The sequence below is a fragment of the Streptomyces sp. NPDC030991 genome (genome assembly GCF_055571235.1).
On sequence record NZ_JBVIFR010000001.1, the window covers coordinates 647,631 to 761,025 of the forward strand.

Sequence of the window (113,395 nt, forward strand, 5' to 3'; positions counted from 1 at the left end):
GTCCAGAATCGGCAGACGCAACGTACGCATTCCGTCCCAGGCCCCCGCACAGATGAATGAGGTCCGACAGCCATGACGACATCAGAGACCGTCACGGACGCTCCCCTCCCCCGGGCGTCCCGCCACAGCGCGGAGCGCCCGCTGGAGGACCCTTACGACGTCATGTTCACCGGCTGGTCCTTCTTCCGCAGCAAGCTCCTGACCGCGGCGATGGACCTCCAGGTCTTCTCCATTCTGGGCGAGGACGCGCTCGGCGCCGCGGAGCTGGCCGGCCGCACGGGTCTGCACCCGCGCGGCGCCCGGGACTTCCTCGATGCGCTGGCCGCCGTCGGGCTGCTCGTCCGCGAGGACGGCCGGTACCGCAACAGCCCCGGCACGCTGCGCCATCTGCTGCCGGACCGCGAGGAGTTCGTGGGCGGCTTCCTGCGCATGACCACCGAACTCATTGGCCGCGACGAGGAGTCCTTCACCGGGATGCTGAGAAGCGGTGTGGCCCGCAACCAGCGGGCCGGCGGCGAGGTCCCGTTCACGAAGATCTTCCACGACCCGGACCGGCTGCGGCAGTTCCTCTCCGCCATGGACAGCTTCAGCGGAGCCGTCGGGAAGGCGCTCGCTCGGGTCTTCGACTGGTCAGGCGTCGCGACGTTCAGCGATGTCGGCGGGGCCCGCGGCAATCTGGCGGCGCACCTGGCCGCCGCCCATCCGGGGCTGACCGGCACCGTGCTGGACCGGCCGTCCATGGCGGAGCACTTCGACCGCCTCGTGGCCGAGCGCGGTGTGGCCGCAAGACTGCGCTACGTCGGCGCCGACTTCTTCCAGGTCGCGTTCCCCCGCGCGGATGTCGTGATCCTCGGCAGCGTCCTGCACGACTGGCCCGCGGAGCAGCGGGCGGCCCTGCTGCGCAAGGCGTACGAAGCCGTCCACGACGGTGGCCGGCTGATCGTGTACGACACAATGCTCGACGACGAACGGCGAGAGCCCGAGGGCCTGATGCTCAGCCTCATCATGATGCTCCAGTCTGCGCAGGCGAGCGGCTTCTCACCGGCCGAGTGCGGTACGTGGATGGAGGCCGCGGGCTTCACGGTCGAGCGCACCGTACGGCTGCCCGCCCTGACCACGGCCGTGATCGGCCGGAAGAACTGATCACGCGGTGATCACCCGCTCCGGGACCGGTGTCCGGTGCCGGAGCGGGAGCCCCGCACGTGGTGGGGTACCGTCCCCAGAGCCAAGTTCCCCGGTGCCTCATGCGCGGCATATCGTCCGGATACATGCGGCATCCGCCAACGCGGCCAAGCTATTCTGACCGGCCATCGCGCAAGTCATGATCTCGGGGGAGACACAAGTCCAGTGACGGCGAACATCAGCGTCCTACTGATTGATCCACACCCCATCTCGCTGGCGGGGGAACGCATGATTCTCGACGCCTGCCCCGATCTGAGGGTAGTCGGCACCGCCCATGACTGTGCGACCGCGGCCGCGCTCTACAAAAAGCTGCGTCCCGAAGTGGTCGTGGTCAACATGCACCGGGAGGCGGAAGGGGCCCTGAACATCGTGCAGTCACTGTTCAAGACCCGCTTGCCGGCCTCCGCGGCCAACGCGCTCGTACTGATCGACGACGTGAACGCCGCGGCGAGCCACGCCCTGCAAGCGGGGGCGAAGGGCGTGCTGTCCACCGGCAGCAGCGCCGAGGAACTCGTCGCGGCCGTCCGCATCATGGCCACGGGACGGTCTTTGCTCATCCCCCGGGCCAGGGAGGAATCGAGGGACTCACCGCTGGGGACGCTGACGGAGCGGGAGGTGGAGGTCTTCCACCTCCTGACCCGGGGCTTCAGCAACGCGGAGATCTCGGCGGAGCTCACGCTGAGCCAGAGCACCGTGAAGTCCCACATCCAGCGGCTGATGGAGAAGCTCCGCCTGCGCAACCGCGTGCACGCCGTGATCTTCGCCTACGAGAACAACATCATCCACTCGCGCGTGTAGCGAACGGCGCGGGACCCGGGGTCTCCCCCGCCGGCGAGCGCAGTTGGGCGAGGACCCGCGACACGTCGAAGACGTTCCGGTCCTCCACCACCCGCCCGTCCTCCACCCGCCACAGCTGGATCCCCTCGGAGGAGATCACGCGTCCAGTAGGCGCGAGACCGGCGAACTCCCCCGCGTGCGTCCCCCGTGTCGTGTACCAGCTCGCCACCCACGGGCCCTCGGCGATCTGGAGCCCCACCTCGACGGTGAGCCCGGAGAACGCGGCCCGCCGCAGGCGCACGCTCTCCTTGGGGCCCGCGGGGCCGACGGTCCGGCCGCCCAGCCGGAACTCCGGGGCGAAGATCTGATCGGCGACGTCGAGCAGGCCGCCGCTCCAGCCTTCGTCGAACCAGCGGCGGGCGAGGGCCTTGTTGGCGTCCTGCACGCTCGGCCGCCCGCCCTGATCGAGGTCCGTCACCGGGTTCCCTTCGCCTGGAGCGGGGCCCGCGCGGCGCTCGCCGCACGTAGCGCGTCGAGGCTCTCCCGGCCGGCGGTGCTCAGCGCCTGGACCGGCGACTGCGCGGCCCACCGGAGGAAGTCCTCGATCTGGTCGCGGTCCGGGTGGATGAACCGCTGGTCGACGTCCTTCCAGCCGAACCCGGGGTGCACCGCGTCGGACTTCTCGATGAGACCCAGCACGATGTCCGCCGCCTCGTCCCCGTCGATCTCCTCGGCCTCGTACCGTGCGCAGGCCTGCGCCGTACCGTCGAGGAGCGCCTTGAAGCCGTCGCTGTCGGGCCACCACAGACCGGTGTGGGGAACCTTCTCCAGGGCGTCGAAGACCCTCGCGTCGCGGTCGGTACGGAACTTGCGCAGCGCGTTGTTGATGCGGAGGGTGCCAGGGGTGTTGCCGCTGCCCCAGACACGGAACACCGCGTCCCAGAGCCGGAAGTGCGAGAAGGCGATGAACGAGCAGTTGACGAGGGTGTCGTTGTAGTCGAGCAGGCCCTGTTCGAGCTCTTCGACGTGGCGGAAGCGCTCCTCGGAGAAATCGTCGTCCGCGAGCGCGGCGAGGAGCCGCGGGGCGAGGGCGTGGATGATCTCGAACGTGTTGGACATGCCGCGCGAGTACAGCGGGTCCAGGAAGCCGGCGGCGTGCGACATCAGGCACCAGCGCGCGCCCACGGTCTTGTTCGAGGAGTACTGCAGGCGGCCTGTGGACACCCACTCGCGCACCTTCCTCGCTCCGTCGAACTGCCGCTCCACGGCGGGGAACCGGCTCAGCAGCTGTGCGAACTCCTCCTCCGGACTGATGTCCTGCGGCTTGGGGTACAGGCGCGGGTCGAGCGTGACGCCGACGCTGCAGATCGGGTTGCGGGAGAGTTCGTGGTTGTCGAACGGGATGATCCAGAACCAGCCCCTGTCGAAGAGGTGGTGCATGGTGCCGTTGTGCCAGGGCACCGGCGGCCGGCTCTTCTCGGGCACGTCCAGCACGTCGTCGAACGGCTTGACCCCGATCATGTGCGTGAACAGGGACCGGGAGTGGTGGTCGAACCTGGCCGGCTGCTCGCGCAGGCCGAGCTGATCGGCCAGCGGAGAGCGGAAGCCGCTCGCGTCCACCAGATAGCGGGCCCGGACCTCGTGCCCGTCGGTGCCGGTCACCGTGACCCCGTCGTCCGTGAAGTCGATCTTCTCGGCCCGCCACTGCTGGCGCGTGTCACAGCCGTGCCGGACGGCCACGCGCAGCAGGTAGGCGTCGCTGTCCTGGCGGAAGAGGTGGCTCGCGGAGGTCAGCGCGTCGGGGATGACGAACTGGTGCGCCTCCCGCGGGTCGGGTTCCTGGCCCGGCCGGTGCAGCATGAATCCGAAGTGCTGCTTGCGGCCGAAGGTGTTGCTCACCTTCTCGTTGATGGTCGTCACGTCGGTGAGGGCCTCGAACTCGGGCACGTCGTAGCGTTCGGCGAGCACCTGGAGCCAGGCGACGAGCTGAGGAATCATGGACTCCCCCACCGCGAAGCGGGGGTGGGTGCCCGCGTCCGCGATGAGCACCTTGGCCCCGCTGCGAGCCAGTACCGCGCCGAGGGTGGATCCGGCGATTCCCGATCCCAGGATCACCACGTCGTGGCTGTGCCTGTCTGTGGACACTGTCGGTTCCCTTCGCACTCGTCCGTCGTGGCGCCGCACTGCCGTCGGCGCCCGCCTGACCACCCTTGCGGACGCCGATGAAGCGGTGAGAAAGCGAGCGCAAGGCACCGTCAGCCGCGGCTCCGCGGTTCGGTCGGCGGGGCGAGGGCCGCGGTGGAGTGTTCCGCCGCCCTCTCCTCGTGCTCCGCCGCGTCGTCGGCGGCGGGGTGGGTCCTTGGGCCGGGTACTCGTCCGGGGGTGGTCAGGAGTACCCGGCCCAAGGAGCGCGGGAACCACCAGTTGGCCCGCCCGAGGAGGGTGACCAGCGCCGGGGTGAGGAGACCCCGGACCACGGTGGCGTCGATGACGATGCCCGCCGCCAGAGCGGTGGCGAACACCTTCACGTCGGTGATCGGAATGCTGGCCAGCGCGATGAAGGCCAGGAAAAGGATGAGCGCCGCGGACGTGACGAGCCGGCCGGTGCGGCTGATGCCGGTCACGACGGACGGGACCACGGTGTCGTGCTCGCCCTTCGCGGACAGCTTCAGGTGCGTCTCGCGGATGCGGTGGAGGATGAACACCTCGTAGTCCATGGACAGCCCGAAGAGGAAGGCGAAGACCGCCATGGGGATCCAGATGGTCACCGCCCCGATCGCGGGGGTGTCGAACAGGGCCTCGCTTCCGTAGCCCTTCTGCCAGACGAGGACGACCACGCCGTAGGCCGCGCAGGTGGACAGCGCGTTGAGGATCAGGGCCTTGATGGGCAGGAGGACCGAGCGCAGGGTACGGGCGAGCACCACGAAGGTGAGCAGGGCGACGAGGATCAGGATGACCCCCAGGGACCCGTAGACGGCGTCGATGAAGTCCACGTCCGTGGCGGGGCCGCCGCCCACGAGGGCGCCGGAGTTCTGCTGGGCGAGGTCCATGGCCTCGGTGACCGTGTCCCGTCCGGCGCTGCTGGACGGATCGGCCTGGGTCCACACGTCGACGATGCGCTGTCCGCCGCCCGCCCACTCCGTGGGGGCGGCGGAGCCGGCCACGCCGTCGAGGCCGGCGAGCTTGTCGTGCAGGGCGTCGGCGCCGCCCTGGTCCACGACGACTTCGAGGGGGCGGGCGATGCCCTCGCCGAAGCCCGCGTCGACGATCCGCTGGAACGCGGCGGCGGGTTTGCCGCCCTGAGCCAGCGTCACGGTGGCCGGCTGCCCCAGGCGCAGGGCGAGGACCGGGGCGGCGAGGGCCAGCAGCACCGCTCCGCTGAGCACGGCGCACAGGGCGGGCCGGCTGGTGGTGAGTCCGGCGATCCGGCTCCACAGCTTGCTGTCCGGGCGGTGTGCCCGCCGTGGCCGGTCGAGCTTGTCGCCCCAGGCGTACAGCATGACGGGCAGCAGGGTGACCGCGGTCGCGACGCTCACCAGCGGGATCAGCAGGCCCGCGTATCCGACGCTGCGCAGGAACGGGACGGGCAGGACCACGAGCGCGGCGAGGGAGATCGCCACCGTGGCACCGCTGAGCACGACCGCACGACCGGCGCTGTCGACGGCCCGGACGACCGCCTCGCGGCGCGCCGCGGGGTCGGCGCCGTCGGTTCCGGGCTTGTGCCGCTCCTCGCGCCAGCGGGTGACGATGAGGAGCGCGTAGTCGATCGCGATGCCCAGGCCGATGAGCGCCACCAGGTACTGCACGATGAAGGAGACGTCGGTGATGCCGGTGATGCCGCGCACCAGCAGGAACGTGGTGGGGATGGCGACCGCGGCCATCAGCAGGGGCACCACCGCCAGACCGCTGGCGAAGACCAGGCCCAGGACGATCAGGGCGCCGAGGGCGCCGATCAGCGTCTCCCAGATCGGGCTGCGCGCGGCTCCGCTGTCCCGGCCGGAAAGGACGGGCTGGCCGGTCAGTTCGACCGGGGCGCCGGCGATCTTCGCCTGCCCGACGGCCGCCTGGACGCCGGGGAGGGACTCGGCGTACGGCGCGTTGGACCGGTTGGCCGGCGGGTAGACCAGCGCGACCGTGGTGCGCTTGTCCTTGGAGACCAGTGATCCCTCGCCGGGGTCCGCGGAGGAGACGCTGCGGCCGCCCTTGGGGGTGACCTTGGCGATCAGGTCGCCCCACTGCTGACGCACGTCGTCGTCCTCGACGCTCGTACCGCGGGGCACGGTCACCACGAGCAGGAGGGGTGCGTTCTTGCCGCCGGTCTGCGAGAAGCGTTGGGCCAGCGCGTCGTTCGCAGCCTGTGACGACTTGTCAGGGAGCCGCGACTCGTACGAGAACTTGTCGATCGTGCTGCCGGCGAGAGCACCTCCGGCCAGGGTGAGCACCACCCAGACCAGGACGACGGGCAGCCGATGGGAGAGCACCCATCGAGTCATGCGCTCCAAGGTAACCCCTCCTATAGGGACGCTACTGTGTAGCCACACTACGTATGCCGGAGGACAAGTTAGCCGCCGTGATCGACGCGACGCAACTGCAAACCGCCCGCGCGCAACGGCAGTTGAAGGGGAGCCGCACACTCCGGAAACGACGAAGAGCCCCCGCGGTCGGTCCCTGAGGGGGGAAGGCAGGCCGTCGGGGGCTCTCGTGGCGACAGGTGTTCTAGGAGGAACCCACTCCGCGCAGGAAGGAAAGGAACCGCTTCAGCGCCGTCCCGAAATACCCCGCCGCCAGCAGGGTCAGCGTCGCGGGGACGGTCACCCTGGGCCAGTTCAGGGACTCGGGATGGCTCAGACCTCGGTTGAGCAGGAGCAGGGTGAGTGCCGCGAGCACGGCGAGCAGCCCGATGAGCGCCGCGAGCGTCCCGGTGGTGACCATCCGGTCGCGCCGGTCGACCGCCGCGGCCAGACCGGTTCCTTTACGGAGTCCGGAGAACGCGCCCGCCAGCGACAGCACACAGCCGAAGGCCACGATCGACAGCCCCATCAGGAGCAGCGGCGGATGGTACGGCCAGGGCCCAGCCGGGCCACCGAGCAGCGCGGACGCCCAGGCGGCGGCGAGCAACGGCAGCGCGCATATCGTGTGCACGGACAGCCGGTTGGCGCTGATGCGCAGGGTGGCGTCGTTGTAGGCGCGGGCGACCTCGGACGCCGGGCCCCACTCCCGCACGGCCCGGCGCGCCGCCTCCTCATCGTCGGCTCCGCCGTCGACGCTGCACTCCACCACGCACTGGAGGCCGTCCAGCACCTCGTCGATGATGGCCGAGCGGCGCGAGTCCGGGCCGACCAGATACTCCGCCACGTTGTCGGTGTAGCGCTGCAGTACGGCCGCCTGCACCACGCCTATCCCCCCAGGACGACGGAGATCACGGAGGAGATCTCCTGCCAGGCCGTCCGCTTGTCCTCCAGGGCCCGGCGGCCGGCCGGGGTGAGGAAGTAGTTGCGGCGGCGGCGGCCGTTGTGCGTGCTCCACTCACTGCCGACGAGGCCCGCGGCCTCCAGCCGGTGCAGCGCCGGATAGACCGTCCCCGTGGGGAGGTTGATGGCATCGCCGCTGCGCCGCTTCAGTTCCTCGATCACGGCGTAGCCATGCTGCGTGCCGGGCTCCAGCACCGACAACAGCATGCCTTCCAGGTTGCCCCTCAGATTCTCCGCCTTCACGTTCACCCACACTACACATCGGGACCGGACCCGGACACGGCTGTTTCCGTACGGCGGCGCCCGGCGGGGGCGGCGGAATCCGGGGCGATCGCGGACGCAAGATCGCGGCGGGCCCGGACCCCGATCTTGCGGAAGACACGGGTGATGTGCTGTTCCACGGTGCTGACCGTGATGCGCAGCTGCTGCGCGATCTCCCTGTTCGTGCACCCGTCCGCCGCGAGGGAGGCCACCCGCAGCTCCGCGGCACTGAGCAGGCCGAGCACGGCAGCCCGGTCGGCGCCGGGCCGCCGCGGGACCGGCGCGAGCGTCCCGGCCTCCGCCTCCAGGGCCGCCGCCAACCGCCGTTCACCGCACCGCGCGGCGAGCCGGGCGGCCGTCGCGAGGCCCGTCCGGGCGCGGCCGGTGCGGCCCGCCCGGAGATGGTCGCGCGCGAGATCGGCCAGGGCCCCGGCGGTCTGGAGGGGATCGCCGGCCGTGCGCAGGACGGCGACGGCCGCGGTCAGCAGGGCGACGCGTTCGGCGCCGTGCTCGGTGTCCGCGAGGACCCGCAGGGTCAGTCCGCGGGTGCGGGTGGGCAGCGGTCCGGCCAGGGCCAACTGCTCCTGGGCCAGGGCGCGGGCCGTGCTGGTGTCGCCCCAGGCGAGGTGGGCGCGGGCCGACCCCGTCCGCCAGGGCGCGAGGGCCGGCCGATCGCATCCCCAGCGGCGCATGAGGTCCGCGCAGGCCGTGAAGTCGTCGAGGGCCTCGTCGGCCCGGCCGGTCTCCAGGAGGTGGCGGCCGCGGGCGTGGAGCAGGTACAGCCCGAAGCGGGTGTCGAACATCGCGTCCGGTACGGGTACCGCGAGGTGCTCCTCGGCGGCCAGATGGTCGCCGAGGTCCGTGGCGGCCTCGACGAGATGGGAGAGCGGCTGACCGATCGTCACCCCCCAGCTGTCCACGGGCACTTGTGCCAGGGCCGCCTCGGCGAGGACCCGCGCGGTGCCGGGGTCGCCCTGGCGGCGCCGGACGCCGGCGAGCAGGGAGGACAGCTCCGCCTCCCACAGGGGAACCTTGCGGGTACGTGCCTCGGCCAGCCAGTGCCGGCACCACCGGTCGGCAGAGTCGATCCGCTCCGCGTACAGCAGGGCCGTCACGGCGCACACGATCCATTCCGAGGTGCTCCTGCCCAGCCGCATGCTCCTGAGCGCCGCCTCCGCCTCGGCGACGGCCGGTGTACGGGGGCCGTGGGCGAGCACCTCGGACAGCGCCGCGGCCGCCCGGATCCTGGGATCGCCGCCGGTGCCGCGGGCCGGTACCAGCACCGGTGGATGGACCGTCGCCAGGAGGGAGCGGGTGGCACGGACCTCAGCTCGGACAGCCGGGTCCGCGCCCGGCTCCGCCGCCTGCTCCGCCGCCCGCCGGACGGCTGTGGCGGCCTCGTCGAAGCGGCCGTGCCAGAGCAGGTGCCGGGCCAGGGCCAGGGCGTGACGGCCGGGCAGCAGGCCGCCGTTCAGCGTGTCGGCGAGCTCCGCGAACTGCCGGGTGCCGAGCGCGGGATCGAGCAGCCTGGCCGTGGCGGCCAGCCGGGCGGCCGACTCCACGCGTTCGCCCTCGTCGTGGCACACGGCCACGGCGGCGTCGAGGCAGTCCCGCGCCTCCGGGAGCCGGTCGGCCGCCAGATGGCGCCGCGCGGCCTCGTTCAGTACGGCCGGGGCCCAGGGCTCGTCGACCGGCGCCGCCGCGAGCAGGTGCGGGGCGACTCTCGAAGCGGTGGCCCCTGCCGCGTGGAGCAGTTCGGCCGCACGGCGGTGCAGGGCCCGCCGGTTGGGCGGGTCCAGACTCCGGAGGACCGCGGCGCGGCCCACGGGATGCCGTAGCCGCGTGCCGTCGAGGAGCCCGGCCGCCGCCAGGTCCCGGCAGCGCTCGGTGACCGTGGCGGGCTGCTCTTCGAGGAGCCGGGCCGGCAGGCCGGGGTCGGTGTCCGGCTCGTCCAGTACGGCGAGGATCTGCGCCAGTGCCAGGGCGTCCGGCCCGGCCCGGTGGAGGAGGGCCAGCACCGCGTCCGCGTAGGCTCCGGCGACGACGGGCCCGGTCGCCGGGGTGGTGCCGACGCGCCTGTGGTCCGTCACGAGTGCCCGCAGGAGCAGGGGGTTGCCGGCGGTGACGCGGTGATACTCCGGTGCCGGGGCCGTCGTGCCGTCCAGGGAGTCGGCCAGCACGGTGGCCACGCCGCTGGGTGTGAGGCCTTCGAGGGTGACCTGCCGGTGGCGGGGGTGCCGACGCAGCTCCGCGTGCAGCTCCGGGTGAGCCGGTCGCGTCGTGGTGCACTCGGCGGCCACCAGGACGATGCGTGCCGTCCGCAGGTGGGGCACGAGCCGTCCGGCCCAGTGCAGGGAGAGGGGGTCGGCGAGATCGAGGTCGTCGACGCAGAGCAGGACCGGCACCTGCTCCGCCACGCGCAGCAGCCCCGCGGTCAGGTCGTGCAGGGCCGCGCCGGTCGCCTGGTCGGGCGGCCACCGCAGGGGGCCGTCGGCGCCCGGGCCGAGCGACCACGCCGACAGCGGGGCGAGGACGTCGCCGTGGCCCTCGGGAAGGTGTGCGTACCGCGGGAGTTGGCCGAGCAGGCCGCCCTGCGCGTCTCGCTCGGGGCGGGAGCCCGCGGCGCGCAGGACCGCGTGTCCGGACCGGATCGCCGCCGCCTGCAGCGCGTCGAGCAGCTCCGTGCGTCCGCAGCCGGCGCTGCCGCTGACGACGGCGACGCCGCCGCGGCCCCGGACAACGACGGCGAGCGCCGCCGTCAGGTCGGCGAGATGGCGGGACCGCTCAGCCAGTGGCACGGGTGCCTCGCCCGGGGCTGCTCACGTCCTCCCCGGCCGGGTCCTCGCCGGCCCCGTCCTCCGCGGTCCCCGCGCCGACGGTGCCGAGGTCGGGCACGGCGGCGAGTCCCCGCCGGGCGCTCCTGGCGCGGATCAGGTTCAGCAGCGGGCCGGTCATGGCGGTGGTCACCAGGGCCATGACGACCAGCAGGGAGTACAACGAGCCGTCGAGCAGCCCGAGTTCGAGGCCGACTCCGAGGATGACCAGCTCGGTCAGGCCACGGGTGTTCATCAGCGCCGCCAGGGTTCCGGAGTCCTCGGCCGTGAGGCCCTGCGACCGGGCGCCCAGGTACGTGCCGCCGAACTTGCCGCCGATGGCGACGAGCAGGATGACGGCGAGTTCGGTGAGCCCTTCGACTCCGACGCCGCGCAGGTCGACCTTGAGGCCCGCGACCACGAAGTAGACGGGGAGCAGCAGCGAGGTGATCTCGCCGGTGCGCGCGCAGATCTCCTCGCGCAGCGCCTCGGTGCCCTCGCGCGGCATCAGCGCGCCGAAGAGGAAGGCGCCGAAGATGTAGTGCATGCCCATCATCTCGGTCGCCGCGCCGGACAGGAAGATGCCGACCAGCACCACGGCGAACCCTGTCGGGGTAAGGCCGTTCCCGGGGCCGCCGTAGGTGAGGGCTCGCTTCAGCAAGGGGCGTGCGGCCATGAGGAGCAGGGCGAACGGGATGAGCAGGGCCGCCCGCCAGAAGCCGCCGGCGCCGCCGACGACGGCCTGCACGCCTGCCAGCGCCGCCCAGGCGACGACGTCGACCACGGCGGCGGCGGCCAGCGCGAGACCGCCGATCGCCAGCCGGGACATGCCGCGGCTGACCAGGATGCGGGCGAGGACGGGGAACGCGGTCACGGACACGGACAGGCCGATGAACACGACGAAGGCCGTGCGCTGGTCGGTGGGGTGGTGGCGGAGCAGGTAGAGGGCGAGCAGGACACCGAGGGCGAACGGCACCAGGATCGAGCCCGTGGCGGCTCCGACGGTGATCCTGATCCGGCCCCGCAGGAAGCGGTGTTCGAGTTCAAGGCCGACGACGAACATGAACACGGCGACGCCGATGTTCGCCAGCGCGCCCAGCAGCGGGCGTACGTCGGCGGGGAAGACGCGGTCGGCGAGCGGGCCGCCGAGCAGCGTGGGTCCCAGCATGACGCCGGCGAGGATCTCGCCGACCACGGGCGGCTGGCCGATGCGGGCTGCCAGGGCGCCCATGCCGCGAGCCAGCAGCAGAATCAGTCCGAAATCCAGGAACAGCAACTGCACTTGGTGACTGGTCATGATCGATGAGGTCCTCGGGTTGGCCGGCGTCGGAGAGAGGGAGAGGGCCGAGCGCCGTCTCGCGCGATGCGGCGCGGCGGAGGGGGTGAGGTCGGGCGTACAGCACGGCCAGGGCGCAAGGGCACCGGTGGTCGCACGGCCCGGCGGCGGCGTCCCCGGTTCGGGGAAGACGTGGCAGGCGGCGAGCCGTTCGCGTCGCTGCACTTCTCAGCAGCCGCGCGGCGTGTCCCGGGGAGGTCGCGAGTCCCCTGATCGGCCTCCCCAGCCTGCTGCCCGGGCGTCGTCGGTGTCATCGCCCAGATTGCTCACCTGACCGGCACACGTCACCCGTGGTCGTGCGGGCGGCTCTTCTGGGGGTGGGCCGGGACGGTCACGGCGGTGAGGGCGAGTCCCGCGCGTACTGCCCAACGTCCGCTGAACTGCACGGGGAGGAAACGCTCCACGGGGGTGCGCGGCGCACTCAGCAGCCGTGCCGTGAAGGTGCCGCGCACCGGGTCGAAGGCGAGCGCCGCGTCGGTGAAGTCCAGCCATCGCCCGGTCAGCGGGTACCACGCCTTGTAGACCGACTCCTTGGCGCTGAAGAGCAGCCGGTCCCAGTGGATGCGCGGGTGGGCCGCGGCCAGGTCCGCGAGGGCGGCCAGTTCGCCGCCGAGGGCGATGGCCTGCCGTACGCCGCCGGGGAGCGCCGCGTGCGGTTCGGCATCGATGCCGAGCGCCAGGAGGTCCCGGCGCCGGGCGACGGCCGCCGCGCGGTACCCGGCGCAGTGGGTGAGGCTCCCGACCGTGCCGTCGGGCCAGTCCGGCACGCCCCGCTCCGTCCGGGCGAGGGGGCCGGGCGGGACGCCGAGGAGGCCGAGTGCCTGCCGCGCGCAGTACCTGCCGGTGGCGAACTCCCGCCGCCGCGGGGGCGCCATGCGGCGCGCGAGCGCGAGTTCCTCCGGGTAGAGGCCGACGTCGGGCAGGTCCCCGGCCGTGGCGGCGGCTACCGCCTCGGAGGGCAACAGTTCCTCTATCACAGGGCCTACAATCCCGCGGGCTCTTGTGCTCGCGCGCAAATGACGCTTCCCCAGCACGGCAGAAGGCACACAACAGCCCTGGTCTTTTTGCCAGTTGCCTCAAGACGGCTCGTATGCGAGGCTCAAACCGTCGTGACAAATTGCAACGGGGGTTGCCGCGTGTCCAAGGACGAGCAGTGCAGGCAAGAGCGACTTCGGCGCGGCGAGCCGAAAAACCGGGCGAGATGATTTTTCCCGCGTTCCCTGGTCGACCAACCAGGTTTCCTTGACAGTCGACCGATCCACGAAAAGGCCTACAGGCCCTCCGAGTCGATTGACCATAGCACCCGCGCTGCGCATCACGCCGCTTTCTCGCGGGTGAATTTTCGCGATGTCCCCACCATTCATTGCCTTCATTGATTCACATTCAAGGAGTGCAAAAATTCATGGAGCATTACGCCCGCCGCGCCATAACGACCATTCGCGAGAATTACCATGAGCCGCTCGTGCTCGATGATCTGGCCCGATCGGTCATGGTGAGCAAGTTCTACTTCATCAGGGTGTTCCAGCGCACGACCGGCGTGACGCCCGGCCGCTTCCTGAGCGCCGTCCGGCTGCACGAGGCCAAGCCCCTCCTGGTGCACACCTCCTCCAGCGTGGCCGACATCTCGGCGCAGGTGGGGTACGGCAGCGCCAGCACCTTCTCGCGGCGCTTCACGGAGTCGGTCGGCCTCTCCCCGACCCAGCACCGGCGCATCGGGCGGGGTGACACGGACGAGTACCCGCCCATCACCCCCCTCGACGCGGGGAGCGGGCCGCTCGGATCGGTGAGCGGGACGGCTCGTGTGCCGGGCAGCCCGCGCTCGCCCCTGTACATCGGACTGTTCGACAGCCCGATCCTCCAGGGGCGGCCCGCGGCGTGGACGAAGCTCGACGGCGGCGGATCGTTTCAGCTGGCGGACGTGCCGCCGGGCGCCTGGTACCTGCACGCCGCGACGCTCGGCACCCGGTCGTCCGGCGAGCAGCGGGGGGATCCCCCGCTGCTCGTGGGGACGGTCGGCCCGGTGCACGTCGGCGCGCAGGAGCGGACGCGCGTGGACGTGGTCCTGCGGCCGGAGGACTGGACCCGGCCGCCGGTCCTGCTCGCACTGCCCGGCTTGGGCGCCCGGCCCGCTGTGTCACGCAGCGCGGAGACCGCTCGCCCGGCCGGTCCATGCGCGGGGTACCGCTCTCCTCGCCGGCGCACGGCACCGGACCGGCGGCTCGTCGGCGTGTGAGACCCCAGGCCCAGGTGGTGCGGGCCGGCCCGCACCACCGCACGGTTCAGCCCTGCCAGGAGTGCGCGGCGCGGAAGCCGTGCCGACGCTCCAGGCGGCGCCAGCCGGCCCGGGGCTGACGGACGGCGGCGGTCGGGGCAGTGGAGGGCTGGGCGGCGGCGCGGGCGATCAGGAGGGCGGTGATGGCCGCGACCTCCTCAGGCCCGGCGTTGCCCTTCTCCACACGGATGTCGGGCAGGGACATGGGTCGGATCTCCTACGGATCAGGGCCGCTACTGCGGCGGGTTGCCGTGCTTGCGGGACGGCAGGTCGGCGTGCTTGGTCCGCAGCATCGCCAAGGACTTGATCAGCACCTCGCGGGTCTGGGCGGGGTCTATTACGTCATCGACCAGCCCCCGCTCGGCCGCGTAGTACGGGTGCATCAGCTCGGCCTTGTACTCCTTGACCATCTTCTGCCGCATCGCCTCGGGATCCTCGGCCCCCGCGATCTGCCGACGGAAGATCACGTTCGCCGCGCCCTCCGCACCCATCACCGCGATCTCGTTCGTCGGCCACGCGAAGGTCAGATCGGCCCCGATGGACTGGGAGTCCATCACGATGTACGCGCCGCCGTACGCCTTGCGCAGGATCAGCGAGATCCGGGGCACGGTCGCATTGCAGTACGCGTACAGCAGCTTCGCACCATGCCGGATGATCCCGCCGTGCTCCTGATCGACACCCGGCAGGAACCCCGGAACATCCAGCAGCGTCACGATCGGAATATTGAAAGCGTCGCACATCTGCACGAACCGGGCAGCTTTTTCCGACGCCTTGATGTCCAGCACGCCCGCCAGCGCCTGCGGCTGATTGGCGACGATCCCCACGACCTGCCCGTCCAGCCGGGCCAGCGCGCAGATGATGTTGCGCGCCCAGCGCTCATGAACCTCCAGGAAATCACCGTCGTCGACGAGCTCCTCGATCACCTTGGTCATGTCGTAGGGCCGGTTGCCGTCCGCCGGCACCAGATCGAGCAGGACGTCCGACCGGCGGTCCGCCGGATCGTCCGACTCCACGGCCGGCGGGTTCTCCCGGTTGTTCTGCGGCAGCAGCGAGATCAGATAGCGGACCTCGGCGATGCAGGTCTCCTCGTCGTCATAGGCGAAGTGACACACCCCCGAGGTCTCGGCGTGCACATCGGCCCCGCCCAGCCCGTTCTGGCTGATCTCCTCCCCCGTGACCGCCTTCACCACGTCCGGGCCGGTGATGAACATCTGCGACGTCTCACGGACCATGAACACGAAGTCGGTCAGCGCCGGACTGTAGGCCGCGCCACCCGCACACGGGCCGAGCATGACACTGATCTGCGGAATGACCCCGGACGCCCTCGTATTGCGCTGGAAGATCCCGCCATAGCCGGCCAGCGCCGAGACACCCTCCTGGATCCGGGCACCCGCACCGTCGTTCAGCGACACCAGCGGCGCACCTGCCGCGATCGCCATGTCCATGATCTTGTGGATCTTCGCCGCGTGCGCCTCACCCAGCGCCCCGCCGAAGATCCGGAAATCATGCGCGTAGACGAAGACCGTACGGCCCTCGACCGTCCCCCAGCCCGTCACCACCCCGTCGGTGTAGGGCCGCTTCGCCTCCAGGCCGAAGCCGACGGCGCGGTGCCGGCGCAACTGCTCGACCTCGTTGAACGACCCCTCATCGAGAAGCAGCTCAATGCGCTCGCGCGACGTCAGCTTGCCCTTCGCATGCTGGGCCTCGGTCGCCTTTTCACCAGGACCGGCCAGAGCCTGTGTCCGCACGGAATTCAGTTCGGCCACGCGTCCGTGCATTCCAGCTCCAGAAAAAGACTCAGGCCCCGAAATTCCGGTTCCTCTTCCCGCCTCCATTACTCCCCCTAGCCGTGCTCGCCCGGCCCACTCAGGACGTTTCTCACGCTACACGCCGCCTGCGGACCCAAAAACCCCTGACTTTTACCCCTGCGCTTTATCGGCCCTTAATAGTGGGTCCCCTACGCTGACAGCGCAGGGCCGACGGCCCGCCGCCGGACCCATTGCCCTTCTACGGCCGCCGACAACAGGCGAATCATAGATTCCGTATGTGCGTATGCGGGTGACACACGGCTCGGAAACCAGGCTCACCGATCGGTTTACGGAGCCGCGCGAAGGACTTGCCGGGCATACCCGAACCGGTCGCCAAGTCCGCGGTTCACGGACGCCGCGGCACCGCGCCCGCGAACACCCGCCAGAACCAGAACTGGGCCAGGGCGACCAGGACCAGGGCGGGGACGACGATCACCGCCATGAGCGTGAGGGAGGCGGAGTCGGCGATCGCTCCGGACAGCGCCAGACCGCCCCCGCCGGCCCGGGTGGCCAGCACCGTGGTGCCGTTCGCCGCGCCGACCAGGGCGGGCAGGGCCACCAGCGGTGCGGCGCCCAGCAGCAGCGCCGTGCCGGTACGGCCGACCGCCTGCACCCGGTCGGAGGCGTACACACCGACGGCGGCGAGGACCGCCGTGGTGGCCACCGCCGCGGGCCCGTCCGTGACCATCCCGCCGACGGCGGCCACGAGCAGCGGCAGCAGGAGCAGGACCGGTGTCAGCACCCGGGTCAGCCGGCCCAGCGCCGCGCGCAGCGAGCTGCCTTCCGGCAGGCTGCGCGCGGCGAAGAGCGAACCCTGGCGCAGGCTTCCGATGACGGACAGGGCGGCGCAGAGCAGCGTGAAGGGGTGGAACAGATCGCCCGCTGTGGCGACGGCGTGCCCGTCGGCCCCCGTGGACAGGCCCCGTGCCAGCATGCCGAGGACGGCGCCCCAGCCGGCGGTGAGCACCAGACTCGCAGCAGCCAGCACGATGTCCCAGGTCCGACGCCGGCCGGCCTCCTCGTACGCCGTGCAGAACCACAGCGCGGCGTCGCGCAGGAACCATGCGCACAGCACGGCGAGGAAGGGCAGCCGCAGCGCGTACAGCAGTTCGCCCTCCGCCGTGGGGAGGGCTCCGAAGAGGAGTCCGCCGAAGGCGACCAGCCACACCTCGTTCGCGAGGAAGAGGGGGACGATCGTGCGCCGCATGCGTGCGCGGCCGGTCTTCGTGCCGGCGAACGGCATCAGCATCCCGACGCCGAAGTCGACGCTTTCCAGCGCCAGGTAGCCGGCGAGGAGGAGCCCCAGCAGGGCGTACCAGAAGACATCCACGGTTGAATCCCCGTCAGCTCGGCGTAGGTACGGTCAAGAAGGATCAGTAGGAGGGCCGGACGCCCGGCTCGGGCGCCCGGTCGTCGTCCCGCGGGATCCCGCGCTCTTCGGCGTCCGGGAACAGGCCCGTGTCGCCGAGGGGTCCCCGGTCCGGTCCGAGCCGCGCGAAGCGCGCCATGAGCACCCAGTCGACGACGGCGAGGACCGTGAGCACGAGGGTGAAGACCACGAACGAGGCGAGCATCCCCCCGGCGGAGACGCCGGCGACCGCGTCACGGACCGTGAGTTCGCCGGTGACCATCCACGGCTGCCGGCCGACCTCACGGCTGAGCCAGCCGCAGATCAGGGCCAGGAAGCCGAGCAGGAGCAGCACCGGGGGCAGCCGCAGCCGGAGCCGCCGCCGGGCGAGCGTCTCGTCCGTCGCTCCGCGGCGGGCGGCCGTGGCCGGGATCCAGGCCACCAGGGCCAGCAGCACGCCGAGCACGAGCATGAGGACGGACGCCCCGCCCACCCACGCGGGCGGCAGCCAGTCGCCGCTGCCGTAGCGGGCCGCGGCGGCGGCGCGCACCGCGTCGAGTTCGGCGCCGCTCTCGCCCATCAGCACCGCGTACTTCTCGGGCTGGTAGCCCTTGAGCGCCACCAGCTGCGCGAGGCCCGCGACCGACGTGACGACCGCGCCGCAGCCCGCGAGGACGGAGCCCTGGACCAGGGTAGGGCGGAAGAAGTCGGTGTCCTGGCCGCGGCGCACGTGATGGGCGCTGACGGCGGCCATGAACAGCCCGGCGAGCAGGGCCACGGCGCCCGCGATGTGCACGACGGCGTACCAGGTGGTCCCGTTGGTGAGGATCGCCGCCCAGTCGGTGACGTGGGCCACGCCGTCGCGCATCTCGTATCCCACGGGCTTCTGCATGAAGCCGTTGACCACCATGACCCAGAAGGTGGAGACGTAGGCGGTGAGGGCGACGCCCCAGATCAGCGCGAGGTGGGCGCGGGGCGGTACACGGTCGAAGCCGAAGGCCCAGAGCCCGAGGAAGGTCGATTCGAGGAAGAACGCGGCGACGCTCTCGATGGCCAGCGGGGCGCCGACGACGTTGCCCATGACGTGGGAGAGGCCGGACCAGTTCAGCCCGAACTGGAACTCCTGGGTGAGACCGCTGATGATGCCGAGGGCGTAGTTGATCACGTAGAGGCCGCCCCAGAAACGCACACGGCGCATACGGGTGGCGCGCAGTGCGGGTGCCCCGGTGCGGACCGCCCGGGTCTGCGTCAGGGCGACGACCGTGACGAGACCGAGGGTCAGGGCGACGAACAGGAAGTGCAGCGTCGCGGTGACCGCGAACTGGAGTCGTGCGAGATCAACTGCGTTCACGTGGCGCTTTCCGGTGCGGGGACAGGATCGATGCGGGAACGGCCGGCAGGCCGTTCCCGGCAGGGACGCGCGTCAGGACTGTCCGAGCCGCGTGCGCGCCCGTGCCACGAAGGCCCGGGCGGCCGGGCTCGTCCGGCCGCTGGACCGCCAGGCGAGTGCGAGGCCGCCGCGCAGGTGCATGCTGGCGATCTCGACGGGGTGCAGCTGGTCGGGCTGGGAGAGCACGAACCGCTCGGGCAGAATCGCCATCCCGAGCCCACGCGTGACGAGTTGGGCCAGTACGCCGGGATCGCTGGCCTCGAAGGCCACCCGAGGTTTGATGCCGGCGGCCGCCCAGGCCGCGTCGGACGCCGTCCGCACGGCGCTGCCGCCGGGCAGGCACATGAGCGCCTGGGCCTCGACCTCGTCGACGGTGATGCTGGCGCGTCCGGCGAGCGGATGGTCGTGGCCGACCGCGCCGACCAACAACTCGTCGGCGATCAGCAGGGTTTCGAGGTCCGCGGGCGGAGCGGTGCCGATGCCCATGCCGATAACGGCCACATCGACCCGGCCCGCCCGTACGGCCTCGACGAGATGTTCCGTACTCCCCTCGCTGAGGGAGATCTCCACGTCGGGGTACGTCTCGTTAAAGTCCGCGACCAGTTCCGGGAGTTGAAGGGAGAGGGAGGACGCGACAGAGCCGAGGGCCACCTGCCCGCGCACGACTCCCGACACGTTCTCCACCGTGTCGCGCACTCCGTCGACGGCCGCAAGCGCCGCTCGCGCGTGCGGCAGGACCGCGGCACCCACCGTGGTCAGTCCGACCGTGCGCCCGCTCCGGTCGAGCAGTTCCTGTCCCAACTCCCGCTCCAGCCGCCGGATCTGCGCGCTCACACAGGGCTGGGTCACATAGACGCGCGCTGCCGCCTTCGTAAAGCTGGCCTCCTCGGCCACCGCTACGAGGTACTCCAGTTGACGCAGATCCATGGGGTGATCGTAGCGGCGGGCCGGTCCGCAAAGGCTGCTCATTCGGTACATCCAGGGAACGATATGTACACGAACCCTCACCCTTGTGTCCGAGGAACGTCAGGTCTCTGTGAAGCCACTGTCAGATCGGGTCCGGCCTCAATCGGCGGCCACGGCAAGCCGCTTGAGGGTGCCGGCCAGGTACTGCTCGCGGCACGGCCGGCGGCGCACCTTGCCGCTGGTGGTCTTGGGGAGGGTCCCCCGGCGGATCAGCACCACGTCCTTCACCTCGATGCGGTGGTTTTGGCGCAGCGCCTCCCGTACGGCGTCCGTCACCGTCCGCGCGCTCGTGTAGCGGCCCACCCGGCTGTCGCCCTCGACCACCACGACCACGGACTCCTGTGTGCCGTCGTCGACGGGGAAGGCCGCGGCGGACGCCGGGCGCAGCAGAGGGTGGCTGCCGGCGACGGTGTCCTCCAGGTCCTGCGGGTAGTGGTTGCGGCCCTTGACGATGATCAGGTCCTTCAGTCGGCCGGTGATGAAGAGCTCCCCGCCGTGCAGGAAGCCCATGTCGCCGGTGCGCAGGAAGGTGCCGTCCGTCTCGGCGCCCGCGATGCGCGCCCGGAAGGTCCGTTCGCTCTCCTCCTCGCGCCCGAAGTAGCCGGCCGTCACGCACGGACCGGACACCCATATCTCGCCGACCCCGTCGGGTGCCGTCTCCCTAAGCGTGTGCGGGTCGACGATGCGTACCCGGGTGTCCCCGACCGTGCGGCCGACGCTCATCACAGTGCTGGTCACCACGGGGTCGTCCCGGTGGCCGGGCACCGGGACGACCTTGCCCCGGCCCAGCGCCTGCGCGTCGAGGACGAGGGGCATCGGCTCGGCGTCCGGCGGGCTGCCGGCAACCTTCAGGGTGTGCTCCGCCAAGCCGTAACTCGGCGACAGCGCACGGCCGTCCAGGCCGCTGGGGGCGTACTTGCCGAGGAACTCCGCCATCGTGTGCTCGCGGACCGGTTCGGCACCGTTGGCGGCCATCCGCCAGCGCGAGAGGTCGACCGGCCCGCGCACGCTGTCGCTGCGGACACACAGGTCGAACGCGAAGTTGGGGGCCGAGGAGTGTGTGCCGCCGAACCGGGACACCGCCTCCAGCCAGCGCCCCGGACGGCGGATGAAGGCCTCGGGGCCCATCAGGTACGAGGGCCGGCCCGCCCACAGGGGCAGCACGATGCCCAGGAGGAGGCCCATGTCGTGGAAGAACGGCAGCCAGGAGACGACGGATCCGTCGTCCTCCATCGGCCACAGCCGGTCCGTCTCCCACGCGTTGAACCAGAAGTTGGCGTGCGTGACCATCACGCCCTTGGGCGTTCCGGTGGAGCCGGACGTGTACTGCAGCAGGGCCACGTCGGACAGCGCGGGCACGGGCAGTCCGGTACCGGCGGCGGGCGCGGGCAGCGTGTCGGTGGCCACGATCTCCAGGCCGTCCAGTTCCGGCAGTCCGGCGAAGTCCGCGAGGACCTGGTCGCGGACCTCCCGGGTGGTGAGCACCAGTGTGGTCCGCGCGTCGTCGGCGATGGTCCGCACGCGCTGCGCCGCGTGCCGGCGCGTCGGCACCTGCACCGTGGCCCCCTGGAGGCCGGCCGCGGTGCAGGCCAGCCAGGCCCGGATGAATTCCAGGCCGTTGGGGTACATCAGCACCGCGCTGCGCCGCTCGCCGGCCACGTCCACGAGGGCGCCGGCCCTCGTCCGCACGTCGGCGTTGAGCTGTGCGTAGGTGATCTGCTCGCCGATCTCCTCGCCGTTGCGCAGGTAGACGTAGGCGACGGTGTCGGGCATCTCGTCGGCCCTGCGGGCCAGCAGGGCGGGCAGCGGCAGCGGGGTGCGCTCTGTCGTGGGATCAGTGGTCATTGCCGTCCGTTCGTCATGGGTGGGACGCGGGCGTCTTCGAAGGGGCCGCTCAGGCGAGGTCGGTGAGGCCCGCCCGCGGCGCGTTAATCAGCGCCGCCATGTTCCCGGGGGGCTGCCGGTTCTCGTGCATCAGCTGGTGGGCGTCGCCGATCTCGTCCAGGCCGAACACCCCGGACACGCAGGCGTCCAGCTGCCCGGAGGCGACGAGGTGGATCACCGCACGGCACTGGGCCGGGTTGAAGCCGTGCGAGCCCTGCAGACGCTTCTGCCGCATCCACAGGAAGCGCAGGTCGACGTCGGCCGCGTAGCCGGAGGTGCCGCCGCAGATGGTGACCATGCCCCCGTTCTCACACAGGTACATGGAGGTGGGGATGGTGTCCTGGCCGCTGTGTTCGAGGACGATCCGCGGCGCGCGGCGCTCACCGAGCGCCTCCCAGTAGGCGCGGCCGAAGCCGCGCAGCTCGCGCATCCAGGTACCGAACGCCACCGAATCGTTGAGGTCGGGCATCCGGCCCCAGTGGGTGAAGTCGCGGCGGTTGATCGTGCCCACCGCGCCGAGGCCGCGGCAGTACTCGGCGCGCTCCTCGCTGGAGACGACCGCGACGGGCAGGCCGCCCGCGTTGCGCACCAGCTGGATGGCCATGGAGCCGAGCCCGCCGGCGCCGCCCCAGATCAGTACCGGGTCGCCCGGCTTGACCGTGTTGGGCGCCCAGCCGAACAGCTGACGGTAGGCGGTGGAGCCGGTCAGGATGAAGGCGGCCGCGGTCTCCCAGTCGAGGTTCTTCGGCTTCGGGTGGCACTGGTAGTCGTAGGCGAGCGCGAACTGGGCGAAGGTCCCGTAGTTGGACTCGTACCCCCAGGCCTGCATCGTGGGCGAGAACGTCGGGTCGCCGCCGAGGCGGATGTCCTGCGCGGTCTCGTCCCACTGGCCGCCGGACAGCACGACCTGATCGCCCACGGAGACGCCGGAGACGCCCTCGCCGACGGCGAAGACCACGCCCGAGCCCTCGGAACCGCCGATGTGGAAGTCCTCGGGCTCGCCGCGCTTCTGCCGGGCGGCGATGACGTCCAGCGGGTAACCGAGGCCGGCCCAGACGTTGTTGAAGTTGATGCCCGCGGCCATCACCCAGACGAGCACCTGACCGCGCCCCGGCCTGGGGGTGTCGATGACCTCGGTGGCGAAGGACTTCTTCGGTTCGCCGAAGCGGTTCGGGCGGATCACGGACGCGTACATCTTCTCCGGAACGGAGTCGAGCGGCGGCATCTCACCCAGCTCGTAGAGACTCTTCCCCATGGTCACTGCTCTCCTGGTCGTCATGGAAGGGTGCAGGTGGAACGGGAGTGCGAGGGTGTGCGGGCCCGGCGCGTCAGGCGGCGGGCAGCGCGAATGCGGTGCGCTCGTACGGATAGCCCGGCAGCGAGGTCCTGCGCGGGGCACGCTGCGGGTGCAGCGCGGCCCAGTCGACCGCCACGCCGGCGGCCCACAGTCCGCCGAGCGCCGACAGCACGACCTTCGGGTCGGGGGTCCCGTCGGTCGGGTGCGGCAGCGACTGGAGGATCGGATGGTTCCAGCGCAGTTCCGCGTGCCGGCGGGCCAGCGACGTCAGCGTGGCGCCGGGGCCGACCTCGACGAGGGCGCAGCGGGGCAGGGCGTTCAGCGTCTCCAGGACGTCGTGGTAGCGCACGGCGTGCCGCATGTGCCGGCACCAGTAGCCGGGGGTGCGGATCTCGTCCGGGTCGGCCCAGGTCCCGGTGGTGTCCGAGACCACGCGGAGCGCCGGGCGGTGGAAGGTGATGTCGGCGAGAAACGTCTCGTACTCGTCGAGCACCGCGTCGACCAGTGACGAGTGGCCGGCGCCCGGGATCTTCAGCAGGCGCGTCTCCAGCCCCTCGGCCGCACGCTCTTCGACGAACCTCTCCACCGCTTCGCGCGGCCCGGAGACGGTCACCTGGTCGGGGCCGCTGATCACGGCGATCCCGACGCCCTCGGGGAGCAGCGGCAGGAGTTCGGCCTCGGGCAGCCGCACCGCCGCCATGGCGCCGGGGGCCAGGCTGAGCAGCAGCTCGGTGCGTTTGAGGACCATCCTGACTGCGTCGGGGAAGGAGAACACCCCGGCGATGCAGGCGGCGGCGTATCCGCCGAGGCTGTGGCCGACGACCGCCGCGGGGCGCACGCCCCAGCGGATGAAGGCCTTCGCGAGGGCGTACTCCAGGACGAGGACGGCGAGTTGTGCGATCCGGCCGTTCGCGAGGGCGCGTCGGGCCGCTTCCCGCGCCGCCTCGCCTCCGGGATCGTCTCCGGATCCGTCCGCGGTTCCGTCTCCGGGATCGCTTCCGAGGCCGTGTCCGGGACGGAAGACGACGCCGAGGTCAATGTCGGCCACCGCCCGGACGTGCGCGACGCACGCGTCCAGTTCGGCGCGGAAGGGCGGATCGTGGCGGTACAGCCCGCGCGCCATGCCGACGTGCTGGCCACCGTGCCCGGGGAAGGTGAACACCACGGGCGGCGGATCGCCCGCAGAACTCCCCGCGGACCGTTCCTTGGTCCTGACCTTGACCTCGGCGAGCGCGGCGGCCGCCTCGGCGTGGTCGCGGGCGACGACGAAGCCCCGGTGGCCGTACCGCGTCCGGCCCGTCTGCAGGGTCCAGGCGGCGTCCTGGAGCGTCCCGGCGCCCGCTCCCGCCCGCTCCAGGTGCCGGCCGAGCCGCCCGGCCACCTCGGCCAGCGCGGTCGCGGACTTCGCCGAGTACGGCAGCAACTGCCAGTCGTCCGCGGCCGGTACGGGGGTGCGGCCGGGGTCCGCCGCGGGCGGCTGCTCGACTATCGCGTGGGCGTGCGTGCCGAAGGGGCCGGATCCGCCCACCGCGGCGCGGCGCAGTCCGGCGCCGCCCGGGCGGCGCGCCCCGTCGTACACGGCGAGCACGGCGCGTACGAAGGCGGCCGCCGCGGGCGCGGTGTCAGTGACGCCTGCCCCGGCGGGGGTGTCCACCCGGAGGACCTCACCGTCCGCCGTACCGCTCACCGCCAGGGCTTCGCGGACGACGCGAGCGCGGCCCTCGTCGGCGGACTCGCCGCGGCCCGTCGTACCGACGGCCGTGCCGCGGACGACGGCGTAGATCCGGTCGCCGTCGTCCAGGGCCGCCCGGAGCGGCTTCAGCACGGACACCGCGCAGCCGCCGGCCGCGGGGGTGCGCACGGTGACCGATCCGGCCAGCGCCAGCTCGCACTCACCGCCGAGCAGCGCCTGGACGGCGGTGTGCACCGCGACCAGGGCGGTCGCCCCGGCGGCCTGCACGGAGACGGCGGGGCCGGTGAGCCCCAGCTTGTAGGCGACACGCGAGGCGAGGAAGTCGGCCCCGGTGCCGGCCCGGATCTGCCGGTCGTCCGTCAGGGGCGATCCGGCGGCCCGGTGGCGCAGCCGCGCCGCGTGGTCCGTGGTGGCACCGCCCGCGTAGATGCCGACGACCGCCTCGGCGCGGGCTGGGTCGTGCGCGGCGTCCTCCAGCGCGTGCTGGGCGCACTCCAGCAGGACGCGCTGCTGCGGGTCGAGGAGCGCCGACTCGCGCGGCGAGATGCCGAAGAACCTGTGGTCGAAGGCGTGGGCCTCGGCGAGCGGCCCGGCGGTCACGTCCGCCGGACCGCCGGCCGGCTCCCCGCGGAACGCGTCGAGGTCCGCGGCCTGCCCGAAGCGCGCCGCCATGCCCACGACGGCCACATGAGCGTCGAGGTCGGAGCCGGGATCGAGGTGTGCCGGTGCGAGGTCCGTCATGCGGTCCGCCCCTCCCTTTCTGGTCTTCTCGTCGGAATGCCGTGCCTGCCGGCCGCCGGGCTGCGCGGGCCGGTCAGGCAACGGGCGTGGCCGGGTGGATGAACCGGCCGCCGGCGCGGCCCAGCGCGGCGTCCTGGTGGTTGGCCATCAGCTCGTAGGGCTGTCCCAGCCGGATCGCGCTGGCCTGTTCGAGCCGCTCGAACTGGGCGGCGTCGAGGGTGATGTCGAGCGCGGCGAGGTAGTCGTCGAGCTGCTCGGTGGTGCGCGGGCCGATGACGGGCACGAGCGCGGTGGCCGAGCGGGCCGCCCGGGCGCGCAGCCACGCCATGGCGATCTGTCCGGCGGGGGCGCCGGTCTCCTCGGCGACGGCGAGCACCGCGTCGATGACCGCGGTGCGCTGCTCGGAGTCCTCGACGCGGATGGCCTGGCCGTCCCAGTCGCTGAGCCGGCCGCGGCGGCCGTGCCGGTACTTTCCGGTGAGCAGGCCCCCGCCGAGCGGCGACCACAGGGCGCTGCCCAGGCCCAAGGCCTCGGCCATGGGGATCAGTTCGCGGTCGGCGCCGCGCTCGGCGAGGCTGTACTCGAACTGGATGCCCACCAGGCGCGTCATGGCGCGGAGTTCGGCGAGGGTGACCGCGCGGGAGATCCGCCAGGCGGGGAAGTTCGACAGGCCCGCGTAGAGGATCTTGCCGGACCGGACCAGTGCGTCGAAGGCGCTCAGGATCTCCTCGACCGGGGTGACCGAGTCGGGCAGGTGGGCCCAGTAGACGTCGATGTAGTCGGTGCCGAGCCGCCGGAGGCTGGCCTCGACCGACGTGCGGATGTTCTTGGCGCTGTTGCCCGTGTTGGAGATCCGGGCGCGGCCGGCGCCCAGGGTGAACTTGGTGCTGACCGTGAAGTGGTCGCGGTCGGCGCCGAGGAACTCCCCGAGCAGCTTCTCCGACTCGCCGATCTGGTAGTTGTCGGCGCAGTCGAGGAAGGTTCCGCCGACCTCGGCGAACCGGTCGAAGATCTTGCGGGCGTCGTCGCGGTGGGCGCCGCCGCCCCACAGGGTGCCGAAGTTCGCGGTACCCAGGGCGTATTCGGAGACGCGCAGGCCGGTGGTGCGGCCGAAGGTCGTGTAGCGCATGGGTTGTCCTCTAGTTCTCCGCGCTCAGCGCGTCGCGGACGAGGCGTAGGAGTTCGTCCTGGGACTGCGGGTCGCGGAAGTAGAAGTGGCCGCCGGGCAGGAGGTGCGCGGCGAAGTCGGTGCGGGTGTGGGCGGCCCAGTCGAGCTGGCCGGGGTCCTCCTGGTCGCCGGCGAAGGCCGTGATTGGGGTGTCCAGCGGCTCCTCGGCGACGTACTCGTGGGAGTCGGCGAGTTCGGCGTCCGCGCGCAGATAGCGCAGCGCGAGCCGCTTGAGGTCGGGCTCCTCGTGGACGACCATCGGCAGCGCGCCCCAGCGGCTCTCGATCTGGGCCAGCAGTTCGTCGTCCGACAGCAGGTGGATGCCCTGCCGCGCTGTGAGGGGCGGCGGCTGCATGGAGGACAAGAGCAGGGCGCGCGGCTGGGGCAGACCGGCCCGGCGCAGGGCGCGGGTGGTCTCGAAGGCGATCAGCGCACCCAGGCTGTGGCCGAAGAAGGCGAACTCGCGGCGGCCGAAGTCGACCTGCGCCACGAGGTCCGAGACCAGGTCGGCGATCCGCCGGTACGGCGCCTCGTCCTGGCGCGGCGCACGGCCCGGGAGCTTGACGGCCCAGAGGCGGACGCCCGGCAGGGCGCCTGCCCAGCGGACGAACTCTCCTGCCGAGCCGCCCGCGTGGGCGAAGCAGTACAGGTCGACGGTGGTCTCGGTCTTTGGCCTGCGGCCGGAGAGCCAGCGGGCCCGCAGGTCCTGCGCCGTGGCCTCGGGCGCGGGGCCGGCGCCTGTCGCGGCTCCGGTGCCGCTCATGCGGGCTCCTCTTCGATGTCCTGGTGCGGGGCGGCCAGTTGCCGCTCGATCAGCGCGGCGAGGTCGGCCGCGGTCGCGGACTCGAACAGCGAGCGCATCTTGATGTCGACCGGGTAGATCTCCCGGAGCTGGGCGAAGAGCTTGACGGCGATGAGGGAGTCACCGCCGAGTTCGAAGAAGCTCTCGTCGGGTTCGACGTCGGGCAGTCCGAGGGCGTCGCCGAACAGCTTCAGCACCACGCCGAGCGGTGTGTCGTCGGCGGGACGGTCCGCGGCCTCCGGGCCGCTGCCGACGGTGGGCGCGCCGTACTCGGCGGTGGGCTCGTCGTCCACGGGCCGGTCGTCCTCGGCGAGGGCCGCGGGGGCGCCGGTGGCCGTCTGCGCCTCCTCCGCCGGGTGGCGCACCAGGTACGGCAGCCGCTCGAAGGGGTACGTGGGCAGCGCGACCTTGACCCGGCGCTCGCCCTCGTGGACACCGGCCCAGTCGACCCGGGCCCCGGACAGCCACAGCCGTCCGAGCGCGTCGTACAGGGCCGCGAGGGTGTCGCCGCCGTCGGGGTCGGCCAGCGCCGTCAGCAGGAGATGCCGGGAGGTGTGGCGGGGCTGCTGCCGGGCGAGCGCGACCAGGCTGGTTCCCGCGCCCGCTTCGAGCAGGATGCGCTCGGGGTCGGCCAGCAGCGTGTCGAGCGCGGCGTCCGGTCCGGCCGCTCGGCGCAGTTCGTCCGCCCAGCGCTCGGTCGCGATCGGCGTGCCCGCGCCGTACTGGACGCCGTCGCCGAGTACGACGGGGATCCGGTGCTGACGCCACGTCAGCGACGCCAGCAGCGCGTGCGGTTCGTGGTCGGCGCCGCGGGTGCGGCCGGGTGCGGCGATCAGGCGCAGCGCGTCGGTGAGCGGCAGGGCCCCGGCGACGACGGCCGCGACCAGCGATCCGGTACCGGTGCCGAAGACCGCGCCCGGGCGGATGCCCCAGCGCTGCCAGAGCACGGCCAGGGCGTACTCGAAGGCGAAGACGTAGGTGTCGCGCACCACCGGGTCGTCGGGCCACGCCAGGCCCCGCGCCACGTCCCGCACCTCGCGGACGAGGCGGTCGTCGGCGCCCCCTAGGGCCGCGTCGAAGCCCTCCCGGAAGGCGGGCTCGGTGGTGTGCAGCCGCCAGGCCTCCGCCGGACCGGTACGGCCCGGGAAGAGGAACACCACGGGCCGCTCCCGCGGGAGTTCGGCGGAACGGACCGGCGCGCGGTCCTGGCCGTCACCCGTGACGGTGAAGGCCCGGTACTCATGCTCGCGCCGGCCGGTCTGGAGGGTCCAGGCGACGTCCTCGTACGCGGGGGCCGCGTCGGTCAGGTGGCGGTCGGTCCTGGCCAGCCGGGCGCGCAGCGCCGAGGGGGTGCGCGCGGAGTGCACCAGCAGGGCGGCGCGCCGCTCGGACGCGCGCACCGGCCGCCGCGGAGCCTCTTCTAGGACCAGGTGGGCGTTGACGCCGCCGACCGCGAAGGAGCTGACGCCGGCGCGGCGGGGGAAGCCGTCCGGCTGCCAGTCGGTGAGTTCGGTGGCGACCCTGAACGGGCCGCTGTCGAAGTCGATCTGGGGGTTGGGCTCGGTGAAGTGCAGGCTCGGCGGGATCTGCCGGTGGCCGAGCGCGAGCACGGTCTTGAGGAAGCCCGCGGCGCCGGCGGCGGCGTCGGCGTGCCCGATGTTGGTCTTCACCGAGCCGATGGCGCAGAAACCCCGCTCGTCGGTGTCGCCCCGGAAGGCCTGGGTGAGCGCGGTGACCTCGATGGGGTCGCCCAGGGGGGTGGCGGTGCCGTGGGCCTCGACGTACGTGATGGTGCGGGCGTCGGTGACCGCGGTCAGCTGGGCCTCGCGGATCGCGGCGGCCTGCCCGGCGACGCTGGGCGCGGTGAAGCCGATCCGGCCCGAGCCGTCGTTGGTCACCGCCGAGCCGCGGACGACGGCACGGATGTGGTCGCCGTCGGCGAGCGCGTCGGACAGGCGCTTGAGGACGACGACACCGACGCCGTTCCCGGCGACGGTCCCCTCCCCCTTCGCGTCGAAGGCACGGCAGACGCCGTCGGGCGCCAGGGTGCCGTCCGGGCCCGTCCACGTGATCTTCTTCGGCGGGACGTGCACGGCGACGCCGCCCGCGAGGGCCATGTCGCAGTCGCCGGCGAGGAGGCCCCGCCCGGCCGTGTGGAGGGCGACGAGGGCGGTGGCGCAGGCCGACTGCACGGCGACGGCCGGGCCTCGCAGGCCGAGGCGTTCGGCCGTGCGGGAGACCAGGAAGTCGGGTGCGGTGCCGAGGACGATGTCCTCCTCGGTGACCCCGGGGAGCTGGGCGAGCCGGGCCGAGAGCGCGTCGGCGTACCGGGTCTCGGTGCAGCCGCCGTAGACGCCGATGGCGCCGGGGAAGCGGTCGGGGTCGGCGCCGGCGTCCTCCAGGGCCGCGACCGCGCATTCCAGGAAGACCCGGTGCTGCGGATCGATCAGGAACGCCTCTTTGGCGGAATAGCCGAAATAGTCGGCGTCGAACCACTCGGCGCCGTCCAGCCGTCCTCGGGACGGCACATAGGTCAGGTCGCCGCCGTCTTCGGCGCCGCCCGGAACGGTCTGGGGGATGTCGCGGGACACCGAGTCGATTCCGGCGGCGAGATTTTCCCAGAATTCGTCGATGTCGGCGGCTCCGGGAAAGCGTCCGGCCATTCCGACGACAGCTATGAAACCGTCGGCGCCTTCCTGTTCCTCGATGTCACTCACCGAATCCTCCGGGGGCGTCCTGGGTATTTCCGCCGAGCTGGGCGCGCCGGTTCCCCAGGCGGTTCAGCCGGCCGGCGGGACGACGTCGGCCACCGGTCTCCGGGGCCGCCGGGGCCGCTCCTTCGGTCGCCAGCCGGCGGGCGAGGGAGCGCACGGTCGGGTGTGTGAAGAACTCGATGAGCTCGATGTTCCTGCCCGTGCGCCGTACGACCCGCTCCTGGACCATCCGGAGCAGCAGGGAGTGCCCGCCCAGGTCGAAAAAGTTGTCCTCGTCCCCCACCGCGGGGACTTCAAGGACCTCGCACCAGATCTCGGCGATGACGGCCGCGAAATCTGTTTCCGGTGAATTCGCGTGGGATGCGCGCACTCCACTCCTCCCCCTTCGGACAGCCTGTTCGGCGTCTCCACAGGATCATCCGCCGTTCCAGGGAGGGTGTCCAATAACTACCTTCCCTGCCGGGCAGAACTGTCGTTTATGGCAATGGGCATGAAACAGCAGCACAGCCCGGCCGGGATTTCCGAAAGGGAAAATTCCGTTCCGAGCCGTACTGCAGGGGTGCCGGCGGTCAGGCGATGGCGCCCTGGGCGGCGAGCACGGCGTGGTGGATGTCGAGCGCCGCCGTGGACCGGTTAAGGGTGATGTGGTGCAGCCCCGGCGCTCCTTCGGCTAGCAGCCGTTCGGACATCGTGGCGGCGTACTCCACCCCGATGGCGTGGCCCTCGGCGGGCCGGTCGCGCGCGGCGTGCAGCCGGCGGGCCAGTTCCGCGGGGAACGCGGCGTTGCTGAGTTCGGCGAAGCGGCGGATCTGGCGTACGTCGGTCGCGGGCATGATCTCCGGGATGATCGGGATGTCGCAGCCCGCGGCGGCGACTCGGTCGCGCAGCCGCAGGTAGTCCTCGACGTCGAAGAACATCTGGGTGACGGCGTAGTCGGCGCCCGCCCGGCACTTGGCCACGAAGTGGCGGATCTCGCTGTCCCAGTCGGCGGAGCGCGGATGGCGTTCGGGGAACGCCGCGACACCGACGCTGAACGCCCCGGCCTCCCGTACGAGGGTGACCAGTTCGTGGGCGTACGTGAAGCCCTCCGGGTGCGGCACCCAGGGCCCCCGCGGGTCCCCCGGCGGGTCCCCGCGCAGGACCATGACGTCCCGTACCCCCGCGTCCGCGTACTGGCCGATAATGCGGCGCAGTTCGGCCACGGAGTGTCCCACCGCGGTGAGGTGGGCCACCGGCAGCAGGGTCGTGTCGGACGCGATCCGCTTCGTCAGCGCGACGGTGCGGTCGCGGGAGGACCCGCCGGCCCCGTACGTGACGGAGACGAAGGTGGGGGCCAGTGGCTCGATCCGCCGGATGGCGTCCCACACTCCGCGCTCCCCGCCCCGCGTGCGGGGCGGGAAGAACTCGAAGGACAAGGACCGGGCGCCGGAGGCGAGCGTCTCGCGCAGTGTCATGCGGTCCGCCCGAGGGCCGGCCGCAGCTCTTCGGCCGCCGCCGCCCCGTACGCGCTGCGCACGCGCTCGGCCAGCAGGTCCGGATCCGCCGCGTAGCCCTGGGGGCCGACGGCGTCCAGCACGGACGTCGCCACGGCGCAGCCGAGCCGGCCGGCCGCGACGAGCGGCAGTCCGGCCGCGACGGCGGTGAGGAAGCCGGCGCGGAAGCCGTCGCCGGCGCCGGTCGGATCGGTGACGCGGTCGCAGGGGACGGCCGGGACGAGGAGCGCGGGTTCCCCCGCGCGTTCGATCCGCACACCCCGCCCGCCCAGGGTGGTCACCCAGGTGCCGACGTGCGCGAGGAGGTCCTCGCGGGTGCGGCCCGTGCGCTCGGCCAGCAGGGCGGCCTCGTACTCGTTGGTGAACAGCCAGGTGGCGCCGTTCACGAGTGCGGTGGCTTCCTCGCGGGTCAGCCGCGCGAGCTGTTGCGAGGGGTCGGCGGCGAAGGGGATGCCCAGGGCCGTGGCCTCGCGGGTGTGGCGGAGCATCGCCGCCGGATCGTTCGCGCAGACCAGGACGAGGTCGGGGCGGTCCTGTGCCACCGCCGCCGCCAGGCCGATCTCGCGGGCCTCGCTCATCGCGCCCGCGTAGAAGGCGGCGATCTGGTTGTTGTCCTGGTCCGTGATGCAGACGAACCGTGCGGTCTGCGCCGTGTCCGACACCCGGACCGCGCCCGTGTCGACGCCCTGCTCCTTCAGCCAGGCCTCGTACGGGCCGAAGTCGAGGCCGACGGCGCCGATCAGCAGCGGGGACGAGCCCAGCCGGCCGAGGCCGTACGCGATGTTGGCCGCCACTCCGCCGCGGCGCACCTCCAGGTCGTCGACGAGGAAGGACAGGGAAAGGTGGGCGAGCTGATCGGGGATCAGCTGGTCGGCGAAGCGACCGGGGAAGGCCATGAGGTGGTCGGTGGCGATCGATCCTGACACCGCTGTACGCATCGCTGCTCGCTCCCGTCGAGTCTCGTCCGTGGCCGGTCAGATGCCCGCGGCCCGGCGCAGGGCCTCGACGCGGTCGGTGCGCTCCCAGGTGAAGTCGGGGACCTCACGCCCGAAGTGGCCGTAGGCGGCGGTCTGCGCGTAGATCGGGCGGAGCAGGTCGAGATCGCGGATGATCGCGGCCGGGCGCAGGTCGAAGACCTCGGAGATCGCCGTCTCGATCCTGTCGGTGTCGATCGTGTTCGTGCCGAACGTCTCGACGAACAGGCCCACCGGCTCGGCCTTGCCGATCGCGTACGCGACCTGGACCTCGCAGCGCGAGGCCAGACCCGCCGCGACGACGTTCTTGGCGACCCAGCGCATCGCGTACGCGGCACTGCGGTCCACCTTGGACGGGTCCTTGCCGGAGAACGCGCCGCCGCCGTGCCGGGCGTAGCCGCCGTACGTGTCGATGATGATCTTGCGGCCGGTGAGGCCGGCGTCACCCATCGGGCCGCCGATCTCGAAGCGTCCTGTCGGGTTCACCAGCAGACGGTAGCCCTCGGTCTCCAGCTTGATGCCGTCGTCCTCCAGCAGGCGCAGGACGTGCTCGACGACATGCTCGCGGATGTCGGGGGCGAGCAGCGTCTCCAGGTCGATGTCGGCGGCGTGCTGCGAGGAGACCACGACGGTGTCGAGGCGGACGGCCCTGTCGCCGTCGTACTCGATGGTGACCTGGGTCTTGCCGTCGGGACGCAGGTACGGGATCGTGCCGTCCTTGCGGACCTCGGACAAGCGGCGCGACAAACGGTGCGCGAGGTGGATCGGGAGCGGCATCAGCTCCGGGGTCTCGTCGCACGCGTAGCCGAACATCAGGCCCTGGTCGCCCGCGCCCTGCTTGTCGAACTCGTCCCCTTCCTCCGCGCGGGAGGCACCCTCGACCCGCTTCTCGTACGCGGTGTCGACGCCCTGCGCGATGTCCGGGGACTGCGCACCGATCGAGACCGAGACGCCGCACGACGCGCCGTCGAAGCCCTTCTTCGACGAGTCGTAGCCGATCTCCAGGATCTTCTCGCGCACGAGCTGCGCGATCGGCGCGTACGCCGTGGTGGTGACCTCGCCGGCCACGTGCACGAGGCCCGTGGTGACCAGCGTCTCCACGGCCACGCGCGAGGCCGGGTCCTGGCGCAGGAACTCGTCGAGGAGTGTGTCGCTGATCTGGTCAGCGATCTTGTCGGGGTGACCTTCGGTCACGGACTCCGAGGTGAACAGGCGGCGGGACACATCGCTCCCCAGGTTTGCAGCGGCTGCTGGCTGGTCATGGCTTCCGGCGGCCCCGCGGGCCGCCGACTGGTCCGTCCGCGGCCGGTCTCAGGCGCGGACGACGGTCTTGCTGCGCATCAGGAACGCGCCCAGATAGCCGTCGTGCGGCAGGCCCGGGCGATGCCAGTGGGTGGCATGGCCTCCCACGTGCAGATTGCTGATCGTCGGCTCGTCGAGCAGCGCCTGTACGAGGTCCTCGTCCTCGGTGACGACGGTCAGAACCAGGGTGTCGCGCAGCGGCTCGACGCCGTCCTCGCGACTCCACGGCCCCACCCACACGCAGGGGAACGGGACTTCGGCGGAGAGCTGGGAGGCGTCGGCCGAGGCGACCTGGTGGACGGCCGGGCGCAGCACGGCGCTGCCGTCGCCGAGTTCGTCGACGAAGCCGGTGCCCCCGAGCCAGGCGCGGGTGCCCCGGGCCCGGTCGAGCACGAACTTCTCCAGTGCGCGCGCCGCTTTGGTGTGCTGCACCGGCAGCACGGCCTTCTCGTCGTCGGGCGGCAGGCTGGGCAGCGCGGCCAGCCGCTCGGCGATCGCGCCCGCGAGCGGGGCCGGGTCGCCCTCGACCAGCACGGCGGTGGCGTTGACGCAGCCGGTGCCGGAGTGCCGGGTCACCGAGTCGACGATCATGTCGAGGTGGTCGCGCCAGTCGGTGTCGGCCGTCAGCAGGATCTTCGAGCGGCCGGGCTGCAGGGAGAGCACGCCGGGGTCGTCCGCGTAGCTCCGGACGATCTCGTCACCCCCGTAGGCGAGGTCCGCGCCCCGCACGACGGCGTCGGCCGCCTCGTGGCCGCAGGGCAGCAGGACGACGTGGTCCCCGCCGAATCCGGCCTCCCGCAGGGCCAGGACCATGCGGTGTGCGGTGAACGGCTCGCGGGCGGCGGGCCGGACGGCGACCCGGTATCCCAGCGCGAGCGCCTCCGGCCAGAAGCCGTGCGTACCGGGGTGGTTGCCGGGGACGTGGACGGCGAGCACCTCGCCACGGCGGGTCCACACCGCCTGCGACGTGCGTACCAGCGGGTCGCGCCAGTCGGACACGGCACCGGCGGGCCGGGCGAGTTGGACGCTGCGGTAAGAGTTCGCGACGCGGTCGGCGCAGGTCGCGGTGGCGACCCGGACGACCTCGACGGGCAGGCCGGAGACGCGGCTGACGGCCGCCTCGTACTCCCGCACCGTCAGTCCGCCCAGTGTCGCCGTGCGGAAGAGTTCGGCCGCGCGGGCCAGGGCGCCGGCCCGCTCGGCGGCGGGCAGCGGAGCCGCGGCGTGCAGGGCCTTCATCGCCCGGTTGACGTAGAGCGCGGGCACCAGGCTCATCTCCGCCAGGACCGCGCCGGTCACGTCGGTGATCTCCTGGCGCTGGTGGGCGCGGTACGGGCCGGCCGGGCCGAGCGCCTCCAGTACCGGTGTGCCGGAGTCCCGCGCGCCCGGCTCCGTCGGCCGCGGCTGCTCGGCGGTCATCAGTAGACCCCTTCGATGACGGCCTCGTCGTCGAAGCGGGCGACGGGAGCGATGCCGGCGGCCGAGTCCCCGATCCGGCCCTTGGGCGCGGGGACCCTGATCGCGGTGTCGCGCTCCAGGTTGTTGGGCAGCAGCAGGGCCTTGCTGACGTGGTGCATCACGACCTGGCCGCGCTCCCCGTGAGCCACCGGCTCCCGGGTGCCGGGATCCACGACCTGGAACATGATGTACGGGGAGAAGGTGTCGAACACGCAGGGCGAGCCCAGCGGGGTGCCGTGGCGCTGACCCGCGATGCCCAGGATCATCGTGCTGCCGTAGTGCCCGTAGAGGACGGCCTCGGGGAAGATCTCGGTGCGGTAGAGGGCCTCGGTGTCGGGGTCCATCTGGGTGCCGCCCCAGCGGATCGCCCGCACCTTGCGGTTGACGAGCTCGACCAGTTCCTCGCGCTGGGCGATGCGCTCCAGCAGCGGCGGGGTCACCGTCATCACACCGATGTCCTGGGTACGCAGGATGTGGGCGGCCTGGTCGATGACGTGTTCGGCGTAGGAGTCGGCCTGGCTTCCCTTGCCGTCCGCGATCAGGCGCTTGACCCACCGCGGGTCGAGGTCGACCTGGAAGGCGTACCGGCCGTGAGTGCGGGCCGAGCGCCGGAAGATCTCGCCGACGACATGGGGGCCGGACGGGGTGATGCCCAGCCAGTCGGCACCGCGCGGGAATCCGTGCACGTCGAGGTTGGCGTTGCTCCAGCCGACCAGCTTCTCCAGCCAGTCGGCCGGGCAGACGACCCGTTTGGGCGCGCCGGTCGTGCCGCCGCTCTCGAAGACCCCGACGATGTCCGGGTGTTGGCCGTAGCCGCGCGGCACCAGGTCCGCTGCGGGCACGTCCCGCAGTTCGTTGGCGACATTCGGGAAAAGGGCCAGGTCGGCATGGCTCTTGACGTCCGACAGCGGGTCGAAGTCGAGGGTCCGGGCCCGCTCCAGCCAGAACGGCGAGCCGGTCTCCGGGCCGAAGTGCCACTCCATCGCCGCCCGCACCAGCTCGTCGGGGTCCGGATCCGCGTCGTGCGGCAGGTCCAGGATCGACAGATCGGTTGGCGCCACTCGTCCTCCAATATCCACAGCCGGCATCGCGGGAGGCCGACCGGATCTCCCTCGTCGGGTTCTCCGCCGGCCGTGACCGATATCCCTCATTCGATCACCGCTTTGCGGCGGATGCCTGAGTAGCGACTACTCAAATCGCCTCGCACACAAGCGATTTGAATGAGTACCGGGCACTCGACCACACCCCTCTCCCATAAACTGCTTCCATGAAGGCAATGATCGCGTGGTGGGAGCTCACCGATTCGCGGCAGACCGCGGGTTCGCTCCGGGATTTCATCCAGAAGGAATCGCAACTCTGGACGGGCATTCCCGGGCTGCTTCTGAAGATATGGCTGTCGGACCCGGCCACCCGCCGCTGGGGCGCCCTCCTGCTGTGGGAGTCGGAAGACGCCGCCCGAGCTGCGGTGTTGCCCCGGAGCCCGGCCGAACTCATCGGGCATCCGGTGGACTTCCGGGCCTGGTTCGACGTGGAGGCGACGGTCGAGGGGATCCATTCCCTGGAATCTCTGGATTCTCTGGGCGGCCTCGGACCGGCCCTGGACGACCTCACACCCATGGGCTCCGAGTGAGAGAAAGGGAATTGACGTACGCGAAAGAGCGGCACCCCGGAAAACCCGGGGTGCCGCTTCACGCCGTAGGAGATCTTTCTGGTTTCCGGTCCACTCAGCCCGCGGGCTCGATATTGCGATTGCAGCGGAACATGTTGGCCGGGTCGATCTCCGTCTTCAGCGCGGTCAGCCGACGGTGGTCGGCCGGCTCCCAGAAATCCGTGGCCGGAGCGGCCGGAGCGCCCTGCGCGCATCCGCCGTACACCAGGCTCTGGAACCGTCCGCCGACTGATTCGGCGGCGAGCGTCCCGAGCACCTTCTCCCCGGCACCGCGCGCCTCGTCCGGCGTCGCTCCCATCAGCGGCATGAGCACGCGCAGGAGGAAGCGGGCGGACCGGTGTCCCACCGCGTTGGGCACCTCGGCAGCCCGGCCGAGCGCCCCGCCCAGATGACGGACGTCCACGACGCACGGGACGGGCGCCCCGGGCCCCACCAACGCGGTGATCTCGGCGGCCTGTTCCGGGCCGAAGCCGCGCAACAGCACGTTGTCGCCCTGGTAGGCGTGCGGCTGCGGCGGATCGTTGTAGATCACCCCGCACTCGGTGTACGGCATCTCCGCGACGGTGTCGGACAGCCGGGGCCCGAGCGCCCGCAGCGGAGCGACCAGTCGCTCGCCCGCGCGGGAGTCCCCGGTGTACGCGACGCGTACGTGGGCGACGTACCGGCCGCGCAGCACGGGCGGGAAGAACGGCAGGTCCGGGTAGGCGAGCAGCGACACCGATGAGGTCAGCCGCTCCGGAAGGTCCTCGGTCCAGCGCAGGTACTCGGCGAGCAGGCCGGGGGTCCGGGCAAGGTCGAAGACCAGTTCGCCGCCGTACAGCCGGCTCACCGGAACCAGATCGATCTCCATCCCGGTGACCACGCCGAAGTTCGCCCCGGCCCCACGCAGCGCCCAGAACAGCTCGGGGTCGCTGTCAGCGGTGACCCGGCGCGCTCGGCCGTCGGCCGTGACGAGGTCGACCGACCGCACCCGGTCGGCGGCATAGCCGAACTCCCTTGCCAGCAGGCCGAGTCCACCGCCCAGGACGTAGCCGACCGCGCCGACGCCGGGCGCCGACCCGTTGAGCGGGGCCAGGCCGTGGCGGGCCGCCGCGTCGATGATGTCGGCGAAGCGCGCACCGGCTCCGATCCGCGCGGTGCGGGCCGGGGCGTCGACCGTGACCTCCGACAGGCCGGCGGTGCCGACGAGCACACCGCCGTCGCTCGCGACCGCGAGTCCGTGCCCTGTCGCCTGGACCGCCACCGGCAGGTCCTGGGCGGCGGCGTACCGCACCGCGGCCACCACGTCCTCGGGGCCTGCCGCGTCCACCAGCACGGAGGGCCGGTGCCGGTAGGCGGTCTGGAAGCCCGCGCAACGGGCGGCAAAGAGGTCGTCGCCGGGCAGCAGCACCTCACCCCGCACGCGGTCGCGCAGGGCCGCGATCGCGTCGGCGTCGTTCATCCGCGGTGTCCCTTCCTGTTGAGGTTCCTGTTGACGTCTCTGTCGAGGTCTCTGGTGCGTTCTTTGCTGAGGTTCCTGTTCTGGATCCCGGCCCGCCGTGCTCACAGGAGGACGGGCTCCAGCTCTCCCGACACGACCTGCGCGCGCAGCGCCTTGCGGTCGACCTTGCCGTTGTCGTTCAGCGGGAAGGCGTCCAGCAGGTGATAGGTCAGCGGGATCATGTACGGGGGCAGCGTCCGGCGCAGCTCCTCGTCCACGTCGTAGACGTCGAGCCCTTCGCCCGACAGAATGCCGGCGAGCACTGTCACCCCTTCCTCGTCGCCGGGGACGGCGACGACGACGGCCTGGTCGATGCGCTTCTGGCGCAGCAGGTGCGCCTCCACCTCGCCCGTCTCGACACGGTGGCCGAGCACCTTGACCTGCGTGTCCGTCCGGCCCACGTAGCCGTACTCGCCGCTGTCCATGCGGCGTACGAGGTCGCCGGTGCGGTACCAGCGGTGGTCGGCGCCGTACGCCGACGAGGTGATGTGGAAGGCCTTCTCGGTCTGCTCCGGCGCGTTGAGATAGCCCTCGAAGACCTGGCGCCCGGAGAGGCAGAGTTCGCCGGTCTCACCGGGGAGAACCGGGCTGCCGTCCTCCGCGAGTACGGCGGCGGCCATGCCCGGGTACGGGGAGCCGATCGCCACGACGCCGTTGACGACGTCGGCCGGTGAGGTCTTCGGGTTCCAGCGGTGCACCAGGCAGGCGATGGTCGCCTCGGTCGGCCCGTACAGGTTCTCCACCACGGACCCGGACGCGGCCTCCTGCCAGGCCTGGGCGGTGGCCGCCGGCAGCGCCTCCCCGCAGAACAGGCTCCAGCGCAGCGACGGCAGGCTGTCCGGTGCCAACGCGCCGCGCCGGTGCTGGAGCACCGCCACCGACGGCACCGAGAACCAGACGGTGATGTCGTGGGCGCGGACGAACTCCAGCGGCGTCATCAGGTCGAAGGCGTCCATCGGGACCAGACAGCCACCGCTCCCCCACGCCATGAACAGGTCGAACACCGACAGGTCGAAGGTCTGGTCGAAGGTGTTCGTGAAGCGGTCGTCCGCCGAGAAGGCGTAGCGCTCGGTGTTGGCGGACAGGAACGCGGCCGCGTTGGCGTGCGAGATGAGCACGCCCTTGGGCAGGCCCGTGGTGCCGGAGGTGAAGAGCAGGTACGCGCCGTCCTCGGGGGTGACCGCCACCGGTTCGGCCTGCGCGGCGCAGGACTCGACGTCGGCACGGGTGAGGACCCGGACCCCCGCGGGGAGGTCCCCGGGTGCCTCGTCGGTCTGCGGCAGCACCACCGTCGGGGCGCCCAACGGAGCGTCGCCCGAGGCGTCGAGGAGCGGGCCGAGCTGGGCGAGGGAGCCCGGGTCGGCCAGGACGACATCGACTTCGGCACGCGCGAGGATGTCGCGGTTGCGGGCAACGGGGTACTTCCTGTTGAGCGGCACCACGGTCGCCCCCGCGTACAGGGCGGCCAGGAATCCCGCGTAGGTGACGATGCTGCAGTGGCCGAGGATGGCCACGCGCTTCGGCCGCGTCGTCCCACGGGTCAGCACCGTGGCCCAGCGGCGGACGATGTCGTCCAGTTCCCGGTAGGTCAAGGTCCGGCCGCGCAGCACCAGAGCCGGGCGGTCGGGGACGCGCCGGGCCGAGGCCCGGAATCCGGAGTGGAGCAGGGGGGCGACTGGCTGCATGGTGTACTCGCGCTCCGCTTCGACGGGTTGGACGGGTTCGGCAATTTCGGCGGGCCCTGGGAGCCCGGGGGTTCAACGGGCCCTGTGGTCCTACGTGTGGTGCGGGCTGTGCGGGCTGACGGGTGCTCCGGACGCGCGGCGCCCGGGCCGGTTCAGGGCTGGAGGCGGGCGACGCGCCAGCCTTCGCCTTCGCGGTCGTACCGCAGCCGCTCGTGCAGCCGGTCCGTGCCGTTGGCCCAGAACTCCACGCCGGCGAACCGCAGTTCATAGGCGGCGAAGCTCTCCGGGCAGGGCAGCGGCAGACCGGTCCGGCCCAGCTCCAGGGCCCGCGCCCGCAGCGCCGCCACCTCGTCGAGGCCGCCCGCCGGCTCGCTCTGCCGCGACGCGGTCGTCATGGCGTGGGTGAACACGGGGCGTGCGTGCCACATCGCCTCGGCCTCCGCCGCGGGGAGCTTCACGACGGGACCGTCGACGACGATCTGCTGGCTGGTCTCGCGCCAGTACAGCAGGCCCGACGCCCACGGATTGGCCGCCATGTCACGTCCCTTGCGGCTGCCGTCGTGGGTGAGGAACACGAACCCGGTGTCGGTCACCTGGTTGATGACCACGATCCTGGTCGAGGGCCGCCCGGCCGCGTCGGCGGTGGCCAGCGCCAGGGCCCGCGGCTCGCGGACCTCGGCCCGGACCGCGTCCGCGAGCCATGCGCGCAGCAGGCCCACCGGCTCGGCGGGCGGCCGCCCGTACTCGGGGAAGGAGACCTCGACGGTCCCCGTCATGCTTTCCGACCTGGTGCTGCTCATGTGCGTCTCCGGAGTTCCTGCACTACAGGGGGCTTGTGCGCGGGCCGCGTCACAGGCGCAGTGTCCCTTCGAGCGCGATGACGCCGTCGCCGCCCACCACGACCTGGGTGGCCCGCTCGCCGCTGCCCTCGGCGAGGGCGTGCATCGGGGAGGGCCGGCCCATCTCCACGCCCTGCGTGATGACGATGCGCTGCCCGTACTCGATCAGGCCGTGCCGCGCCAGATGGATCGCGATGGGCCCGGCGGCGGAGCCGGTGGCCGCGTCCTCGACGACGCCGTACGCGGGCGAGAACATCCGGCTGCGCCACTGCGTGCCGGAACCGGCGAAGCAGTTGGCCGCCATGTCCTCGAAAGCTTCGAGGGCCCGGTGGTCGGGGCGCAGCGCCGACAGCTCCTCGACGCTGTTCAGGCAGACCAGGACGTGGCGCGGTCCGTTGCGGTAGATGTCCACCGGCAGGGCGGGGTTCCCGACGCCGAGCGCGGCCAGCAGTTCCTCGCGCTGGTCGAAGGGCTCCCACTCGGGTACGGGCTGCTGCATCCACGCCGCGGTGACCACGCCGTCCGTACGGATCAGTTCGAAGGGGATGATCCCCATGGCCGTCTCCAGCTTGAGCTGGTCCAGCCGTCCCCGATTGCCGATCGCGACAGCGGTGCCGAGCAGGGGGTGGCCGGCAAAGGGCAGTTCGTTGACCGGGGTGAAGATCCGGACGCGCGCGTCGCCGCCCTCCTGGGGTGCGAGGACGAAGGTCGTCTCCGAGAGGTTCATCTCCCGTGCGATGCACTGCATCTGAGTACTGGTCAGGTCGTTGGCGTCGAAGTAGACGGCGACCGGGTTGCCCTTGAGCACTTCGGTCGCGAAGGCGTCGACGACCACGTAGGGGTGCATGGGAATCTTCCGCTTCTCTCTCGTCGTCGGTCTCGTCACAGGCCGAACACGTTCCGAAGGGCGCCGGCGAGGATGCGCGGGCCGTTCTGCGTGAGCACGGATTCGGCGTGGAACTGCATCGTGATGAAGTGCGGGCCGCGCATCCCGTACACCTCTCCCGTCGCCGGGTTCCGGCTGATCTCGACCATGCCGACGCCGTCCACCTCGTGCTTGTCGTCGTCGCTCACGGCGGCGAACGCGTTGTAGAAGCCGACCCGTTCGGCGGTGCCGAAGTAGTCGATCTCCTTCTGGAGACCCTGGTTGGGGGTGGGCAGGCGGGACACCTGGAGGCCGAGCGCGAGGCTGAGCACCTGATGGCTCAGGCAGACGGCGACGAAGGGCAGGCGCCCGGCGAGCAGGGTGCTCGCGGCGGCGTGGAGATGGGCGATGCGGGGGTGGGCCGTGTCGCCGGGGTCGCCGGGGCCCGGCCCCATCACCACGAGGTCGTGGTCCTCGAAGGCGTACTCCTCGTCGAACCGGCGCACGGTGACCTCAAGGCCCAGGGACCGGAGCTGGCCCGCGATCATGGCCGTGAAGGTGTCCTCCGCGTCGACGACCAGGACGCGGCGGCCCGTGAGGCCGGTGTGTGCCCGCGGCGGGTCCTCGGTCCCGCTCAGCCAGAATCCGGCGATGGGCTCGTTGCGCCGCTCCAGGGCGGCCCGGACCTCCGGATGGTCGGCGAACCCCTTTCTGCCTCCGGCCTCAAGCGCGCTGACCAGGGCGGACGCCTTGGCCCGGGTCTCGGCGGCCTCGCGGGCGGGGTCGGAGTGGCGCACCAGGGTGGCGCCGACGCCGATCTCGACGCGGCCGCCGGGATCGATGTCCGCGGTGCGGATGAGGATCGCCGAGTCCATCGCACGGCCGCCGTGTTCGTCGCGTCCGATCAGCGCGGCGACACCGCTGTAGTAGCCGCGCCCCGTGGGCTCGTACGCCTCGATGATCCGGCAGGCGCTCTCCAGCGGCGAACCGGTCACCGTGGGGGCGAACATCGTCTCGCGCAGGATGTCGCGCACGTCGCGCGCGGTGCGGCCCTCGATGAAGTACTCGGTGTGGGCGAGGCGGGCCATCTCCTTGAGGTAGGGGCCCTTGACCCGGCCGCCCGCCTCGCAGATCCGGGCCATCATCTTGAGTTCCTCGTCGACGACCATGTACAGCTCGTCGGTCTCCTTGCGGTCGGCGAGGAAGTCCATGACCCCGGGCAGGGTGGGGCCGGTCGCCGGGTAGCGGTAGGTGCCGCTGATCGGGTTCATCACCGCGGTGCCCGCGTCGAGGCTGACGTGCCGCTCCGGGGAGGCGCCGACGAGCGTGCGCTCCCCCGTGTGGATCAGGAACGTCCAGTACGCGCCGACCTCGCGCTGCACGAGCCGGGAGAAGAACGACAGGGCGCTGTGCGGCCGGTAGTCGGTGATCGTGGCGACAAAGGACCGCTTGATGACGAAGTTGGCCCCCTCGCCCGCGCCGATCACGTCGTCGACCACCGCGCGGACGATGTCCTGGTAGGTCTCGTCGTCCACGTCGAAACGGGCGTCGGCCAGTTCGGTCGGCACCTGCGGGATGCGCCGCAGGGCGTCCGCGAGGTGGATCCGCTCCTGCCCGGTCACGGTCAACGCGACCAGGGGGGCGCTGTCGTCGGCCGCCGTGAATCCCCGCTCGGTGATCTGCCGGTACGGCACGACCGCGAGTACCTCGTGGTGCGCGCCGGCCGCCCGGGCGGGCGCGTCCGGCAGCAGGATCCCGGCGAGCGTCGCGGGGGTCGTGACGTGGCCGACCAGGACGTCGAGGACGCCCGGCCCGCCGGCCTCCGGCCGGTACAGCAGGGCGAAGGGTCCGGCACGACCGGTCAGTACGCGGTCGAGCAGGTCGCCGGTCGCCCCGGTCATGCGAAGACCTGCTTGGCGGGGACCACCATCGCGCAGCGTCCGGCGGCGTAGTCGAGGGCCATGCGGTGGTGGCTCTCGTCGAAGTCGGCGACGGCGTCGGCCACGAGGAACGGCCGGATGTCGTGGGTGAACGCCTCGACCGCCGTCATCAGGACGCCCACATGCGCGTACACGCCACAGAGGATCAGCTGGTCGCGTCCGGCCTCCCGCATCCGCTCCAGGAGGGGCGAGCGGTGGAACGCGCTGTAGCGCCACTTGGTCAGCTGCCAGTCGCCCGCCCGGGGGGCCAGGGCGTCGTCGACGGCGCGGTCCGCGGGGTCCCTGCGCATGCCGGGGCCCCAGAAGTCGGCGAGCAGACCGCGCTCCTGCTCGGTCATGCTGCCGGGCTGCGCGGTGTAGGCCACGGGGACCCCGAGGGCGGCGGCGCGGTCGCGCAGCGCCGCCGCGTTGCTCACCAGCGGTTCGCGGACGCCGTCCGGGAAGGGTGCCAGGAAGAAGCGCTGCATGTCGTGGATGAGCAGCACGGCACGGTCGGGGTCGAGGGTCCACTGGGCGGTGTTGACGGGCAGTTCGCCCGCGGTCGGCAACACATAGGGCTCGATGGTGGGTATTCCGGCCATTTTCTGCCTTCCAGCCTTCCAGATACCTGACTCGGAGGGAGCGGGGTGGGGCGCGTGCGGCGTCAGACGCTCCAGGTGGACACGACGGCGACGGCCTGCCGCGGATTGAGCCGCGGATCGCAGAACGACGTGTACTTGTCGCCCACGTGGTCGAGGTCCGCCTGGCACGAGACGCATTCGGTGACGTCCTGGGGCGTGGTCTCCAGGTGCAGTCCGCCGCACACGCCACCGGCGCCGGTGACAGCCTCTTGGAAGCGCCTGACCTCGCGCGAGACCGTCTCGACGTGCCGGGTCTTGTTGCCGTCCGGCGCGGTGACGGTGTTGCCGTGCATGGGGTCGGTCAGCCAGATGACCGGATGACCGGCCTCCCGCACCGCCTCGACGAGCGCGGGCAACCGCTCCGAGACCGGCTCGGCGCCCATCCGGGCGATGAGGGTCAGCCGTCCGGGGGTGCGCTCGGGGTCGAGCCGCTCGCACAGGGCCACCAGCTCGGTGGGGTCCATCGTGGGGCCCACCTTGCAGCCCACCGGGTTGCTCACCTGGGCCAGCAACGCCACGTGCGCGCCATCCAGTTGGCGGGTGCGCTCGCCGATCCAGGGCCAGTGCGTGGAGCCGAGGAACAGCGCGCCGTCCTCGTCCGTGCGCAGCATGGGGATCTCGTAGTCGAGGAGCAGCGCCTCGTGGCTGGTCCACATCGGCGGGCCGAGGGGATCGCGCAGGGGGGCGTCCGCGTACCAGCCCAGGTGTTTCATGATCTCATCCGCCGCCATGTGGCAGGTGAGCATCCGCAGCGGGTCGGGGCGTCTGGTCTCGGAGTCCGGCTCCGGCCCGTTGACCATGTGGCCCCTGAAGGTGGGCAGCAGCGTGCCGGCCACCGGCTCGGTGGTACTGGAGCGGGGCTTGGCGAACTGGCCGGCGATGCGCCCGACCCGGATGACGGGCTTGTGCGCGGTCATGCGCAGCGTCCCGGCGAGGACGTCGAGGAGCGCCGCCTTGCGGGACACGTCCGTTGCCGTGCACTCGTCGGGGTCCTCCGCGCAGTCGCCGGCCTGGACGACCAGCGCCTCGCCGGTGACGACCCGGGTGAGCACGGCACGCAACGCCCGGACGTCCGGGGACCGGACGAGGGCCGGTCCGGTCGCCAGCGTGTCCGCCACGCGCTCGACCTGCCGCAGGTCGGGCCAGTCGGGCTGCTGCAGCGCCTTGCGGATACGGATGTCGCGCAGGACTTCGTCCACAGGATCCTCCTATGCGGCGGGACGGCTGCCGGTCAGGTGGGTATTCCGGCGCGCTTGATCTCGGGGACGGGGATGCCCAGGGAGCGCAGCTGCTCGAAGGGGTTCATGAACTCCCGCTGCAGCTTGATCCGGCCGTTCTCCAGCTCGAACGAGTGCAGGAAGTGGTTCTCGTAGTGGCCCTCGGGATAGTCCGCGAAGCGGATCTTGCCCCGGCCGTCGCACTCCGCCCAGAAGCGGTTGGGGTCCTGGGTCTCGAAGATCTGGACGTTGTACCACTCCCAGTCCGGGAAGGTCTTCAGCGACCACACCGCGTGCTCGCCGAGCCGGCCGCGGCCGCGGATGGCGATCGGGGCGCCGGTGTCCGTGGTCCACAGTCCGCCGACGCCGTCCTCCGTGAACAGCAGGTGGCGCTCCAGACGGGCCTCCCCGAGGGCCGCCATGTACTTCTCGACCGTGGCGCGATTGATCTTGCGCAGCTCGGCTTCGTCGGTGAAGGCGTTGTCCTGGGCGAATGCAGACATGAATGAACTCCAAACCGTGCGCTGACAGTTGACGTGGGCGGGAGTGGGGAAGGCACCTAGGCCGGTCGACCGGGCAGGAGGGGAGGGCGCGGTCGGGCACGCTGGGCGGGCATCACCGATCCTGCCGGGCGGGCCGGGCACCTTCAATGAACGGACACTCAACTCGACGTCAGACTTCGCGCAAGTTCCTCAGGCGCCTATCGAGGTTCGTCAGAGGAGTGTCAACTCGCAGGTGGCCAAGGGGCTTTGGCGAGGGACAGCGGTGTGCGTGCGGCGGCCTCCGGGACCGCCCCCCGGCCGGGCCTAGGCGTACCCGAGCTGGAACCCGACACCGCGGACGTTGCGGATCCAGTCGCTGCTGCCGAGCTTGCCCCGCAGGCTGCTGACGTGCGTGTCGATGGTGCGCCGGGACCATACGTCACCCCAGACGGTCTGCATGATCGTCTTGCGTGACACCACGGTGTCGGGCTGGGTTGCCAGCAGGTACAGAAGATCGAACTCCTTGCGGGTGACGTCCACTCGACGGCCGTCCAGGCTCACCTGCCGGGTCGCCGCGTCGATGCACAGCGGCCCGCGGACGATCACCGACGGGTCCGCGGCCGACATGTGGACCCGCCGCATGAGGGCCTCCATGCGCGCCAGCAACTCCTGGAATCCGTACGGCTTCACGAGATAGTCGTCGGCGCCGGCCTGGAGGCCGAGGACCCGGTCGAGTTCCGTGCCCCGGGCAGTCACGGCGATGACCGCCGTGTCTCCTGCGGCGCGGATCTGCCGACAGACCTCCAGGCCGTCCAGGTCGGGCAGTTCGAGGTCCAGCAGGACCAGATCCACACCGCTGTAGGTGTCGAGCGCCGGAAATCCTCCGGTGACCCGTTCCACGCGATGCCCGTACCGCCGCAGCCCCTTCATCAAAGGCTCGGCGTCCTCGTCATTGCTCTCCACAAGGAGGATGCGCCACACCGTGGGCGCGGTGCGCGCCGATTGCCTCGGAATTGACCCTTCCATCGCAGTCCAGCCTGCCCTCCCCGTATCAAAAGAAGCCGGAAGCTGACGAACCATCAGTTCAGAACGGACGACCACGCTCTCCCCCTCGTACGGCCCTCGTGACGGACCGATCACCCGTGGGGGTGCGCAGACGCGAAATCCCTTCCGGGCTCTGTCCGAGTACGCGGATTCCGCGCACGCCCGGTCGGTCGGACATCACGTACACACTCTCCCCCGTCACACGAACCGGAGTGCGACAGGAAACACTTCCCCGCCCCAGAGGAAAGGAGGCCCGGAATTCCGCGAACCGCCCTCTTCACCGGCCGAATTGAGCAAACCAGTCCGGGCGATTCACCCCGCCGGGCAGGGTCGCGAACGCCAAGACCGCGCCATCCTACACATCGGTGGATGACGACCCGTCAACAGCGTTACCGTGCGCTAAAGCGCCAATAAAGCCCCCGCCGATCGCCGGGCATTCGCCGTCCGGCACGCCCGTCGGCCGTCCCGGATCATGGCGCGGAATCGCCCCCTGAGACGACGGATCGCCCTTCCCGACCTCGCCTCTCACGGTCACCGCCGAATACTTCCGGCCACTTACACGGTGTGCCGGAGTGATCCGCTCGACCTCCTTCCAAAACCGGATTCGCGCCCCGCATTTGTGGAGGTTCGCCCGCCGCTCGCGATCTGAGTAGCCAGTACTCAGGCGCCGGACCGGCCACCGTGGTGGTCTGGGACGCGACGAAGCACATATCAGGCCACGCCGCATCCCCTGGATAGGCGTCGGAAGGGAACCGCGATGAAGTTTGGCGACGTCTATCTCGCGGGCCTCGGCACCTTCGTGCCGAGCCTCGTGACAACGGAGCAGGCCGTGCAGTCCGGCTGGTACGGCGCGGATGTCCGAGAGGCTTCAGGACTGGAGTCCGTCGCGATCTCCGATTCGCTGTCGGCTCCCGAGATGGCCGTGACGGCCGCGAAGGAGGCGATCGAATGCTCCGGCGTCGAGGCCGCCGAATTCGGCGCGCTGTTCCACAGCTCCGCCTATCACCAGGGCCCCGACGGCTGGTCCCCCGCCCATTACGTTCTCACCAACACCCTGAACACGCCCATAACGGCGCTGGAAATAAAGCAGGGTTGTCAGGGAATGCTCTCCGCCCTCGCCATTTCCGCGCACCGGCTCGCCTGCGACGCGCGCAAGACGGCGGTTCTGCTCACCGCGGCGGATAACTACTCCACGCCGCTGGTCGACCGGTGGACCACGTCCCGCCTCTCCATCTTCGGTGACGGCGCCGCAGCCGCGGTCGTCTCGCGCACCGGGGGCATCGCCAAGCTGCTGTCCATCGGTACGTACTCCGCCCCCGGCATGGAGGCCCTGCACCGCGGCAGCGAGCCGATCTTCCCGCCGGCCGTGACCGTCGGCCGCGAGCTGGACTACGAGGCCCGCGTCAAGTTCTGGATGGAGGAGTGGGCCAAGGGCAACACGCCCCCCATGGAGCACCCCGGCGAGGTCCTGCAGAAGGCCCTCGACGAGGCCCTGGAGGATGCCGGCATCACCGCGGCCGACATTAAGCGGGTCTGCCACCCGAGCGCCACGCTCGACGCGCTGCGCGATCAGTTCCTCGACCCGATCGGGTTCGACCTCGACAGCGGCATCTGGGAGCACACCAGCAAGGTCGGCCACATCAGCGCCGCCGACGTGTTCATCGGCCTGGAGCACCTGTGGCACACCGGCCAGGTCGGCCCGGGCGACAAGGTGATGCTGTTCACCGGCAGCCCCGGTTTCGAGGCCGGCGTGGCGATCCTGGAGATCGTCGCCGAGTCCGGCACATGACCCACTGGGCAGGGGGCCGCCCGCAGGCCCCCTTGTCCTCGAAAAACTCCCGCTGTGCCCCACACCGTCAGGCCGGAAAGGACGACCACACCACCATGACCGACCGCACCGCACCGGACACCACCCCTCTCACGGGCGAGGAGCTGCGCGCGGCACTGGCCGACCTGATCGGCGTCGGCCCGTCCGAGATCGACGACCACGCGAACCTCATCCACCTGGGACTCGAATCCCTGCAGATGATGCGGCTGGTCACCAAGTGGCGTCGCGCGGGCCTGGCCGTGGCCTTCGGGGAGCTGACCGGCACGCCGACGTTCGCCGCCTGGAACGAGCGGATCACGCAGGAATTGGCCAAGCCCGAGACCTGACCGGTTCCGGTACGACGCCGGGCGGGCCGGGCGACACCCAGCGGCCCGCCGGGCGCACCCGGCTCTCCGCTCGCGCCCGGCGCACCCGTCGGCCGTCCCTCGGGCGAGGCCTCAAGCGATGCGTCTGACCTGAGCGGTGCCCAGGCCCAGGACGGGAGCGAGTTCCGTCCTCGTGGTGACGCCCAGCTTTCCGTACGCGCGGTAGAGATGGTTCTCCACGGTGCGTACGGACAGCACCAGCCGGTCGGCGATCTCCTGGTTGGACAGCTGGGACACGGCGAGGGTCACGATCTCCCGCTCCCTGGCGGTGAGTTCCGTACGGGCGTCGGCGTCCCGGCGGTCGGCGGGTACGGCCCACGCGGGCGGCGCCGCACCGCACCGGGCCACCAGCTCCACGCTCGCGGCGTGGGCGGCCCGGGCCGCGCGGCGGTCGCCGGACGCCTGATACGCCCGCTCGGCCTGCGCGACCGCCTCCGCCGCGAGCAGCGGCGCCCCCAGGGCGTCGAACCGGCGGGAGACGTTCCACAGGGCCTCGCCGTCGTTCTCCGCGAGCGCCCTGACGTGCCGCAGCACGACATCGTCCGCCATCCGTGCCGGGAGCGCTGCGATCATGCCCGCCCGGGGCGCCGCTCCCGCCCGGGCCGCCAAGTGCAGCGCGCGGAGCGCCTGGGTGAACCGCCCGGCGGCCGAAGCCCGTTCGGCGACCTCGAAGGCCTGGTCCGCCGCGGCCTCGCGGTGGTCGAGGCAGACCGTCACCAGCGCCCCCTCCAGTTCCACGGCGTCCGCCATCAGCGGGTACGCGCCTTCGTCCCGTCGCGCCTTCCTGGCCTCCTCCAGCAGCGAGACCGCCTCCACGGCATCGCCCGACTCGGCCACCGCACCGGCGAGCCGGGCCAGCCGGACCGAGCGCGTGCTGAGCCAGTCGACGGTCCCGCCGTACGCGGCGGCCTGCCGCAACGGCCCGACCGCCTCGGCCCCGCGCCCCGCCGCGCGCAGCAGCCGCGCCTCCAGCAGGCGGGCGTACATCCGCGTACGCGGACCGCCGTCCCCGGCCTGCTCGCGCAGCTCCGCCAGCACCGTCGCCGCCTCGGTCAGGCCCCTGGCACGCGCGGTGACGCATCCGGTGACATAGAGGTGGTCGCAGCGTGCGGTCTCGTCGCGGGCGGCCAGGCTGGCCCGGGCGCCGGACAGCACCGCCAGCGCGGCCGCGTCATCGCCCGCCTGGTGGTGCAGCAGAGCGACCAGGGGCTCCGCGTCGCCGGCCGCCTCGGCCAGCTGCCGGGCCTCCCCCATCCGGTCCTTCAGCAGCCGCACGACGGCTCGCACTCCGCTGTCGGTCGTGGCGACGGCCTCCGCTTCGGCGAGCCGTCCCAGACCGAGGCTCATGTTGAGGGCCCGGGGACGCGGTACCGCGCCGGAGGAGGGCGCCCGCGCGAAGCAGGCCTCTGCCTCGACGTGACGGCCCTGGCCGGCCAGGGCCTGCCCGAGGGCCACCTCCATGCCGATGCCGACCGTGGTGACGCGGGCGGCGATCGCGGCGCGGCAGAGCCGCTCCGCGAGCCGGTGGTCCTCGGCGCGCAGTGCCCCGACGACGGCCCGGCTCAGCTGCGCGGGCTCGGGCAGCGGTCCCGTTCCCAGCCGGAGCCCGACGATGCGGGCGGCGTCGTCGTGGCGGCGGGCGCCGGTGCTCCGGATCGCGTCGGCGATCTCCTGCCGCAGGCGGCGCGCCGTCAGTTCCGGCAGGGTCGCGCCGACCACGGCCGCGCAGAAGGGGTGCGCGAGCCGCAGCGAGAGCCGGAACCGGGAGCGTTCGGCCACGATGACGCCCCGGCGGTTCAGCGACTCCGCCGCCTCCGCCCGTGCGTCGACGACCGACAGCCCGGCCTCCAACGGCCCGGCGAGCGCCAGCATGTTGACCAGTTCGCGCTCGGCCGGATCGAGGTCGCCGAGAAGCAAAGCCGCCAGGTCGGCCAGCCGACTGTCGGGCACGGCCGACAGACCGGGCCACTGCCACCGGCCGCCCACCTGGCGCAGGGCGCCCTCGGCGAGGGCCTGGTCCGCGAGTTCGCGCAGGATCAGGGCGTTGCCGCGGGTGAGTTCCCAGAACCGCTCCGCGGTGGCGACGGCCACCGGCCCGCCCAGGCGGGAGGCGAGCACCCGGACGACGCCCGACCGGCTCAGGGTGTCCACGGCGAGCCTTCGTACACGCTTGCCGATGAGCAGGCGCCGCAGTTCGTTGGGCAGAGCGGCGCCGGGCTGAGCGGTGGCCAGCAGCAACGCCCGTCCGGTGTCGGCCAGTCGGCAGGCCGGGCCCAGCGTCGCCGGATCGGCGCCCTGCACGCCGTCGAGAGCCAGGACGACGCGGCGACGCGCGGCCCGCGGCTGGGCCCACCCGTGGAAGTGGTCGTGCACGGCGTCGCCGCGCACGACCCGGGCCCCGCCGCGTTCGAGTTGCTGCAACGCGGCGTTCAGGAGGGTGGTCTTCCCCACCCCCTGCTCGCCCACGAGGAGTGCGCCGACCCCCGCCGCGGCCCACTCCTTGATCTCCGCGAGTTCCGTCTCCCTCTCGGTGACGGGCCAGTCACCTTCGACCACCTCTGCCACTTCTCCCCCGGTGCAATGCCGAACGAATTCCCGGAAGGCCCGGTCTCAGGCGGCCTTCGGAGCGGAAGCGCGTATGTAGACGATCGGCACGGGAACAGAAATGACCCCGTTCTCGTCCCGCAAGGTGTCGAGAAGCCGGGAAACCTCGGAGATGAGTTCGCGTCGCTCACCCTCCTCGATACGCTCCCACATTCCACGCATTCCGGTGGTGTACGTGAATTCGACCCACTGCTCGCCGGACTCCACGACGACCGGCAGTTCCTCCTCGATCACCTCGATGTCGGTGAATCCGGCCTCCGCGAGGGTCTTCTCGATCGACTCGGCCGTGATGAGCCAGTTCGCACCGGCGTTCGCGAACTGGGAGTCGTACGCGCCGTTCTCCCTCAGCGACTGCAGCATGTACGGCATCAGCAGCTCGTTGACGACCTCCGGGAAGAGCGCCCACTTGCCGCGCGCCGTGGAGAAGAACGACGGCGCGGCCGTCGCGAACCGGCCACCCTCGCGCAGCAACTCCAGGTAGGGGCGCACGTCGTCGGCGCTCTTGACCCATATGAAGAGGCTGCAGCTGCCGATCACCGCGTCGAACCGGCCGGCTTCGAACTCGGGTCGCTGGCCGTTCATGACGTGCAGGCTGATCTGCCGCAGACCGAGTTCCTCCGCGTCCTGCCGCGTGTACTTGATCATCTCCTCGGAGATGTCGATCCCGACGACCTCGCCGCTCTCACCGGCCACGGCGGCGGCGGGGAACAGTGCGGCACCGCGACCGGCGCCGATATCCAGTACGGACGCACCGGCGGAAATACCTGAGAACTCGACGAGCCGACGCCCGATGGGCCGGAAGAAATCCACGCCACTCTGGTCGTAGGTCTTGGCCGTCTTGTTGAAGATTTTGTACATCTCTTCGGTGTTCTCAACGGTTCCCATGAAGATTCTCCCGGAATTGATCTGGCCCGTCACGCCGGCCGCCCATCGCATTGGCAGGCTCATGTGAACACGGCCCGGCCAACACGTCCAATAGCGAGCCATACTCTCCCGTATAACGAACCGTTATGCCATCCGCACCCATCCGGAATTTATCGCTCCTTCATCGCGGTGTCGCACGACGGTCGGGCGCGGTTGGCCGAACCCCCTGTCGTCACGGAACGTCCTTCCTTCTATAGATGTCCCCTGACTCATCATCACTATGATGCGAAGAGAGGTCTACGTACCGTAGGGGGACATCCATGCGCATTCTGCTGAGAGCTCGTAACACGATCTTGCTGAATCGTCCTGGTAGGCCGTTATCGGTGTGATGATTCGGCCGTTCGTGAGGGTGTGGGTACTCGACCGTGGATCGTGGACGATGAGTTGTGGGCGTTGATCGAGCCGTTGCTGCCACCGTGGCCGGAGCGGTCTCCGGGGCCGAGGCCGGTGTCGGACCGGCTCTGCCTCCAGGGCATCCTGTTCGTCCTCTACAACGACATAGCCTGGCAACTCCTGCCCCTGGAGTTGGGGTTCGGGTCGGGACAGACCTGCTGGCGCCGGCTGGACCGGTGGCAGGAGGCAGGTGTCTTCGACCAGTTGTATCGGGTCCTGCTCGCGGAGCTGAACGCGGCCGGTGAACTCGACTGGTCCCGTGCGTGTGTGGACGGTTCCCACATCCGCGCGAAATAGGGGGCGCCGACACCGGTCCGTCGCCGGTCGACCGACGGAAGACGGGCAGCAAGCACCACCTGATCTGCGATGGACGCGGCACCCCCGCTCAAATTCATCACGACCGCGGCCAACGTCAACGACGTCACCCAGACCCTCGCCCTGGTCGACGGCATCCCACCCGTCGCAGGCCGCCCCGGCCGGCCCCGCCGACGACCCGACGCCCTGCGCTTCGCTTGAAGTGGTTTTCCGCGTCGCGGCGCTGCCCTATGTCGCGCAGGGCGCAAGCTGTCTCGTGGGCGAGGAAGGCTTCCCGGAAGAAGCCGACGCGGGTGGGTGCCTCTGCGGTGTCAGCGCGGGACAGGTCGCGTTCCGCCCGGCTGATCGCCGCAAGAGTACCGGGGCGGTCGCCGTCGGCCGCCTTCTCTGGGGGGTGACCATGTGGCGCGAGGCGAGTGGAGACCACTTTGTGCAGCTCAGCACCGGTGTGATCGACACTATCGTGCGCAACAGGTGTGGCGCCGCTGCCGAGTCCCCCGACGGGATTGCCGAGTCGGCAGCCAGAGGTTCGGTGTCAGTGTTTGGAGTCCTCTGTGCGGGTGTCTGAGACTGGTGGCACGGGGCTGGCAATCAGCAACAGCGCGGCAAACACAAGGGGAGCGGCTGCCTGGTACCCGATCCACAACTCACCCCCGGCCCTGCCGTCCTGCTGTCCCATCAGTAAGCCGACAAGTGCCGTCAGCACCCAGCCACTGTCGTAGGCGACCATGAGCCGCATGTAGGTGCGGATTGGGCGGCTATGCGCAAATTTGATCTCGATCCCGCCGCCGATCAGCAGGGCGACTCCGGACACGACCATCAACCAGGCGGACACGCCCAGCAGATCGCCAAGCCAGGAAGCGCCAATCAAGTAGGCGGCACCGAGCAACGCCTTGAAGACACCGTCGGCGATGATCCCCGCCAAGCGGCGCGTCGCTGACGGTGTCGCAGCCTGGGCCTGCGTCATGAGTGTTCCTCCCTGATGCCTGCGGCCTACTCCCGTAACTTCGTTACTAGAATAATGGAATTATGAGAGTGACGAGAGCGGAGACCAAGGAACGCAACCGCCGCGCCCTGCTGGATGCTGCCTTCCAAGTCGTCTCCCGGGATGGGCACCGCGCCAGGCTTGACGAGATCGCCGAGCAGGCCGGCCTGACGACCGGCGCTGTCTACTCACTGTTCGGCAGCAAGGGCGGCCTGGTGGCCGCCTTGGTCACCGACTACCTGCGGCCGCACTATGAAGAGATCGAGCAGGCGATTCCCACAGAAATGGATCTCCTGGAAGCAGTTGAAGCCTTCGCTCTGTACTACCGGCGCAACTGTGACGCCCCAACCGCGACCTCTGCCCTGTCGCTGCAGATCACCCTGCTGGACATGGCTCTGCACGACCCTGAGTTCGGTTCCCAGCTTGCCACGTCCGTCCGGACACAGGAGAGCCACCTGATCGCGTTGTTCACCGGCCGATCGCACAACGGGAAAGTCGTGACCTCGCATCAGGCGCAACGTCTGGTTACCGCGCTCAGGGCACTGTTCGTTGGTCTCACGCAGGGCGTCATCCTCGGCCTCGCCCCTGGTGCCGACGAGCAGTACTTCGCCGACACCGCCTGCGCCCTGGCATCCACCGCGACCCTCATCGAACAGGATGCCGACGCCGCTCTGTGATTCAGCGGGCGGCGAGGCGGGTGTTGCGGGTCTGGGCGTTGGCGAGGTCGACCTGGAGCGAGGCCCTGCTCACCGGCGGCGCCGCGGCCGGGTCCTGGGCTGCCGGTTCGAGTTCGGCGGCGTGGACGATTTCGAGGAGGTCGCGATGGCGGTAGAGGAAGCCCCTGCTTGCCGGGCGATGGCCGAGACGCTGATCGGGGTGCCGTTCTTCGCGGCGTTCCTGAGCGCTGTGGCCACCCGCTGGCGGCGGCGCTCGGAGTTGGCCTGCCGGCCGTCTCGCATGGTGTGGCTCACGGGAGTCTCCAGGGGCGGACGTCGGGCATGGGCTGGGCGATGCGCGGCATGCCGAGCATGACGGTGCGGCTGCGGCGTACCACCGCGACGGCTTCCTCGATCTGGGAGCGTTCCTCGGGTGAGAGGTCGTCGAGGTCGGCCTTGACCCGGTTGATCAGGCGGCGGACCCGGCGGATCTCTTCCTCGGAGGGCGCCGCTTCACTGCGGGCCCAGCCGTCGGCCTCGAAGGCCGACATCAGCCGTCTCGGCCGCGGAGCAGGTCATCGAGGTATCGCTCCAGGTCGGGAAGGTAGGAGACGTCGGTGCGGAAGTGGTCACAGCCGACACAGTGGAAGCGGAGCGGGCAGCTGTGTCCGCCGGCCGCGACGTTGTGGGGTTCCAGGCAGATGCCGTAGGCCGTGGCGACCTCTCCGATGGCCCGTCGCACGTGTTCGGAGTCGAGCAGGCCCTGGGCCTTGCGCCAGACGCGGGTGCCGTTCCGGTCGAACTGAAGGGCTGTGACGCGGTCGACGGCTTCGCGCCGTCGTTCCTGGTTGACGCGTAATGGTGCAGTCGGGTATTGGAACTCCCGGAATGCCTGCTGGATCAAGCTGTTCGCTCCCCGATGCGGGCCTCGGTCCAGGCGCGGGCAAGGATCTCGTCCACAGTTTCGGCGGGAGTCTGGAACGAGGTGTCGATCCAGAGGCCAAGGTGTGCGGTCTCCTCGCGGAGGACCTTGTCGAGCATGTGGACGGTCAGCGTGTCGTAGGCGTTCTTGGTTCTGACGGCCTCGCGCTCCAGGACCGTGTCGGGTTCCGGCGCGAGGACGACGACCAGCAGCGGGCGGCTGTGGATCTGCGCGACGGTCTGGGCGAGGTGCTCGCCGAGGATGACGTCTTGTGCGATCACGGTGAAGCCGGCTCGGAAGTAGTCGTCGCTGGTATGCGCGGTCAGCTGGTGACGGAGCCGCAACTGGCGGATGGCTTCGTCACTGGGGGCGGAGGTCATGTCGGCGCGGCCGTTGACCACCATGCGGCGAAACTGGTCACCGCGCACGTGCACGGAGTGCGGCAGCCGTTCGGCCAGTGCCTGCGCGACCGTCGATTTCCCGGAAGCCTGGATGCCGGTGATGAGGATGAGCGCCTGTTCGAGCTGCGGGAATTCGGGACTGTCGTGCTCGTCCGCGTTCGACGATGCCTTCGGACTGCTGGTCATCATGGCCCTTCTGAACGGGGTGGTTGCGGACGGCGGTTGGCGACGTCGGCGGCGTAGGCGGCCCAGTCGCCGGCGGCGGCGCGCTGCCATTTGACGGCGACTGCGATGTCGATGCCGAGGGTGCGGGCGAGAACCGCAGCGGGCAGCTCGGTGGCGAGCTGGAACAACGTAGTTGAGCGTGCTTCCGCGAGTCGGATGCCGAGTTTGCGGAGTCGTTCGCCCATGGCCCAGGCGCTGATCGGGCGGCCGGGCTGGCCGCCGGGGAAGAGCCAGGGCGAATCCGTCCGGGCGAGGACGGCATGGCTGCGGCGAACCTCGACTTGCCGGAGGGCCAGTTCAGCGACGGGAGCGGGAAGCTCGACCGGGACGGCGCCGAGATGGATGCGGACCGCCCCATCCGTCTCCTCGATGTGGTCGACGGTGAGTCGGGAGATTGCAGCGGGCCACTGGGCATAGAGGAGCAACAGCAGGCCGGCGAGGCGGTCTTCGGGCTTGAGGGTGTCGTCGTTCAGTAGACGTCGGGCGGTGGCCCAGCGGGCCTCGTCGTCCATCGGCTGGGAGGGGCCGTTCCATCGCTCGGCCGGGAAGGTGAGATCGCGGGCGATCTTCTGGGCCAGGGCCCAGCGCACGAAGTGGCCTGCCTCCTGGCGAAGACGGGCGTCGTCGCTGATCGTCCAGCGTTCGAGGTCGGCCTGTCGGCAGGTGGCAAGGGTCAAGTTCTGGCCTTCGAGCCAGAGTTCGTCCAGGGCCTCGTGGCTGAGGGGACGTCGCCCGGACCCGAGATCGGACAGGACTGTGGAGACGATGCCCTTGGAGAGCCAGCTCATCGCGGTGCGGGCCCGTTCAGTGCTGGCCAGGGTGTCGTAGAGCGGTTGCAGCCTCGCCGATATGGAGCCGGTGTCATCGGCAAAGAGCTCGTGAAGCCGCTGCTTGAGCGTGCAGCGAGGACACGGGCCCGGCGCGTGCAGACGTTCGGCTTGGCCGCAGGTGGGACAGGGGCGCCAGAGCTCGGCATCCGGCTTCGTGCACGGGCAGATGGGCGCGTCGGCGGTGCCGGAGTGGAGGCCGCGGAGTCGTCCGCAGACGGTGCAGTGAGCTTGTCGTTGGAAGCAGCTGCGGCAACGGGGCAGGCCGGTGAGTTTCGAGAGTGTGCCGGGTGCCGTGCGGCCGCAGATCGAGCAGACCAGGACGGGCAGCGGGCAGCAGTTGGGGCAGAGGGGGACCGTCGGCGGTGCGTACGCATTCTTCAATGCGGGACTTGGCGATGCAGTTGCGGCAGACCCGCTGCCCGTCGAGCGGCTTGTCGATGCGGACCGCCCGGTGGCAGCGGGGACAGGCGGGCCGGACGATCCCGGCAACACCGGCCTCGTGCAGCAGGTCGAGTAACTTCAGGATGGCGCGGTGCGGTGCAAGGTAGCCCTCCCCGGTCAGCAGCCGGGGGTTGTCCTCCAGGACCCAGACCACTCGCTGGCGATAGTGGGGACGGTGGGGTGCCGTCCGGCGGAGGGCCTCGGCGACCGCGTCACGGTTGGCGCCCGGGGCGATCGCGGTGATCAGTTCGTGGACGACTGTGACGGGATCACGGTCGTCGTGGTCGGGACACATCGAACAGCGAGGCAGGCCCTTGCGGGCCCGGAAGCCGACGCGTCGGACGTTGCCGCAGGTCGAGCACTGGGCGGTTTCCTGTCCGCAGACTCCGCAATACCAGTCGTGGCCCTTGCGTTGGAGGGTTCGCAGTTTCTTGCCGCACTCGACGCAGACTGGCGGTGCGATCGCCGAGGCTCCGGCCTTGCGGAGCTCGATGAGCAGATCGCCGACGGCCCGGGGTACCGGAGACCGGCCGTCAGTCAGGACGGCGGGCCGGATCGTCAGGGCCTTGGCCAGCTGCCGTGATTTCGCGCGACCGCCCGCGACCGCGGTGACCACGGTCCGGATGGTCTCGCTGTCGAGATCGTTCTCGACGTCGGCGACGAGGTCTGCGATCAGGCCAATCGGGTCCGCGACGGTGCGGTCGAGATGGTCCGCTGTGGTCATGGTTGGCCAACACCCCTGATCCGGGCCCGCTTTGGCCGCAGTCCGCCGAGTCCCTCCGTAGTGAGTGTCGATCCGCCGGCAGCTGTCTTCTTCGGCTTCTTCACGGCCCCGGCCGCCGCGATGGGCTCGATGAGGTCGTCCATGGTGCAGTCGAGGATGTCGAGCAGGGCCATGAGGATCTTCAGGCTCAGTCGCTCCGGTCGCTCGACGACGAGCCGGTAGACCTGGCTCGAGGACAGGCTGATGCCGCGTTCGGCGAGCGGAGGGATCAGGTCGGTGGTGGAGAACATCCCGCGGTCGGCCATGACTTTGCGCAGGTGCCAGTGGTAGTCGAGCTTGGCGGCCATCGCCGGATCCCTCCTGTCAGGCGCCGGCGAAAGCCGGGGCCAGTGCCTTGTGCAGGGAAGTGTTCATGAAGTCGTCGCTGACGTGCGTATAGATGGCCAGGGAGCTGTCGCACTCGTGGCCGACCTGCTGCTGGATGAACCGCCGGTCGACTCCGTCCTCGGTCAGATGCGTGACGTACGAATGACGAAGTCCGTGCGGGGTCAACTCTTTGTGCAGCCCCAGGGCATCCCTCGTATGCCTCGAAACGGTCGTTGATCGACCCGGGCTGAAGGCGGCCTCCGTGCTCGGTCATCCACAGGGCCGGGTGGTCGGGAAACCCGAAGTGGGGGCGGACATTCCCGACGTAGTCGGCGACTGCCTCGACGGCCCAGTCCATCACCGACAGCCCGTTCCGCCGCCGCGGCTGCTGGCCCTTCTTGGCCTTGCCGTAACGGACGTTGAGCGTGCCGTACCGGCCGAACTGTCGGGCCTGCGGGTTCCGTCCGAAGTCGACCACATCGAGCTTGGACGTCTCGGTCCGGCGAAGTCCCCAACCGTAGATGACCTTGAGGAGCGTGGCGTCTCGGTAGGCGGCGAGGGCGCCCTTGCGCTTCGACTTCACAGCGCGTGCGACCTGGTCGTCGGCATAGTCGAGGAACCGCTGCAGCTCTTCCCTGGAGAAGGGCCTTGCCTCCGGGCTGCCTTCGTGATCCTGCAGGTGAGGGAGGGTATTCCACTCATGACAGATCGCCACCGGAAAGGTTCCGAACGCTTCATCACATGCTGGACCCCAGCCATATCGGGCGTCGACGAGGAGGCCGGTGAACAGTCGAACCGTGCCCTGATAGCTGCGGATCGTGGACGGCGACAGATGCTTCTCGCTCGTCAGGGTGACCGACCACTCGTCCAGGTGGGCCGGCGTCCACTGCCACGGGTACTCGTTCGCGAACTCGAGGAAGCGGCGGATCAGCCGTTCCCGCGGGGCGATCGTCTCGTCCTTCAGCCCTCGCGACTTCTGCTGAGCCCCCTAACCCCTCAGCATCGCGTCGAACATCGCGTCCTCGGGGCGCAACTGGACCACCCCGGAGACGAGCTCCATACGAGCCGCCCCCGCCAGGGCCACCTTCTGCTGATGCACCACCCCTGATCAATACAGCTAGGACCGCTCTTGATCCTTCCCCTGTGGTAGCTGACCCGCCCCGCACCCCCCGCTGCTGTTCGGCCTTGCCGAAGTAGACGACCGACGACGTTCCGATGGGGTAGGTAATGCCCTCGCCTCCGGCATCCAGGAAGACGTAGACCCCTCGCTTGGTCGGAACGGCATCGGGCCACTCCGTCCTGATATCGAACGCGCCACCGAACGGCGGCCAGCCGTACGCAGCCAAGATTTCTTGGTCGAGCCTCTGCAGCGTCAGATCCCCGTGCTCAGTCACGTCCGCAGCGTAATCGGAGGTTCTGTAGGTTCTGACATCGCTTTCGTAGACGCAATCCAGGGTGCGTGACGACGACAGGCGCCAGCACCTTCTCGCTGGCGACGTGGAATTCTCATAACTGCGCAGCGGCGAGCCGACGGGCTGCTTCCCCTGCCCTGCACCTGTCGCACACCAGGCTCACTCAACCCCGCAGCGACAACGCGCATCTACCCGGCGAAACAGCAGTTCTACGCTCGGCGGCGCCGCCAAGAGGTCGACGATGCATCCGAGCTTCCCGCCTCCATGGCATGGCGTTCTGGTGGCTCACTGTCGACGGTGGCGGGAGACGGGCCAACGGAGACCTCTCTTCACGTCGTACCGGCTCACCATTCTCACGTCTCACGCGCGCGCAGCTTCCTTGCGCATCGCCGCGGACTGCAGTCCCACACCTCAACTCGTGCTGCGGCGGCCGCGCCCACCACACGCCCTGCGCCTCCTCCAGTGCCGCCAAAACCCAGGGCACGAGCAGCCGCCTCCGTCCACCCAGCGCGCCAAACCGCATCGGGCACGGATGTGAACATGCGCGCAAAAAATCGCATATGTGCGTCGCCCCGAGTGGGAGCAAACAGACAAGGGGAAACCGGGAGCCCGCTCCCACTCCCCCCGCTCCCGCCAAGCGCATGGGAGCAACAGAAAAAGGGCCGTTCGAAAACGGCCCTTCACCTGCGACGTTCGATACGTTCGAACTGTCGGGACGACAGGATTTGAACCTGCGACCCCTTGACCCCCAGTCAAGTGCGCTACCAAGCTGCGCCACGTCCCGATACCCGCTGACCTGGGCTTTCCCCTGGCCGAACGTGCACGGAAACCATACCGCACTCCGGGCCGTGGTCGCGCATCCCTTTCAGTCGTCGGCGGCTTCCGGCGACTTCCGGCAGGGCCGTCTTGACCTCAACCAAACTTGAGGTTGCACGCTGCCTGCATGACGACGACAGCGCAAACGCCACGGCGCGCCCACGGATACGCGGACCTGCCCCGCCTGATGAGCCTGATGACCGGGGACGAGAAGCACGGGCCCGCCGCCACCTCCACCCTCGACGTGTTGTGGGTGCTCTACGACCAGGTGCTCCGGGTCACACCGGAGAGTGTGGACGCGCCGGGGCGCGACCGGTTCCTGCTCTCCAAGGGGCACGGGCCGATGGCCTACTACGCGGTGCTCGCCGCGAAGGGGTTCGTGCCGGTCGAGTGGCTGGGCGGGTTCGGGGAGTACGCGTCGCGGCTCGGGCACCATCCGGACCGGGTGCTCGTGCCCGGCGCGGAGATCGGCAGCGGGTCGCTCGGGCACGGGTTGCCGATCGCGGTGGGCACGGCGCTCGGGCTGCGTGCCCAGGGGCTCGACGAGGCCGCCGTCTGGGTCCTGGTCGGGGACGCCGAGCTCGACGAGGGCAGCAATCACGAGGCCATCGCGTTCGCCGGAGCCGCCGGCGTCGAGCGGCTGCACACCGTCGTGGTCGACAACCTGTCCGCCACCTACGGCAGGGCCGGCGGCATCGCGGCCCGATTCGACGCGGCCGGGTGGTCGACCGTGACCGTGGACGGGCGGGATCACGCCGCGCTGTACGAGGCGTTCACCGCGCCGCATCCGGGGCGGGCGCACGTGGTCGTCGCGCGGGTCGAGCCGAAGCTCTCGTGACGGCTCCCCGTCCGCGCCGGGGGGCACTCCGCCCACCACTCCCTGCCTGCCTGCCTGCCTTCCCCGCCCGTTCGCAACATTCCGTACCTACCGGAAAGAGCCGCCATGGACACCATGCGTGACCGTTTCGCCCCCGTCGTCTCCCAGCTGCTCGACGAGGATCCCCGAGTCGCCGTCGTGCTCGCCGAGATCGGTCTGGCGCCGTTCGCCCGGGCCGCGCACCGCCACCCGAACCGGGTGATCAACGTCGGGATCAGGGAGCAGCTGCTCGTCGGGGCCGGGGCGGGGCTCGCGCTCGCCGGGCTGCGGCCCGTGCTGCACAGCTTCGCGAGCTTCCTCGTGGAGCGGCCCTTCGAGCAGGTCAAGCTGGACTTCGGGCATCAGGACCTGGGCGGGGTGCTGGTGAGCGCCGGCGGGTCGTACGACGTGTCCGCCGGTGGTTTCACCCACATGGCGCCCGGTGACGTGGCGCTGCTCGACACGCTCGACGGCTGGTCCGTGCACGTGCCGGGCCACCCCGACGAGGCGGAGGCGCTGCTTCGGCACGCGGTCGGGGCGGGTGACGAGCGGGTGTACGTCCGGTTGTCCGTGCAGTCCAACCGGGAGGCGCTCGCGGTGGACGGGGCGCGTCTGCTGACGGTGCGGGAGGGGCGCGGGGGCGTCGTGGTCGCCGTCGGGCCGCTGCTCGACAATGTGCTGGCCGCGACGGCGGGGCTCGATGTCACCGTGCTCTACGCGTCGACGTTGCGGCCCTTCGACTCCGGGACGCTGCGCCGGGCCGCGGGCGCGGGCGACGCCGCGGACGTCGTTCTCGTCGAGCCGTACCTGGCGGGTACGTCGACGGCCGCCGCGAACGACGCGCTCGCCGCTCTCCCGCACCGGGTGCTCGGGCTCGGGGTGGGCCGGCGGGAGCTGCGGCGTTACGGGAGCGTCGAGGAGCACGTCGCCGCGCACGGGCTGGACGCGGCGTCGCTGCGGGAGCGGATCAGCGGGTTCCTGGGCGCGCCGGTTGCCGCTTAGAGCCTGCCCTCGGCGCGGGCAGGGAGCGGACGGCCGGCGTGTCCGCCCGGACGAGGCCACGGACGGCGGGGACCGCGAGGAGGGCGGCGGCGCAGGCGACGGTGACGGCGCCGCCGATGAGGAGGACGTGATGGGTGCCGAACGCGGAGGCCGCGGGGCCGGCGAGCGCCTGGCCTACGGGGGCCATGGCGAGGGAGCCGGCGACGTCGTAGGCGTGGATGCGGTTGAGGACATCGCGGGGCACCTGCGTCTGGACGCTCGTCGCCCACATCACGCCCCAGAACGACATGCCCGCGCCGGCGATCGCGCAGCCCGCCATCATGCCGGGCACGCCGAGGCCCGCCCCGACGGCGGCGGGGTACAGGGCGAAGGCGAACAGGGCGAGGGAGCCGGCGCGGAGCATGCGGCGGGGCCGCAGGCGCAGGGCGATCAGGCCGCCGACCACGGTCCCCGCGCCGAGCGCCGAGTTGACCAGGCCGTAGGCGCGCGGGCCGTGTTCCAGGGTGACCTGGGTGGCGATCAGCGGGACGGCCGGGCCGGACGCGCCGATCATCAGGACGCACCAGATGGCGATGACGCCCCACAGCCAGGTCCTGGAGCGGAACTCGCGCCAGCCCTGGACGAGGTCCTTGCGGAAGCCGTTGTTCACGGGCTCGCTGTCGGGCGCCGCGGGCGGCAGTCGCAGGAGGAGCAGACAGAGGGCGCTCAGGGCGTACGTGCCCGCGTGCGCGGCGAAGACCAGGCCCGGCGAGGCGAACGCGACGAGCAGGCCGGCGACGGCGGGGCCCGCGAGCTGTGAGCCGGACTCGGCGACGCGGATCGCGCCGTTCGCGGCTTGTACGTCGTCGGCGAGGCGGGGCACGGTGCTGGCGACGCCGGGCTGGAAGAGCGCGGACGCCGCGCCGTTGACGGCGCCGATGACACAGATCTGCCAGAGCACGACGTGGCCGGTGAAGAAGATGACGGCGGCGAGGGACTGCGACAGCAGGCGTGTGGCGTCGGCGCCGATCATCAGCCACCGGGTGCTGAAGCGGTCCGCGAAGACCCCGCCGAATATGACGAGTCCGGCGAAGCAGGCGACGGACGCGGCCATCGCGAGACCGACGGCGCCCGCGCCGTACCCGTACTGGAGCAGTCCCGCGGCGAGGGCGACGGGCAGCATGGTGTCGCCGAGCTTGGCGACGGCGCGTGCCGTGAAGAAGAGGCCGAAGTCCCGCGACCAGATGCCGCCCGGCCGGGGCGCGTGGTCGACGCCCCCCGGATCATCGCTTTCCGTGCCGTCCCCGCCCATGCCCGCCCGGCTCCTCCCGCCGCTCCCGCCCCTACGGGCGGATCATGCCACGCGCCCCCGGCCGGTTCCTACGGAGTTTCGGTCCGCCGTTCGCGGGCCCGCTTCCGGGTGGGCGTCGAGGAGTCGGGGCGGGGCCGCCTGGCGCCAGGAGTCGGTGAGGACGGCGCGCAGTTCGTCGGTGTCGTCGAGTGCGGCGAGCCGGGCGCGGACCCAGGCGAAGGACGCCTCGTGGTCCGCGATCCAGAACTTCTCCGGCTCGGCCAGGACCAGTTCGTCGCGCTCCTCCTTGGGGCAGCGCACGGCGATCGACGTCTCCTCCTCGGGCAGCGTGGCGAACATCTTCCCCGCGACCCGGAAGGTCGGCATGCTCCAGGCGGTCTTCTCCGTCGTCTCGGGCAGGGACAGGGCGATGGTGCGTACATCCTCGGCGTCCGGCATGGGAGGAACCGTAGCCAGCGGCACTGACAACGACGGCCGACGGGCCGGTCACGGCACGCGCTTGTCCAGCCAGGCCGTGAGGTCCGCCTGCACCTCGTCGCGGTTGGTCTCGTTGAGGATCTCGTGGCGGGCGCCCTCGTAACCGCGCCACGTCAGGTCGTCGACACCGGCGTACCGGAAGTCCTCCAGGAGTTCGTGGACGAGGGTCATGCGCTGGTTGCAGGGGTCCTCGGTGCCGGCGGCGACGTGGATCGGCAGGTCGGCGGGGACGCGGGCGAGGTTCGCCGGGTCGTTGACGCGGCGCACGGCCCGGACGAAGTCCAGGGTGAGGCCGGTGGAGAAGGGGAAGCCGCAGCGTTCGTCGGCCACGTACGCGTCGACCTCGGCCTCGTCCCGCGAGAGCCATTCGAAGCCGGTGCGGTGCGGGTACGGGTCGTTGAACGAGGCGAACAGATCGGGGACGAAGGAGGAGGGGGCGGCCCGGCCGGAGCGGGCGATCTCCGCCTCCAGGGCCGCGAGCGCGCCCTCGTTGTCGGCGCCGGGCAGCGAGCGGAACGTACCGGAGAGGATCAGGCCCACCAGGTCGTCCGGGTGCCGCTGGACGTAGTCGCGCGCGAGCAGCGAGCCGAGGCTGTGGCCCAGCAGGACGAAGGGGACGTTCGGATGGAGGGCGCGTGCCTGGTCGCCGATGGCCTTGAGGTCCTCGACGATCGCGATCCAGGCGTCGACCGTGCCGGGCTCCGCGTCGTCGGTGACGCCGAAGCCGCCGGTGGTCGCGGCGGTGGCGCCGTGGCCCCGGTGGTCGGAGGCGATCACGCCGTAGCCGTGTCCGGTGAGGTGCCGGGCGAACCGCTCGTAGCGCAGTCCGTGCTCGGCCGCGCCGTGGGCGATCTGCACGAACGCGCGGGGCCTGCCGCCTTCGGGCAGCCAGGTGTACGTGGCCACGGCCGCGCCGTCGCCGGTGGTCAGCACGCTGGTGGTGTACGCGGGGTCGGTCATGGGGGCGGCTCCTGTACGTAGGTGGCGTGCGGGTGCTCCGCACCTCCCCACCTCCCCTGCCCCGTCCCCGCTCATGCCTGCCGACCGGCCAGGAGAGTCCGCCCGGGGTACTTGTGGAACAGCGTCGTGGGCCGCAGGGTCCCGGCGGGGTCGGCCGCGTAGTCGGGGATGACGCCCGCCTCGGTCCAGCCGGCGCTCCGGTACAGGGTCTCGGCCGGGCTGCCGGTCTCGGTGTCCAGGACGAGGAGGGTGATGCCCGCGTCGGCGGCGGCCTGTTCCGCGGTGGTGAGGAGGGCGCGGCCGAGGCCCTTGCCGCGCGCGGAGTCGTGCACCATCAGCTTGACCACCTCGGCCCGGTGACGGCCGTTGGGTTTTCCGTTGAAGGCGAGGGAGACCGTGCCGAGGCAGCGGCCCGAGGGCTCGTCGAGGGCGGCCCAGACGGCGAGGGCGCCGCGCTCCACGGCGGGGGTGAGCGCACGCCACCAGTCGGAAGCGGCTCGCGGGGTGAGCCCGTGCAGGAAGCCGAGGGAGCTGCCGCCTTTTACGACGTCGGCAAGGAGCTCCCCCAACGCGTCGGCACGGGACAGGAGCTGAGTGGCCGTCAGACGTTCCACGGCGAGGGTCACGGGAGGACCACCACCAGCGCGTAGCGCACGGCTTCCGGGCCCGGGCAGTGGAAGTGCGTGGGGCCCCAGACGCGAAAACGCAGGCAGTCCCCGGTGGCGAGGGTGTGCGTGACGCCCTGCACGGTCAGGTCGAGGCGGCCGTCGAGCACCCAGATGTGCTGTTCGAGGCCGGGGACAGGCGGCTGGTCGTAGGCGATGTCGGCGTACGGTTCGAGGTGCCCCTCGACCATTTCGGCGCGCAGCCCCGCGAGCGGCGGGGACACCGAGCGGCGGACGAAGCCGCTCGTGTCGTCGCGCCACACGGGCTGCTCGGCGGCGCGGACGACCTGGGCCGGGGCGGACTCGACCTCGCTGAGCAGTTGCGACATGGTGCGCCCGTAGACGGCGCACAGCCGGTTGAGGAGTGCGGCGGTCGGGCTGATCTCGGCCCGCTCGGCCCGGGACAGCGTGGACCGGCTCACTCCGCTGCGGTCCGCCAACTCACCGAGCGACCAGCCGTGTTCGGACCGCAGCTCGGCGAGGCGGGCGCCGAGTCGGGCGTCGACGGGGTCGAGTTCGGTGTCGACGGCGGTGGCCGGGACGGCGCCGGGGAGGGGCGGGGGCACATCTCTCTCGCGTCTCATATTCGGCACGATATCCCGGATATGAAACAGGGCGGTGACGGGGCCCGCCACCGCCCCTGTGGCCGCCGGGGTCAGCCCTCGGCCGCCTCCCCCAGCGCGTCCAGGACGGGCCGGATCAGCGGATGCGCCTCCGCCCCGTGCCGAACCGCCGCGAAGACCTTGCGCGTGGGGGCGACACCCTCGATCGGGCGCACGACGACCTCGGCCAGGTCCATGCCGACCAGCGCAGAGCGCGGGACGAGAGCCACGCCCGCGCCCGCCGAGGCGAGGGCGACGACCGCGCGGAAATCGTCCGACGAGTGCTCGAACTGCGGGGAGAATCCGGCGTGTTCGCAGGCGAGGACGACCACGTCGTGGCACGGGTTGCCGGGGTAGGGGCCGATCCAGGTGTCCTTCGCCAGGTCGGCGACCGGCACCCGCCCGGCGTCCGCGAGCCGGTGCGTGACGGGCAGCACCGCGTCGAACGGCTCCGCGTAGAGCGCCACCCGGGTGATCCGGTCGTCGTCGGCCCCCGGGGCGCCCCGGTACTCGACGGCGACCGCCACGTCGATCCGCCGGTCGAGGAGCATCGGCAGACTGGCGTCGCCCTCGGCGTCCTGGACCCGGACCCTGATGCCGGGCGCGGTGGCGGCGAGCCGGGCCAGCGCAGGGCCGACGACCAGGCCGATCCCGGTCGCGAAGGAGGCCAGCGTCACCGTGCCCGCCTCGCCCGTGCTGTAGGCGGCCAGCTCCGCCTCGGCCCGCTCCAGCCGGGCCAGGACGGCGTTGGTGTGGGTGAGCAGGATCTCGCCCGCCGGGGTGAGCCGGACCCCGCGGGCGCCGCGCTCGACCAGCTTGTGGCCCGTCTCCTGCTCCAGGGCCGTCAGCTGCTGGGAGACCGCCGAGGGGGTGAGGTACAGCGCGGCGGCAGCCGCCGTCACCGTGCGGTGGTCGGCCACCGCCCGGAGGATGTGCAGCCGCCGCGCTTCGATCATGGTGCCGATTGTCCCAAACCGGTCAGCCCAGCTGCGCGCGGGCCGCCACGAAGGCGTCCACGGCGCGGTTCACGTCCTCGGTCGAGTGCGCGGCGGAGAGCTGGACGCGGATGCGGGCCTGGCCCTGCGGCACGACCGGGTACGAGAAACCGATCACGTAGACGCCACGCTCCAGGAGCAGCTCGGCCATGCGGCCCGCGACCGACGCGTCGCCGATCATGACCGGCGCGATCGCGTGGTCGCCGGGCAGGACGTCGAAGCCCTCTTCCGTCATCCGCGTCCGGAACAGCTTGGTGTTCGCGGTGAGGCGTGCACGCAGGTCGTCGGCGGATTCCAGGAGGTCGAGGACCTTCAGGGAGGCGCCGGCGATGACCGGGGCGAGGCTGTTGGAGAACAGGTACGGGCGCGAGCGCTGGCGCAGCAGGGCGACGATCTCGGCGCGGGCCGCCACGTAGCCGCCGGACGCGCCGCCGAGGGCCTTGCCGAGGGTGCCGGTGATGATGTCGACGCGGTCCATGACGCCGTGCAGCTCGGGGGTGCCGCGGCCGCCGGGGCCGACGAAGCCGACGGCGTGCGAGTCGTCGACCATGACCATCGCGCCGTGGCGCTCGGCGAGGTCGCAGATGTCGGCGAGCGGCGCGACGTACCCGTCCATGGAGAAGACGCCGTCGGTGACGATCAGCTTCCTGCGGGCGTCGGAGGCCGCGTCGAGCTGGGCTTCGAGGTCGGCCATGTCGCGGTTGGCGTAGCGGAAGCGCCGGGCCTTGGACAACCGGATGCCGTCGATGATCGAAGCGTGGTTGAGGGCGTCGGAGATCACCGCGTCCTCGGGGCCGAGGAGGGTCTCGAAGACGCCGCCGTTGGCGTCGAAGCAGGAGGAGTAGAGGATCGTGTCCTCCTGGCCGAGGAACGCGGACAGGCGCGCCTCCAGCTCCTTGTGCACCTCCTGCGTCCCGCAGATGAAGCGGACGGAGGCCATGCCGTAGCCCCAGCGGTCCAGGGCGGCGTGTCCTGCGGCGATCACCTCGGGGTGGTCGGCGAGGCCGAGGTAGTTGTTGGCGCAGAAGTTCAGCACCTCGCCGGGGCGGCCGCCCGCGGTCACGGCGACCGTGGCGGACTGCGGGGTGCCGATGACCCGCTCGGGCTTGTGCAGGCCGGCCGCGACGATCTCGTCGAGGGTCGTCCTGAGGTCTTCGCGTACGTTGTCGAGCATGACGAAAGTCCTTGTCAGCGTGGGGAGTTCAGGAGGTCCAGTCGAGGATGACCTTGCCGCCGCGGCCGCTGGCCGCGTCGTCGAAGGCGGCGTCGAAGTCGGTGGCCGCGTAGCGGCCGGTGATCACCGGGGCGAGGTCGAGGCCGCCTTCCAGGAGGACCGACATCGCGTACCACGTCTCGAACATCTCGCGGCCGTAGATGCCCTTGAGGGTGATCATCGAGGTGACGATCCGGGCCCAGTCGACGGCGAACTCCTGCGCCGGCAGGCCGAGCATGGCGATCTTTCCGCCGTGGGTCATGTTGGCGAGCATGTCGCGCATCGCGGCGGGGTTGCCGGACATCTCCAGGCCGACGTCGAAGCCCTCGCGCAGGCCGAGGGTGCGCTGGCCGTCGGCGATGGTGGAGTCGGCGACGTTCAGGGCGAGGCTGACGCCGACCTTGCGGGCCAGCTCCAGGCGCTCCTCGCTGACGTCGGTGATCACGACGTGCCGGGCGCCCGCGTGCTTGGCGACCGCGGCCGCCATCAGGCCGATCGGTCCCGCGCCGGTGATCAGGACGTCCTCGCCGACGAGCGGGAAGGAGAGCGCGGTGTGCACGGCGTTGCCGAACGGGTCGAAGATCGCCGCCACATCGAGGTCGACGGGGACGCGGTGCACCCACACGTTCGACGCGGGCAGCGCGACGTACTCGGCGAACGCGCCGTCGCGGCCCACGCCGAGACCGACCGTCGCGCGGCACAGATGGCGCCGTCCGGCGAGGCAGTTGCGGCACTTGCCGCACACGAGGTGGCCCTCGCCGCTGACCGTGTCACCGACCGCGATGTCGGCGACGTCACGGCCGGTCCCGACGACCTCGCCGGCGAACTCGTGGCCGACGACGAGCGGCGCGGTGACCGTCGACCGCGCCCAGCCGTCCCAGTCGCGGATGTGCAGGTCGGTGCCGCAGATCCCGGTCCTGAGCACCTTGATCAGTACGTCACCGGGGCCGATGGACGGCTCGGGCACGTCCGTCAGCCACAGTCCCGGTTCGGCCTTCTCCTTGACCAGTGCCTTCAACGGCTCGGCTCCTGTCGTGGCGCACCCGGGCAGCGCGAAGCCGCCCGGGTACGGGAAAGAGTGGAAGAGTGAGGGTGGCGGCCGTCCGCCGCCACCGAAGACTCTTCCCTACGTCGGCGCCCCGGTCCATCGAGGTTTTCTTAAGCGCCGCCGCAGCTTTCCTTCAGGCGGCTCGTTACGGGTGCACCTGGACCTGGGCGAGCCCCACGCGGCCGGTGCCGGTCAGCAGGACGCGGACGTAGCGGGCCTCGGTGTCGGTGTCGAGCAGGGTGGGGCGCAGGGCCTTGCCCGTGACGTGGACGGTGGTGGCGTCGGAGAAGTCGGCCGACGACGCGAGGCGCACGTCGAACCCGGTCGTCGTCATCGACGCGTCGTTCCAGATCTCGACCTGCCCGATGTGCCGGTCGGCGCCGAGGTCGACCTGCCACCAGGCGCCCGGCTCGGCGAGCGTCCGGGTGTCGGTGGAGGTGTCCCCGTCGACGGCCCGCGCGGCGGCGGCCGTGCCCTCGGTCGAGGACTGCGAGGCCGTGCCGGTACGTGCCAGGTCGGGGCGGAGCTGCTCGACGCGGCCGTGCCCTTCGGCGCCCGCGGCCGCGGCCACCTTCAGGGCGGCGGCGGGCAGCCGGTCGAGCTTGGTGTGGTTGTCGCTCATGGTCGAACCGGTGCCCGCGAGAGCGGGGGTGTCGGTGTCGGTCCAGTTGCCGGTGGCGTGGTTGTCGATGCCGTAGTCGGCCCAGTTGGAGACCCATTTGTAGCCGAGGCGGGTCAGCACGTTGCCGCTGACGGTGATGTGGCTGGACTGTTCGTCGAGGTAGATGCCGTTGCCGTCGCGCTCGGTGTTCCCGTAGGCGCTGCGGTTGATGTAGTTGCCCGAGATCACGGTGCCGGGCTGGGCGCCCTGGGTGTAGATGGCGCCGCCGTCGTGCTGTTTGTGCGCGACGCGCATGACGTTCGTGATCCGGTTGTCCGTGACGCGGTTGTCGCGGAGGACGGACTCCCGGGCCTCGGGCTGGTTCCAGCCCCAGCCGACGGAGATCGCGGAGTACGGCAGGTCGTCGAGGGTGTTGTGGTCGATGACGGTCGCGGCCTCGTAGCCCGCCCAGATGCCGACGGCGTCCGTGTACTCCACTCCGGTGCGCCGGACGGTGTTGTACGACACCGTGTTGCGCGCCCCTACGAGTTCGGGCGCGGGCCGCGGCTCCGTGTCGCCGATGTACGCGGCGCCGGAGGAGAGGTCGGTGAAGGTGGAGCGGGTGAGGGTCGAGTCCTGCGTGCCCCGCTCGAACACCGCGCCGGCGCCCCCGAGATGGGTGAAGGCCGCGTGGTCGACGCGTATGTGCCGGCCGCCGCGCACGGTGAGCGCGGCGGCGGGCTTGGTGTAGAACCGGCCCGCGTGGTCGACGGGCCCTGTGGCGCCGGTCAGGGTCAGTCCGGCCTGCATCCCGGCGTAGCCCTCGTCGGTGGACGGCTGCCGGTAGGCGGCGTGGGTGAAGCCGATGCCGGTGACGCGGACGTCGTGGGCGCCGTCGATGACGAGCAGGTTCTCCGTGACGGGCGTGACGGCCCTGGAGCGCCGCGGGTTCTCGCCCTCGCGCGGCAGGTACGTGACGGTCCGCGCGGCCGAGTCCCATACGAACTCGCCCGGCTGGTCGAGGAGTTCGCGGGCGTTCTCGAAGAAGGCGACTTCGGAGTAGCGGGCGGAGTCGACGGCCGTGGAGTCCCAGGCGGGGCCGGTGCGGCCGGTGCCGGACGCGGAGTTGGTCCAGCAGGGCCGGGCGAACGTCATGAGGTCACCGGTGACGGACGTGATCCGGCAGTGGTAGTTGCGCCACCGTACGCGGATGACGGCCTCGGCGTCGGTGGGCCTGGCCCACTGCGCGATGCCGGTGGCCCGGGCGCCGGTCATGCCGGTGCCGGTGGCGTCGCACACGGCGGCGGCGCAGGAGTCGCCCCGGGCGCGCACGGCGCGTTCGCCGTCGACGAAGAGCTGGCGCGGGACGACTCCGTCGGGCACCTTCGCGGTCCAGGTGCCGTCGGCGTTCGCGGACCAGCCGGTCAGCGCCCGGCCACCGGAGAGGACGGGGTGGGCGCCCCGGGCGGCGGCCCAGGTGACCCCGGAGTCGTCGGCGCCCAGCTCCAGCGGCGTACGCAACTCATAGGTGCCGTCGGCCAGTTCGACGCGGACGTCACGGCCGGTGACGGTCCGCGCGGCGTCCCGCGCGCCCTCCACCGAGCAGGGGCGCCCGGCGGTACAGGACGTACCGGAACCGTGCGGCGCGGCGTGCAGGACCTTCGGGGTGGGGGCCGCCTGGGCGGCGGGCAGCGGGGCGAGGGCAGCGGCCGCGGCGGCGAGGAACGCGGCGGCGGTGGCTCGGACTGCCCGGGTGCGGACTCTCATGCGGCGACCTTCCGCTCGTACGGAACTGGGACGGGGCGTGGCGGGGCGCCCCGCGGGGGCACGGGGAACGGCGTGGGCGACCGCGTACGACCTGCGGTCGTCCCGGCACAGACGCGAGCGGGCCGGAGGGCGCTCCGGGCCCGAGGGCCGGTCACGCGCCGGCCGTCCAGTCGGGACGACCTGGCATCGGCGGGTTCACCGCACCGAACAGCCAGTCCCGCAGGAACGTGTCGAGCGACCGGTCGCCGGTCACGGCGACCGCGTGCCGGATGAAGTCCTCGCTGGTGACGGTGCGGTCCTTGAACCGGCGCGGCCACTGCCCCATGATCCGGTCGAACTTCCTCTGCCCCGCCCGGAGTTGCAGCGCGTACAGGACCAGCGCTCCGCCGTCGTAGATATTGGTGCCGCCGAGCGCCTTGGGCAGCCCCGGCGGGCCGTCGCTCGCGCGGATCGCGTCGAGCTTGGCGTAGGTCGCCTTCATCTTGTCGTCCATGAGCGACCAGCCGCGTTCCTCGCTGTACAGGGCGGCGTAGTACACGGCCGGGCCCTCGTTCAGCCAGGCCTGCTGCCAGTCGTTCGGGGTGACGCAGTCGCCGAACCACTGGTGGGTCAGCTCGTGGACCATGGTGTTCTCGTAGGTGGGGTCACCGTCGGCGTTGGGCTTGAACCAGTTGGTGCCCATGAGGGTGAGCGTGGAGTTCTCCAGCGCGTCGGTGTAGCCGTCGTAGATGTGCACGCCGTACACGGAGAACGGGTACCGGCCGAACTTCGCCTCCAGCCAGGCGAGATGGTCCGGTGTGCGGGCCACGATCGGGCCGTACTTGTCCTCCTGGCCCTGCGGGACGATGTGCCGCAGCGGGAGTCCGGTGTGCGAAGTGCCGTACAGGTAGGTGCCTTTGACGACGGCGATGCCGAGGAGTTCGGTGGGCATCCGCTCGCGCAGCGCGAAGTGCCACAGGGTCGAACCGTCCGGCCGCTTGTCCTTGCCGGTCAACTCGCCGTTGGCGGCGGCGACATACCCCTCGGGCGCCGCGATGTGGAAGGTCCAGGTGGCCTTGTCGGACGGGGTGTCGTTGCACGGCAGGAACGTGTCGGCGCGCGAGGACTGCACGGCGGAGGCGAAGCCGCCGTCGGTGCCGAACTTCCAGCCGGTCAGCCCCACGCGCGGCGCCTTGCCGTTGCCGCGGTACGCGACAGTGACGGTGAACGGTGCGCCTTTGCGCAGCGGCCGGGCCGGGGTGACGGTCAGCTCCTGCCCCGATGTGCCGACGGACAGGGCGAAGGGCGCGGTGCGGCCGTTCACCGTGATCGCGTCGATGGTGTGGCCGTCGGTGTCCAGGTTGAACGAGGAGAGGTCCTGCGTGGCCTGCGCGCGGAGCGTGACCTTGCCGGTGAAGTCGTAGGTGACCGGCGTGAAGTCGAAGGTCAGGTCGTAGTGCGTGACCTGGTAGCCGCCGTTGCCGAGCGTCGGGAAGAGCGGGTCGCCGACGCCGTCGGAGCCGGGCCGGGGGCCGGAGCCCCTGGCGTGGGCGGCCGTGGCGAGGAGCGGGACCGTGAACGCGGCGCCGCCCGCGCCCTTCAGGAGTGCGCGTCTGCTGGTGGTCACTTCTTCCCCTTCGACGTGGGCTGCTCATGGGAGGCCTGCTCGAACTCGGCGCGGCACTTGTCGCCGCCGGCGCCGCGCCACTTCTTGACCAGGGCGTCGTAGGCCGACAGCGGCTTGCGGCCGGTGATGAGATCCTTCACCCCGTCGAGGTGGATGCTGTAGAGGCTGCCGAGGCCCTTGGAGTCCCAGGTCGGCGCCGTGTAGGCGAGCGTGGGGTCCTCGATCATCAGCGGGATGAGCTTCGTGTACGCCTCGTGGACGTAGCGCGCCGCTTCGGGGTGCGTGGCGCTGAAGAACGCGGGGGTCGCGGAGGCGAGCTTGGACCAGGGCACGGTGACGTCCTGCGCGCCCTGCTCGGTCAGGACGGGGGTGCCGTGCTTGTCCCGGTGGTGGTCGGTGCCCTCGACGCCGTAGTTGATGAGTGTGTACTCGACCGAGCCGAACGGGGAGGCGGCGAAGTCGGCGAGGCGCAGGAGCTCTTTCACGCGCTTGTCGTCGGTCTTGGTGAGGTGGCAGTTCTGCAACGAGACGTTGTCGGTCCAGACGACGGCGTCCTTGCCGACCGGCACCATGGGCCGCACGTCGAAGGAGCTGTCGATGGCGGCCATCGCGTCGACGTAACCGGTGGAGGTGGTCAGGTACGACGGCATGCCGTCGTAGACGTACGCGGCCTTCCCGTTCATGAACAGGCCGGTGTACTGGGCCTTTTGGGCGCCGGACATCTGCACGGTGCCGGGGTAGAAGCAGCCCGCCCTGTAGAGCTTCGCGGCGGTCTCGACGGCGTGCCGGTACGCTTCGTCCTCCAGCTGGTACGTCCACGTGCCGGTCTTGTGGTCGTGCTTCCAGTAGTGCTGGGCGCCGGACGACATGGCCAGCAGATTCAGGCTGCCGCCGGTGAAGAAGTACTCCTTCTTCCTCGCGTCGGTGAGGTCCTTGGCGAGCTCCACCAGCCGCTCGACGCTGTCGATCTGGTCGAGGCCGGTGACGCCGGCCTTCTTGAAGAGGTCGGCGCGGTAGAAGCCCGCGCCGCCGCTGCCCGAGCGGGCGATCGGGATGCCGTAGAGCTTGCCCGCGTAGATGGCGTCCTGCCAGGCGTACTCGGGGACGGCGGCCAGGTTCGGGTAGTCCTTGACCTTGTCGCCGGACAGGTGCGGGGTGAGGTCCGCGCACTTGGCGGTGAGGAAGGCGCCCTTGTTGTCGACGCCGCCGGTCTCCGGGTACATGAAGATGTCGGGGAGCTGGTCGCCCGCCACCATGGTGGAGAACTTCGCCGGGTAGTCGTCCGCGGGCACCGCCGTGAAGTCGACCTGGGTGCCGAGCAGCTTCTCCATCTCCCGCCAGGCGGCGTTCTTGCCCCGCTCGGGCGGCAGCGGCGCGAACGTCTCGGTGACCGCGGTGATCTTCTTGGCGCCCTTGAGCGGGGTGCCCCTGGTGGCGCGGGCCGGGTTCGCCGGGTACGTCAGGAAGGCGTTGGGTACGCCGGCCGCCGTGCCGGGCAGGTCGGCGTTGACGCCGATGGAGCGGACGGTGGTCGTGGGGAGCAGCTTGGCGCTGTTCGCCTCGGCCTTGGCGGTGGTGCCGCCGTCGCCGCAGGCGGCGAGGAGCGGGGCGGCGACGACGGCGAGGCCGGCGCCCGCACCCCAGCGGAACAAGGTGCGGCGGTTGACGGATGTGGTGCCGGGCATCGGGAAGCTCCTCGGTACGAGGGGACGGAGGACGAGTCGAGGGGGGTGCGGGCGGTGGCGTCAGCCCTTGACGGCGCCGGTGAGGACGCCCTTGGTGAAGAACCGCTGGAGGAACGGGTAGACGAGCAGGATCGGCACGACCGCGATCACGAGCACGGCCATCTGCACGGCCTGCTGCGGGGCGATCGCCTCGCCGGCCGCGGCGGTGTCGAGGTTCTGGCCCTGGAGGATGAACGTGCGCAGCACCATCGGCAGCGGCCATTTGTCGTTGTCGCCGAGGTAGAGCAGGGCGTTGAAGTACGCGTTCCAGTACGCGACGGCATAGAAGAGGCCGACGACGGCGACGACCGCCTTCGACAGCGGCAGCACGACACGGATCAGGGTGCGGAAGTCGCCCGCGCCGTCGACCTTCGCGGCGTCGTACAACTCCTCCGGCAGGTTCATGAAGAAGGCGCGCATCACGACGAGGTTGAAGGCGCTCACCATCGTCGGCAGGACGAGCGCGGCGAAGGTGTTGTAGAGGCCGAGCTCCTTCACCAGCAGGAAGTTGGGGATGACGCCCGCATTGAACAACATCGTGAACAGGGCCGTCATGAGGATGGCGCGGCCGCCGACGATGCCGCGCCGCGAGAGCCCGTACGCCATGCCGATGGTGGCGAGCAGGCTGAACGCGGTGCCGATGACGGTGACGCCGACGCTCACGAACAGGGCGCGGGTGACACGGCCGCCGGTGAAGGCGGTGCGGTAGGCGTCCAGGTTCGGGTGGTCGGGCCACAGGACGAGGCCGTTGGAGCGGATGATGTCGGTCTGCGAGGCGAAGCTGGTGCCGATGACACCGAGCAGCGGGTACGCGACCAGGCCCACGACGATGACGAGCGCGAGCCCCTTCAGGACGAGCCCCGCCCTGGTGGGGCGCTCCATCCACGGCGGGCGGGCACCTGAGGGACGCAGCTCTCCGTCGGCGGGTGCGCTGCTCCTGCGGCGGCGCGTGCGCACCGCGGTCGTGTCAACGGTCAGCACCGCGGTACACCCCTTCGTGGCCGAGCCGGTGGGCGAACTTGTTGGCGCCGATGACGAGCACGGTGCCGATCACGGCCTTCACCAGGCCGATCGCGGCCGCGGTGCCCCACTGGTTGTCCTTGATGCCGTGGAAGTAGACGTAGGTGTCGAGGACTTCACCGCTGCCGGGGCCGACGGCGTCGCGCTGGAGCAGGATCTGCTCGAAGCCGACGGTGAGGATGTTGCCGAGGTTGAGGATCAGCAGGAGGACGATCACCGGGGACAGGCCGGGCAGTGTGACGTGCCAGAAGCGGCGCCGGCGGGCGGCGCCGTCCATGGCGGCCGCCTCGTACAGGCCGCGGTCGATGGAGAGCAGCGCGGCGAGGACGATGATGGTGCCCCAGCCGGCGTCCTTCCACATGACCTGGAGCGCGAGCAGCCAGGGGAAGGCGTCCGGGTCGGTCATCATGTCGTAGCGCGGCAGGCCGACGGCTTCCAGCAGGTCGGGGACGACGCCCGCGCCGCCGAGGATCTGCTGGAAGATCGAGACGATGATGACCCAGCCGATGAAGTGCGGCAGATAGACGACGCTCTGCACGAAGCGGCGCAGTTTGTCGCTGACGATGCTGTTGAGCAGCAGGGCGAGCCCGATCGGCACGGGGAAGAACAGGACCAGCTGGACCAGCGCGATCTTCAGGGTGTTGCCGGTCGCCGACCAGAAGTCGGGGTCGGCGAAGGCGTTCGTGAAGTTCGTGAGGCCGGTCCAGGCGCTGTGCATGTAGCCCAGGTAGGGCTGGTAGTCCTGGAAGGCCACCATGTAGCCGAGCAGCGGCACGTAGTGGAAGACCACGAAGTACAGGAAGCCGGGCAGGCACAGCAGCAGCATCACCTTGTCGCGCTTGAGTCGCTGCCAGAGGGTCTTGCGGTGAACGACGAGGGGTGGAGCGGGAACAGTCATGGGGCGGTCCTGTTCGGCCGAGTGGCGCGGAAGCCGTGTCGCACGTAACTGCGTATCTGCGGCGGCAAGTTAGTAAGCGGTTAACCCCAGCGTCAAGGGATCCGCGGAACAGCCGCGTCAAGCAACCTCAGGAACTCGCCTTTTAAGACGCCCATTTCACGTACTAAGCAGACAACTTGCCCTGCCTGGCCAGCGCATGACCTTGACGGTCGAGCCGCTGCGTCCCTAGCGTGCCGTCACGCCATAGAACACGTTTACTGTCCGGAGGCAGGGTGCGTACCACTGACGAGGCGCCGGTCGAGGTCGCGGCCGCCGACGCCACACCGCCTTCGCGGCGGCCCCGTACGGTTCTCGCGATGGACTCCGCGGTCGTCGACGACGTCTTCCCGCCCGCCGTGCGGGCCCGCCTGGAGGAGACCGCGGACATCCAACCGCCGCACGTGGTCCGTGAGTTCGGCAGCGGGGAGGCGCGTGCCGCGCTCGCCGAATGCGAGGTCCTGCTCACCGGCTGGGGGTGCCCGGCCATCGACACCGCCGTGCTCGACCTGGCCCCCCGGCTGCGCGCGGTGATCCACGCGGCAGGAACCGTCAAGACGTTCCTGAGCCGGGACGCCTACGCGCGCGGCATCGCCGTCTCCTCGGCGGCGGCGGCCAATGCCGTACCGGTCGCCGAATTCACCCTCGCGGCGATCATTCTCGGCGCCAAGCGGGCGTTCCCGCTCGCCCGTCTCTTCCGCGACCGGCGCACCCACCGCACCGGCGCCGACCTGGACCGGCACCACTGGCTCGGCACCCACGGCATCACCGTCGGCGTGATCGGCGCCTCCCGGACCGGGCGCCGCGTCGTCCAGCTGCTGCGCTCCCTCGACGCCGAGGTGCTGCTGTACGACCCGTACGTCTCCGACGCCGAGGCCGAACTGCTCGGCGCGGCCCGCACCGACCTCGACACCCTGGTCGCCACCAGCGACGTCGTCACCCTGCACGCACCCGACACCGAGGAGACCCGGCATCTGATGGACGCCCGCCGCCTCGGCATGATGCGGCCGGGCGCTCTGCTGGTGAACACCGCGCGCGGCCCCCTCGTGGACACGGCCGCGCTCGTCGAGCACCTGGTCAGCGGCCGGCTGGACGCCGTGCTCGACGTCACGGACCCGGAGCCGCTGCCGCCCGGCCACCCGCTGTGGGACCTGCCCAACGTCTTCATCACGCCGCACATGGCGGGCGCCCAGGGCAACGAGGTGGGCCGCCTCGGCGCCCTCGCCGTCGACGAACTCGCCCGCTACGCGCGCGGGGTGCCGCTGAACCACCCCGTACTCCTCGACGACCTGGAACGGATCGCGTGAGCGCGCTCCCTTCGAACGGCCTAGGCTCTGGTCCGGGCGTGCAACCACAGGCGGACCAGGGGCCGGTGCGACTGCTGGACCGGCCGGCGGACCGGCGGTCCGATCGGCGGTCCGATCGGCGGTCCGATCGGCGGTCGGCCCGGCAGTCGGACTCGTGGTCCGACCGGCAGGAAAACCGGTGGTCGGGCCAGGAAGAGGTCCGATCGTCGAGGCAGCAGGAAGACCGGCGGTCGGGCCAGGAAGAGGTCCGATCGTCGAGGCAGCAGGAAGACCAGCCGCCGGAACCGCGAGCAGAGCAGCGGGCAGCCCGGCAGACAGACCAGCGTGACCATCAGGGGGTGGGCCGGATGTCCCGGCAGAGTTCAGCGGCACCGGGCAACGGCAAGGCCGCCGGTCGGCGGCGCGCGACCGTCGTCGACGTGGCCGAGCGCGCCGGCGTGTCCACGGCGACCGTGTCCCGCGTCATGAACCGCAACTACCCGGTCGCCGCCGAGACGCGCGAACGCGTGGAGGCGGCGATGCGCGACCTCGGGTATGTGGTCAACGCCCATGCCCGCGCCCTCGCCGGCGTCTCCGGCCGCACGGTCGGCATCATCGTGAGCGAACTCATCGACCCCTTCTACGCCTACATCGCCCGCGGCGTCGAACGAGAGGCCACCGACGGCGACCGGCTCTGCCTGGTCTGCTGCACGCAGGGCGACCCACGGCGCGAGCTGGCCTTCATCGAGCTGATGCACGAACGACGGGCCGACGCGGTGGTACTGGTCGGCGGCAGCGTCGACGACCGCGAGTACAAGGTCGAACTCGCGCGGCGCGCCCGCGAGTTGGACGCGGGTGGCTCGAAGCTGGTGCTGTGCGGGCGCCCCTCGATCGGCAACGGTGCCCCCACGGTCGGCGTCGAGTACGACAACGAGGGCGGCGCCTTCGCCCTCACCGACCATCTGATCAGCCAGGGGCATGAGCGGATTCTCTATCTGGGCGGGCCGCCCGGCCTCTCCACCGCCAAGGACCGGCTCGCCGGGCACCGCCGCGCACTCGAACTGCGGGGCATCACCCGCGACCCCGGCCTGGAGCAGCCGGGCCCGTTCAGCCGCACCTTCGGCTACCGGCGCATGGCCGAACTCCTCCAGGACGGGCCCGAGTTCACCGCGGTGTTCGCCGCGAACGACATCGTGGCGGCAGGCGCCGCGCAGGCCCTGGAGGAGGCAGGAGTACGCATCCCGCACGACGTCTCCCTGGTCGGCTACGACGACATCCCGGTCGCCCAGGAACTGCGGCCCCGCCTGACGACCGTCCGGATCCCCTTGGAGGAGATGGGCCGCCAGGCGGTACGCGTCGCGCTCAACGGAGGCGACGAGGACGATTGGCGCGCCCCCACCACCGGCACGCTGCGGCTCAGCACGCATCTCGTGGTGCGGGACTCGGTGGCCGCGCCACGCCCCGGCGGGAAACGCCGCCAGGACTGAGCCGACCGAACCGGCCGAACCGCTCGGTTCTGCCTCCGCTGTCCGCGCACTCCAGTTCCGCCCGCCATCGCCCCGGTGCGCGTTTCTGCTCGTTCACGCGGCGCTGGGCGTAGTAACGAACAGAAACTCGCCCGACCCTCTTGCGGCCGGATAGCAAACGCTTACATGCTGGCGCGCAGCCCCCACGCCCGTCCCGCCCATCGCCCCGACGTTCATCGTCCCCATGGGAGTCCCTGGATGCGCCCTGCTCGCCTGTCTTCTCCCTCATCCCCCTTCCCCTCCCCTTCTCCCTCCCCCTCCTTCTCCCCTCCCCTCTCCTCATCCGCCTCCGTCGGCGGCCCCCGGGGTGTCGGGCGTCGCGCCCTGCTCGCCGGGCTCACGGGAGCCGGCGCCGCCGCCGTTCTGGGCGCCCCCGGGAGCGCCGCCGCATCGGCCGCGCGCGGCGGGCCCGGCGACGACACCCTGCTCATCGAGGCATTCCCGGACGCCGAGACCGAACGGCTGCGCCTGGACCGTTCGCTGCGCGCCAGTGACTTCATCCCGACCGGCCGCTATGCCGCGCCCGGCACACACGTCACCGTCCGGCTGCGCTCGGGCCACGGGGTCCAGCCCGTGCTGCACATCGGCACGTTCGACGACTACAACACCGACACCGCCCTCAAAACCCCCCGCGCCCATCCCCTCACCCCCGGTACGAACACGGTCAGCGACCCCTACGGCGGGCCCCTGTACCTGAGCTTCGCCGGACACGGCCGACGGGCCGCCGTCTCCTTCGTCTCCGGCACCGCACGGATGGCCTCGTTCGTCCTCGGCCGCACCACCGAGGCGGACTTCCAGCGGCAACTGGACACGATCACGGAGGTGCCCTGGGTCGAACTCACCACCGACCAGGCCATCCTGACCCTGACCCGTGAGGGCGCCCTGCTCTACCGCGACGAGGACCATGCCGCCCTGATGGCGCTCTTCGACACGGTCATCGACTCGCACCACCGGATCAGCGGCCTCGACGGCCGCCGCCCCCTGGACCGCCCCAAGGCGGGCCGCTACCACTTCAACGAGGTCAGCGTCGTCCCCAAGGGCGTCGGCGCCTACGCCTGGCACGGCTTCAACGGTTTTCCCCGCGCCTATATGGACCGGCTGTGCACAGTCAGCGGCCTGACCACCCGCGGCTGGGGGCTCTACCACGAGCTGGGGCACCTCAACCAGCAGGCCGCGTACCAGGCGGGCACGCTCACCGAAGTCACCGTCAACATCTACTCGCTGGCGGCGCAGCGCACCCTGCACCAGCCCTCCAACCTGCTGACGGTCGACGCGGCGACCGGCCTCGACTGGTTCGCCTCCGCCCGGGCCAAGCTCGGCACGCCCGGCCTCTCCTACGTCGACGACCTCGGCGCGTACGAACAGCTCGTCCCGCTGCGGCAGTTGGAGCTCGCCTTCGGCGACGACTTCTGGCCGCGCCTGCACCGGCTGGTCCGCGCCGAGCACCAGCACGACGCCCCGGTCGAGGAGTACGACCATCCGCCGGAGGTGGAGGCCCGTCAGTACCGTGCGCTCGCCACCTACGCCTCCCGCACAGCGGGCCGCGACCTGACCGACTTCCTCGTGAACCGGTGGGCGATGCCGGTCGACGCCCAGGGGCTGGCGGAGATCGCCGCGCTGCGGCTGCCCCGACCCGCGGTCGACCCCAGCACCCTCTCGGACTGAACGGACTGAACGCACCGAACGACCCGAACGGCCCGGACGCCCCGACCGGCCTCCCCCGCTCGCCGCCTCCCTGAGGAGAACCCCCGCCATGAACAGCTTCCGTCCTCTCGGCCGCCGCTCCGTCCTGGCCGGCATCGCCGGTGGCGCGGGCGCGGGCGCGCTGTCGCTCGCCGGTGCCGGCCCCGCGTCGGCCCGTACGCCCGCCGGGCGTGCCCCCACCACGGTCACCACCCGTGCCTTCACCGACGCCGAGACCGAACGGCTGCGGCTGGCCACCACCTACCGCGGCAGCGACTTCATCGCCACGGGCCACTACGCCCCCGCAGGCGCCGCGATCACGGTCCGGGTGGCGGCGCTCGACGGGGTCCTGCCGACACTGCACATCGGCACGTACGACAACCATCCCGAGAACGCCGACCTCATGACGCCCCGCGCCGTCACCCTGGCCCAGGGCGTCAACACCTTCAGCGACCCCTACGGCGGGCCGATCCATCTGCGCCTGCCCGGCGACGGCGAGCGCGCTCGGGTGACCTTCGCGCGGGGCGCGGTGCGCATGCCGACGTTCGTCCTGGGCGGCACGACGGAAGCCGCGTTCCAGCAGCAGCTCGACACGTTCACCGACTCCCTGTACGTCGAACTGGTGTCGCCGCACGCGCTCGTGACCGTCACCCGGGCGAACTTCCTGCCCTACCGGGGCGAGGACCACACCGCGCTGATGAACACCTTCGAGAAGGTCATCGCCTCCCACGCCGTCGTCGCCGGGCTGGACGGCTCCTCCGCGCTGCACCGGCGCAAGGCGGGCCCCTACCAGTTCAGCGAGGTCCAGAAGGTCCCGGCCGGGGTCGGCGCCTACGCCACGCACTACTACAACGCCTTCCCGCCCGCCTACTTCGACCGGCTCCTGACCGTGCAGGGCCTCACCACGCGCGGCTGGGGGCTGTACCACGAACTCGGGCACCTGCACCAGCAGTTCGCCTACCGCCCGTCCGGCCTGACCGAAGTCACCGTCAACATCTACTCGCTTGCGGCGCAGCGCACCCTCGGCCAACCCTCCAACCTCCTCACCCCCGATGCCACGACCGGCCTCACCCCGTTCCGGTCCGCACTGCCCAAGCTCGGCGCTCCGGGGCTCGCCTTCGCCACCTCGTTCGGCGCCTACGAGAAGCTGGTCTCCCTGCGCCAGCTGGAACTCGCCTTCGGCACCGGCATCTGGCCCGAACTGCACCGCCTCGTCCGCACCGAGAACCCGCAGTCCGACTGGGCGACGCAGGACGCCCTGCGCTGGGCCGATTTCGCGGTCTACACCAGCCGTGTCAGCGGCTACGACCTCACCGACTTCTTCGTCTCCCGGTGGGCGTACCCGATCAACGCGGAGGGGCTCGCCGCGCTCGCCGCACTCCGACTGCCGAAGCCACCGGTCGACCCGGCCACCCTGTCCGACTGACCCGGGAGAGGACGACCCATGGACCTGACTCGACGTCAGACGCTCACGCTCGCCGGAGCGGGCGCCGCCGCGACCGTGCTTCCACCGGCGGGCAGCGCCGCCGCCGAGGAGACCGACCCGTACGAGGTACTCCTGAGCCGCGCCGGACAGCAGCTCACCGGCGGCGCGTTCGACGCCGGCGACCCCGACTTCGCGGCGGCCCTCACCGCCCTGGACACACAAGCCACCGCCTGGTGGCGGCAGCTCGACACGTCCACGGCGCGGACGGCTCTGTGGCCGGACCTCGCCCCGGCCTCCGACCCCGGCATGTTCGGCCAGAGCTACCCTCGACTGCGGACCGTCGCCACCGCCTGGGCCACCCCCGGCACCTCGCTGACCGGCGACGCGACCGTGCTCGCCGAACTCCTCGACGCGCTGCGCTTCCTCAACACCGTCGGCTACCACGCCGCTCGCCCCGAGTCCGGCAACTGGTGGTTCTGGGAGATCGGCGCGCCCCGCGCGCTCATGGACACCTGCGTGCTGCTGCGCGCGCGGCTGCCCGCCGACGATCTCGCCGCGTACGTGCGGGCCGTCGCCCGGTTCGTCCCGGACCCGGACCGCCGCACCAACTCCCCCTCCCTCGCCGAGACCGGAGCCAACCGCGCCGACAAGGCCGTCATCGTCGCCCTGCGCGGTCTGCTCGCCCGCGATCCCGCCGCCCTCGCCCTGGCCCGCGACGGCCTGTCCGACCTCCGTGACAGCGGCAGGAACAGCCTTTTCCGGTACGTCACTTCGGGCGACGGGTTCTACGAGGACGGCTCCTTCGTCCAGCACGGCAACGTCGCCTACACGGGCACGTACGGGAGTGTCCTGCTCGGCAGCGCGGGCCAGCTCATCGCGCTCCTCGCCGGCTCCGAATGGGCCGTCGCCGATCCGGCCGTCACCGTGCTGCACGACGCCGTGGACCGGGCCTTCTCCCCCGTCCTGTTCGACGGCGTGATGATGGACCCGGTACGCGGTCGCGCGATCTCCCGCGAACGCGCCCCCGACCACACCGACGGGGCCGTGGCCGTCTCGTACATCCTGCAACTCGCCGACGGCGCGCCGCGGTCGTACGCGGACCGCTGGCGCGCGGCGGCCAAGGGCTGGATCCTGCGCAACAAGGCGACCCCCTACGCGGGTCTGGTCGGCGTCCCCGCCCTGGCGCGCGCGAAGGCGGTCCTCGACGACCCCGCGGTACGGCCCGCGGACCGGCTGACCGGGCACTTCGTCCTCGCCGACATGGACCGGGTCGTGCACCGGCGGCCCCGCTGGGCGTGCGCCCTGGCACTGTCCTCGAAACGCATCTGCGCCTACGAGGCGGGCAACGGCGAGAACCTGCACGGCTGGTACACCGGCGACGGCATGACCTATCTGTACGACGGCGACGACCCCGACGCGTTCGGCGACGGTTTCTGGCCGACCGTCGACCCGTACCGGCTGCCGGGCACGACGGTGGACACACGCGCGCGGACCGACCTCGGCACGGCCGGCGGGACCAGCACGTACCGCCCGAAGAACGCCGTCGCGGGCGGCGCCGTGCTCGACGGCAGGTACGGCGCGGCCGCCATGGAGCTGATCGCCGACGGGTCGACGCTGCGCGCCAAGAAGACATGGTTCTTCGTCGACAACGCGGTCGTCGCGCTCGGCGCGGACATCACCGCGAGCGACGGCCGCACGATCGAGACGATCGTGGAGAACCGGAACCTGCACGCCGACGGTGCGCCCCGGCTCGTCGTCGACGGCCGCCGGCAGCCCACCGAACAGGGCTGGTCGGCGCGCCTGGACGACGCCCGCTGGGCCCACCTGGAGGGCACGGGCGGCTATGTCTTTCCCTCCGGCGGCCTGCCCTCCGGCGGCTCGCTGCGCGCCCTGCGCGAGGAACGCACGGGCACCTGGCGGGCCCTCAACACGGGCGCGGACACCGGCGGCAGCACCACCCCTGTCACCCGTCGCTACGCCACTCTCTGGTTCGACCACGGCCCCTCCCCCGTCTCCGCTTCCTACGCCTACGTCCTGCTGCCGGGCGCGACCGCCGCCGCGACAGCCGTCTGGTCCCGGTCCCGCCCGGTGCGGGTCCTCGCCGCCGACGGCACCGTGCACGCCGTCGAGTCGCCCCGGGCGGGGTTGCTCGCCGCGCACTTCTGGGGTGCGGGCGCCGTCGACGGGCTGCGCGTGGACGGGTCCGGCACCGTCCTCGTACGGCGCCACGGCCACGGGGCCACCGTGGCCGTCGCGGATCCGGGCCGCACCGCCACGACGCTGACGGTCGAACTGCCCTTCCCCGTACGGCGCGTGGTCCGTGCCGACGACACGATCAGCCTCACGCCCGGGCGCCGCCCCGTCCTCACCGTCGAGGTCGCCGGTTCACGCGGCCATACGCACACGGCCGAACTCGCCTGAACCCGCCGTCAGCCCGTACCGCGCACAGGGTCGGGCGCGGCGGATCTTCGCCACCGTCCGTCCCGCAGACCGACAGAGGAGCCAGCGAACCACCATGCCCGCCCCGTACTTCTCCCTGCCGCCCACCGACCGTGTCCGCTCCCCGCTGACGGGCTGGACGCGGGCGCACTGGGAGGCCCTGGCCGACCGGCAGCTGGACGCGCTGCTGCCCTATGCCACACCGGGGTTCGCCCAGTACCGGCTGCCCGGCCGGGCCAGCTGGTCCGGGATCGTCTCGGACGGGCTCGAAGGGTTCGCTCGGTCATTTCTGCTGGCCTCCTTCCGGATAGCGGGCGCGGGCGGCGGGGCGGAAGACCCCCGTCCGTCCGCTCTCTCCCACCTGATCGAAAGGTACACGGAGGGTCTGACAACGGGCACGGACCGTGACAGCGGGGAGGCGTGGCCGCAGCTCACCGACTGCTCCCAGCAGATGGTGGAGGCCGCCTCGATCGCGGTCGCCCTGCACGAGACCCGTCCCTGGATCTGGGACCGGCTCGACACCCGTGTCCAGGAGCGGGTCGTCGACTGGTTCTCCGGGTTCGTCGGCGGGCGGACCTGGGACAACAACTGGCGCCTTTTCCAGGTCGTGTCGGAGCAGTTCCTCGCGTCGGTCGGCGCCCCGTACAGCCGGAGCGACATCGACGGGGGCCTCGACCGGATCGAGGACTGGTACGTCGGCGACGGCTGGTACACCGACGGCGACGGCCGCAACTTCGACTACTACGTCGGCTGGGCGATGCACCTCTACCCGCTGCTGTGGGCCCGCATGGCGGGGCCGGACGGCGACGGCGGGCGCGGCAAGGTCTACCGCGAGCGGCTGGCCCGGTTCCTCGGCACGTACCCGCAGTTCTTCGGCGGGGACGGCGCGCCCGTGCACCAGGGCCGCTCCCTGACGTACCGGTTCGCGGCGACCGCCCCGGTGTGGATGGGGGCGCTGGCTGACTGCACGCCGCTGGCGCCGGGATTGACCCGGCGCCTGGCGTCCGGGGCGGCCCGGCACTTCGTGGAGCGCGGGGTACCGGACGAGCGGGGACTGCTGCCACTGGGCTGGTACGACACGTTCCTGCCCTCGACCCAGGCGTACTCGGGGCCCGCGTCACCGTACTGGGCGAGCAAGGGGTTCCTCGGTCTGCTGCTGCCCGCGGATCATCCGGTGTGGACGGAGCGCGAACTCCCGCTCCCCGTCGAGGAGTCGGCGCGGTACACCGCGCTGCCCGCGCCGGGCTGGCTGCTGCACGGCACCCCGCACGACGGCATCGTCCGGCTGATCAACCACGGCAGTGACCACAACCCGCTCGACGGCCCGGCCACCGACGACCCGCACTACGCCAAGCTCGCGTACTCCACGGCCACCGCCCCCGAGTCCGCACCGCACGCGTGGGCGCGTACCGTCGACAACCATGTGGCGCTGATCGCCGCGGACGGCACACCGTCGCGCCGCCGCCGCATCCATCCCCTCTCCTGCGAGGGGCGCCGGGCCTCCTCCCGTCATCACGCTCGGCTCCCCGGGTTCGACGAGGAGTTCCCGGTCGAGTCGACGAGTGTGCTGCACGGCCCGTGGGAGCTGCGGGTGCACCGGGTCCAGGCCCCGGCCGGGGTCACGGTCCGCGAGGGCGGGCACGCGGTCGCCGACACGACGCGGCCGCACACCGAGCAGGGTCCGGGGTGGGCCCTGACGCGCACGGAGACGGGTCTGACGAGCGCGGTGGTGGCGCTGCACGGCTGGGACGAGGAGGCCGGCATCGCGCGCGAGGTCGAGGCCAACGCCTACGGCCCGCATTCGGCGACGCCCTACCTCCGTTCGCTCCACCCCGGCGGCACCGGCACGCACGTCACGCTGGTGGCGCTGACCCGTGACGTGGTGCATCCGCGGGCGCTGCGGGAGTCGATCGCGTGCGTGGTGGACGACGACGGGCAGGTACGCATCACGTTCCCGGACGGCGAGACGGTGACCGTCTGAGCGGCGGGCGTCATCGCGGGGCCCGCGGTCACGTCAGCAGGATCCCGCGCCCGCGCACCACCTCCATCAGCTCGTCGGCCGCCGCCTTGATGGTCGCGAGCCCGGCCCTGCCCCAGCGGCGGGGCGCGATGTCCACCACGCACACGGTGCCGAGTGCGAGACCCGTGAAGTCGTCGAGCAGCGGCGCGCCCAGGTAGGAGCGAATCCCTATCTCGTCGACCACGGGGTTGCCCGCGAACCTCGGGTAGTCGCACACGTCTTCCAGGACGAGGGCTTTGCGGCGCACGACCACATGAGGGCAGTAGCCGTGGTCGCGCGCCATGTAGCGGTTGGGCGCGCCGTCGGCGGACCGGGCGGCGAGTGCGCCGAGCTCCTCGCCTCTGTGGTGTCCGTCGGGTGTGTGCAGTCCGGCGAAGAACTGCCGGTTCTCGTCGATGAAGTTGACCATGGCGTAGGGCGCCCCGGTCAGTTCGGCGAGGCGGTCCGCGAACAGGTCGAAGACCGGTTCGGAGTACAGCCCGAGGCCGAGGCCGCGCAGCCGGGACGCCCGCTCGGGCCCCTCCCGGTCGACCGGGGTCAGCAGCAGACGCCCCGTCGCGTCGTACGTCATGCGCCCGCTCCCCGGCCCGCGTACGTCATGTGTGGGCCCCGAAACCGCTGGCCGCCGGGGCGGCGTGGGCCAGCAGGTGCCGGACCAGGGTGAGCAGGGTCTGGATGCCCGAGCTGGAGATGCGGGCGTCGCAGCGCACCACGGGCACCTGGGGGTCGAGGTCGATGGCGGCGCGCACCTCCTCGGGTTCGTAGCGGTAGCCGCCGTCGAACTCGTTGACCGCCACGATGAAGCCCATGCCGCGCTCCTCGAAGAAGTCGACGGCGGCGAAGCAGTCCTCCAGGCGGCGGGTGTCGGCGAGGATGACCGCGCCGAGGGCCCCTTCGGAGAGTTCGTCCCACATGAACCAGAAGCGCTCCTGGCCGGGGGTGCCGAAGAGGTACAGGACGTGTTCGGGGTCGAGGGTGATGCGGCCGAAGTCCATGGCGACGGTCGTCTCGACCTTGTTCTCGATGCCGTCGAGGTTGTCGGTCGCGGCGCTGACGGTGGTGAGCAGCTCTTCGGTGCTGAGCGGAGCGATCTCGCTGACCGCGCCGACGAAAGTCGTCTTGCCGACCCCGAACCCGCCCGCGACCAAGATCTTCAGCGCGGTGGGGAAGGGATCAGAGCTGTCGTCGTAGTCCATCGAGCACTGCCTCCAGTAGGGACCGGTCAGTGGGGTTGTCGTGGAACGTGGGGGGCTTGGTGGTGACGGCCCCGCAGTCGACGAGGTCGGACAGAAGAACCTTGGTGACGGCCGCGGGGAGTCCGAGATGGCCGGCGATCTCCGCGACCGATGTGGGCTGCGCGCACAGTTCGAGCGCCTGGCTGTGCTCCGGTCCCAGGTAGCCGAGGGGGGTCGCCCCTGTGGCCATGATCTGGGACAGCAGATCCATCGACGTACTGGGCCGGGTGCGTCCGTCGCTGATCGTGTACGGGCGCACGAGCCGGCCTGCCGCGCCGTCGAGCCATGGCCCGTCCTGCGGGGCCGACACCCTCAATTCCTCATCGCCGTGGGCTCGGCGGAGAGCTGGCGCGGCGCGGTCACCAGGTAGGGGCGGACGCTCTTGACGAGCATGGCCATCTCGTAGCCGAGCACGGCGGCGTCGGCCTCCCGCCCGGCGAGCACCGCCAGACAGGTGCCGGAGCCCGCGGTCGACACGAAGAGCAGTGTGGAGTCGAGTTCCACCACCACCTGCCGTACGTCGCCGCCGTCACCGAACCGCACGCCGGCGCTGCGGCCGAGCGAGTAGAGGCCGGAGGCGAGCGCCGCCATGTGGTCGGCGCTGTCGGCGTCGAGTCCGTGCACGGACTTGACGAGACCGTCGGAGGAGAGCAGCACGGCGCTGTTGGTGTGGGGAACGCGCTGGACGAGGCCGCTCATCAGCCAGTCGAGATCGGACACATGACCCGTCGGCACATCGCTCGCCATGGGGGATCGACTCCTTGGTGGACTGCTCGGTGTGGTGCTGGTCAGCTGGGCAGCGGGGGCGGGTCGGGGCCCGCCGGGTATCACCTGGCGGTGCGGTGTCACCGGGGCCGGGGTCATGCGGCGCCCCCGCTTCCGCCGCCCCCGGCCCCGGGCGCCTCGTCGGGCAGGTCGCGCGGTCCGGCCGCCTCGGCGAGGGTGATGCCGCGCTGGAAGGCGGCCATGAGGCCGGGGTCGTGGCCGACCGGCGGCTCGTCGTCCTGGCGGGGTGCGGGGCCGCCGCGCAGTTGCGGGGCGAGGTGTTCCTGGGCTCTGCGCCGGGGCAGTCCGGGGCGCTCGATGGTGCCGCGCACCGCGCCGTTGACCGGGGTGGGCGGGGTCGCCGCGTGCTCGGCCGCGCTCCGGCGCTCCTCGGGGCGGATACCGGGCAGGGCGTCGGCGGGGGTGAGCCGCGGGCCGCCCGTGTGGCGCTGCGGGAGGGGCGCGGCACCGGGTGGCGCCTGGGGCGTCCGTGGCTGCTGGGGCTGTTCCGGGTACGGGACCAGGGGCTGCTCGACGGGCGGCCGGGGCGGTTCGGTGCGTGGGCGCGGTACGGCGGTCATGCCCCCGTGCAGCGGGGCCGGGGTGGGCGGCGCCGCCGGGGGCAGGTGGGTCCCGGTGTCGGCGGGGTGCGTGAGGGCGCTGCGCCCGTGCGCGGCGGCGGCGCCCGGCGCGAGCACGCTGTCGGCGGTCGCCGCGGCGGCGGCCCGGCGCACGCGTGGGGCCTGCTCCTCCTGGTCGGCGCCGAGCAGTTCCTGCGGCAGCACGAGGACGGCCTGGACCCCGCCGTAGATGTTGGTCTGCAGCCGTACGGTGATGCCGTGCCGCCGCGCGAGCTGCGACACCACGAACAGTCCGATGCGCCCGTCCCGCAGCAGGCTGTCCACGTTGACCTGGTCGGGGTCGGCGAGCAGCGCGTTCATCTTGTTCTGTTCGGTGACCGGCATGCCGAGTCCGCGGTCCTCGACCTCGACGGCGAGCCCGGACGTCACCAGGTTGGCGCGGAGCAGGACCTGGGTGTGGGGGGCGGAGAACACCGTGGCGTTCTCGACGAGTTCGGCGAGGAGGTGGATGCAGTCGGCGACGGCGTGGCCGCGCAGGGTCCCGTCGATCGGCGGCACGAGCTTGACCCGTGAGTACTGCTCGACCTCCGCGATCGCGGAGCGCATCACCTCGGTCATGGAGACGGGGTGGCTCCACTGGCGCCGGGAGACGGCGCCGCCGAGGACCGCGAGGTTCTCGGCGTGGCGGCGGATGCGGGTGGCGAGGTGGTCGACGTGGAAGAGGCCCTTGAGGAGGTCCGGGTCCTCGACGTCGTTCTCCAGGTCGTCGAGGAGGGAGATCTCGCGGTGCACCAGGGACTGCAGGCGGCGGGCGAGGTTCACGAAGACCTCGACCTTCTGCTGGCTGCCCGCCTGGCTGGAGAGGCGTGTGGCCTGGACGACGGCGGTGACGGCGATGTCCTGGGCGCGTGCCAGGTCGGCGCCGAGCTGGTCGAAGTCGTCCGCGCCGGGCACGGGCGCCTTGGGGGCGCGGCGCGGTGGCGGCGCCTCGCCCTTGCGCAACTGCTCGACGAGTCCCCGCAGTTCGGCCTGGCCTCGGGCTGTGGTGCGGCGCAGCGAGAGGACCCGGTCGCGGACGGTCGTGGCGGCGCGGTCGGCGGCGACGGCCGCGATGACGATGCCCGCGATCGTCACGAGGCAGGCCCCGGCGAGCACGCTCCACAGGGCGGGGCCGGGCCGCACGCCGGTGGACCGTACGGCGAACAGCACGGCCGCGCTGGCGCTGAGGGCCACCGCGAGCGGTGGCAGCACGGCCAGGCGCAGCAGTTGGGGCCGTATGTGGGTCTCGGCAGGACGGGGCGCGGTCCGCCCGGCCGGCCTGCCGTGCCGACCGCCTTCGCGACGGTCTGCGCGTGCGGCCGGCTGGCGAAGCTGAGACATACGGCGTCCTCGTCCTCTGTTCTCTCGGGGGTGGGGCAGACCGGCGCGACGGCAGAAAGGATCGACCGGGCGTCGCACGGCGAGCACTCACGGTAGTCGGCACCACTTCATGTGCGGGGGGCAGTTGCCGAACTCCGGCGGCCGACGTCCCGCTCTGGTATGAGTCCTCGCACAGATGACTGATTACGCCGCCGGGGTCGATCCGCCGAGGCCGGTCCCGCCCGGAGCCTGGCGTGTCAACGGCACGTCAGCGCCGGGGCCGTCGCCGTCAGCGTCGCGTCATGAGACCCCGGGGCGGGCCGAAGCACCCGCCGCACGGGCATAGCGTCGGCGGCACGCCCCGGCCGTCGGTGACCGCCGAGGTGGTCCCGCCCGATTCGAGGATGCTCCGGAGGAGCCCATGAACGACCTGCTGTGCGGTGAGGATCCGGAGCCTGCCGAACCTGTCCCGGCCGGGCTGTTGCACGTTCCCGTCCGGCCGGGGCCTTCGGGGTACGCCGCCCGTATGTTCCGTACGCCGCTCGGCGCCCGTACCGCCGTCGGGTTCACCAGCCGCGAGCGGCTCGCCGCGACGCTGGGCCGGGAGCAGGAGTGGATCCGGCTCGGCGAACCGGCGCTGAGGGCCCTCGCCGTTCCCCTCGGCGTCACCTCCGTCGTCATCGACCCGGCCTTCGCCGCCCCGGCCGCCCGCGACGGCGCGGACGCCGGGCAGCGGGCGCGGACGGCCGGCGTGACAACCGCCTTCGCGAACGCCCTCGCCCCGGCGGGTCCACTCACCAAGGGAGTACGTACGTCATGACCACCACCCATCCGCGTACCCCCGCCCCGGTCGCCGCGGACGACCTGACGGTGTGGCCTGCTTCCACCGCGCGCCGCCCGGACGGCGACCTGTCCGTCGGCGGGGTGTCGCTCGCCGGGGTCGCCGGGAGGTTCGGCACCCCCGCGTACGTGCTCGACGAGGCCGAGGTGCGCGAGCGCTGCCGGACCTACCGCGCCGCGTTCCCGGAGGCCGACGTCCTCTACGCGGCGAAGGCGTTCCTGTCGCGCGCCATGGTCCACTGGGTCGACGAGGAGGGCCTCGGGCTCGACGTGTGCTCGGCCGGTGAACTGGAGCTCGCCGTCTCCGCGGGCTTCCCCGCCGGGAAGATCGTGCTGCACGGCAATGCCAAGTCCCCGCACGACATCGAGGCCGCGCTGCGCCTAAGGGTCGGCCGGATCGTCATCGACAGCCCGTCCGAGATCGCCCGGCTCGCCGCCGCCGTCGGGACGCGGGGACGCCAGAAGGTGATGGTGCGCATCGTGCCCGGCATCACCGCCGGCGGCCACGAGAAGATCCGCACCGGCACCGACGACCAGAAGTTCGGCCTCTCCCTGGCCGACGGCTACGCGCACCACGCGATCGCCCGCATCCTCGACCAGCCGCAGCTGCGCCTCACCGGCCTGCACTGCCACCTGGGCTCCCAGATCACCACCGTGAAGCCGTACATCACCGCGGTGCGCCGGATGGTCGGGCTGATGGCCAGGATCCGCGACAGCCACGGCGTCGTCCTGCCCGAGCTCGACCTGGGCGGCGGCCATGGCATCGCCTACCGGCCCGGCGAGGCGTCCCTGGACCTGACCGCGCTGGCCCGCCGGACCCGCGCCGAACTCGTCGAGAGCTGCGCGGGCGCCGCGCTGCCCGTGCCCCGGCTGCTGATCGAGCCCGGGCGGGCGGTCGCGGGGCCCGCCGGTGTCGCCCTCTACCGGGTGCTCGCGGTCAAGCACACCGGCGAGAAGGTGTTCGTCGCCGTCGACGGCGGGATGAGCGACAACCCGCGGCCCGCCCTGTACGGAGTCCGGTACGCCCCGCGCCTGATCGGCCGCGGCTCGACCGCCGCGCCGACGAGGACGACCGTGGTCGGACGGCACTGCGAGGCGGGCGACGTGCTGGCCGCCGACGTCGAGCTGCCGGGCGACATCCGCCCCGGCGACCTGCTCGCCGTCCCGGTGGCCGGGGCCTACCACCTCTCCATGGCCTCCGGCTACAACCTGGTCGGCCGCCCGCCGGTGATCGCCGTCGCCGACGGGCACGCCCGCCTGCTGGTGCGCCGCGAGTCCCTGGACGACTACCGGAGCCGGGACGTCGGTCTCTGAGGACCGGGGCGCGGCGGCCGCCCACCGCCCCGGTCAGCGATCGCCCGCCAGGTCGAGCTCGGTCGGCGCGGGGCTGCCCCCGCCCTGCGTCAGGCTCGGCTCGGCACGGCGCCAGGGACGTGCCACGGGGGCGGACACGCCGCGCCACCACGCGTCGGTCGGGAGCGTCCCGGCCGGCTCGAACGGTTCGCCCGGCTGCGGCGTGGCGAGGGCCTGGCCGGCTTCCCGCGCCGCGTCCATGGACCACTCGCCCGGCTCGGCCCACGGGTGGGGCGCCAGGTTGAACGTGCCCCAGTGGATCGGCATGAGCACGCCGTGCGGCTCTCCGCCCTGGAGGTCGAGGTGGGCGCGCAGCCCCTCGGCCGGCGTCATGTGGATGTCGGGCCAGAACTCGGCGTAGGCACCGACCTGGATCATGGTCACGTCGAACGGGCCGTGCGCCGCGCCGATGTCCTGGAACCCCTGGAAGTAGCCGGTGTCACCGCTGTGGAACACGCGGTGCTCCGGTCCCGCGGCGACCCAGGACGCCCACAGGGTGTGCTGCGGGTTGCGCAGGCCACGGCCGCAGAAGTGACGGGCGGGTGTGGCCGTGAGCGTCACGTCGCCGATCTCGGTCGACTCGTGCCAGTCCAGCTCACGCAGCCGGTCCGCCGGCACGCCCCAGTGCTCCAGGTGCGCGCCGACGCCCAGCGGCACCGCGAAGACGGTGTCCGTCCCGGCGAGCGCCTTGATCGTGGGCATGTCCAGATGGTCGTAGTGGTCGTGCGAGATGACGACCACGTCGACCGGGCCGAGGGCCGCGAGGGGCAGCGGCGCGGGGTGCAGGCGCTTGGGCCCCGCGAAGGGGAAGGGGGAGCAGCGCTCGCCCCACACCGGGTCGAAGAGCACGCGGACGCCGTCGATCTCGGCGAGCACGCTGGAGTGCCCCATCCAGGTGACGCGCAGCCCGCTCGCGGCCGGTTTCGCCAGGTCGGCGAGGGTGGTGGCGTGCACGGGGACGGTGCCCTTCGGGGACCGCAGGGCCCGCTCCTCCTTGCGGAAGTAGACCTTCGCGAAGTCGAGCATGGAGCCGTCGGGCCGGGTGCGCGCGCCCACCGGGTTCTGGAACTGGCCGTCGGCGAAATTCGGCGACCTGCGGATCCGCTCCAGGCGCGCGCCGGTGGCCTCGGCGCCGAACGCGGCAGGCTGCATCGAGCGCAGGCCGGGACTGAGGGAACGTGGCACAACGCCTCCCGTTGATCGATCAGTGTGTTCCATTATGTGCCGCCCCTCCGACAGCGCGCCGCCCCGCCCCCCGGGCCACTTCCCTTACTGACCGGCTGATCAGTAAAGTCCCGGGACCGCCGCCCCCGAGGAGATCGCATGACCGCCCCTGCACCCGTGCCTGCCTCACCTGCCGCCGGGCCGCTCATCCAGGTGACCTGGACCGACCATGTCACGGGCCGTACCGGCTACTTGGTGGTGGACCGGCTGGTGCGCGGCGTCTCCAGCGGCGGCCTGCGGATGCGCCGCGGCTGCACCCTCGACGAGACGGCGGGCCTCGCGCGCGGCATGACGATGAAGGAGGCCCTGCACTACGACCCGCGGGCCCGGTACGTCCCGCTCGGCGGCGCCAAGGGCGGCATCGACTGCGATCCGCGCGCCCCGGAGGCGTACGGCGTCCTCGTGCGCTATCTGCGGGCCATGCGGCCCCACATCGAGTCCTGCTGGACGACGGGCGAGGACCTGGGTCTGACGCAGGACATGATCGACGAGGCCGCGGCGGAGGCGGGCCTCGTCTCGTCGATCCAGGCGGTGTACCCGCTGCTCGACGACGAGCGGGCCGCCCGCGCCCGCCTCTCGGACGCGTTCGCGCTCGAGGTCGACGGGATCGGTCTGGACGAGCTCGTGGGCGGCTGCGGCGTCGCCGAGTCGGTGCTCGTCGCGCTCGACCACGCGGGGCTTCCGTACGCGGGGAGCCGCGTCGCACTCCAGGGCCTCGGCACCATGGGCGGCGCCACCGCGCGCTTCCTCTCCCGGGCGGGTCTGAAGGTGGTCGCCGTCGCCGACCTGGAGGGCACGGTCGCGAATCCGGCCGGGCTCGACGTGGAGGCCCTGCTCGCCGCACGCGACGCGTACGGCACGGTCGAGCGCTCCGCGCTGCGCCCCGGGGACCGCCGGCTGCCGGGCGACGCCTGGCTCTCGGCCGACGCCGACGTGCTCGTACCGGCCGCGGTGTCGTACGCGATCGACGCCGCGAACCAGGAGGGGATCACGGCGCGCTGGATCGTGGAGGCCGCCAACATGCCGGTCCTCGCCGACGCCGAGGAGCTGCTCGCGCGGCGCGGCGTCACGGTCCTGCCGGACGTCGTCGTCAACTCCGGGACGAACGCCTGGTGGTGGTGGACCCTCTTCGGTGACGTCGGGGCGGACGCGGACGAGGCGTTCGCCCACGTCCGGCGTGCCATGCGCGCTCTGATCGATCGGACGCTGACCCGGGCGGAGGCCGACGGGACGACGCCGCGGGCCGCCGCGCACGCCATCGCCGCCGACCGGCTGCCCGTCATCGCGGAACGCTTCGGGTGGTACAGGTGACGCCCGTGCTCCAGGCCACCGACCCCTAGGGCGTGTTTCGAGTCCGGATGGGCGTGGCCGAGCGGCGCGCGGAGTTGCTGCGGGCCGCCGTCGAGCAGATCGAGGCGCGCGGTGTCGCGGCCGTGCGCATCGCCGACGTGGCATCGGCGCTCGGTGTGAGCAACGCGCTGGTGCTGTACCACTTCTCGACGAAGGAGAAGCTCGTCGCGGCGGCTTTCGCCCATGCCGCGCAGGACGATCTCGCCCGGCTGCGCAAGCTCCTCGGACGCCGCACCACCGCGCTCGGACGGCTGCGGGCGGCGGTGCGCTGGTACGCGCCGACGGGGCAGGCCAAGGGCTGGCGGCTGTGGATCGAGGGCTGGGCGGCGGCCCTGCGCGAGCCCGCGCTGCGTGCCGTCACCCGCGACCTCGACCGGCAGTGGAAGGCGGCGCTCACGGAGGTCGTCGCGGAGGGTGTCGCGGCGGGCGAGTTCACCTGCGCCGACCCGGCGGCGACGGCGTTCCGCCTGACCGCCCTGCTCGACGGGCTCGCCGTGCAGCTGACGGCGTACGAGGGGGCGGTGCCCCGGGCCCGTACGCAGGAGTGGGTGGACGAGGCGCTGGCGCGCGAACTGGGCCTGGAGCGTTCGGAGTTGACCCGGCCGGCCGTCCAGGGCGACTGACCGTCCGGGGCGGCCCAGGAGGCGTCACTTCAGCTCGTACACCGCGGTCAGGCTCACTTCGTCCTCGATCTCGCCGGCGGCCGTCGGGACCTTCCCCGCCGACGCGTCGAAGGCCGCCGCGGGCACCTCCACGGGCCGGGGGCGGCCGCCTGCGGTCTCCGTCAGCGAGACGAGCCGGCCGAGCTTGTGGCCGCTCATCCTGGCGTACTGGACGGCCTTCTCGTGGGCGTCGGCATGCGCGGCCGCCCGGGCGCCGGCCCGCAGCCGGCCGGGGTCGGCGACGTCGAAGACGACGGAGTGGATCCGGACGGCGTCGCCGGCCGCGTCCGCGATGGCCTGGAGGAGGGCGCCGGTGCGTGCCAGGTCGCGGACCTTGACGGAGAAGGACTGGCCGGCCTGGTAGCCGGCGACCCGCGGGGACGCGCCCGCCTCGGGGCCCGTCTCGTAGACGGGCGAGGCCGTGAGGCTCTCCGTGCGGATGTCCCGTTCGGCGACGCCCTCCCCGCGCACGGCGGCCAGCAGCGCGTCCGCGGCCCGGTTCTGCGCGGCCAGGGCGTCCTTCGCGGTCGTGCCGGTGGCCTCGACGCCCGCTGTCACGGTCGCCAGGTCCGGCGCCGTGCTGGCCCTTCCCTCGCCGGTCACGGTCAGCGTCGCGGGCTTCGGCGCCCTGGCGGCGGCCACGTGCGGTGCTGCCTGGGCGACGGCCGGCGCGGTCGGCAGCGCGAGGGCGAGCACGAGGCCGACCAGAGCGGCGCGGTGGCGGATGCGTACAGACATGGGATCGGGGTCCTTCCCGGTCGGGCCCGCCGACGCGGCGGGCAGCCGACATCCCAGCACCCGCGCCCGGCCCTACCCCGGATGCCACTCCGCACGGTCACCTCGACGGCCCCTTGCGCCGTCAGGAGGCGGACTCCAGGTGCATCTTGATCAGGTGCGGGTCCACGAAGCCCTTCGCCACCACACGGTCCCCCGAGGACTCCCCGCGCAGCCGCCGCCCGATCCAGGGCACCAGGAACTCCCGCGCCCAGTGGATGTCGTCCCGCCGCACCTCGAACGTGCCGCGCGGCGGCAGCAGCGGCCAGGGCTGCTCCGGATCGGCGGGCACCTCGACGCCGAGCGCCTGCCCCGCGCGCAGGGCGACCCTGGTGTGTCCCTCGGCGGACAGGTGGAGGCGGTCCTCGTCCCAGGCCCTGCGGTCCTGGATGGACCTGAGCGACCACAGGTCGAGCACCGGGCAGCCGTGGCGGTCGGCGATCGCGCGCACGTGCATGTTGTACGTGGCGATCTTGCCGCGCAGATGCTTGAGGACGGCCACGTCACGGGTGTCGAACCCGGTGGCCACCATGACGGTCCCGGCGGCCTCGGCCAGCCGCACCACGGCCTTCTCGAAGCGCTCGGCCACGTCGTCCGGGTCGGTGCCGGGCCGGATGATGTCGTTGCCGCCGGCGACGAGGGTCACCAGGTCGGGGGCGAGCTCCACGGCCTTCGGGACCTGGTCCTCGACGACCTGGTCGAGGAGCTTTCCACGGACGGCGAGGTTGGCGTACTCGAAGGTGTCCTCGGGCGCGCGGTCGTCCAGGAGGACGGCGAGCCGATCGGCCCAGCCGACGAAACCCCCGTCAGGTCCGGGGTCCCCGACGCCTTCGGTGAAGCTGTCCCCCACCGCCGCGTAGGACCGGATCGTGCCGCCGCTGAGTACTCTCGATTCATTTGCCACGACCACACATCTTTCACCCTCGGCTGTGACCTACGCGACCGTAGCCAGGGGTTGACGGGTGGTGAGAAAACCCACTCGGCGCCCGGGGAATATCCCGGGGCGCCGAGTGGATCGCGCGTGGCTCACGCGCCGCGTGCGGCTCAGACGCCGACGCCGTGCTCGCGCAGGTACGCCAGCGGGTCGATGTCGGAGCCGTAGTCGGGCGACGTCCGGATCTCGAAGTGCAGGTGCGGTCCGGTGACGTTGCCGGTCGCGCCGGAGAGGGCGATCTGCTGCCCGGCGGTGACGGTCTGCCCGGCCGAGACGCCGATCGAGGACAGGTGGGCGTACTGCGAGTAGTCGCCGTCGGCGTGCTTGATGACGACCTCGTTGCCGTAGCTGCCGTCCCAGCCGGCCGAGACGACCGTGCCGGCGCCGACGGCCTTGACCGCGGTGCCGGTGGGGACCACGAAGTCCGTGCCGGTGTGGTAGCCGCTCGACCACGAGGAGCCGGAGGCGTGGTACGCCGTGCCGACGGAGCCGTCGACGGGCTTCACGTAGTCGGCCGCGCCCGTGGCGGTGCTCGTCGCGTCGGTGTTCGTCGTGGCGGTGTTCGTCGTGTCGGCGGAGGCGGTCTCGGCCGCGCCGTCGAGGGTGAGCTTCATGCCGGGCTTGATGAGACCGGCGTCGGAGCCGACGACGTCCTTGTTCTTCTCGTACAGCTTCTGCCAGCCGCCGTCGACGCCCTGCGCGTCGGCGATCTTCGAGAGCGTGTCACCGGACACGACCGTGTACGTCTTGGCGGCCGGGGCGGTGTCGCCGGTCGCCGCGTGGGCGCCGGTGGCGCCGATGAGCGGCAGGGCGAGCGCGGCCCCGCCGGCCGAGGCGACGGCGGCGGCGCGGGTGATGCGCTGGGTCTTCGAGCGACGGTGCTTTCCCTTTGCGGGCATGCCGGGTTTCCTCTCCGTCGCCTACGAGGTGAGCTGTCGGGTTCGGGCTGGAGTTGCCCGGCCGGGTCCGGTGCGCGGATCCGGCTTCACCCCTAGCCGCTCGGGGAATTCCCTCCGCGGCGTACTGCCTGTGGGTCCCCCGCTCCTGCCGAATCGGGTAGTCGTCCGGGCTCCGGGCGGCGGCAGGATTAGGCGTTCCGTCCGGAGTGAGTGGTGACAGTAAGCCGACGGGAAAGGAGGCGACAAACGCCGAATTCACCGACAGGGCCGCTTTCTTGATCGTCTGAGAGTTCTCTGTGTCACCCTCCGTCGATGTTCGCGCTTTACCAGCGCCTTACCTTCGGGGAATTCCTGGAAGGGAAATGCGGGACGGCCGCCACGGACGGTCACGGCTATGAGCCTGCTCACGCGAGCTCACACCATCAGCCTTGATTTCATGACAGTTACCAAGAAAAGCTCCCAAAACAGACAGATAGATGTCCCTGGAAGCCATGTCGTATCGTCAGACCCGCGCCCGCCGGCGAGTAACGCCGGTGATCCGACCGGGAGGAGCCCCCGTGACGCAGCACGCCCCGCCCACCGAGCCCCAGCTGTCCGGCATCCGCAACTTCCGTGACGTGGGCGGCCTGCCGACCGTGGACGGCCGGCGCGTGCGACCGGGTGTGCTCTACCGCAGCGGCCACCTCGCCCACGCCACCGCCGAGGACGCCGCGTTCCTCACCGGGCTCGGCCTGCACACCGTCTTCGACTTCCGCAACGCCGCGGACCAGCGGCTGGAGGGCGCCGACATCGAGCTGCCCGGCGTGCGCAACCTGAACCTGCCGCTGACCGACCCTGCGGACGGCGCCGAGTTCTGGAAGATGGTCCGCGACGGCGACATGGACCAGCTGCGCTCCCTGCTCTCCGAGGGCCGCGGGGCGGACCGCATGATCACCTCGTACCGCTCGATCATCTCCCAGCGCACCGCCGAGCACAGCCGCGTCCTGCACGCGCTCGCCGAGAACAGCCTGCCCGCCCTGATGCACTGCGCGGCGGGCAAGGACCGCGCGGGCCTGTCGATAGCCGTGACCCTGCTCGCCGTCGGCGTGGAGCGCGACGCCATCGAGACGGACTACCTGGAGTCCAACGCCAAGCACCGCCGCTACCGGGTGCGGCGCACCGCCACCTCGGGCGACGCCTACTCCCCCGAGGTCATGGAGCTGCTCAGCCCCCTCTTCGACGCCCGTGCCGCGTATCTGCACGCGGCGTTCGACACCATCGAGCAGACCTGGGGTGACACGGACCGCTACTTCGAGGAGGGGCTGCGGTTCGGCGCGGCCGACCGCGACCGGCTGCGCGAGCGCCTCCTCGACTGACCCGCGCTACTGGCCCCCGCCGACCGTGAACAGCAGGTAGAGGAAGGCGGCGAGGGCGTGCCCCGCGAAGACGTACACGAGGACCCGCACCCAGATGCCGCGCGGCAGCTTGTCCTCGATGTCCCGCCGGGCGGGCCGCTCGCCCGCGCCGTGTTCGGTGGCGTCACTCATGGTCGGACCTCCCGGATCGGGTGGCCGCCGGGCCGAGGCACAGCGCGGCGGTCGGGCTCTGCAACAGGGTGTGTACGAAGAGGAGCTCGGCCCCGCCCCGGTCCGCGGCGGCGATCCGGTGCGGGGTGAGCGAGTCGAAGTGCGCGCTGTCCCCCGGGTCGAGGCGGTAGGACGTGTCCCCGAGACGCAGCCGCAGCCGTCCTTCGAGGGCGTAGAGCCACTCCTCGCCGGGGTGGACGCGCACGATGTCGCCCTGCGACCCGTAGGGCACGTGGACCCGCAGGGCCTGCATGCCGCGGCCGGGGGAACCCGCCTGGAAGTACGTCCATCCGCCCGCCTCGGTCGCCTCCATGGCGTCGGCCCTGACCACGGCGTCGCGGTCGGCGGGGGTCTCGCCGAGGAGCTCGGAGACCGTCGTACCGTAGATACGGGCGAGGGCGAGCAGCATCGGCAGCGACGGTTGCCGCTGTCCGGTCTCCAGGCGCGACAGATGTGCGGGTGAGAGCCCGGCGGAGCGGGCGGCGACCTCGAGGGTGAGGGCGGCGCGGCGGCGCAGGGCACGCAGCTGGGGCGCGACGGCGGGCAGCTCCGGGGGGTGCGGAGCCTCCTCCGGGAGGGCAGGGCTCATGGTGTCGATTACGCCAGAACCCTGCCCGAGGGGCAATTTTTTTGCCTCGGAGGCAAAGAGCGAGGCCGTGCGTCAGCGGTTGGCGACCGCCTGCTTGATCAGGGTCCTGCCGAAGTCCCACATCAGGCCGCCGCCGCTGTGCGCGTCGTCCATCACGGCCGTGAACGCCTCCACGAACCGCTCGACGTCGGCCTCGTCCACGACGAGCGGCGGGATCAGCTTGATGACCTCCAGGTGGTCGCCGGAGACCTGGGTGAGAATCCGGTGCTTCTGCAACAGCGGTACGACCACCATCTGCGCGAACAGGCCCTTGCGCGCGGCCTGCAACATGGCCCAACGGCTGCGCAGCTTCAGCGATCTGGGCCTGCCGAACTCGATGCCGATCATGAGGCCGCGGCCTCGGACGTCGCTCAGCAGCTCGTAGTGGTCGATGAGCGCGGTGAGGCGCGATGTCAGCAGCTCGCCCATGGCCCGCGCGTTGGCGACGGTCTCCTCGTCCTCCATGACGGAGAGGACCGCGAGGCCGGCGGCCATGGCCTGGGCGTTGGCCCCGAAGCTCGCCGAGTGGACGAGGACGCGGTCCATGGACGAGTAGACCCGGCGGAAGATCCAGTCCTTGCCGATCGTCGCCCCGACCGGCACATAGCCGCCGGACAGCGCCTTGGCCACGCACACGAGGTCCGGCTCGACGCCGTCCTCGTGCTGGTAGGCGTAGAAGTCGCCGGTGCGGCCGAGGCCGGTCTGCACCTCGTCGGCGATGAGCAGCGCCTTGTGCTTGTGCAGGAGCTCCTGGGCGGCCCGCAGATATCCCGGCGGCGCCTCGTGCACGCCCTTGCCCTGGATCGGCTCGACGATGAGCGCCGCGACATCGCCCTTCTTCAACTCCCGTGCCAGGGCGTCGAGATCACCGAGCGGTACGGCCGTGTCGGGCAGCAGCGGCGCGAAGCCGTCGCGGAATCCGTCCTCGCCGTTGACCGACAGCGATCCGGTGGTGAGGCCGTGGAAGGCGTGCGAGCAGAACAGGACGCGCGGCTTCCCGGTGGCGTAGCGGGCGAACTTCAGCGCGGTCTCCACCGCTTCCGTCCCGCTGTTGCCGAAGAAGACGCGGTCCAGGTGCGGGCTGTGGGTGAGCAGTTTCTCGGCGAGCAGGCCCGGCAGCGGCTGGCAGTCGAAGCGGGTGAGGTCGGCGAGCGAGGCGTCGAGGACGTCGTGCAGCGCTTTGCGTACGACGGGATGGTGGCGGCCCAGGCCCATGACGCCGAAGCCGGCGAGCATGTCGAGGTAGTCGTTGCCTTCCGCGTCCCAGAAGTGTGCGCCCTCGGCCCGCTCGTACACCTTGTCGAAGCCGATGGTGTGGAGCATCTTCGGCAGCTGGTGGTTGAGGTACTTGGCGTGCAGCTCGTACCGTTCGCCGCCGCGCTCGGCCAGTAGCCTGCCGAGGTCGAACTCCTTGGTCATACGTCGTTCTCCTTGCCGACCTTCTCGGATGTACCGGCTTTCAAATTGAGGCTCGTACTGATCCGCCCCGCGATCTCCACCGGCGTCAGTCCGATGTCGGCGAGCACCTCGGCCCGTTTCGCGTGTCCCAGGAACTGCTCGGGGATCCCGAACCGCCGTACGGGCACGTCGACCTCGGCGTCGCCGAGGGCCAGCGCGACGGCCGAACCGACGCCCGCCGCCCTGCTGTTGTCCTCGACCACGGCGACGAGCTCGTGCCCGGCCGCCAGCGGTGCGAGGCTGGGGTCGACCGGTTTCACCCACCGCGGGTCGACGACCGTGCAGTGGACGCCGCGCGCCTCCAGCAGCTCGGCGGCCTGAAGACAGACGGGTGCCATGACGCCGACGGAGACGAGCAGGACGCGGGGGGCGTCCGCGCGGTGCAGTACGTCGATGCCGCCGACCCGGTCGACCGCCGGGACCGGCGCTCCCACGGCCTCCTTGGGGAAGCGCAGCAGGGTCGGCGCGTCGTCCACGGCGACGGCCTCCCGCAGTTGGGCCCGGAGCTGGTCGGCGTCGCGCGGCGCGGCGATCCGCAGGCCCGGCACGACCTGGAGGACGGACAGGTCCCACATGCCGTTGTGCGAGGCGCCGTCGACGCCGGTCACGCCGGCCCGGTCGAGCACGAAGGTCACCCCGCAGCGGTGCAGGGCGACGTCCATCAGGAGCTGGTCGAAGGCCCGGTTGAGGAAGGTCGCGTAGACGGCGACCACAGGGTGCAGGCCACCCGTCGCGAGGCCGGCGGCGGAGACGGCGGCGTGCTGCTCGGCGATCCCGACGTCCCAGACCCGGCCGGGGAACTCCTGGGCGAACCTGGTCAGGCCCACCGGGTGCAGCATCGCCGCGGTGATCGCGACGACGTCCTCGCGCTCCCGGCCGATCGCCGCGATCTCGTCCCCGAACACCGAGGTCCAGGAGGGCCCGTTGGCGGGGGCGAGCGGCTCGCAGGTCAGCGGGTCCATCACGCCCACGGTGTGGAAGCGGTCGGCCTCGTCCGCGAGCGCGGGTTCGTAACCGCGCCCCTTCTCGGTCAGGCAGTGCACGAGTACCGGACCGTGGAAGCGTTTCGCGCGGCGCAGCGCCGATTCCATCGCCCCCACGTCGTGGCCGTCGATGGGCCCCACGTACTTCAGGCCGAGGTCCTCGAACATGCCCTGCGGCGCGAAGGCGTCCTTGAAGCCCTTCTTGGCGCCGTGCAGGGACTCGTACACCGTGTGCCCGACCACGGGGGTGCGCAGCAGGACGTCCTTGCCCCAGGCGAGCACCTTCTCGTAGCCGTCCGTCGTGCGCAGCGTGGCCAGGTGGTCGGCGAGGCCGCCGATGGTCGGCGCGTACGAGCGCTCGTTGTCGTTGACGACGATGATCAACGGCCGGTCCTTGGCGGCCGCGATGTTGTTCAACGCCTCCCAGGCCATGCCGCCGGTGAGCGCCCCGTCACCGATGACGGCGACCACGTGTCCGCGCCCGCCCTGCACCTGGCGCGCCTTGGCGAGTCCGTCGGCCCAGCCGAGCGCGGTGGAGGCGTGGCTGTTCTCCACGATGTCGTGCTCGGACTCCTCGCGCGAGGGGTAGCCGGAGAGGCCGCCCTTGCCGCGCAGCTTGGAGAAGTCCTGACGGCCTGTCAGCAGCTTGTGCACATAGCTCTGGTGGCCGGTGTCCCAGACCAGCCGGTCGACGGGTGACTCGAAGACCCGGTGGAGCGCGATGGTGAGCTCCACCACGCCCAGGTTGGGCCCGAGATGACCGCCGGTTCTCGCGACCGCGTGGATCAGGAACTCCCTGATCTCCGCGGCCAGTTCGCCGAGCTCCTCCTCGCTCAGCGCCTTCAGGTCGCGCGGTCCCCGGATGGTTTCCAGAATCGTCACGCTCGAGCCCCCTTCCCGTCCGGACCTACGAACTCAGCTCACGGTGACGCCGGGCGCACCCGACGCGACGCCGTCCTTCTCCATCTGCTCGGCGATCTTCATCGCCTCCTCGATCAGCGTCTCCACGATCTTCGACTCGGGCACGGTCGCGATGACCTCGCCCTTGACGAAGATCTGGCCCTTGCCGTTGCCGGAGGCGACGCCGAGGTCGGCCTCGCGCGCCTCGCCCGGCCCGTTCACGACACAGCCCATGACGGCCACGCGCAGCGGGACCTCCATACCGTCGAGACCGGCGGTGACCTCCTCGGCCAGCTTGTAGACGTCGACCTGGGCGCGGCCGCAGGACGGACAGGAGACGATCTCCAGGCGGCGCGGGCGCAGGCCCAGCGACTCCAGGATCTGGTTGCCGACCTTGATCTCCTCGACCGGCGGGGCGGAGAGCGAGACGCGGATGGTGTCGCCGATGCCCTCGGAGAGCAACGCCCCGAACGCGACGGCCGACTTGATGGTCCCCTGGAAGGCGGGCCCGGCCTCCGTCACCCCGAGGTGCAGCGGGTAGTCGCAGGCGGCGGCCAGTTGCCGGTAGGCGTGGACCATCACCACGGGGTCGTTGTGCTTGACGGAGATCTTGATGTCGCGGAACCCGTGCTCCTCGAAGAGGGACGCCTCCCACAGCGCCGACTCCACGAGCGCCTCCGGCGTCGCCCTGCCGTACTTCTCCAGCAGCCGCCGGTCCAGCGAACCGGCGTTGACCCCGATCCGGATCGGCGTTCCCGCGTCGGACGCGGCCCGCGCGATCTGCTTCACCTGGTCGTCGAACCTCTTGATGTTGCCCGGGTTCACCCGCACCGCCGCACACCCGGCGTCGATCGCGGCGAACACGTACTTCGGCTGGAAGTGGATGTCCGCGATGACGGGGATCTGCGATTTCCGCGCGATGGTCGCGAGGGCGTCCGCGTCGTCCTGGGTGGGGCACGCCACGCGCACGATCTGACAGCCGGAGGCGGTCAGCTCGGCGATCTGTTGCAGCGTGGCCCCGATGTCCGAGGTCCGCGTCGTCGTCATCGACTGCACGGACACCGGTGCGCCGCCTCCCACGGCCACCGGTCCGACCTGGATCCGACGGCTCACGCGCCGTTCGGCGACGGGTCGGACCGGTACCTCGGGGAGGCCCAGTGAGACTGGTTCTCCGGCACTCATGGCGTCGTCACCCACGGTTCCCGGCGACGGTCTCCGTCATCGCGCGCAGGGACTCCTTGAGGGAGCCCATGGTGGCGAGGACGGCGGTGGGCTCGTAGCCGCAGTGCGCCATGCAGTTGGCGCAGCGCGGGTCCTTGCCCCGGCCGTAGGCTTCCCAGTCGGTCTCCTCGATGAGCTCCTTGTACGAGGGCACGTACCCGTCGCTCATCAGGTAGCAGGGCCGCTGCCAGCCGAAGAGCGAGTAGTTCGGGATGGCCCACGCGGTGCACGGGAAGTCGACCTTGCCCTCGAGGAAGTCGAGGAACAGGGGTGAGTGGTTGAGCCGCCAGCGCCGCCGGTTGCCGCCGGAGAAGGCCTTCTTGAACAGTTCGCGGGTCTGGGTGACACCGAGGAAGTGTTCCTGGTCGGGCGCCTTCTCGTAGGCGTAGGCGGGCGAGATCATCATCTCGTCGACCGCGAGGTCGTCGTTGAGGTAGTTCATCACCTCGATGATGTTCTGCGGGGTGTCCGTGTTGAAGAAGGTCGAGTTCGTGGTGACCCGGAAGCCGCGCTTCTTGGCTTCCTTGATCGCCTCGACGGCCTCGTCGAAGACGCCTTCCTTGGCGACGGACTCGTCATGCCGCTCACGCATGCCGTCGATGTGCACGGTGAACGCGAAGAACGGTGACGGGGTGAACTTCTCCATCTTCTTGCGCAGCAGCATCGCGTTGGTGCAGAGGAAGACGTACTTCTTCTTCGCCACCAACTGACGCACGATCTCATGGATCTGAGGGTGCATCAGCGGCTCGCCGCCGGCGATCGACACCATCGGCGCACCGGACTCCATGACGGCGCCGACGGCCTGGGCCACCGGCATGCGCTGCTTGAGCACGCCGGCCGGGTGCTGGATCTTTCCGCACCCCTCGCACTTCAGGTTGCAGGCGAAGAGCGGCTCCAGTTCGACAATGAGCGGAAACTTGTCCCGCCTGCGGATCTTCTGTTCAACGAGATACGTCGCAACCTTGATGGACTGACGAAGCGGCATGACCATCTGGCTCACCTCCGAGGGAGCAGCAAAGAACGGTGCCATTCGAAAAAAGCGGGAAGGACGGCACGAAGGACACGGAAAGCTGATAGTCCACCGCGAAGCGTGCCGATCCGGACGAGTTCATGTTCTGGAGCGTCGACCACCACCCGGACGGCCGCAACCGGGCGGCCGGCCGGCCCCTCGGCCGCCGAAGCCGCGCGCAGGGTGGCCGCGGACTCCATGTCGACCGCGATCGCGCCGGTGGCGAGCAGGTCACCGCGCTCGTGGCCACGGATCACGTGATCGGAACCGGTGAGCGGGCCGGTGTGCACGGTTCTGCCGGGCACGGCCTTGACCAGCTCTTTCACCAGGAGTTCCGTGCCCGCGCACGGCGTACGGCCGTACGCGTCGCGGGTTTCGTCGGCCACGACCAGGTCGCCGGGGTGCATCCCGGGCGCGAGCCCGGCACAGAAGCCGGTGGCGACCACGGCGGCGGCGCTGAGGGCGGCGTCCGCAAGGGCGTGCGTCATGGCGCGTTCGGCGGCCCTGGGGCCCATGCCGGTACGGAGCACGGTCACCGGCGTGGCCGCACCGGCCCGGCTGCCGGTGCGCAGGGCGAAGTGCTCGATGCCCAGCGCGCACGCGACGAGCAGCGGCATCGTCTCCGGCCCCGGCGTGGCCGCCGGGTCCTTGGTCATCAGCTTCCCTTGGCCGCGGCGGCGGCCAGGTCGGCGAACGGCTCACCGTGGACGTACCGGCCGAGCGCGGTCAGCGGGAAGACGTGCCGGTAGAGGTGGTAGTTGATGGAGAAGTCCCAGGGGAACCCGGTGCCGGTGAAGTACGGCTCGTCCCAGGTGCCGTCCTCCGTCTGGGTCTCGGCGAGGAACTCGATCCCCCGCTCCACGGCCTTGGTCTCCCGCTCCCCGGCCGAGAGCAGCGCCATCAGCGCCCACGCGGTCTGCGAGGCGGTGGAGACGCCGCGGCCCTTCCAGTCCTCGTAACGGTACGAGCGCAGGTCCTCGCCCCAGCCGCCGTCCTCGTTCTGGACGGATTCGAGCCAGGTGACGGCGCGCCGGATAGCGGGGTGCGAGACGGGCAGCCCCGCCGCGGTCAGGGCGGGGACCACCGACCCTGTTCCGTATACGTAGTTGACGCCCCAGCGGCCGAACCAGGCGCCGTTCGCCTCCTGTTCGGCGAGGAGCCACTCGATGCCGCGCCGGGTGCGCGGATCGTGCGCCTTGCCCTCGATGGCGAGCATCTCGACGACGTGCCCGGTGACGTCGGCCGACGGCGGGTCGATCACCTCGCCGAAGTCGCAGAACGGCAGCCGGTTGGGGAACGGGCTGGTGTTGTCGACGTCGAAGGCGCCCCAGGCCCCGTTCTTCGACTGCATGCCCAGATTCCAGCGCACGCCGCGCTCGATGGCCTTCTCGACGCGAGCCCGGTCCGGGTGGCGGACCCGGCGCAGCGCGAGCACGACCTCGGCGGTGTCGTCGATGTCGGGGTAGTTGTCGTTCTGGAACTCGAACGCCCAGCCCCCGGAGTCCAGTTGGGGTCTGCGTACCGACCAGTCGCCGGGCCGGTCGATCTGCTCGTCCATCATCCACGTCGCGGCGTTGACGAGGCTCGGGTGGTCGGCGGGGAGTCCGGCGTCGGCGAGTGCGATGGTCGCGAGGCAGGTGTCCCACACCGGGGACTGGCATGCCTCGATCATCCGGGCCCCGTCCTCGCGCCACACGGTGAACCGGTCCAGCGACGCCAACCCGGCCTTCAGGACGGGGTGTTCGAGGTCGTACCCGACCAGGTGCAGGGCGATCACGGAGTAGACGGCCGGCGGCTGGATGCCGCCCCAGCAGCCGTCGTTCTCCTGCCGCTCGATGATCCAGCGCGCCGCGGAGTTGATGGCGGACCTGCGCAGTCGTTTGAGGGCGACCTTCTGGTAGCCGTGCATGATCTTGTCGAGCCGCTGGAAGGCGCCGTCCCAACTGGCCACCGGCGCAAGGGGCTTGGCCGGGTTGGGATCGCTCGCGTCGGTGTGCAGCTCGTCCAGCGGGAAGGGCGCGGGCCGCACCGGGCGCTTCGCGGACACGATGGTGAGCGGCACGATCGTCTGCCGGGCCCAGCACCCGAAGTCGTAGATGTTGAGCGGCATCCACTTCGGGAAGTAGATGAGCTCCGGCGGGAGTTCGGGGAGGTCGTCCCACTTCCACCAGCCGAACAGGGCCAGCCAGATCCGGGTGAAGACGCGGCTCGCGGCGATGCCGCCGCGCTCGCGGATCCACGCGGAGGCCCGGGCCATGTGCGGATCGTCGGGGGCGTCTCCGGCGAGCCGCAGGGCGACGTACGCCTCGATGGTCGTGGACAGTTCGCCGGGTCCGCCGTAGAAGGTGGCCCAGGTGCCGTCCTCGCGCTGCTCGCCCCGGATGAAGAGGGCGGCGGCGTCGGTGGTGGCCTGGTCGCGGATACCCAGGAACTGACGGAGCAGCAGGTCCTCGGCGTCCATCGTCACGTTGGTTTCGAGGTCACCCTTCCACCAGCCCTGGGCGTCCTGCCGGGCGAGCAGGAAGTCCGTGGCGCGCTGTATGGCTCGGTCGGCGGCGCTGGGTGTCCCGGCCGTCTCGGGGATCGTGTCGGTCAGTGGGGCAGTGGTGGCCGAGGTCGCCTCGGGAGCTACGGCTCCGGTGCTTCCGTCGGTCGTCGCTGTCATGGCTATCCCTTCGTGCAGTGGTTCTTCTCTGCTGGGTAACCGTCGGCCGATGCCCTGGCGGGACACCGGCCGGCGACTGCGAGTCATATGCGGCCGATAATGATCATCTCTTTCGTACGACGACGAAGTCGGCGAGCGCCGCGAACTGGGCGCGTACCTGGTCCGGCATCTGGACGGAGTCCAGGGCTTCGAGGGCGACGGTGTGCTGGCGCCGCGCCTCCTCGGTGGTCCACTCGCGCCCGCCGGCCTTCTCGATGAGGTCGGCACGGGCGGCGAACTCCGCCTCGGAGAAGTTGTCGACGTCGCCCGTGGAAGAAGTCCGCTCATCGACGTCGGTCCTGGCGTCCGCGGCGAGGAGTTCGCCGAGCCGCTCGGAGGCGGGGCCGCCCGCGGCGAGCGCGGCGACGACCGGCAGCGACTTCTTGCGCTGGCGCAGGTCGCTCCAGGTCTGCTTGCCAGTGGACACGGGGTCGCCCCAGATGCCCAGCAGGTCGTCGACGGCCTGGAAGGCGAGGCCCAGGTGGTAGCCGTACCGCTCCAGGGCGTCGGCCGTGCGGTCGTCGGCGCCGCCGAGGACCGCACCGATGGAGGAGGCGCAGGCGAGCAGGGCGCCCGTCTTGTTGCCCTCCATCTCCAGGCACTCCTCGACGCTGACGCGCTCGCGGTGCTCGTAGGAGATGTCCTGTGCCTGGCCGTCGATCAGCGCGCGGGAGGCGGTGGTGAGGCGGCGCGTGGCGCGGCCCGCGTCGACCGAGGCGATCTCCAGGAGCACCTCGTTGGCGAGGGCGAAGAGGGCGTCGCCGACCAGGATGGCCTGCGCGGGGCCGTGCACCTTCCACACGGTGTCGCGGTGCCGGCGCTGCTCGTCGCCGTCCATCAGGTCGTCGTGCAGCAGCGAGAAGTTGTGGACGAGCTCGACGGCTACGGCGCCGGGCACGCCGACCTCGGGAGCGGCGCCGGCGGCCTGCGCGGAGAGCACGGCGAGGGCGGGGCGCACGGCCTTGCCGCCGTCGCCGTCCGCGGGGTTGCCCTCCGCGTCGATCCAGCCGAAGTGGTAGGCGGCGACGGTGTCCATGGGCGGCGCGAGGCGGCCCACCGCCTTCTTCAGCACCGGAGTGGTCAGGGTTCGGCCGCGCTCCAGAAGCGCGGTCACGTCCACCGCGTCGGCAGCCGATCCGGCCGAGGGCACAGGTGGCACAGTCTCTCCTTGGTTAACCGATGCCGGCGTTGCAGCCGGGGTGACTTCGATGCTCACGCCGCCTCCCGGAACAGATGGGCGCGCGGGCGGCCGAGTGCGGCGAGCGCGGCGTCCGCGGCGCTGGTACCGCTGCGGACCGCGCTTTCCATGGTCGCGGGCCACCCGGTGGCGGTCCACGCGCCGGCCAGGTAGAGGCCGGGGGCATTGGTGCGGGCCGCGGGCCGCAGGGCGCCGACGCCGGGGGCCGGCGCGAAGGTCGCCGTCCGCTCGCGCGTGACGAAGAAATCGTGCACCCCGGCGCCGCGTGCGGCGGGCAGCATCCGCTCCAGCTCCGGCAGGTAGCGCTTGCGCAGCGCGGCGACGGGCTCGTCGATCTCGTCCTGCGCGGCCGACTGGGACACGGCCAGGTACTGGCCCTCGGTCAGGCCGGAGGCGTCCGTCCGGTCGAACACCCACTGGACCGGCGAGCCGAGCGCGGCGAAGAAGGGTCGCTTGAGGACCTTGCGGTCGTACACGACGTGCAGGTTGAGGATGGGCGCGGTGCCGATGTCGAGGAGCCGGCCGGGATCGTCGAGCGCGCCCTCGGGCAGCAGGTCATGGGCCTCGCGCTGCGGTACGGCGAGCACGAGGGTGTCCGCGGTGAGGATCTGGCCGGACGTGTCCGGCCCCTCGGGAACCTCGACGCTCCAACGTCCGTTCTCCATACGGGAGATGGAGGTGACGCGGGTGCGGAGTTCGGTGCGCACACCCGCGGAGTCGAGCGCCTTGCGGGCGAGGGTGTCGTGGAGTTCGCCGAGGGGCACGCGGGCCCAGCCGATGTCGGCGGCGCCAGGGGCGGAGAGCAGCCCGGTCTTGAACACCATGGCGGCGAGCCCCAGCGAGGAGTCGCCCGCCACGGCGTTCAGGGTGGCCACGCCGACCAGGTCCCAGAGCGCCTCGATGGCCCGCCGCGACTGACCGTGCTCCGCCAGCCAGGAGCCGAAGTCCCGCTCGTCGAGCGCCGGGTCGGTGAGGTCGAGGCCCTTGAGGGCGAGCGCGGCACGCCCGACGTTGGCGCGTTCGGCCAGCGACAGATGCGGGTAGGTGGCCAGGCTTCTGGCCAGATGCAGCGGCACGGGCAGCGCGCTGCGCCGCAGTCGGCCGAGCCGGTTCCTCTCCGCGTCGAGCACGGGCACGTCGAGACGTTCCTGCACGGGCGCGAGCGCGGTGGCGTCGATCCGGTCCAGGAACCAGCGGTAGGCGGTGCAGCAGCGCAGGTACACGTGCTGGCCGTTGTCGACGGTGAGGTCGCCGCGCTTGAAGGAGAAGGCGAGGCCGCCGAGGCGGGGCCGCCCTTCGAGGAGCGTCACGTCCATGCCGCCGTCGGCGAGCGAGAGCGCCGCGGTCACCCCCGCGAGCCCGCCGCCGACGACCACCGCGACGGGCCGGGGCCGGGACGCGGCGGAGTCCTCGT

The 113,395-nt window shown here is 71.6% G+C and carries 98 protein-coding genes, 1 tRNA gene, 2 pseudogenes and 1 riboswitch (2 of these 102 only partly in view); of the genes and pseudogenes, 22 read left to right on the forward strand and 79 right to left on the reverse strand.

From position 1 onward, the window contains the following. From ACZ45E_RS03075 to ACZ45E_RS03085, 3 genes are all read left to right on the forward strand, one after another. Positions 1 to 76, forward strand: the end of a protein-coding gene (locus tag ACZ45E_RS03075) for an acyltransferase family protein (RefSeq protein WP_468215704.1). Its footprint begins 1,163 nt before the window's first position; 76 of the gene's 1,239 nt are visible here — the last part of the coding sequence; its start codon lies beyond the left edge, outside the window; it ends in the stop codon at positions 74 to 76. Beyond that, positions 73 to 1,143: a methyltransferase gene (locus tag ACZ45E_RS03080; protein WP_468215706.1), complete on the forward strand. Its 1,071-nt coding sequence runs from the start codon at positions 73 to 75 to the stop codon at positions 1,141 to 1,143. The genes ACZ45E_RS03075 and ACZ45E_RS03080 overlap by 4 nt, the downstream gene beginning before the upstream one ends. Positions 1,144 to 1,410: 267 nt before the next feature. Then, positions 1,411 to 1,980: a LuxR C-terminal-related transcriptional regulator gene (locus ACZ45E_RS03085; RefSeq protein ID WP_468215708.1), complete on the forward strand. Its 570-nt coding sequence runs from the start codon at positions 1,411 to 1,413 to the stop codon at positions 1,978 to 1,980. Here the strand turns inward: ACZ45E_RS03085 and ACZ45E_RS03090 are convergent. The 8 genes from ACZ45E_RS03090 to ACZ45E_RS03125 all read right to left on the reverse strand — a co-directional run bounded on the left by ACZ45E_RS03090 (position 1,961) and on the right by ACZ45E_RS03125 (position 12,817). Beyond that, positions 1,961 to 2,437, reverse strand: a complete 477-nt coding sequence (locus ACZ45E_RS03090) for an ester cyclase (protein WP_468215710.1) — start codon at positions 2,435 to 2,437, stop codon at positions 1,961 to 1,963. The two genes, ACZ45E_RS03085 and ACZ45E_RS03090, sit on opposite strands and share 20 nt — an antisense overlap. Continuing rightward, on the reverse strand, positions 2,434 to 4,104 hold the full coding sequence (locus ACZ45E_RS03095; RefSeq protein ID WP_468215711.1) for an NAD(P)/FAD-dependent oxidoreductase: 1,671 nt from the start codon (positions 4,102 to 4,104) through the stop codon (positions 2,434 to 2,436). The genes ACZ45E_RS03090 and ACZ45E_RS03095 overlap by 4 nt, the downstream gene beginning before the upstream one ends. A 110-nt stretch (positions 4,105 to 4,214) precedes the next feature. Further along, on the reverse strand, positions 4,215 to 6,452 hold the full coding sequence (locus tag ACZ45E_RS03100; RefSeq protein WP_468215713.1) for an MMPL family transporter: 2,238 nt from the start codon (positions 6,450 to 6,452) through the stop codon (positions 4,215 to 4,217). 223 nt (positions 6,453 to 6,675) lie between these two features. After that, entirely contained in the window at positions 6,676 to 7,353 is a 678-nt protein-coding gene (locus ACZ45E_RS03105; RefSeq protein ID WP_468215715.1) for a hypothetical protein, read from the reverse strand. A 2-nt stretch (positions 7,354 to 7,355) separates the two neighbouring features. Next, positions 7,356 to 7,673, reverse strand: a complete 318-nt coding sequence (locus ACZ45E_RS03110; protein ID WP_468215718.1) for a PadR family transcriptional regulator — start codon at positions 7,671 to 7,673, stop codon at positions 7,356 to 7,358. 11 nt (positions 7,674 to 7,684) lie between these two features. Further along, positions 7,685 to 10,489, reverse strand: a complete 2,805-nt coding sequence (locus tag ACZ45E_RS03115; RefSeq protein ID WP_468215720.1) for a helix-turn-helix transcriptional regulator — start codon at positions 10,487 to 10,489, stop codon at positions 7,685 to 7,687. After that, complete coding sequence (locus tag ACZ45E_RS03120) at positions 10,476 to 11,801, reverse strand: cation:proton antiporter (RefSeq protein WP_468215722.1); 1,326 nt, start codon at positions 11,799 to 11,801, stop codon at positions 10,476 to 10,478. The genes ACZ45E_RS03115 and ACZ45E_RS03120 overlap by 14 nt, the downstream gene beginning before the upstream one ends. A gap of 323 nt (positions 11,802 to 12,124) precedes the next feature. Continuing rightward, the gene (locus ACZ45E_RS03125; protein WP_468215725.1) at positions 12,125 to 12,817 is read right to left on the reverse strand and encodes a 4'-phosphopantetheinyl transferase family protein; all 693 of its coding nucleotides are present in this window, start codon (positions 12,815 to 12,817) and stop codon (positions 12,125 to 12,127) included. 425 nt (positions 12,818 to 13,242) lie between these two features. On the opposite strand from ACZ45E_RS03125, the gene ACZ45E_RS03130 reads away from it, so the two are divergent. Beyond that, positions 13,243 to 14,073 carry an AraC family transcriptional regulator gene (locus ACZ45E_RS03130; protein ID WP_468215727.1) on the forward strand — a complete coding sequence of 277 codons (831 nt, stop codon included), beginning with the start codon at positions 13,243 to 13,245 and terminating at the stop codon, positions 14,071 to 14,073. A gap of 46 nt (positions 14,074 to 14,119) precedes the next feature. On the opposite strand, the gene ACZ45E_RS03135 is transcribed toward ACZ45E_RS03130, so the two are convergent. The 17 genes from ACZ45E_RS03135 to ACZ45E_RS03215 form a co-directional block, all read right to left on the reverse strand. Then, positions 14,120 to 14,317, reverse strand: a complete 198-nt coding sequence (locus ACZ45E_RS03135) for an acyl-CoA carboxylase subunit epsilon (RefSeq protein WP_468215729.1) — start codon at positions 14,315 to 14,317, stop codon at positions 14,120 to 14,122. 28 nt (positions 14,318 to 14,345) lie between these two features. Continuing rightward, entirely contained in the window at positions 14,346 to 15,890 is a 1,545-nt protein-coding gene (locus ACZ45E_RS03140) for an acyl-CoA carboxylase subunit beta (protein WP_468216054.1), read from the reverse strand. 376 nt (positions 15,891 to 16,266) lie between these two features. Next, positions 16,267 to 17,250, reverse strand: a complete 984-nt coding sequence (locus ACZ45E_RS03145) for a cytochrome d ubiquinol oxidase subunit II (protein ID WP_468215731.1) — start codon at positions 17,248 to 17,250, stop codon at positions 16,267 to 16,269. Positions 17,251 to 17,293: 43 nt separating this feature from the next. After that, positions 17,294 to 18,619, reverse strand: a complete 1,326-nt coding sequence (locus tag ACZ45E_RS03150) for a cytochrome ubiquinol oxidase subunit I (protein WP_468215733.1) — start codon at positions 18,617 to 18,619, stop codon at positions 17,294 to 17,296. A 72-nt stretch (positions 18,620 to 18,691) separates the two neighbouring features. Further along, positions 18,692 to 19,585, reverse strand: a complete 894-nt coding sequence (locus tag ACZ45E_RS03155) for a LysR family transcriptional regulator (RefSeq protein WP_468215736.1) — start codon at positions 19,583 to 19,585, stop codon at positions 18,692 to 18,694. 138 nt (positions 19,586 to 19,723) lie between these two features. Further along, positions 19,724 to 21,469: a fatty acyl-AMP ligase gene (locus ACZ45E_RS03160; protein WP_468215739.1), complete on the reverse strand. Its 1,746-nt coding sequence runs from the start codon at positions 21,467 to 21,469 to the stop codon at positions 19,724 to 19,726. 49 nt (positions 21,470 to 21,518) lie between these two features. Further along, a complete protein-coding gene (ccrA, locus tag ACZ45E_RS03165; protein WP_468215741.1) occupies positions 21,519 to 22,763 on the reverse strand; it encodes a crotonyl-CoA carboxylase/reductase in 1,245 nt (414 codons plus the stop codon). Positions 22,764 to 22,836: 73 nt separating this feature from the next. Then, on the reverse strand, positions 22,837 to 25,239 hold the full coding sequence (locus tag ACZ45E_RS03170) for an acyltransferase domain-containing protein (RefSeq protein ID WP_468215743.1): 2,403 nt from the start codon (positions 25,237 to 25,239) through the stop codon (positions 22,837 to 22,839). Between the two features lie 73 nt (positions 25,240 to 25,312). Continuing rightward, positions 25,313 to 26,368: an aldo/keto reductase gene (locus ACZ45E_RS03175; RefSeq protein ID WP_468215746.1), complete on the reverse strand. Its 1,056-nt coding sequence runs from the start codon at positions 26,366 to 26,368 to the stop codon at positions 25,313 to 25,315. Positions 26,369 to 26,378: 10 nt separating this feature from the next. After that, positions 26,379 to 27,170, reverse strand: coding sequence for a thioesterase II family protein (locus tag ACZ45E_RS03180; RefSeq protein ID WP_468215747.1), 792 nt, complete (start codon positions 27,168 to 27,170; stop codon positions 26,379 to 26,381). Then, positions 27,167 to 29,926, reverse strand: coding sequence for a type I polyketide synthase (locus tag ACZ45E_RS03185; RefSeq protein WP_468215749.1), 2,760 nt, complete (start codon positions 29,924 to 29,926; stop codon positions 27,167 to 27,169). Before ACZ45E_RS03185 ends, ACZ45E_RS03180 begins: the two co-directional genes overlap by 4 nt. After that, a complete protein-coding gene (locus tag ACZ45E_RS03190) occupies positions 29,919 to 30,293 on the reverse strand; it encodes a phosphopantetheine-binding protein (RefSeq protein WP_468215751.1) in 375 nt (124 codons plus the stop codon). The genes ACZ45E_RS03185 and ACZ45E_RS03190 overlap by 8 nt, the downstream gene beginning before the upstream one ends. A gap of 199 nt (positions 30,294 to 30,492) precedes the next feature. Next, entirely contained in the window at positions 30,493 to 31,377 is an 885-nt protein-coding gene (gene metF / locus ACZ45E_RS03195) for a methylenetetrahydrofolate reductase [NAD(P)H] (protein ID WP_468215753.1), read from the reverse strand. Next, positions 31,374 to 32,354 carry a carbohydrate kinase family protein gene (locus ACZ45E_RS03200; RefSeq protein ID WP_468215756.1) on the reverse strand — a complete coding sequence of 327 codons (981 nt, stop codon included), beginning with the start codon at positions 32,352 to 32,354 and terminating at the stop codon, positions 31,374 to 31,376. Before ACZ45E_RS03200 ends, metF begins: the two co-directional genes overlap by 4 nt. Before the next feature lie 36 nt (positions 32,355 to 32,390). Next, complete coding sequence (gene metK / locus ACZ45E_RS03205; protein ID WP_468215759.1) at positions 32,391 to 33,614, reverse strand: methionine adenosyltransferase; 1,224 nt, start codon at positions 33,612 to 33,614, stop codon at positions 32,391 to 32,393. A gap of 87 nt (positions 33,615 to 33,701) precedes the next feature. After that, positions 33,702 to 35,111 carry an aldehyde dehydrogenase family protein gene (locus ACZ45E_RS03210; protein ID WP_468215762.1) on the reverse strand — a complete coding sequence of 470 codons (1,410 nt, stop codon included), beginning with the start codon at positions 35,109 to 35,111 and terminating at the stop codon, positions 33,702 to 33,704. Continuing rightward, positions 35,111 to 36,211, reverse strand: coding sequence for a phenylacetate--CoA ligase family protein (locus ACZ45E_RS03215; protein ID WP_468215764.1), 1,101 nt, complete (start codon positions 36,209 to 36,211; stop codon positions 35,111 to 35,113). Before ACZ45E_RS03215 ends, ACZ45E_RS03210 begins: the two co-directional genes overlap by 1 nt. Positions 36,212 to 36,417: 206 nt before the next feature. Here ACZ45E_RS03215 and ACZ45E_RS03220 point away from each other — a divergent pair, with 206 nt between their 5' ends. Further along, positions 36,418 to 36,780: a hypothetical protein gene (locus ACZ45E_RS03220; RefSeq protein WP_468215766.1), complete on the forward strand. Its 363-nt coding sequence runs from the start codon at positions 36,418 to 36,420 to the stop codon at positions 36,778 to 36,780. 94 nt (positions 36,781 to 36,874) lie between these two features. Here ACZ45E_RS03220 and ACZ45E_RS03225 read toward each other — a convergent pair whose 3' ends face one another. From ACZ45E_RS03225 to ACZ45E_RS03265, 9 genes are all read right to left on the reverse strand, one after another. Continuing rightward, the gene (locus tag ACZ45E_RS03225; protein ID WP_468215768.1) at positions 36,875 to 38,260 is read right to left on the reverse strand and encodes an FAD-binding oxidoreductase; all 1,386 of its coding nucleotides are present in this window, start codon (positions 38,258 to 38,260) and stop codon (positions 36,875 to 36,877) included. 101 nt (positions 38,261 to 38,361) lie between these two features. After that, positions 38,362 to 39,984, reverse strand: coding sequence for an amino acid adenylation domain-containing protein (locus tag ACZ45E_RS03230; protein ID WP_468215770.1), 1,623 nt, complete (start codon positions 39,982 to 39,984; stop codon positions 38,362 to 38,364). 152 nt (positions 39,985 to 40,136) lie between these two features. Next, a complete protein-coding gene (gene phzG / locus ACZ45E_RS03235) occupies positions 40,137 to 40,784 on the reverse strand; it encodes a phenazine biosynthesis FMN-dependent oxidase PhzG (RefSeq protein ID WP_468215771.1) in 648 nt (215 codons plus the stop codon). A 49-nt stretch (positions 40,785 to 40,833) separates the two neighbouring features. After that, entirely contained in the window at positions 40,834 to 41,670 is an 837-nt protein-coding gene (locus tag ACZ45E_RS03240; protein ID WP_468215774.1) for a PhzF family phenazine biosynthesis protein, read from the reverse strand. Positions 41,671 to 41,705: 35 nt separating this feature from the next. After that, a complete protein-coding gene (locus ACZ45E_RS03245; protein WP_468215776.1) occupies positions 41,706 to 43,589 on the reverse strand; it encodes a chorismate-binding protein in 1,884 nt (627 codons plus the stop codon). After that, positions 43,586 to 44,209: an isochorismatase family protein gene (locus ACZ45E_RS03250; protein WP_468215777.1), complete on the reverse strand. Its 624-nt coding sequence runs from the start codon at positions 44,207 to 44,209 to the stop codon at positions 43,586 to 43,588. Before ACZ45E_RS03250 ends, ACZ45E_RS03245 begins: the two co-directional genes overlap by 4 nt. Before the next feature lie 62 nt (positions 44,210 to 44,271). Further along, positions 44,272 to 45,447: a 3-deoxy-7-phosphoheptulonate synthase gene (locus ACZ45E_RS03255; RefSeq protein ID WP_468215780.1), complete on the reverse strand. Its 1,176-nt coding sequence runs from the start codon at positions 45,445 to 45,447 to the stop codon at positions 44,272 to 44,274. A gap of 32 nt (positions 45,448 to 45,479) precedes the next feature. Then, positions 45,480 to 45,968: a PhzA/PhzB family protein gene (locus ACZ45E_RS03260; RefSeq protein ID WP_468215782.1), complete on the reverse strand. Its 489-nt coding sequence runs from the start codon at positions 45,966 to 45,968 to the stop codon at positions 45,480 to 45,482. Positions 45,969 to 46,271: 303 nt separating this feature from the next. Next, positions 46,272 to 46,910 (reverse strand): response regulator transcription factor, encoded by a 639-nt coding sequence (locus ACZ45E_RS03265; RefSeq protein ID WP_468215785.1) that lies wholly within the window; start codon positions 46,908 to 46,910, stop codon positions 46,272 to 46,274. An 838-nt stretch (positions 46,911 to 47,748) separates the two neighbouring features. Here ACZ45E_RS03265 and ACZ45E_RS03270 point away from each other — a divergent pair. After that, positions 47,749 to 48,780, forward strand: a complete 1,032-nt coding sequence (locus ACZ45E_RS03270) for a ketoacyl-ACP synthase III family protein (RefSeq protein ID WP_468215787.1) — start codon at positions 47,749 to 47,751, stop codon at positions 48,778 to 48,780. A gap of 95 nt (positions 48,781 to 48,875) precedes the next feature. Then, positions 48,876 to 49,145, forward strand: a complete 270-nt coding sequence (locus ACZ45E_RS03275) for a phosphopantetheine-binding protein (protein WP_468215788.1) — start codon at positions 48,876 to 48,878, stop codon at positions 49,143 to 49,145. A 111-nt stretch (positions 49,146 to 49,256) separates the two neighbouring features. Here ACZ45E_RS03275 and ACZ45E_RS03280 read toward each other — a convergent pair whose 3' ends face one another. Together ACZ45E_RS03280 and ACZ45E_RS03285 are read right to left on the reverse strand one after the other, a co-directional pair. Next, entirely contained in the window at positions 49,257 to 51,749 is a 2,493-nt protein-coding gene (locus ACZ45E_RS03280) for a helix-turn-helix transcriptional regulator (protein ID WP_468215791.1), read from the reverse strand. A 45-nt stretch (positions 51,750 to 51,794) separates the two neighbouring features. Beyond that, positions 51,795 to 52,673: a class I SAM-dependent methyltransferase gene (locus tag ACZ45E_RS03285; protein ID WP_468215792.1), complete on the reverse strand. Its 879-nt coding sequence runs from the start codon at positions 52,671 to 52,673 to the stop codon at positions 51,795 to 51,797. 345 nt (positions 52,674 to 53,018) lie between these two features. Here ACZ45E_RS03285 and ACZ45E_RS03290 point away from each other — a divergent pair. Then, positions 53,019 to 53,609: pseudogene (locus tag ACZ45E_RS03290) on the forward strand (IS5 family transposase); the annotation flags it as partial. Here ACZ45E_RS03290 and ACZ45E_RS03295 read toward each other — a convergent pair. Next, a pseudogene (locus tag ACZ45E_RS03295) lies at positions 53,599 to 53,817 on the reverse strand (Tat pathway signal protein); the annotation flags it as partial. The pseudogenes ACZ45E_RS03290 and ACZ45E_RS03295 overlap by 11 nt on opposite strands. 138 nt (positions 53,818 to 53,955) lie before the next feature. Then, a complete protein-coding gene (locus ACZ45E_RS03300) occupies positions 53,956 to 54,387 on the reverse strand; it encodes a hypothetical protein (RefSeq protein ID WP_468215794.1) in 432 nt (143 codons plus the stop codon). 62 nt (positions 54,388 to 54,449) lie between these two features. Between ACZ45E_RS03300 and ACZ45E_RS03305 the strand changes: the two genes are divergently transcribed. Further along, positions 54,450 to 55,082, forward strand: a complete 633-nt coding sequence (locus ACZ45E_RS03305; protein ID WP_468215796.1) for a TetR/AcrR family transcriptional regulator — start codon at positions 54,450 to 54,452, stop codon at positions 55,080 to 55,082. Between the two features lie 69 nt (positions 55,083 to 55,151). Here ACZ45E_RS03305 and ACZ45E_RS03310 read toward each other — a convergent pair whose 3' ends face one another. The 9 genes from ACZ45E_RS03310 to ACZ45E_RS03350 form a co-directional block, all read right to left on the reverse strand. Next, entirely contained in the window at positions 55,152 to 55,376 is a 225-nt protein-coding gene (locus tag ACZ45E_RS03310) for a hypothetical protein (RefSeq protein ID WP_468215798.1), read from the reverse strand. Further along, positions 55,373 to 55,612, reverse strand: coding sequence for a hypothetical protein (locus ACZ45E_RS03315; RefSeq protein WP_468215801.1), 240 nt, complete (start codon positions 55,610 to 55,612; stop codon positions 55,373 to 55,375). Before ACZ45E_RS03315 ends, ACZ45E_RS03310 begins: the two co-directional genes overlap by 4 nt. Then, on the reverse strand, positions 55,612 to 55,965 hold the full coding sequence (locus ACZ45E_RS03320) for a hypothetical protein (protein WP_468215803.1): 354 nt from the start codon (positions 55,963 to 55,965) through the stop codon (positions 55,612 to 55,614). The genes ACZ45E_RS03315 and ACZ45E_RS03320 overlap by 1 nt, the downstream gene beginning before the upstream one ends. Beyond that, entirely contained in the window at positions 55,962 to 56,570 is a 609-nt protein-coding gene (locus ACZ45E_RS03325; RefSeq protein ID WP_468215805.1) for an AAA family ATPase, read from the reverse strand. Before ACZ45E_RS03325 ends, ACZ45E_RS03320 begins: the two co-directional genes overlap by 4 nt. Next, positions 56,570 to 57,397, reverse strand: coding sequence for a site-specific integrase (locus tag ACZ45E_RS03330; protein ID WP_468215806.1), 828 nt, complete (start codon positions 57,395 to 57,397; stop codon positions 56,570 to 56,572). Before ACZ45E_RS03330 ends, ACZ45E_RS03325 begins: the two co-directional genes overlap by 1 nt. Positions 57,398 to 57,470: 73 nt before the next feature. Beyond that, positions 57,471 to 58,604 (reverse strand): hypothetical protein, encoded by a 1,134-nt coding sequence (locus ACZ45E_RS03335; protein ID WP_468215809.1) that lies wholly within the window; start codon positions 58,602 to 58,604, stop codon positions 57,471 to 57,473. Beyond that, positions 58,601 to 58,951: a helix-turn-helix domain-containing protein gene (locus tag ACZ45E_RS03340; protein WP_468215811.1), complete on the reverse strand. Its 351-nt coding sequence runs from the start codon at positions 58,949 to 58,951 to the stop codon at positions 58,601 to 58,603. Before ACZ45E_RS03340 ends, ACZ45E_RS03335 begins: the two co-directional genes overlap by 4 nt. Positions 58,952 to 58,967: 16 nt before the next feature. After that, positions 58,968 to 59,156 carry a tyrosine-type recombinase/integrase gene (locus ACZ45E_RS03345; RefSeq protein ID WP_468215813.1) on the reverse strand — a complete coding sequence of 63 codons (189 nt, stop codon included), beginning with the start codon at positions 59,154 to 59,156 and terminating at the stop codon, positions 58,968 to 58,970. A gap of 1,936 nt (positions 59,157 to 61,092) precedes the next feature. After that, a tRNA-Pro gene (locus ACZ45E_RS03350) sits at positions 61,093 to 61,166 on the reverse strand. Between the two features lie 159 nt (positions 61,167 to 61,325). Here ACZ45E_RS03350 and ACZ45E_RS03355 point away from each other — a divergent pair. Further along, entirely contained in the window at positions 61,326 to 62,036 is a 711-nt protein-coding gene (locus tag ACZ45E_RS03355) for a transketolase (protein WP_468215815.1), read from the forward strand. A gap of 105 nt (positions 62,037 to 62,141) precedes the next feature. Beyond that, positions 62,142 to 63,056, forward strand: a complete 915-nt coding sequence (locus tag ACZ45E_RS03360; protein WP_468215817.1) for a transketolase family protein — start codon at positions 62,142 to 62,144, stop codon at positions 63,054 to 63,056. Here the strand turns inward: ACZ45E_RS03360 and ACZ45E_RS03365 are convergent. From ACZ45E_RS03365 to ACZ45E_RS03425, 13 genes are all read right to left on the reverse strand, one after another. Further along, complete coding sequence (locus ACZ45E_RS03365) at positions 63,022 to 64,347, reverse strand: MFS transporter (protein WP_468215818.1); 1,326 nt, start codon at positions 64,345 to 64,347, stop codon at positions 63,022 to 63,024. The genes ACZ45E_RS03360 and ACZ45E_RS03365 overlap by 35 nt on opposite strands. A gap of 42 nt (positions 64,348 to 64,389) precedes the next feature. Beyond that, the gene (locus ACZ45E_RS03370) at positions 64,390 to 64,785 is read right to left on the reverse strand and encodes an MmcQ/YjbR family DNA-binding protein (RefSeq protein WP_468215821.1); all 396 of its coding nucleotides are present in this window, start codon (positions 64,783 to 64,785) and stop codon (positions 64,390 to 64,392) included. 48 nt (positions 64,786 to 64,833) lie between these two features. Next, the gene (locus ACZ45E_RS03375) at positions 64,834 to 65,784 is read right to left on the reverse strand and encodes an alpha/beta fold hydrolase (protein ID WP_468215822.1); all 951 of its coding nucleotides are present in this window, start codon (positions 65,782 to 65,784) and stop codon (positions 64,834 to 64,836) included. Positions 65,785 to 65,855: 71 nt separating this feature from the next. Next, the gene (locus tag ACZ45E_RS03380) at positions 65,856 to 66,410 is read right to left on the reverse strand and encodes a GNAT family N-acetyltransferase (protein WP_468215823.1); all 555 of its coding nucleotides are present in this window, start codon (positions 66,408 to 66,410) and stop codon (positions 65,856 to 65,858) included. Beyond that, positions 66,407 to 67,033: a helix-turn-helix domain-containing protein gene (locus ACZ45E_RS03385; protein ID WP_468215825.1), complete on the reverse strand. Its 627-nt coding sequence runs from the start codon at positions 67,031 to 67,033 to the stop codon at positions 66,407 to 66,409. The genes ACZ45E_RS03380 and ACZ45E_RS03385 overlap by 4 nt, the downstream gene beginning before the upstream one ends. 71 nt (positions 67,034 to 67,104) lie before the next feature. Further along, positions 67,105 to 68,007, reverse strand: a complete 903-nt coding sequence (locus ACZ45E_RS03390) for a LysR family transcriptional regulator (protein ID WP_468215826.1) — start codon at positions 68,005 to 68,007, stop codon at positions 67,105 to 67,107. Positions 68,008 to 68,029: 22 nt separating this feature from the next. Further along, positions 68,030 to 69,220 carry a glycine C-acetyltransferase gene (locus tag ACZ45E_RS03395; RefSeq protein ID WP_468215829.1) on the reverse strand — a complete coding sequence of 397 codons (1,191 nt, stop codon included), beginning with the start codon at positions 69,218 to 69,220 and terminating at the stop codon, positions 68,030 to 68,032. A gap of 28 nt (positions 69,221 to 69,248) precedes the next feature. Next, positions 69,249 to 70,277, reverse strand: a complete 1,029-nt coding sequence (gene tdh / locus ACZ45E_RS03400; RefSeq protein ID WP_468215830.1) for an L-threonine 3-dehydrogenase — start codon at positions 70,275 to 70,277, stop codon at positions 69,249 to 69,251. A gap of 175 nt (positions 70,278 to 70,452) precedes the next feature. Continuing rightward, positions 70,453 to 72,675, reverse strand: coding sequence for a galactose-binding domain-containing protein (locus ACZ45E_RS03405; RefSeq protein WP_468215833.1), 2,223 nt, complete (start codon positions 72,673 to 72,675; stop codon positions 70,453 to 70,455). A gap of 151 nt (positions 72,676 to 72,826) precedes the next feature. Next, a complete protein-coding gene (locus tag ACZ45E_RS03410) occupies positions 72,827 to 74,281 on the reverse strand; it encodes a M1 family metallopeptidase (protein WP_468215835.1) in 1,455 nt (484 codons plus the stop codon). Beyond that, the gene (locus ACZ45E_RS03415; RefSeq protein WP_468215836.1) at positions 74,278 to 75,966 is read right to left on the reverse strand and encodes a type 2 periplasmic-binding domain-containing protein; all 1,689 of its coding nucleotides are present in this window, start codon (positions 75,964 to 75,966) and stop codon (positions 74,278 to 74,280) included. The genes ACZ45E_RS03410 and ACZ45E_RS03415 overlap by 4 nt, the downstream gene beginning before the upstream one ends. Positions 75,967 to 76,026: 60 nt before the next feature. After that, the gene (locus ACZ45E_RS03420) at positions 76,027 to 76,887 is read right to left on the reverse strand and encodes a carbohydrate ABC transporter permease (protein ID WP_468216057.1); all 861 of its coding nucleotides are present in this window, start codon (positions 76,885 to 76,887) and stop codon (positions 76,027 to 76,029) included. An 85-nt stretch (positions 76,888 to 76,972) separates the two neighbouring features. Beyond that, positions 76,973 to 77,923: an ABC transporter permease gene (locus tag ACZ45E_RS03425; RefSeq protein ID WP_468215839.1), complete on the reverse strand. Its 951-nt coding sequence runs from the start codon at positions 77,921 to 77,923 to the stop codon at positions 76,973 to 76,975. 272 nt (positions 77,924 to 78,195) lie between these two features. Between ACZ45E_RS03425 and ACZ45E_RS03430 the strand changes: the two genes are divergently transcribed. The 6 genes from ACZ45E_RS03430 (at position 78,196) to ACZ45E_RS03455 (ending at position 88,300) form a co-directional block, all read left to right on the forward strand. Beyond that, entirely contained in the window at positions 78,196 to 79,266 is a 1,071-nt protein-coding gene (locus ACZ45E_RS03430) for a hydroxyacid dehydrogenase (protein ID WP_468215842.1), read from the forward strand. A 347-nt stretch (positions 79,267 to 79,613) separates the two neighbouring features. Next, the gene (locus tag ACZ45E_RS03435) at positions 79,614 to 80,732 is read left to right on the forward strand and encodes a LacI family DNA-binding transcriptional regulator (RefSeq protein WP_468215844.1); all 1,119 of its coding nucleotides are present in this window, start codon (positions 79,614 to 79,616) and stop codon (positions 80,730 to 80,732) included. Positions 80,733 to 80,969: 237 nt separating this feature from the next. Beyond that, positions 80,970 to 82,436: a M60 family metallopeptidase gene (locus ACZ45E_RS03440; RefSeq protein ID WP_468215847.1), complete on the forward strand. Its 1,467-nt coding sequence runs from the start codon at positions 80,970 to 80,972 to the stop codon at positions 82,434 to 82,436. An 88-nt stretch (positions 82,437 to 82,524) separates the two neighbouring features. Further along, complete coding sequence (locus tag ACZ45E_RS03445; protein WP_468215849.1) at positions 82,525 to 83,880, forward strand: M60 family metallopeptidase; 1,356 nt, start codon at positions 82,525 to 82,527, stop codon at positions 83,878 to 83,880. 18 nt (positions 83,881 to 83,898) lie between these two features. Beyond that, complete coding sequence (locus ACZ45E_RS03450) at positions 83,899 to 86,301, forward strand: polysaccharide lyase 8 family protein (protein WP_468215851.1); 2,403 nt, start codon at positions 83,899 to 83,901, stop codon at positions 86,299 to 86,301. A gap of 94 nt (positions 86,302 to 86,395) precedes the next feature. Next, a complete protein-coding gene (locus tag ACZ45E_RS03455) occupies positions 86,396 to 88,300 on the forward strand; it encodes a DUF2264 domain-containing protein (RefSeq protein WP_468215852.1) in 1,905 nt (634 codons plus the stop codon). A gap of 28 nt (positions 88,301 to 88,328) precedes the next feature. On the opposite strand, the gene ACZ45E_RS03460 is transcribed toward ACZ45E_RS03455, so the two are convergent. The 5 genes from ACZ45E_RS03460 to ACZ45E_RS03480 form a co-directional block, all read right to left on the reverse strand. After that, positions 88,329 to 88,910 (reverse strand): GAF domain-containing protein, encoded by a 582-nt coding sequence (locus ACZ45E_RS03460; protein ID WP_468215854.1) that lies wholly within the window; start codon positions 88,908 to 88,910, stop codon positions 88,329 to 88,331. Positions 88,911 to 88,935: 25 nt separating this feature from the next. Next, positions 88,936 to 89,535: a GTP-binding protein gene (locus tag ACZ45E_RS03465; protein ID WP_356489679.1), complete on the reverse strand. Its 600-nt coding sequence runs from the start codon at positions 89,533 to 89,535 to the stop codon at positions 88,936 to 88,938. After that, the gene (locus ACZ45E_RS03470) at positions 89,513 to 89,884 is read right to left on the reverse strand and encodes a DUF742 domain-containing protein (RefSeq protein ID WP_468215858.1); all 372 of its coding nucleotides are present in this window, start codon (positions 89,882 to 89,884) and stop codon (positions 89,513 to 89,515) included. Before ACZ45E_RS03470 ends, ACZ45E_RS03465 begins: the two co-directional genes overlap by 23 nt. A 2-nt stretch (positions 89,885 to 89,886) precedes the next feature. Then, positions 89,887 to 90,321 carry a roadblock/LC7 domain-containing protein gene (locus ACZ45E_RS03475; protein ID WP_468215859.1) on the reverse strand — a complete coding sequence of 145 codons (435 nt, stop codon included), beginning with the start codon at positions 90,319 to 90,321 and terminating at the stop codon, positions 89,887 to 89,889. 113 nt (positions 90,322 to 90,434) lie between these two features. Then, positions 90,435 to 92,300 carry a sensor histidine kinase gene (locus tag ACZ45E_RS03480; protein WP_468215861.1) on the reverse strand — a complete coding sequence of 622 codons (1,866 nt, stop codon included), beginning with the start codon at positions 92,298 to 92,300 and terminating at the stop codon, positions 90,435 to 90,437. Positions 92,301 to 92,700: 400 nt separating this feature from the next. On the opposite strand from ACZ45E_RS03480, the gene ACZ45E_RS03485 reads away from it, so the two are divergent. Continuing rightward, a complete protein-coding gene (locus tag ACZ45E_RS03485) occupies positions 92,701 to 93,099 on the forward strand; it encodes an SAV_915 family protein (RefSeq protein WP_468215863.1) in 399 nt (132 codons plus the stop codon). Continuing rightward, entirely contained in the window at positions 93,096 to 94,433 is a 1,338-nt protein-coding gene (gene lysA / locus ACZ45E_RS03490; RefSeq protein ID WP_468215866.1) for a diaminopimelate decarboxylase, read from the forward strand. Before ACZ45E_RS03485 ends, lysA begins: the two co-directional genes overlap by 4 nt. A 33-nt stretch (positions 94,434 to 94,466) precedes the next feature. Here lysA and ACZ45E_RS03495 read toward each other — a convergent pair whose 3' ends face one another. Continuing rightward, a complete protein-coding gene (locus ACZ45E_RS03495; RefSeq protein ID WP_468216060.1) occupies positions 94,467 to 95,624 on the reverse strand; it encodes an MBL fold metallo-hydrolase in 1,158 nt (385 codons plus the stop codon). A gap of 171 nt (positions 95,625 to 95,795) precedes the next feature. On the opposite strand from ACZ45E_RS03495, the gene ACZ45E_RS03500 reads away from it, so the two are divergent. After that, entirely contained in the window at positions 95,796 to 97,007 is a 1,212-nt protein-coding gene (locus tag ACZ45E_RS03500; RefSeq protein WP_468215868.1) for a Glu/Leu/Phe/Val dehydrogenase dimerization domain-containing protein, read from the forward strand. A gap of 47 nt (positions 97,008 to 97,054) precedes the next feature. Then, entirely contained in the window at positions 97,055 to 97,669 is a 615-nt protein-coding gene (locus ACZ45E_RS03505; RefSeq protein ID WP_468216062.1) for a TetR/AcrR family transcriptional regulator, read from the forward strand. Positions 97,670 to 97,693: 24 nt separating this feature from the next. Here the strand turns inward: ACZ45E_RS03505 and ACZ45E_RS03510 are convergent, their stop codons facing one another. The 3 genes from ACZ45E_RS03510 to ACZ45E_RS03520 form a co-directional block, all read right to left on the reverse strand. Further along, the gene (locus ACZ45E_RS03510) at positions 97,694 to 98,446 is read right to left on the reverse strand and encodes an SIMPL domain-containing protein (RefSeq protein ID WP_468215870.1); all 753 of its coding nucleotides are present in this window, start codon (positions 98,444 to 98,446) and stop codon (positions 97,694 to 97,696) included. Between the two features lie 121 nt (positions 98,447 to 98,567). Beyond that, positions 98,568 to 99,386 (reverse strand): SGNH/GDSL hydrolase family protein, encoded by an 819-nt coding sequence (locus ACZ45E_RS03515; RefSeq protein ID WP_468215871.1) that lies wholly within the window; start codon positions 99,384 to 99,386, stop codon positions 98,568 to 98,570. Between the two features lie 140 nt (positions 99,387 to 99,526). Next, positions 99,527 to 100,315: a M23 family metallopeptidase gene (locus ACZ45E_RS03520; RefSeq protein WP_468215874.1), complete on the reverse strand. Its 789-nt coding sequence runs from the start codon at positions 100,313 to 100,315 to the stop codon at positions 99,527 to 99,529. 5 nt (positions 100,316 to 100,320) lie between these two features. Next, a riboswitch (cyclic di-AMP (ydaO/yuaA leader) is annotated at positions 100,321 to 100,485 on the reverse strand. Between the two features lie 387 nt (positions 100,486 to 100,872). Here ACZ45E_RS03520 and ACZ45E_RS03525 point away from each other — a divergent pair. Then, positions 100,873 to 101,670 carry a tyrosine-protein phosphatase gene (locus ACZ45E_RS03525; RefSeq protein WP_468215877.1) on the forward strand — a complete coding sequence of 266 codons (798 nt, stop codon included), beginning with the start codon at positions 100,873 to 100,875 and terminating at the stop codon, positions 101,668 to 101,670. 6 nt (positions 101,671 to 101,676) lie between these two features. Here the strand turns inward: ACZ45E_RS03525 and ACZ45E_RS03530 are convergent, their stop codons facing one another. The 10 genes from ACZ45E_RS03530 to hpnE form a co-directional block, all read right to left on the reverse strand. Further along, positions 101,677 to 101,841, reverse strand: coding sequence for a DUF6126 family protein (locus tag ACZ45E_RS03530; protein WP_468215879.1), 165 nt, complete (start codon positions 101,839 to 101,841; stop codon positions 101,677 to 101,679). Beyond that, positions 101,834 to 102,469 carry a helix-turn-helix domain-containing protein gene (locus tag ACZ45E_RS03535; RefSeq protein WP_468215881.1) on the reverse strand — a complete coding sequence of 212 codons (636 nt, stop codon included), beginning with the start codon at positions 102,467 to 102,469 and terminating at the stop codon, positions 101,834 to 101,836. Before ACZ45E_RS03535 ends, ACZ45E_RS03530 begins: the two co-directional genes overlap by 8 nt. Positions 102,470 to 102,541: 72 nt before the next feature. Then, positions 102,542 to 103,927 carry an aspartate aminotransferase family protein gene (locus ACZ45E_RS03540; protein WP_468215883.1) on the reverse strand — a complete coding sequence of 462 codons (1,386 nt, stop codon included), beginning with the start codon at positions 103,925 to 103,927 and terminating at the stop codon, positions 102,542 to 102,544. Further along, positions 103,924 to 105,831 carry a 1-deoxy-D-xylulose-5-phosphate synthase gene (gene dxs / locus ACZ45E_RS03545; protein WP_468215886.1) on the reverse strand — a complete coding sequence of 636 codons (1,908 nt, stop codon included), beginning with the start codon at positions 105,829 to 105,831 and terminating at the stop codon, positions 103,924 to 103,926. Before dxs ends, ACZ45E_RS03540 begins: the two co-directional genes overlap by 4 nt. A gap of 33 nt (positions 105,832 to 105,864) precedes the next feature. After that, the gene (ispG, locus tag ACZ45E_RS03550; RefSeq protein ID WP_468215888.1) at positions 105,865 to 107,031 is read right to left on the reverse strand and encodes a flavodoxin-dependent (E)-4-hydroxy-3-methylbut-2-enyl-diphosphate synthase; all 1,167 of its coding nucleotides are present in this window, start codon (positions 107,029 to 107,031) and stop codon (positions 105,865 to 105,867) included. Positions 107,032 to 107,038: 7 nt separating this feature from the next. Further along, positions 107,039 to 108,061: an adenosyl-hopene transferase HpnH gene (gene hpnH / locus ACZ45E_RS03555; protein ID WP_468215890.1), complete on the reverse strand. Its 1,023-nt coding sequence runs from the start codon at positions 108,059 to 108,061 to the stop codon at positions 107,039 to 107,041. Positions 108,062 to 108,066: 5 nt separating this feature from the next. Continuing rightward, on the reverse strand, positions 108,067 to 108,735 hold the full coding sequence (locus tag ACZ45E_RS03560; protein ID WP_468215893.1) for a phosphorylase family protein: 669 nt from the start codon (positions 108,733 to 108,735) through the stop codon (positions 108,067 to 108,069). After that, entirely contained in the window at positions 108,735 to 110,744 is a 2,010-nt protein-coding gene (gene shc / locus ACZ45E_RS03565; protein WP_468215895.1) for a squalene--hopene cyclase, read from the reverse strand. The genes ACZ45E_RS03560 and shc overlap by 1 nt, the downstream gene beginning before the upstream one ends. A gap of 103 nt (positions 110,745 to 110,847) precedes the next feature. Next, on the reverse strand, positions 110,848 to 111,933 hold the full coding sequence (locus ACZ45E_RS03570; RefSeq protein ID WP_468216064.1) for a polyprenyl synthetase family protein: 1,086 nt from the start codon (positions 111,931 to 111,933) through the stop codon (positions 110,848 to 110,850). A gap of 62 nt (positions 111,934 to 111,995) precedes the next feature. Then, positions 111,996 to 113,395, reverse strand: the 3' portion of a protein-coding gene (gene hpnE, locus ACZ45E_RS03575) for a hydroxysqualene dehydroxylase HpnE (protein ID WP_468215898.1). The gene runs 34 nt beyond the window's last position; 1,400 of the gene's 1,434 nt are visible here — the last part of the coding sequence; the start codon falls outside the window, past its right edge — the gene reads right to left on this strand; it ends in the stop codon at positions 111,996 to 111,998.

What these genes read in the sequence shown, in the direction of transcription:
- shc (WP_468215895.1), bottom strand. Translation starts at nt 110,744, where the DNA reads ATGACAGCGACGACCGACGGAAGCACCGGAGCCGTAGCTCCCGAGGCG.
- ACZ45E_RS03325 (WP_468215805.1), bottom strand. Translation starts at nt 56,570, where the DNA reads ATGACCAGCAGTCCGAAGGCATCGTCGAACGCGGACGAGCACGACAGT.
- ACZ45E_RS03120 (WP_468215722.1), bottom strand. Translation starts at nt 11,801, where the DNA reads ATGACCAGTCACCAAGTGCAGTTGCTGTTCCTGGATTTCGGACTGATT.
- ACZ45E_RS03360 (WP_468215817.1), top strand. Translation starts at nt 62,142, where the DNA reads ATGGACACCATGCGTGACCGTTTCGCCCCCGTCGTCTCCCAGCTGCTC.
- ACZ45E_RS03530 (WP_468215879.1), bottom strand. Translation starts at nt 101,841, where the DNA reads ATGAGTGACGCCACCGAACACGGCGCGGGCGAGCGGCCCGCCCGGCGG.
- ACZ45E_RS03405 (WP_468215833.1), bottom strand. Translation starts at nt 72,675, where the DNA reads ATGAGAGTCCGCACCCGGGCAGTCCGAGCCACCGCCGCCGCGTTCCTC.
- ACZ45E_RS03485 (WP_468215863.1), top strand. Translation starts at nt 92,701, where the DNA reads ATGAACGACCTGCTGTGCGGTGAGGATCCGGAGCCTGCCGAACCTGTC.
- ACZ45E_RS03260 (WP_468215782.1), bottom strand. Translation starts at nt 45,968, where the DNA reads ATGTCTGCATTCGCCCAGGACAACGCCTTCACCGACGAAGCCGAGCTG.
- ACZ45E_RS03225 (WP_468215768.1), bottom strand. Translation starts at nt 38,260, where the DNA reads ATGAACGACGCCGACGCGATCGCGGCCCTGCGCGACCGCGTGCGGGGT.
- ACZ45E_RS03415 (WP_468215836.1), bottom strand. Translation starts at nt 75,966, where the DNA reads ATGCCCGGCACCACATCCGTCAACCGCCGCACCTTGTTCCGCTGGGGT.
- ACZ45E_RS03420 (WP_468216057.1), bottom strand. Translation starts at nt 76,887, where the DNA reads ATGGAGCGCCCCACCAGGGCGGGGCTCGTCCTGAAGGGGCTCGCGCTC.
- ACZ45E_RS03130 (WP_468215727.1), top strand. Translation starts at nt 13,243, where the DNA reads ATGGAGCATTACGCCCGCCGCGCCATAACGACCATTCGCGAGAATTAC.
- ACZ45E_RS03440 (WP_468215847.1), top strand. Translation starts at nt 80,970, where the DNA reads ATGCGCCCTGCTCGCCTGTCTTCTCCCTCATCCCCCTTCCCCTCCCCT.
- ispG (WP_468215888.1), bottom strand. Translation starts at nt 107,031, where the DNA reads ATGAGTGCCGGAGAACCAGTCTCACTGGGCCTCCCCGAGGTACCGGTC.
- ACZ45E_RS03155 (WP_468215736.1), bottom strand. Translation starts at nt 19,585, where the DNA reads ATGGATCTGCGTCAACTGGAGTACCTCGTAGCGGTGGCCGAGGAGGCC.
- ACZ45E_RS03450 (WP_468215851.1), top strand. Translation starts at nt 83,899, where the DNA reads ATGGACCTGACTCGACGTCAGACGCTCACGCTCGCCGGAGCGGGCGCC.
- ACZ45E_RS03175 (WP_468215746.1), bottom strand. Translation starts at nt 26,368, where the DNA reads ATGCGCTACACGACCTTCGGCCGCACCACCGGCCTGCGCGTCTCCGAA.
- ACZ45E_RS03465 (WP_356489679.1), bottom strand. Translation starts at nt 89,535, where the DNA reads ATGGACTACGACGACAGCTCTGATCCCTTCCCCACCGCGCTGAAGATC.
- ACZ45E_RS03510 (WP_468215870.1), bottom strand. Translation starts at nt 98,446, where the DNA reads ATGTCTGTACGCATCCGCCACCGCGCCGCTCTGGTCGGCCTCGTGCTC.
- ACZ45E_RS03520 (WP_468215874.1), bottom strand. Translation starts at nt 100,315, where the DNA reads ATGCCCGCAAAGGGAAAGCACCGTCGCTCGAAGACCCAGCGCATCACC.
- ACZ45E_RS03210 (WP_468215762.1), bottom strand. Translation starts at nt 35,111, where the DNA reads ATGACCGCCGAGCAGCCGCGGCCGACGGAGCCGGGCGCGCGGGACTCC.
- ACZ45E_RS03395 (WP_468215829.1), bottom strand. Translation starts at nt 69,220, where the DNA reads ATGCTCGACAACGTACGCGAAGACCTCAGGACGACCCTCGACGAGATC.
- ACZ45E_RS03275 (WP_468215788.1), top strand. Translation starts at nt 48,876, where the DNA reads ATGACCGACCGCACCGCACCGGACACCACCCCTCTCACGGGCGAGGAG.
- ACZ45E_RS03250 (WP_468215777.1), bottom strand. Translation starts at nt 44,209, where the DNA reads ATGGCCGGAATACCCACCATCGAGCCCTATGTGTTGCCGACCGCGGGC.
- hpnH (WP_468215890.1), bottom strand. Translation starts at nt 108,061, where the DNA reads ATGGTCATGCCGCTTCGTCAGTCCATCAAGGTTGCGACGTATCTCGTT.
- ACZ45E_RS03495 (WP_468216060.1), bottom strand. Translation starts at nt 95,624, where the DNA reads ATGCAGCCTGCCGCGTTCGGCGCCGAGGCCACCGGCGCGCGCCTGGAG.
- ACZ45E_RS03100 (WP_468215713.1), bottom strand. Translation starts at nt 6,452, where the DNA reads ATGACTCGATGGGTGCTCTCCCATCGGCTGCCCGTCGTCCTGGTCTGG.
- ACZ45E_RS03135 (WP_468215729.1), bottom strand. Translation starts at nt 14,317, where the DNA reads ATGTCCCTGCCCGACATCCGTGTGGAGAAGGGCAACGCCGGGCCTGAG.
- ccrA (WP_468215741.1), bottom strand. Translation starts at nt 22,763, where the DNA reads ATGGGGAAGAGTCTCTACGAGCTGGGTGAGATGCCGCCGCTCGACTCC.
- ACZ45E_RS03385 (WP_468215825.1), bottom strand. Translation starts at nt 67,033, where the DNA reads ATGAGACGCGAGAGAGATGTGCCCCCGCCCCTCCCCGGCGCCGTCCCG.
- ACZ45E_RS03370 (WP_468215821.1), bottom strand. Translation starts at nt 64,785, where the DNA reads ATGCCGGACGCCGAGGATGTACGCACCATCGCCCTGTCCCTGCCCGAG.
- ACZ45E_RS03425 (WP_468215839.1), bottom strand. Translation starts at nt 77,923, where the DNA reads ATGACTGTTCCCGCTCCACCCCTCGTCGTTCACCGCAAGACCCTCTGG.
- ACZ45E_RS03460 (WP_468215854.1), bottom strand. Translation starts at nt 88,910, where the DNA reads ATGACGTACGACGCGACGGGGCGTCTGCTGCTGACCCCGGTCGACCGG.
- ACZ45E_RS03200 (WP_468215756.1), bottom strand. Translation starts at nt 32,354, where the DNA reads ATGCGTACAGCGGTGTCAGGATCGATCGCCACCGACCACCTCATGGCC.
- ACZ45E_RS03270 (WP_468215787.1), top strand. Translation starts at nt 47,749, where the DNA reads ATGAAGTTTGGCGACGTCTATCTCGCGGGCCTCGGCACCTTCGTGCCG.
- ACZ45E_RS03480 (WP_468215861.1), bottom strand. Translation starts at nt 92,300, where the DNA reads ATGTCTCAGCTTCGCCAGCCGGCCGCACGCGCAGACCGTCGCGAAGGC.
- ACZ45E_RS03080 (WP_468215706.1), top strand. Translation starts at nt 73, where the DNA reads ATGACGACATCAGAGACCGTCACGGACGCTCCCCTCCCCCGGGCGTCC.
- ACZ45E_RS03500 (WP_468215868.1), top strand. Translation starts at nt 95,796, where the DNA reads ATGACCGCCCCTGCACCCGTGCCTGCCTCACCTGCCGCCGGGCCGCTC.
- ACZ45E_RS03365 (WP_468215818.1), bottom strand. Translation starts at nt 64,347, where the DNA reads ATGGGCGGGGACGGCACGGAAAGCGATGATCCGGGGGGCGTCGACCAC.
- ACZ45E_RS03535 (WP_468215881.1), bottom strand. Translation starts at nt 102,469, where the DNA reads ATGAGCCCTGCCCTCCCGGAGGAGGCTCCGCACCCCCCGGAGCTGCCC.
- ACZ45E_RS03180 (WP_468215747.1), bottom strand. Translation starts at nt 27,170, where the DNA reads ATGAGCGGCACCGGAGCCGCGACAGGCGCCGGCCCCGCGCCCGAGGCC.
- ACZ45E_RS03285 (WP_468215792.1), bottom strand. Translation starts at nt 52,673, where the DNA reads ATGGGAACCGTTGAGAACACCGAAGAGATGTACAAAATCTTCAACAAG.
- ACZ45E_RS03245 (WP_468215776.1), bottom strand. Translation starts at nt 43,589, where the DNA reads ATGACCGGGGCGACCGGCGACCTGCTCGACCGCGTACTGACCGGTCGT.
- ACZ45E_RS03330 (WP_468215806.1), bottom strand. Translation starts at nt 57,397, where the DNA reads ATGAGCTGGCTCTCCAAGGGCATCGTCTCCACAGTCCTGTCCGATCTC.
- ACZ45E_RS03540 (WP_468215883.1), bottom strand. Translation starts at nt 103,927, where the DNA reads ATGACCAAGGAGTTCGACCTCGGCAGGCTACTGGCCGAGCGCGGCGGC.
- ACZ45E_RS03300 (WP_468215794.1), bottom strand. Translation starts at nt 54,387, where the DNA reads ATGACGCAGGCCCAGGCTGCGACACCGTCAGCGACGCGCCGCTTGGCG.
- ACZ45E_RS03140 (WP_468216054.1), bottom strand. Translation starts at nt 15,890, where the DNA reads ATGCACGGACGCGTGGCCGAACTGAATTCCGTGCGGACACAGGCTCTG.
- lysA (WP_468215866.1), top strand. Translation starts at nt 93,096, where the DNA reads ATGACCACCACCCATCCGCGTACCCCCGCCCCGGTCGCCGCGGACGAC.
- ACZ45E_RS03355 (WP_468215815.1), top strand. Translation starts at nt 61,326, where the DNA reads ATGACGACGACAGCGCAAACGCCACGGCGCGCCCACGGATACGCGGAC.
- ACZ45E_RS03340 (WP_468215811.1), bottom strand. Translation starts at nt 58,951, where the DNA reads ATGGCCGCCAAGCTCGACTACCACTGGCACCTGCGCAAAGTCATGGCC.
- ACZ45E_RS03435 (WP_468215844.1), top strand. Translation starts at nt 79,614, where the DNA reads ATGTCCCGGCAGAGTTCAGCGGCACCGGGCAACGGCAAGGCCGCCGGT.
- phzG (WP_468215771.1), bottom strand. Translation starts at nt 40,784, where the DNA reads ATGAGCAGCACCAGGTCGGAAAGCATGACGGGGACCGTCGAGGTCTCC.
- ACZ45E_RS03305 (WP_468215796.1), top strand. Translation starts at nt 54,450, where the DNA reads ATGAGAGTGACGAGAGCGGAGACCAAGGAACGCAACCGCCGCGCCCTG.
- ACZ45E_RS03455 (WP_468215852.1), top strand. Translation starts at nt 86,396, where the DNA reads ATGCCCGCCCCGTACTTCTCCCTGCCGCCCACCGACCGTGTCCGCTCC.
- ACZ45E_RS03220 (WP_468215766.1), top strand. Translation starts at nt 36,418, where the DNA reads ATGAAGGCAATGATCGCGTGGTGGGAGCTCACCGATTCGCGGCAGACC.
- ACZ45E_RS03560 (WP_468215893.1), bottom strand. Translation starts at nt 108,735, where the DNA reads ATGACCAAGGACCCGGCGGCCACGCCGGGGCCGGAGACGATGCCGCTG.
- ACZ45E_RS03445 (WP_468215849.1), top strand. Translation starts at nt 82,525, where the DNA reads ATGAACAGCTTCCGTCCTCTCGGCCGCCGCTCCGTCCTGGCCGGCATC.
- ACZ45E_RS03160 (WP_468215739.1), bottom strand. Translation starts at nt 21,469, where the DNA reads ATGACCACTGATCCCACGACAGAGCGCACCCCGCTGCCGCTGCCCGCC.
- ACZ45E_RS03240 (WP_468215774.1), bottom strand. Translation starts at nt 41,670, where the DNA reads ATGCACCCCTACGTGGTCGTCGACGCCTTCGCGACCGAAGTGCTCAAG.
- ACZ45E_RS03390 (WP_468215826.1), bottom strand. Translation starts at nt 68,007, where the DNA reads ATGATCGAAGCGCGGCGGCTGCACATCCTCCGGGCGGTGGCCGACCAC.
- ACZ45E_RS03475 (WP_468215859.1), bottom strand. Translation starts at nt 90,321, where the DNA reads ATGGCGAGCGATGTGCCGACGGGTCATGTGTCCGATCTCGACTGGCTG.
- ACZ45E_RS03505 (WP_468216062.1), top strand. Translation starts at nt 97,055, where the DNA reads ATGGGCGTGGCCGAGCGGCGCGCGGAGTTGCTGCGGGCCGCCGTCGAG.
- ACZ45E_RS03315 (WP_468215801.1), bottom strand. Translation starts at nt 55,612, where the DNA reads ATGTCGGCCTTCGAGGCCGACGGCTGGGCCCGCAGTGAAGCGGCGCCC.
- metF (WP_468215753.1), bottom strand. Translation starts at nt 31,377, where the DNA reads ATGACACTGCGCGAGACGCTCGCCTCCGGCGCCCGGTCCTTGTCCTTC.
- ACZ45E_RS03230 (WP_468215770.1), bottom strand. Translation starts at nt 39,984, where the DNA reads ATGCAGCCAGTCGCCCCCCTGCTCCACTCCGGATTCCGGGCCTCGGCC.
- ACZ45E_RS03375 (WP_468215822.1), bottom strand. Translation starts at nt 65,784, where the DNA reads ATGACCGACCCCGCGTACACCACCAGCGTGCTGACCACCGGCGACGGC.
- ACZ45E_RS03085 (WP_468215708.1), top strand. Translation starts at nt 1,411, where the DNA reads ATGATTCTCGACGCCTGCCCCGATCTGAGGGTAGTCGGCACCGCCCAT.
- ACZ45E_RS03170 (WP_468215743.1), bottom strand. Translation starts at nt 25,239, where the DNA reads ATGACGGACCTCGCACCGGCACACCTCGATCCCGGCTCCGACCTCGAC.
- ACZ45E_RS03335 (WP_468215809.1), bottom strand. Translation starts at nt 58,604, where the DNA reads ATGACCACAGCGGACCATCTCGACCGCACCGTCGCGGACCCGATTGGC.